This is a genomic window from Streptococcus sp. SM5 (genome assembly GCF_027497975.1).
This window is the reverse complement of sequence record NZ_JAJNSC010000002.1, coordinates 114,830-230,172: the sequence shown is the minus strand read 5'-3', so window position 1 is coordinate 230,172 and position 115,343 is coordinate 114,830. Positions and strand designations below refer to the sequence as shown.

Annotated in this window: 119 protein-coding genes and 3 pseudogenes (2 of these 122 running past the window's edge); 17 read left to right on the top strand and 105 right to left on the bottom strand. The window is 36.3% G+C overall.

Features of this window, described 5'->3' with window-relative positions:
• The 9 genes from PAN07_RS02440 to PAN07_RS02400 all read right to left on the bottom strand — a co-directional run.
• Positions 1-651, bottom strand: the 5' portion of a protein-coding gene (locus PAN07_RS02440) for a hypothetical protein (RefSeq protein ID WP_269796903.1). Its footprint begins 402 nt before the window's first position; the window shows 651 of its 1,053 coding nt (coding positions 1-651); the start codon lies at positions 649-651; its stop codon lies beyond the left edge, outside the window.
• A 157-nt stretch (positions 652-808) separates the two neighbouring features.
• A complete protein-coding gene (gene aguB / locus PAN07_RS02435) occupies positions 809-1,684 on the bottom strand; it encodes an N-carbamoylputrescine amidase (protein WP_269796902.1) in 876 nt (291 codons plus the stop codon).
• Between the two features lie 9 nt (positions 1,685-1,693).
• Positions 1,694-2,779: an agmatine deiminase gene (aguA, locus tag PAN07_RS02430; RefSeq protein WP_269796931.1), complete on the bottom strand. Its 1,086-nt coding sequence runs from the start codon at positions 2,777-2,779 to the stop codon at positions 1,694-1,696.
• Positions 2,776-3,903: a carboxynorspermidine decarboxylase gene (gene nspC / locus PAN07_RS02425; protein WP_269796901.1), complete on the bottom strand. Its 1,128-nt coding sequence runs from the start codon at positions 3,901-3,903 to the stop codon at positions 2,776-2,778. Before nspC ends, aguA begins: the two co-directional genes overlap by 4 nt.
• On the bottom strand, positions 3,903-5,162 hold the full coding sequence (locus tag PAN07_RS02420; protein ID WP_269796900.1) for a saccharopine dehydrogenase family protein: 1,260 nt from the start codon (positions 5,160-5,162) through the stop codon (positions 3,903-3,905). Before PAN07_RS02420 ends, nspC begins: the two co-directional genes overlap by 1 nt.
• Positions 5,159-6,019, bottom strand: coding sequence for a polyamine aminopropyltransferase (gene speE / locus PAN07_RS02415; protein WP_251936267.1), 861 nt, complete (start codon positions 6,017-6,019; stop codon positions 5,159-5,161). Before speE ends, PAN07_RS02420 begins: the two co-directional genes overlap by 4 nt.
• A complete protein-coding gene (locus PAN07_RS02410) occupies positions 6,020-7,474 on the bottom strand; it encodes an aminotransferase class I/II-fold pyridoxal phosphate-dependent enzyme (protein WP_269796899.1) in 1,455 nt (484 codons plus the stop codon).
• 696 nt (positions 7,475-8,170) lie between these two features.
• Positions 8,171-9,022 (bottom strand): CbrC family protein, encoded by an 852-nt coding sequence (locus tag PAN07_RS02405; protein WP_269796898.1) that lies wholly within the window; start codon positions 9,020-9,022, stop codon positions 8,171-8,173.
• 31 nt (positions 9,023-9,053) lie between these two features.
• Positions 9,054-9,509 carry a YfbM family protein gene (locus PAN07_RS02400; RefSeq protein ID WP_269796930.1) on the bottom strand — a complete coding sequence of 152 codons (456 nt, stop codon included), beginning with the start codon at positions 9,507-9,509 and terminating at the stop codon, positions 9,054-9,056.
• Positions 9,510-9,681: 172 nt separating this feature from the next.
• On the opposite strand from PAN07_RS02400, the gene PAN07_RS02395 reads away from it, so the two are divergent.
• The gene (locus tag PAN07_RS02395; protein ID WP_269796897.1) at positions 9,682-10,701 is read left to right on the top strand and encodes a hypothetical protein; all 1,020 of its coding nucleotides are present in this window, start codon (positions 9,682-9,684) and stop codon (positions 10,699-10,701) included.
• A 30-nt stretch (positions 10,702-10,731) separates the two neighbouring features.
• Here the strand turns inward: PAN07_RS02395 and PAN07_RS02390 are convergent, their stop codons facing one another.
• The 12 genes from PAN07_RS02390 to PAN07_RS02335 all read right to left on the bottom strand — a co-directional run bounded on the left by PAN07_RS02390 (position 10,732) and on the right by PAN07_RS02335 (position 18,726).
• Positions 10,732-11,538, bottom strand: a complete 807-nt coding sequence (locus tag PAN07_RS02390) for a hypothetical protein (protein ID WP_269796896.1) — start codon at positions 11,536-11,538, stop codon at positions 10,732-10,734.
• 33 nt (positions 11,539-11,571) lie between these two features.
• Positions 11,572-11,883 (bottom strand): hypothetical protein, encoded by a 312-nt coding sequence (locus PAN07_RS02385; protein ID WP_084857426.1) that lies wholly within the window; start codon positions 11,881-11,883, stop codon positions 11,572-11,574.
• 4 nt (positions 11,884-11,887) lie between these two features.
• A complete protein-coding gene (locus PAN07_RS02380; RefSeq protein WP_269796895.1) occupies positions 11,888-12,070 on the bottom strand; it encodes a hypothetical protein in 183 nt (60 codons plus the stop codon).
• A gap of 14 nt (positions 12,071-12,084) precedes the next feature.
• A complete protein-coding gene (locus PAN07_RS02375) occupies positions 12,085-12,963 on the bottom strand; it encodes a DUF4300 family protein (protein ID WP_269796894.1) in 879 nt (292 codons plus the stop codon).
• A 45-nt stretch (positions 12,964-13,008) separates the two neighbouring features.
• Positions 13,009-13,890, bottom strand: coding sequence for a diacylglycerol kinase family protein (locus PAN07_RS02370; RefSeq protein ID WP_269796893.1), 882 nt, complete (start codon positions 13,888-13,890; stop codon positions 13,009-13,011).
• A gap of 247 nt (positions 13,891-14,137) precedes the next feature.
• Positions 14,138-14,887 (bottom strand): hypothetical protein, encoded by a 750-nt coding sequence (locus PAN07_RS02365; RefSeq protein ID WP_269796892.1) that lies wholly within the window; start codon positions 14,885-14,887, stop codon positions 14,138-14,140.
• A 78-nt stretch (positions 14,888-14,965) separates the two neighbouring features.
• A complete protein-coding gene (locus tag PAN07_RS02360; RefSeq protein ID WP_269796891.1) occupies positions 14,966-15,265 on the bottom strand; it encodes a hypothetical protein in 300 nt (99 codons plus the stop codon).
• Between the two features lies 1 nt (position 15,266).
• On the bottom strand, positions 15,267-15,842 hold the full coding sequence (locus PAN07_RS02355; RefSeq protein ID WP_269796890.1) for a hypothetical protein: 576 nt from the start codon (positions 15,840-15,842) through the stop codon (positions 15,267-15,269).
• Between the two features lie 11 nt (positions 15,843-15,853).
• Complete coding sequence (locus PAN07_RS02350; RefSeq protein ID WP_269796889.1) at positions 15,854-16,639, bottom strand: hypothetical protein; 786 nt, start codon at positions 16,637-16,639, stop codon at positions 15,854-15,856.
• Positions 16,636-17,160, bottom strand: a complete 525-nt coding sequence (locus PAN07_RS02345) for an RDD family protein (RefSeq protein WP_269796888.1) — start codon at positions 17,158-17,160, stop codon at positions 16,636-16,638. Before PAN07_RS02345 ends, PAN07_RS02350 begins: the two co-directional genes overlap by 4 nt.
• A 233-nt stretch (positions 17,161-17,393) precedes the next feature.
• Positions 17,394-17,885 (bottom strand): phosphoribosylanthranilate isomerase, encoded by a 492-nt coding sequence (locus PAN07_RS02340; protein WP_269796887.1) that lies wholly within the window; start codon positions 17,883-17,885, stop codon positions 17,394-17,396.
• A gap of 97 nt (positions 17,886-17,982) precedes the next feature.
• Positions 17,983-18,726 (bottom strand): CPBP family intramembrane glutamic endopeptidase, encoded by a 744-nt coding sequence (locus PAN07_RS02335; protein ID WP_269796886.1) that lies wholly within the window; start codon positions 18,724-18,726, stop codon positions 17,983-17,985.
• Positions 18,727-19,091: 365 nt separating this feature from the next.
• Between PAN07_RS02335 and PAN07_RS02330 the strand changes: the two are divergent.
• Positions 19,092-19,386 (top strand): annotated as a pseudogene (locus tag PAN07_RS02330) (DUF5960 family protein).
• 28 nt (positions 19,387-19,414) lie between these two features.
• Here the strand turns inward: PAN07_RS02330 and PAN07_RS02325 are convergent.
• From PAN07_RS02325 to PAN07_RS02100, 46 genes and pseudogenes are all read right to left on the bottom strand, one after another.
• Positions 19,415-21,496 (bottom strand): DUF262 domain-containing protein, encoded by a 2,082-nt coding sequence (locus tag PAN07_RS02325; protein WP_269796885.1) that lies wholly within the window; start codon positions 21,494-21,496, stop codon positions 19,415-19,417.
• Positions 21,497-21,498: 2 nt separating this feature from the next.
• A complete protein-coding gene (locus tag PAN07_RS02320) occupies positions 21,499-23,019 on the bottom strand; it encodes a DUF262 domain-containing protein (protein WP_269796884.1) in 1,521 nt (506 codons plus the stop codon).
• Between the two features lie 800 nt (positions 23,020-23,819).
• Positions 23,820-23,918 (bottom strand): annotated as a pseudogene (locus tag PAN07_RS02315) (tRNA-specific adenosine deaminase); the annotation flags it as partial.
• A gap of 4 nt (positions 23,919-23,922) precedes the next feature.
• Entirely contained in the window at positions 23,923-25,218 is a 1,296-nt protein-coding gene (locus PAN07_RS02310; protein ID WP_269796883.1) for a hypothetical protein, read from the bottom strand.
• Positions 25,205-26,326 carry an AI-2E family transporter gene (locus tag PAN07_RS02305; RefSeq protein ID WP_269796882.1) on the bottom strand — a complete coding sequence of 374 codons (1,122 nt, stop codon included), beginning with the start codon at positions 26,324-26,326 and terminating at the stop codon, positions 25,205-25,207. Before PAN07_RS02305 ends, PAN07_RS02310 begins: the two co-directional genes overlap by 14 nt.
• 115 nt (positions 26,327-26,441) lie before the next feature.
• Positions 26,442-26,906: pseudogene (locus PAN07_RS02300) on the bottom strand (HAMP domain-containing sensor histidine kinase); the annotation flags it as partial.
• A 399-nt stretch (positions 26,907-27,305) separates the two neighbouring features.
• Positions 27,306-28,529: a HAMP domain-containing sensor histidine kinase gene (locus tag PAN07_RS02295; RefSeq protein WP_269796881.1), complete on the bottom strand. Its 1,224-nt coding sequence runs from the start codon at positions 28,527-28,529 to the stop codon at positions 27,306-27,308.
• A gap of 13 nt (positions 28,530-28,542) precedes the next feature.
• A complete protein-coding gene (locus PAN07_RS02290; RefSeq protein WP_255777579.1) occupies positions 28,543-29,220 on the bottom strand; it encodes a response regulator transcription factor in 678 nt (225 codons plus the stop codon).
• Between the two features lies 1 nt (position 29,221).
• A complete protein-coding gene (locus PAN07_RS02285; RefSeq protein WP_269796880.1) occupies positions 29,222-29,845 on the bottom strand; it encodes a GTP pyrophosphokinase family protein in 624 nt (207 codons plus the stop codon).
• Positions 29,846-29,890: 45 nt separating this feature from the next.
• The gene (locus PAN07_RS02280; RefSeq protein WP_269796879.1) at positions 29,891-30,271 is read right to left on the bottom strand and encodes a hypothetical protein; all 381 of its coding nucleotides are present in this window, start codon (positions 30,269-30,271) and stop codon (positions 29,891-29,893) included.
• Between the two features lie 96 nt (positions 30,272-30,367).
• Positions 30,368-31,654: a recombinase family protein gene (locus PAN07_RS02275; RefSeq protein ID WP_269796929.1), complete on the bottom strand. Its 1,287-nt coding sequence runs from the start codon at positions 31,652-31,654 to the stop codon at positions 30,368-30,370.
• Positions 31,617-32,858 carry a recombinase family protein gene (locus tag PAN07_RS02270; protein WP_269796878.1) on the bottom strand — a complete coding sequence of 414 codons (1,242 nt, stop codon included), beginning with the start codon at positions 32,856-32,858 and terminating at the stop codon, positions 31,617-31,619. Before PAN07_RS02270 ends, PAN07_RS02275 begins: the two co-directional genes overlap by 38 nt.
• Positions 32,859-33,208: 350 nt before the next feature.
• A complete protein-coding gene (locus PAN07_RS02265; RefSeq protein ID WP_080980497.1) occupies positions 33,209-33,316 on the bottom strand; it encodes a putative holin-like toxin in 108 nt (35 codons plus the stop codon).
• Between the two features lie 177 nt (positions 33,317-33,493).
• Positions 33,494-34,438 carry an N-acetylmuramoyl-L-alanine amidase family protein gene (locus PAN07_RS02260; protein WP_261232670.1) on the bottom strand — a complete coding sequence of 315 codons (945 nt, stop codon included), beginning with the start codon at positions 34,436-34,438 and terminating at the stop codon, positions 33,494-33,496.
• Positions 34,428-34,856 carry a phage holin family protein gene (locus tag PAN07_RS02255; RefSeq protein ID WP_195916272.1) on the bottom strand — a complete coding sequence of 143 codons (429 nt, stop codon included), beginning with the start codon at positions 34,854-34,856 and terminating at the stop codon, positions 34,428-34,430. The genes PAN07_RS02260 and PAN07_RS02255 overlap by 11 nt, the downstream gene beginning before the upstream one ends.
• 12 nt (positions 34,857-34,868) lie before the next feature.
• Complete coding sequence (locus PAN07_RS02250) at positions 34,869-35,120, bottom strand: hypothetical protein (RefSeq protein ID WP_001162702.1); 252 nt, start codon at positions 35,118-35,120, stop codon at positions 34,869-34,871.
• On the bottom strand, positions 35,120-35,326 hold the full coding sequence (locus PAN07_RS02245; RefSeq protein WP_001090723.1) for a hypothetical protein: 207 nt from the start codon (positions 35,324-35,326) through the stop codon (positions 35,120-35,122). The genes PAN07_RS02250 and PAN07_RS02245 overlap by 1 nt, the downstream gene beginning before the upstream one ends.
• Positions 35,280-39,626, bottom strand: coding sequence for a phage tail spike protein (locus PAN07_RS02240; RefSeq protein ID WP_269796877.1), 4,347 nt, complete (start codon positions 39,624-39,626; stop codon positions 35,280-35,282). The genes PAN07_RS02245 and PAN07_RS02240 overlap by 47 nt, the downstream gene beginning before the upstream one ends.
• Positions 39,627-40,349, bottom strand: a complete 723-nt coding sequence (locus PAN07_RS02235; RefSeq protein ID WP_269796876.1) for a phage tail protein — start codon at positions 40,347-40,349, stop codon at positions 39,627-39,629. It abuts the gene before it with no gap.
• A complete protein-coding gene (locus PAN07_RS02230; protein ID WP_269796875.1) occupies positions 40,346-43,399 on the bottom strand; it encodes a phage tail tape measure protein in 3,054 nt (1,017 codons plus the stop codon). The genes PAN07_RS02235 and PAN07_RS02230 overlap by 4 nt, the downstream gene beginning before the upstream one ends.
• Before the next feature lie 182 nt (positions 43,400-43,581).
• Positions 43,582-44,001 carry a hypothetical protein gene (locus PAN07_RS02225; RefSeq protein ID WP_006153800.1) on the bottom strand — a complete coding sequence of 140 codons (420 nt, stop codon included), beginning with the start codon at positions 43,999-44,001 and terminating at the stop codon, positions 43,582-43,584.
• Between the two features lie 11 nt (positions 44,002-44,012).
• Complete coding sequence (locus PAN07_RS02220; protein WP_045616007.1) at positions 44,013-44,582, bottom strand: major tail protein; 570 nt, start codon at positions 44,580-44,582, stop codon at positions 44,013-44,015.
• Positions 44,583-44,584: 2 nt separating this feature from the next.
• A complete protein-coding gene (locus PAN07_RS02215; RefSeq protein WP_000172711.1) occupies positions 44,585-44,911 on the bottom strand; it encodes a hypothetical protein in 327 nt (108 codons plus the stop codon).
• Positions 44,912-44,918: 7 nt separating this feature from the next.
• Complete coding sequence (locus tag PAN07_RS02210) at positions 44,919-45,287, bottom strand: HK97 gp10 family phage protein (RefSeq protein WP_004240834.1); 369 nt, start codon at positions 45,285-45,287, stop codon at positions 44,919-44,921.
• Positions 45,265-45,618 carry a head-tail adaptor protein gene (locus PAN07_RS02205; protein ID WP_269796928.1) on the bottom strand — a complete coding sequence of 118 codons (354 nt, stop codon included), beginning with the start codon at positions 45,616-45,618 and terminating at the stop codon, positions 45,265-45,267. The genes PAN07_RS02210 and PAN07_RS02205 overlap by 23 nt, the downstream gene beginning before the upstream one ends.
• The gene (locus tag PAN07_RS02200) at positions 45,618-45,875 is read right to left on the bottom strand and encodes a head-tail connector protein (protein WP_049520291.1); all 258 of its coding nucleotides are present in this window, start codon (positions 45,873-45,875) and stop codon (positions 45,618-45,620) included. The genes PAN07_RS02205 and PAN07_RS02200 overlap by 1 nt, the downstream gene beginning before the upstream one ends.
• A 2-nt stretch (positions 45,876-45,877) precedes the next feature.
• The gene (locus PAN07_RS02195; RefSeq protein ID WP_269796874.1) at positions 45,878-47,083 is read right to left on the bottom strand and encodes a phage major capsid protein; all 1,206 of its coding nucleotides are present in this window, start codon (positions 47,081-47,083) and stop codon (positions 45,878-45,880) included.
• Positions 47,084-47,101: 18 nt separating this feature from the next.
• Positions 47,102-47,800 carry a head maturation protease, ClpP-related gene (locus PAN07_RS02190; protein WP_195594102.1) on the bottom strand — a complete coding sequence of 233 codons (699 nt, stop codon included), beginning with the start codon at positions 47,798-47,800 and terminating at the stop codon, positions 47,102-47,104.
• Positions 47,793-49,079 (bottom strand): phage portal protein, encoded by a 1,287-nt coding sequence (locus PAN07_RS02185; protein ID WP_269796873.1) that lies wholly within the window; start codon positions 49,077-49,079, stop codon positions 47,793-47,795. The genes PAN07_RS02190 and PAN07_RS02185 overlap by 8 nt, the downstream gene beginning before the upstream one ends.
• Before the next feature lie 69 nt (positions 49,080-49,148).
• Positions 49,149-49,487 (bottom strand): type II toxin-antitoxin system RelE/ParE family toxin, encoded by a 339-nt coding sequence (locus PAN07_RS02180; protein ID WP_173276745.1) that lies wholly within the window; start codon positions 49,485-49,487, stop codon positions 49,149-49,151.
• Positions 49,480-49,773, bottom strand: a complete 294-nt coding sequence (locus PAN07_RS02175; RefSeq protein WP_195594097.1) for an antitoxin — start codon at positions 49,771-49,773, stop codon at positions 49,480-49,482. The genes PAN07_RS02180 and PAN07_RS02175 overlap by 8 nt, the downstream gene beginning before the upstream one ends.
• Before the next feature lie 65 nt (positions 49,774-49,838).
• Positions 49,839-51,431, bottom strand: coding sequence for a terminase TerL endonuclease subunit (locus PAN07_RS02170; protein ID WP_195594094.1), 1,593 nt, complete (start codon positions 51,429-51,431; stop codon positions 49,839-49,841).
• On the bottom strand, positions 51,428-51,901 hold the full coding sequence (locus PAN07_RS02165; protein WP_001007670.1) for a phage terminase small subunit P27 family: 474 nt from the start codon (positions 51,899-51,901) through the stop codon (positions 51,428-51,430). The genes PAN07_RS02170 and PAN07_RS02165 overlap by 4 nt, the downstream gene beginning before the upstream one ends.
• A gap of 44 nt (positions 51,902-51,945) precedes the next feature.
• A complete protein-coding gene (locus PAN07_RS02160; protein ID WP_045615996.1) occupies positions 51,946-52,176 on the bottom strand; it encodes a hypothetical protein in 231 nt (76 codons plus the stop codon).
• Positions 52,177-52,178: 2 nt separating this feature from the next.
• Positions 52,179-52,391, bottom strand: a complete 213-nt coding sequence (locus PAN07_RS02155; RefSeq protein WP_061421034.1) for a DUF4314 domain-containing protein — start codon at positions 52,389-52,391, stop codon at positions 52,179-52,181.
• Positions 52,392-52,450: 59 nt separating this feature from the next.
• Complete coding sequence (locus tag PAN07_RS02150; RefSeq protein ID WP_269796872.1) at positions 52,451-53,623, bottom strand: DNA cytosine methyltransferase; 1,173 nt, start codon at positions 53,621-53,623, stop codon at positions 52,451-52,453.
• Entirely contained in the window at positions 53,620-54,876 is a 1,257-nt protein-coding gene (locus tag PAN07_RS02145) for a site-specific DNA-methyltransferase (protein WP_139658622.1), read from the bottom strand. The genes PAN07_RS02150 and PAN07_RS02145 overlap by 4 nt, the downstream gene beginning before the upstream one ends.
• Position 54,877: 1 nt before the next feature.
• A complete protein-coding gene (locus PAN07_RS02140) occupies positions 54,878-55,309 on the bottom strand; it encodes a helix-turn-helix domain-containing protein (RefSeq protein ID WP_139658621.1) in 432 nt (143 codons plus the stop codon).
• 263 nt (positions 55,310-55,572) lie between these two features.
• Positions 55,573-55,938, bottom strand: a complete 366-nt coding sequence (locus PAN07_RS02135; RefSeq protein WP_045615988.1) for an HNH endonuclease signature motif containing protein — start codon at positions 55,936-55,938, stop codon at positions 55,573-55,575.
• 1 nt (position 55,939) lies between these two features.
• The gene (gene metK / locus PAN07_RS02130) at positions 55,940-56,977 is read right to left on the bottom strand and encodes a methionine adenosyltransferase (RefSeq protein ID WP_269796871.1); all 1,038 of its coding nucleotides are present in this window, start codon (positions 56,975-56,977) and stop codon (positions 55,940-55,942) included.
• Between the two features lie 48 nt (positions 56,978-57,025).
• Complete coding sequence (locus PAN07_RS02125; protein ID WP_049520278.1) at positions 57,026-57,220, bottom strand: hypothetical protein; 195 nt, start codon at positions 57,218-57,220, stop codon at positions 57,026-57,028.
• A gap of 55 nt (positions 57,221-57,275) precedes the next feature.
• Positions 57,276-57,503 (bottom strand): hypothetical protein, encoded by a 228-nt coding sequence (locus PAN07_RS02120; protein ID WP_269796870.1) that lies wholly within the window; start codon positions 57,501-57,503, stop codon positions 57,276-57,278.
• Positions 57,504-57,688: 185 nt separating this feature from the next.
• Positions 57,689-58,171 (bottom strand): hypothetical protein, encoded by a 483-nt coding sequence (locus tag PAN07_RS02115; RefSeq protein WP_045615983.1) that lies wholly within the window; start codon positions 58,169-58,171, stop codon positions 57,689-57,691.
• A gap of 1 nt (position 58,172) precedes the next feature.
• Positions 58,173-59,540, bottom strand: a complete 1,368-nt coding sequence (locus tag PAN07_RS02110) for a DEAD/DEAH box helicase (protein ID WP_045615981.1) — start codon at positions 59,538-59,540, stop codon at positions 58,173-58,175.
• Positions 59,521-59,802 (bottom strand): VRR-NUC domain-containing protein, encoded by a 282-nt coding sequence (locus tag PAN07_RS02105; RefSeq protein ID WP_045615979.1) that lies wholly within the window; start codon positions 59,800-59,802, stop codon positions 59,521-59,523. Before PAN07_RS02105 ends, PAN07_RS02110 begins: the two co-directional genes overlap by 20 nt.
• Before the next feature lie 279 nt (positions 59,803-60,081).
• Positions 60,082-62,367, bottom strand: a complete 2,286-nt coding sequence (locus tag PAN07_RS02100) for a phage/plasmid primase, P4 family (RefSeq protein ID WP_269796869.1) — start codon at positions 62,365-62,367, stop codon at positions 60,082-60,084.
• 304 nt (positions 62,368-62,671) lie between these two features.
• Between PAN07_RS02100 and PAN07_RS02095 the strand changes: the two genes are divergently transcribed.
• From PAN07_RS02095 to PAN07_RS02075, 5 genes are all read left to right on the top strand, one after another.
• Positions 62,672-62,806 carry a hypothetical protein gene (locus tag PAN07_RS02095; RefSeq protein WP_257994450.1) on the top strand — a complete coding sequence of 45 codons (135 nt, stop codon included), beginning with the start codon at positions 62,672-62,674 and terminating at the stop codon, positions 62,804-62,806.
• Complete coding sequence (locus PAN07_RS02090; protein WP_261182202.1) at positions 62,781-63,098, top strand: hypothetical protein; 318 nt, start codon at positions 62,781-62,783, stop codon at positions 63,096-63,098. The genes PAN07_RS02095 and PAN07_RS02090 overlap by 26 nt, the downstream gene beginning before the upstream one ends.
• The gene (locus PAN07_RS02085) at positions 63,091-64,212 is read left to right on the top strand and encodes a DUF2800 domain-containing protein (protein ID WP_269796868.1); all 1,122 of its coding nucleotides are present in this window, start codon (positions 63,091-63,093) and stop codon (positions 64,210-64,212) included. Before PAN07_RS02090 ends, PAN07_RS02085 begins: the two co-directional genes overlap by 8 nt.
• Before the next feature lie 4 nt (positions 64,213-64,216).
• Complete coding sequence (locus PAN07_RS02080) at positions 64,217-64,762, top strand: DUF2815 family protein (protein WP_000208941.1); 546 nt, start codon at positions 64,217-64,219, stop codon at positions 64,760-64,762.
• Positions 64,763-65,094: 332 nt separating this feature from the next.
• The gene (locus PAN07_RS02075; protein WP_269796867.1) at positions 65,095-67,050 is read left to right on the top strand and encodes a DNA polymerase; all 1,956 of its coding nucleotides are present in this window, start codon (positions 65,095-65,097) and stop codon (positions 67,048-67,050) included.
• Positions 67,051-67,090: 40 nt separating this feature from the next.
• On the opposite strand, the gene PAN07_RS02070 is transcribed toward PAN07_RS02075, so the two are convergent.
• Positions 67,091-67,690 carry a hypothetical protein gene (locus PAN07_RS02070; protein ID WP_269796866.1) on the bottom strand — a complete coding sequence of 200 codons (600 nt, stop codon included), beginning with the start codon at positions 67,688-67,690 and terminating at the stop codon, positions 67,091-67,093.
• 422 nt (positions 67,691-68,112) lie between these two features.
• Between PAN07_RS02070 and PAN07_RS02065 the strand changes: the two genes are divergently transcribed.
• The 4 genes from PAN07_RS02065 (at position 68,113) to PAN07_RS02050 (ending at position 72,508) form a co-directional block, all read left to right on the top strand.
• Positions 68,113-69,009: an ABC-three component system protein gene (locus tag PAN07_RS02065; RefSeq protein WP_269796865.1), complete on the top strand. Its 897-nt coding sequence runs from the start codon at positions 68,113-68,115 to the stop codon at positions 69,007-69,009.
• A complete protein-coding gene (locus tag PAN07_RS02060; protein ID WP_001059494.1) occupies positions 69,002-69,439 on the top strand; it encodes an ABC-three component system middle component 2 in 438 nt (145 codons plus the stop codon). Before PAN07_RS02065 ends, PAN07_RS02060 begins: the two co-directional genes overlap by 8 nt.
• 5 nt (positions 69,440-69,444) lie before the next feature.
• Entirely contained in the window at positions 69,445-71,247 is a 1,803-nt protein-coding gene (locus tag PAN07_RS02055; protein WP_269796864.1) for a hypothetical protein, read from the top strand.
• Between the two features lie 106 nt (positions 71,248-71,353).
• Positions 71,354-72,508: a hypothetical protein gene (locus PAN07_RS02050; protein ID WP_261182192.1), complete on the top strand. Its 1,155-nt coding sequence runs from the start codon at positions 71,354-71,356 to the stop codon at positions 72,506-72,508.
• A gap of 53 nt (positions 72,509-72,561) precedes the next feature.
• Here PAN07_RS02050 and PAN07_RS02045 read toward each other — a convergent pair whose 3' ends face one another.
• Positions 72,562-74,082 carry a DNA methyltransferase gene (locus PAN07_RS02045; protein WP_045615956.1) on the bottom strand — a complete coding sequence of 507 codons (1,521 nt, stop codon included), beginning with the start codon at positions 74,080-74,082 and terminating at the stop codon, positions 72,562-72,564.
• A 157-nt stretch (positions 74,083-74,239) separates the two neighbouring features.
• Here PAN07_RS02045 and PAN07_RS02040 point away from each other — a divergent pair, with 157 nt between their 5' ends.
• Together PAN07_RS02040 and PAN07_RS02035 are read left to right on the top strand one after the other, a co-directional pair.
• Complete coding sequence (locus PAN07_RS02040) at positions 74,240-74,929, top strand: LexA family transcriptional regulator (protein ID WP_195594068.1); 690 nt, start codon at positions 74,240-74,242, stop codon at positions 74,927-74,929.
• A gap of 122 nt (positions 74,930-75,051) precedes the next feature.
• Entirely contained in the window at positions 75,052-75,360 is a 309-nt protein-coding gene (locus PAN07_RS02035; protein WP_000080422.1) for a DUF5960 family protein, read from the top strand.
• A gap of 41 nt (positions 75,361-75,401) precedes the next feature.
• Here the strand turns inward: PAN07_RS02035 and PAN07_RS02030 are convergent, their stop codons facing one another.
• From PAN07_RS02030 to PAN07_RS01970, 13 genes are all read right to left on the bottom strand, one after another.
• Complete coding sequence (locus PAN07_RS02030) at positions 75,402-75,980, bottom strand: hypothetical protein (protein ID WP_195594065.1); 579 nt, start codon at positions 75,978-75,980, stop codon at positions 75,402-75,404.
• A 35-nt stretch (positions 75,981-76,015) separates the two neighbouring features.
• On the bottom strand, positions 76,016-77,785 hold the full coding sequence (locus tag PAN07_RS02025) for a DUF262 domain-containing protein (RefSeq protein ID WP_045615946.1): 1,770 nt from the start codon (positions 77,783-77,785) through the stop codon (positions 76,016-76,018).
• 327 nt (positions 77,786-78,112) lie between these two features.
• Entirely contained in the window at positions 78,113-79,468 is a 1,356-nt protein-coding gene (gene rlmD, locus PAN07_RS02020) for a 23S rRNA (uracil(1939)-C(5))-methyltransferase RlmD (RefSeq protein ID WP_269796863.1), read from the bottom strand.
• A 74-nt stretch (positions 79,469-79,542) separates the two neighbouring features.
• Complete coding sequence (locus PAN07_RS02015) at positions 79,543-80,517, bottom strand: DUF1002 domain-containing protein (RefSeq protein WP_269796862.1); 975 nt, start codon at positions 80,515-80,517, stop codon at positions 79,543-79,545.
• A gap of 81 nt (positions 80,518-80,598) precedes the next feature.
• Positions 80,599-81,201, bottom strand: a complete 603-nt coding sequence (locus PAN07_RS02010; protein WP_269796861.1) for a lysozyme family protein — start codon at positions 81,199-81,201, stop codon at positions 80,599-80,601.
• Positions 81,201-82,175, bottom strand: a complete 975-nt coding sequence (locus PAN07_RS02005; protein WP_269796860.1) for a nucleoid-associated protein — start codon at positions 82,173-82,175, stop codon at positions 81,201-81,203. The genes PAN07_RS02010 and PAN07_RS02005 overlap by 1 nt, the downstream gene beginning before the upstream one ends.
• 7 nt (positions 82,176-82,182) lie before the next feature.
• Positions 82,183-83,439 (bottom strand): serine hydroxymethyltransferase, encoded by a 1,257-nt coding sequence (gene glyA / locus PAN07_RS02000; RefSeq protein WP_269796859.1) that lies wholly within the window; start codon positions 83,437-83,439, stop codon positions 82,183-82,185.
• On the bottom strand, positions 83,436-83,882 hold the full coding sequence (locus PAN07_RS01995) for a GNAT family N-acetyltransferase (RefSeq protein ID WP_269796858.1): 447 nt from the start codon (positions 83,880-83,882) through the stop codon (positions 83,436-83,438). Before PAN07_RS01995 ends, glyA begins: the two co-directional genes overlap by 4 nt.
• Position 83,883: 1 nt before the next feature.
• Positions 83,884-84,486: an L-threonylcarbamoyladenylate synthase gene (locus PAN07_RS01990; protein WP_269796857.1), complete on the bottom strand. Its 603-nt coding sequence runs from the start codon at positions 84,484-84,486 to the stop codon at positions 83,884-83,886.
• Positions 84,476-85,306 (bottom strand): peptide chain release factor N(5)-glutamine methyltransferase, encoded by an 831-nt coding sequence (gene prmC / locus PAN07_RS01985; protein ID WP_269796856.1) that lies wholly within the window; start codon positions 85,304-85,306, stop codon positions 84,476-84,478. The genes PAN07_RS01990 and prmC overlap by 11 nt, the downstream gene beginning before the upstream one ends.
• Positions 85,306-86,385 (bottom strand): peptide chain release factor 1, encoded by a 1,080-nt coding sequence (gene prfA, locus PAN07_RS01980; protein ID WP_269796855.1) that lies wholly within the window; start codon positions 86,383-86,385, stop codon positions 85,306-85,308. The genes prmC and prfA overlap by 1 nt, the downstream gene beginning before the upstream one ends.
• Positions 86,386-86,394: 9 nt before the next feature.
• On the bottom strand, positions 86,395-86,874 hold the full coding sequence (locus PAN07_RS01975; protein WP_269796854.1) for a GNAT family N-acetyltransferase: 480 nt from the start codon (positions 86,872-86,874) through the stop codon (positions 86,395-86,397).
• On the bottom strand, positions 86,864-87,463 hold the full coding sequence (locus tag PAN07_RS01970; protein ID WP_269796853.1) for a thymidine kinase: 600 nt from the start codon (positions 87,461-87,463) through the stop codon (positions 86,864-86,866). The genes PAN07_RS01975 and PAN07_RS01970 overlap by 11 nt, the downstream gene beginning before the upstream one ends.
• 122 nt (positions 87,464-87,585) lie before the next feature.
• Between PAN07_RS01970 and PAN07_RS01965 the strand changes: the two genes are divergently transcribed.
• From PAN07_RS01965 to pepT, 3 genes are all read left to right on the top strand, one after another.
• On the top strand, positions 87,586-87,768 hold the full coding sequence (locus PAN07_RS01965; protein ID WP_001117401.1) for a 4-oxalocrotonate tautomerase: 183 nt from the start codon (positions 87,586-87,588) through the stop codon (positions 87,766-87,768).
• Positions 87,769-87,895: 127 nt separating this feature from the next.
• Positions 87,896-89,269, top strand: coding sequence for a tRNA uridine-5-carboxymethylaminomethyl(34) synthesis GTPase MnmE (gene mnmE, locus PAN07_RS01960; protein ID WP_269796852.1), 1,374 nt, complete (start codon positions 87,896-87,898; stop codon positions 89,267-89,269).
• A 22-nt stretch (positions 89,270-89,291) separates the two neighbouring features.
• Positions 89,292-90,521, top strand: a complete 1,230-nt coding sequence (gene pepT / locus PAN07_RS01955) for a peptidase T (RefSeq protein ID WP_269796851.1) — start codon at positions 89,292-89,294, stop codon at positions 90,519-90,521.
• A 35-nt stretch (positions 90,522-90,556) separates the two neighbouring features.
• Here the strand turns inward: pepT and PAN07_RS01950 are convergent, their stop codons facing one another.
• The 16 genes from PAN07_RS01950 to efeO all read right to left on the bottom strand — a co-directional run bounded on the left by PAN07_RS01950 (position 90,557) and on the right by efeO (position 108,456).
• Positions 90,557-94,129 carry a pneumococcal-type histidine triad protein gene (locus tag PAN07_RS01950; RefSeq protein WP_269796850.1) on the bottom strand — a complete coding sequence of 1,191 codons (3,573 nt, stop codon included), beginning with the start codon at positions 94,127-94,129 and terminating at the stop codon, positions 90,557-90,559.
• A gap of 7 nt (positions 94,130-94,136) precedes the next feature.
• Positions 94,137-95,063 (bottom strand): zinc ABC transporter substrate-binding protein, encoded by a 927-nt coding sequence (locus tag PAN07_RS01945; RefSeq protein ID WP_269796849.1) that lies wholly within the window; start codon positions 95,061-95,063, stop codon positions 94,137-94,139.
• 138 nt (positions 95,064-95,201) lie between these two features.
• Positions 95,202-96,167, bottom strand: a complete 966-nt coding sequence (locus PAN07_RS01940; protein WP_269796848.1) for a hypothetical protein — start codon at positions 96,165-96,167, stop codon at positions 95,202-95,204.
• A gap of 157 nt (positions 96,168-96,324) precedes the next feature.
• Positions 96,325-97,236, bottom strand: a complete 912-nt coding sequence (locus PAN07_RS01935) for a bifunctional riboflavin kinase/FAD synthetase (RefSeq protein ID WP_269796847.1) — start codon at positions 97,234-97,236, stop codon at positions 96,325-96,327.
• Positions 97,237-97,304: 68 nt separating this feature from the next.
• Positions 97,305-98,288 carry a dihydroorotate dehydrogenase gene (locus PAN07_RS01930; protein ID WP_269796846.1) on the bottom strand — a complete coding sequence of 328 codons (984 nt, stop codon included), beginning with the start codon at positions 98,286-98,288 and terminating at the stop codon, positions 97,305-97,307.
• Positions 98,251-99,051: a dihydroorotate dehydrogenase electron transfer subunit gene (locus PAN07_RS01925; protein ID WP_269796845.1), complete on the bottom strand. Its 801-nt coding sequence runs from the start codon at positions 99,049-99,051 to the stop codon at positions 98,251-98,253. Before PAN07_RS01925 ends, PAN07_RS01930 begins: the two co-directional genes overlap by 38 nt.
• Before the next feature lie 249 nt (positions 99,052-99,300).
• Positions 99,301-99,990, bottom strand: coding sequence for a sugar phosphate nucleotidyltransferase (locus PAN07_RS01920; protein WP_269796844.1), 690 nt, complete (start codon positions 99,988-99,990; stop codon positions 99,301-99,303).
• Between the two features lie 12 nt (positions 99,991-100,002).
• On the bottom strand, positions 100,003-100,881 hold the full coding sequence (locus PAN07_RS01915; RefSeq protein WP_269796843.1) for a DMT family transporter: 879 nt from the start codon (positions 100,879-100,881) through the stop codon (positions 100,003-100,005).
• Positions 100,871-101,740, bottom strand: a complete 870-nt coding sequence (locus PAN07_RS01910) for a phosphotransferase family protein (RefSeq protein WP_269796842.1) — start codon at positions 101,738-101,740, stop codon at positions 100,871-100,873. Before PAN07_RS01910 ends, PAN07_RS01915 begins: the two co-directional genes overlap by 11 nt.
• Before the next feature lie 12 nt (positions 101,741-101,752).
• Complete coding sequence (locus PAN07_RS01905; protein ID WP_269796841.1) at positions 101,753-102,775, bottom strand: ribitol-5-phosphate dehydrogenase; 1,023 nt, start codon at positions 102,773-102,775, stop codon at positions 101,753-101,755.
• A gap of 4 nt (positions 102,776-102,779) precedes the next feature.
• A complete protein-coding gene (locus PAN07_RS01900) occupies positions 102,780-103,487 on the bottom strand; it encodes a 2-C-methyl-D-erythritol 4-phosphate cytidylyltransferase (protein WP_036752755.1) in 708 nt (235 codons plus the stop codon).
• A gap of 338 nt (positions 103,488-103,825) precedes the next feature.
• Positions 103,826-103,993 carry a twin-arginine translocase TatA/TatE family subunit gene (locus PAN07_RS01895; protein WP_269796840.1) on the bottom strand — a complete coding sequence of 56 codons (168 nt, stop codon included), beginning with the start codon at positions 103,991-103,993 and terminating at the stop codon, positions 103,826-103,828.
• A complete protein-coding gene (gene tatC / locus PAN07_RS01890; protein WP_269796839.1) occupies positions 103,977-104,702 on the bottom strand; it encodes a twin-arginine translocase subunit TatC in 726 nt (241 codons plus the stop codon). Before tatC ends, PAN07_RS01895 begins: the two co-directional genes overlap by 17 nt.
• On the bottom strand, positions 104,695-106,389 hold the full coding sequence (locus PAN07_RS01885; protein WP_269796838.1) for an FTR1 family protein: 1,695 nt from the start codon (positions 106,387-106,389) through the stop codon (positions 104,695-104,697). Before PAN07_RS01885 ends, tatC begins: the two co-directional genes overlap by 8 nt.
• A complete protein-coding gene (gene efeB, locus PAN07_RS01880) occupies positions 106,364-107,578 on the bottom strand; it encodes an iron uptake transporter deferrochelatase/peroxidase subunit (RefSeq protein ID WP_269796837.1) in 1,215 nt (404 codons plus the stop codon). Before efeB ends, PAN07_RS01885 begins: the two co-directional genes overlap by 26 nt.
• 5 nt (positions 107,579-107,583) lie before the next feature.
• Positions 107,584-108,456 carry an iron uptake system protein EfeO gene (gene efeO, locus PAN07_RS01875; RefSeq protein ID WP_269796836.1) on the bottom strand — a complete coding sequence of 291 codons (873 nt, stop codon included), beginning with the start codon at positions 108,454-108,456 and terminating at the stop codon, positions 107,584-107,586.
• Between the two features lie 186 nt (positions 108,457-108,642).
• Between efeO and PAN07_RS01870 the strand changes: the two genes are divergently transcribed.
• Positions 108,643-108,942, top strand: coding sequence for a YbaB/EbfC family nucleoid-associated protein (locus tag PAN07_RS01870; RefSeq protein ID WP_269796835.1), 300 nt, complete (start codon positions 108,643-108,645; stop codon positions 108,940-108,942).
• A 37-nt stretch (positions 108,943-108,979) separates the two neighbouring features.
• Here the strand turns inward: PAN07_RS01870 and PAN07_RS01865 are convergent, their stop codons facing one another.
• From PAN07_RS01865 to PAN07_RS01835, 7 genes are all read right to left on the bottom strand, one after another.
• On the bottom strand, positions 108,980-110,743 hold the full coding sequence (locus PAN07_RS01865) for a glycerophosphodiester phosphodiesterase (RefSeq protein ID WP_269796834.1): 1,764 nt from the start codon (positions 110,741-110,743) through the stop codon (positions 108,980-108,982).
• Positions 110,744-110,751: 8 nt separating this feature from the next.
• Complete coding sequence (locus tag PAN07_RS01860) at positions 110,752-111,342, bottom strand: 3'-5' exonuclease (RefSeq protein ID WP_269796833.1); 591 nt, start codon at positions 111,340-111,342, stop codon at positions 110,752-110,754.
• A 74-nt stretch (positions 111,343-111,416) separates the two neighbouring features.
• A complete protein-coding gene (locus tag PAN07_RS01855) occupies positions 111,417-111,908 on the bottom strand; it encodes a helix-turn-helix domain-containing protein (RefSeq protein WP_075568071.1) in 492 nt (163 codons plus the stop codon).
• Positions 111,909-112,105: 197 nt separating this feature from the next.
• Positions 112,106-112,984 carry a tRNA pseudouridine(55) synthase TruB gene (truB, locus tag PAN07_RS01850; RefSeq protein WP_269796832.1) on the bottom strand — a complete coding sequence of 293 codons (879 nt, stop codon included), beginning with the start codon at positions 112,982-112,984 and terminating at the stop codon, positions 112,106-112,108.
• Positions 112,985-113,003: 19 nt separating this feature from the next.
• Positions 113,004-114,089 (bottom strand): AAA family ATPase, encoded by a 1,086-nt coding sequence (locus PAN07_RS01845; protein ID WP_269796831.1) that lies wholly within the window; start codon positions 114,087-114,089, stop codon positions 113,004-113,006.
• Entirely contained in the window at positions 114,090-114,890 is an 801-nt protein-coding gene (locus PAN07_RS01840; protein WP_269796830.1) for a hypothetical protein, read from the bottom strand. It lies immediately after the preceding gene.
• A 9-nt stretch (positions 114,891-114,899) separates the two neighbouring features.
• Positions 114,900-115,343, bottom strand: partial view of a hypothetical protein gene (locus tag PAN07_RS01835; RefSeq protein WP_269796829.1) — the 3' portion only. It continues 1,227 nt past the right edge of the window; 444 of the gene's 1,671 nt are visible here — the last part of the coding sequence; the start codon falls outside the window, past its right edge; the stop codon is at positions 114,900-114,902.

Below are 115,343 nucleotides of genomic sequence, written 5' to 3'. Positions count from 1 at the left end.
CTCTAACCAAAAGTGTCCCAAGGGAGTTTTGATTCCATTGTAGATTTGTTTAGAATCTACTTTTACTTTTTTCAAGCAAGCATCTAAAATCCTTCCATGTTTAACTAGATTTGCACAAACTATTGTAGAAGTCAGTGGATCAAAATCTGTATACCTATGAATGACACGTTTTAACTTTTCGACTGGAAAAGTGATATCCTTTGATAGGGCATGATACTTCTGGACAACTAAAGCAGTTTTTTCAGTATTTTCCTTCCCGGTTGGAACAATCACAGCATGCCCGACATGAATAGTTGGGTCGTCACAGATATAAGTATAACCATTTCCACCTTCTTGAAACTCAACAACTACAATATTTAACTCCTGATCAGGATCGAAAAGTGGTTCAACTTTTGCACTGAACTGGCGCTCATAAAAAGTGAAACAACCTGGATTATCCTCTTCGTCAATGACCATAAAACTACCGCAATTTGGGCACTTCCACATATAAAAAGAAGCCTCTGAAATGTCTTCGTAGGTAATTCTATCATGTTCGTCAGTATTTTTAAAAATATCCTCAAGCAACTCATCCGAGTATACAGAATAAGCATTTGGATCAGGCGCTTGATGGTCGTTCATTGCTTGGCCGCATCTACATGTCCATTTTCCCATATCTAACCTCAGTCACGACTTAATTCTTCAAGGAAAAATTGATTAAGAGCTCCCCAATCTCTTATCCTTCTTACACTATGTTCATTTTATCAGATTTCTAATACTTTATCAAAAATTAATATAGTATATAAAGAAAAAGCCTCCAAGAGGCCTTTTGTCATTTCACAATATCTTTATACATGGCTGGTCTTCTATCTCTAAAGAGACCCCAGTTAAGACGTTCATTTGCTCCCTTGTCAAGGTCATAAGTGGTTAAGAGGATTGCTTCAGCTTGTCTATCTGCTTGAGTCAAGATAGCTCCTGTTTCATCGGTCATAAAGGATGAACCGTAGAAATTCAGACTTGAACTTTGTCCTCCATTTTCCTCGCAAGGAGTGACTTCTTCCAAACCATAACGATTAGCAGCAATAACTGGCACAATATTTGCTGCTGCGTGCCCTTGCATGGTACGTTGCCAATGCCCACAACTATCTGTATCCAAAATAGGCTCTGAACCGATGGCAGTTGGATAAAAGAGCAATTCTGCACCATTTAAAGCAAGGCAACGGGCTGTTTCAGGGAACCACTGATCCCAGCAGATCCCAATACCGATCTTGGCGTAGCGAGTATCCCAAACTTTAAAACCAGTATTTCCAGGAGTAAAGAAGAATTTTTCTTGATAATAATGGTCATCTGGTATATGCGTCTTGCGGTAAACTCCTAGTACTTCTCCATCAGCATCAATGACAGCTATCGAATTATATAAGACATTACCATCTTTTTCATAGAAACTGATTGGTAAAACGACCTTTAGTTCCTTGGCAATCTCTTTAAAATACTGAATGGCCGTATTCTCTGTCACCGACTGGGCATACTGGTAGAAGTCATATTGACGTTCCTGACAGAAATAGGGACGTTCAAATAATTCAGGCAAAAGAATGATCTGGGCTCCTTGCTCAGCAGCTTGACGGACTAAACCTTCAGCTGTTTGGATATTCGTTTCCACTTCCTTAGCGCATTGCATCTGAATAGCTGCAACCGTTACATTTCTCATCTTTTTCTCCTATTCTGGAATTTGTTGGGTAATACAGTGGATATTTCCACCACCTAAAAGAATATCTCTTGCAGGGATTCCTACGACTTCACGGTCTGGGAAACACTGGCTGAGTATATCCAAGGCAACTTGGTCGTTAACATCTTGAAATTGTGGCACCAAGACAGACTTATTGGCGATATAGAAGTTCACATAGGATGCTGCTAAACGCTCACCAGCATAGCGCTCCTCTTCACCTTCTTCATATGAATAGCCCGGCAAATCTTCTTCTGTCACTACTTGATGAAGAGCCGGAATTGGAAGTTTATGAATGGTAAAGGAACGCCCCTTTGCATCTGTTTCCGTCTCTAAAAGAGCTAGATCAGCTGCAGACATGGCATACTGGGGATCGTCTTGGTCGTCCGTCCAAGCTAAAACAATCTCCGCTGGACCAACAAAGGCTGCCACATTGTCAACGTGTTCGTTGGTTTCATCCTGATAAATACCATAAGGAAGCCAGATGACTTTTTCAGCACCAAGACTCTCTAGTAAGTTCTTTTCAATCTCCTCTTTAGTCAGGTGAGGATTACGACCAGGACTGAGCAAGCAGCTTTCTGTGACAAGTATGGTTCCTTGACCGTCACTGTGTATAGCTCCACCTTCTAGTACAAAAGGTTTGGCATCGTAAACAGGTATCTCTAAAACTTCTGCAAAGCGACTGGCCACTTGGTCATCTGCTTCATAGTCTTGATAAAGACCATCATATGAGCCACCCCAGGCATTGAAAGACCAGTCTACCGCCAACTTTTCCATTTTATCATTAAGGAGAATAGTTGGACCAGTATCACGAGCCCAGGCATCATTTGTTGGGATATCTAGATAAACGACCTGGTCTCCAAGATAGGATTGCGCTTCAGATAGATAGTCCTCCTCCACCAAAAGATAGACTGTTTCCTCTTGAGCAATGGTTTTGATAATCTGGCTAAATGCTTTTTTAGCTGCCTTACCTTGAAATGGCCAAGACCCTGGTCGAGTAGGCCATATCATGAGAGTTCCATGATGGGGTTCATACTCTGCTGGCATACGATATCCTAATTTCTTTGGACTGTGCATTATGATAATCTCTCCTTAAAGTCTTTGTAACCAAATGCCTTGACTAAACTGCATTCACCCTCTTTATCCATCACATACAAACTTGGAAGTCCAATCCCGTTAAAGGTATTATTTTTGACAAAGGAGTAGATTGCCATGTCCTCAAAGTAAAGTCGATCCCCAATTTCAACTGGATTTTCAAAACTATAGTCACCAATGATATCTCCTGTTAGACAGGTATTGGAAGAAAGTCTATAAGTATAGGCTTTTTCTTTCGCTTCAAAACCGTCTCTCAATGGTGGGCGATAAGGCATTTCAAGGACATCAGGCATATGGCAGCTTGCTGAAGCGTCTAGCACTAAGGTCTCAATCCCATTTTCAACGATGTCTAAGACTTCAGTAGCTAAATAACCAGCATTAAGAGCAATCGCTTCTCCTGGTTCAATATAGACGTCAAGATTATAGGTTTCTCGAATTCGCTTAATCTCAGAAATCAGCAAGTCTACATCATAGTCGGCTCGGGTAATGTGATGTCCACCACCCATATTAAGCCATTTAACGTGATGCAAATACTGTCCAAACTGCTCTTCCACTGCTTTTAAAGTTGTCGCTAAATCATCTGCCCCTTGCTCACAAAGAGTGTGGAAATGAAGTCCGTCCACCAAGTCCAGCAAATCACTCGGTATCTTATCTAGAGTAACTCCAAAACGGGATCCAGGAGCACAAGGGTCATAGAGCGCGTGATCTCCCTGAGTAGAACACTGAGGATTGAGGCGTAGACCTACACTGATACCAGCCTCACGACAAATTTGACCGTATTTTCGTAGTTGTCTCTCCGAATTAAAAACAATGTGATCAGATATTTGAAGCAACTCTTCCATATCTGCTTCTTTAAAAGCAGGCGCGAAAACATGGACTTCCCCTGGGAACTCTTCTCTAGCTAACCTAGCTTCATAGAGACCACTAGCCGTTGTACCAGAAAGATACTGGCTAATCAAAGGATAGGTTTTATAGAGGGAATAAGCCTTTTGAGCTAGCAAAACCTTACAACCTGCCTTTTCCTGAACCTTTTGCAGAATGCGGCAATTCTCTTCTAATTTTCCTAAGTCAATGATATAAGAAGGTGTTGGTACTTGTTCTAACTTCATTAGTCCACCATTTGTGGATTTTCAACCACAACCCATGGCAAACCGTATTTATTTAAAGCTTCCATGAATGGGTCTGGATCCAACTCTTCAAGATTATACACTCCAGGTTGTCTCCAAGTGCCATCCATCACTAATTTTGTCCCAATCATAGCAGGAACACCTGTTGTGTATGAGATAGCCTGTGAACCAACTTCTGCGTAGCATTCCTGATGGTCACAAACATTGTAGATGTAAATGGTCTTTTCAACACCATCTTTGACACCTGTAAAGATACATCCGATATTGGTTTTACCAACTGTGCGTGGACCAAGGCTTGCAGGATCTGGAAGCAAAGCTTTCAAGAATTGGATAGGCACGATTTCTTGGCCGTTAAAGTTAATAGCATCAGTACGAAGGAGCCCAACGTTTTCCAAGCATTTCATGTGCGTTAGATAAGATTGGCCAAAAGTCATGAAGAAACGAATACGTTTAACTCCTGGGATGTTTTTAGCCAGCGATTCAATTTCTTCATGGTGGAGGAGATACATGTCTTTTTGACCAACTTGAGGGAAATCATACTCACGTTTGATAGACATAGCTTCGACTTCTACCCATTTCCCATCTTCCCAGTAAGAACCTGGCGCAGAAACCTCTCGGAGATTGATTTCTGGGTTAAAGTTTGTCGCAAATGGATAACCATGGTCACCACCATTACAGTCTAAAATGTCGATATAGTGGATTTCATCAAAATAGTGTTTGAGGGCGTATGCTGAAAAGACGCTGGTTACACCTGGGTCAAAACCAGAACCAAGAAGAGCTGTCAAGCCTGCTTCCTTAAATTTTTCTTGATAAGCCCATTGCCATGAGTAGTCAAAGTAGGCTGTAAAACCAAGTTCCTTGCAACGTTTCTCATAGATGGCACGCCATTCAGGGTCTTCTGTGTCCTCAGCCTCATAGTTGGCAGTATCGATATAGTGAACGCCCGTTGCCAAACAAGCGTCCATAATAGTCAAATCTTGGTACGGTAGAGCCACGTTCAAAACAGCTTCTGGTTTGTAGCTTTCAATCAAGGCAATCACTTCTTCTACCTTGTCAGCATCAAGAGCAGCTGTTTCAATTTTAGTGCTTGTTTTTCTCTCTAATTTAGCTTTCAAGTCATCACATTTTGACTTGGTACGGCTGGCAATCATAATTTCTTTAAAAGTATCGCTATCTTGGCAAATCTTTGAAATAGCAACTTGGGCAACTCCCCCACATCCAATAACTAATAAACGACTCATTTTTTTCCTTCCTCTTCTTCTAAAATGTCCTCAACGTATTTTGGCAACATAAAGGCACCAATGTGTAAGTTTGCAGTATAGTATTCTGTGAATAGCTGGCGTTTTTTCCAGCCTTCCTTATCAAAATCTTTGACAGGGTGGTATTTTTTTGACGCAAATCCAAATAACCAATAGCCAGCAGGACTGGTTGGGATGTGAGCCTGATAAACTCGGCTGATTGGAAAGGCTTGATTGACCTTGCGGTGCATGCTCCGGCAAGCAGACTCATCTTCGTCAAAGAAAGGACTACCATGCTGGTAAATCATAATACCATCTTCTTTCAAAGCACGGTAACTATTACCGTAAAATTCCTTTGTAAAAAGACCTTCTGTATGTCCAAATGGATCTGTCGCATCATTGATGATAATGTCGTAGTCATCTTCACAGTTTCTCAAAAAACGCAGACCATTTTGATAATAAATGGTAACACGAGGGTCATCAAGTCCTGCAGCAAAATCTGGGAAGTATTCTCTACAAACCTCTACCAACATTTCATCAGGTTCCACAATATCGATTTGCTCCAGTTCAGGATAGAGTGTTAATACTTGGGCAACACCACCGTCACCACCCCCAATAACCAAGACTTTCTTTGGATTTGGATGGACAGCCATAGGAACGTGAACTGTCATTTCGTTGTAGACGAAATCATCCGCATCTGAGAACAAGACATGCCCATTTAAAATTAACACTTTCCCAAAAGCTGGTGTATCTAATACTTCAATATCCTGCCATTCACTTTGACCAGAATACAGTTGCTTTGCTGTTCTCATCGTTAACTTCACATCTGGAGTATGAACTTCAGAAAACCATAAATCCATCTAGTTCTCCTTTCTTTCAATGACGTTGATGTGATTGACCTCTGGATCTTCCGTTCCTTGGAGGGAACAACCACGTTCTTTGGCAAATTGAATATAATCGACAATTTCTCGTGTAATGCGTTCACCAGGCGCTAGGATTGGAATTCCTGGAGGATAGCACATGACAAATTCCCCACAGACTTGGCCAACAGACTCGTCTAATGTTAAGCTTCTTCTCTCTGCATAGAAGGCCTCCTGAGGAGATAGGACCAACTCAGGCTGGATATATTCGCCAGCAATCAAGTCTTTTCCATCTCTAGAATAAAGTCTCTTGATATCAGCTAGAGCACCGACCAAGCGTTCAATGTCTTGGATACGGTCACCAATCGAAATGTAGGCCAAGATATTCCCAATATCGCCAAACTCAATCTGAATGTCATATTCATCCCGTAAGAGATCATAAACTTCAATACCTGTTAGACCAATCCCCTGAGTGTAGACTGACAGCTTGGTTACATCAAAATCACAGACTGACACACCGTCTACTAGCTCTTTTGAGTAGGCATAGTAGCCACCGATGGCATTGATTTCACGACGAGCGTACTCAGATAGCTCAATGACCTTCTCAAAGGACTCTTTTCCACGAAGGGCTAAGTTTCTACGGGAAACATCCAAACTAGCCATTAACAGGTAAGATGCTGATGTTGACTGTGTCAGGTTAATGATTTGACGTACATACTCAGGATTCATCTGATCACCAACTAAAAGAAGCGAACTTTGAGTCAAGCTGCCCCCAGACTTATGCATAGATACAGCTGACATATCTGCTCCTGCGTCCATAGCAGATAGGGGAAGTTTATCTGTAAAATGTAGATGGGCCCCGTGCGCTTCATCTACTAAGACTTTCATTCCTGCAGCGTGAGCCATCTCTGTTAGTCCCTTAAGGTCTGAACAAATTCCATAGTAGGTTGGATTGTTTATCAGGATAGCCTTAGCCTCTGGATGGTCCTTTATAGCTTGTGCTACACGCTCATTTTCAAGTCCCAGTGCAATACCGATTTTTGGATCCACACTCATCTCGATATAGATGGGAATAGCACCACATAAAACTAGAGCGTTGATGGCTGATTTATGGACATTTCGAGGGAGGATGATCTTATCTCCCGCTTTACAGGTGGAAAGAATCATAGTTTGTACTGATGATGTTGTTCCACCGATCATTAAAAAGGCATGAGCTGCACCAAAAGCTTCTGCTGCCAACTCCTCTGCTTCTCGGATAATTGAAATGGGATGCCCTAGATTATCCAAAGGCTTCATCGAATTAACATCTATACCAACACATTTTTCCCCTAAAAGTTCGACTAATTCTGGGTTACCGCGTCCCCGCTTGTGACCTGGTACATCGAATGGTACAATTCTTTTCTTTCGTAACTTGACCAACCCCTCATAGATGGGAGCTTGGTTTTGATTTAACATTATAAAGACATACTCCTTTATCATATTTTTTACACCTTGACATGCAAGGTTCTAAAGGATACTTATGAAAAAAGAGCAGGTTGGCACCTGCTCTACAATCTACTGACGTGTTTATGTTTGTTTCTTTTGAGTATGTCTGTTCCTGATGTTTCCTAACTCTCTAGTAGCAAATATTACGTACTTTATTGATCGTTTCACAAGATGACGTGTGCTTTCACCACACTAACAAATCTATACGAATTAGGACAAATGTCCTAACATCAACTTATAAAAGTAGGCTTTTAACCCTATCAATAATGTGGCTTTTCAACCACGCTTCGGCATTCAACCCTGCCTGTCCGTAGGCATTTTTTACTCGGGTTTATATTTACTAGAAAACATCTTCTCATTTTCTAAGCTTTATAACTATATCATGTTTACACATATTTGTAAAGTATTTTGGGGAAACTTTATAAATTATTTACATTTTTGTTCGTATTTTTACTATACCTAAAAATTGAAAACTATTTCAAATTTGCCTTTAAATAATAAAATAGGAACTAAGTTTAGTAGCTCCTATTTTTCATATGATAATTTAATAGATGATAAAAGTATACTAAGATAAAATGTTCCGATTTTCATACTCTTAAATTAAATTAATGATTAGTCGTTAAAATTCCAAAGAAATTTATGTTAATTTGCTTGTATCGTTAAAAATTAATCCGCATCAACCCAAATCTGGTATTTTTGACAGTGGAGGCATCTGAAAAGATAGCCGCAAAGAGATCCATCCTTAACCAAGTATTTTTCAATATCTTGATATTCTTCACGCGCTTCATAGTCTGCCAAGACTTGCTCAGCGATTCCCATGTCCTTCAATTCTCGAGTTCCAACTGTACCCAAGTAAGCACAATAATCTTGGCAACAAGAAAGCCAATATTCTCCTTGCCAACTAGAGTAACCTGGGGTCTGACAAAAAAGTAGATGATTCTTTTCTGGATCCAATTCACCCTGCCACTCGGCATCTTGGATAAATTCCGCATCAAATTTTTTGGCCGCTTGACCGTTTGCGATACAAAATGGGCAAAGGTATTCTATATCCTCGATACTATAAGGTATAAGTGCATAATAAACATTGCTTTCTTTCCCACAAGATGGACAAACCTTAGCTTCTCCTTCAACAAATGAACCTGTAGCTAAGGGATCTGGATGATAGAAAAAATGGGGTAAGTCTTTTAACAAGTCCTGTCTTTGCTTCTTCTCTTCTTTTGTTAGGGGACGATGAAGGGCAAAACGATCGCCATGACTCTGACTCATTTCTTGTAAACAGCTCAGTTTCTTTATCTGTTTTCGATCAGGTTTGTCTAAAATTTCGGTAAATAAGCTATAGGCACTAGTGTAGAGACCCAATTGTTCATAGAGGTCAACTAAGACTTTCTTCTCTTCTAAATCATCTGACTCAGCTAATTCATCAGCAAAATCATAAAGAGCTGCAACACTTGAAGGATGCCCATCTTGGTCTAAGTATTGTTTTTTTAATGTAATGTATTTTTCTAAAAATGGATTCATAGGATTACCTTTCTAATGGAATATAAAAACCTTAACAAATAGTCACTAAGACATTCCCGTTTAGCTTTAAGATTTCCTTGTAAAAGTCTTTCATTTTGACAAAGCAGGTCAAAATATCATCCTTGATTTCTTCCTCTTCCTCAAGATAATCCCAAATATCAGGATACAAATCCGCTTTCTTACAGGCTTCCATACTAAAGTCAGGCATAGCCCTGTCCATGTCAAAACTTTCTAGATCTTCTACGATCTCGGCTATCTTGTTTTTTTCAGTATAGGCTATGTACACAGATACTTCTTCTAAAGGAGTCATTCCTAAAACCGCTTCTCTCAAGGGATTTTCATCAAAAAATTCTGAACTACTAAATCCTGTCAAGAAAAAGACCAAGGCATCCCACATTTTGTCGATATCTAGAAAAATTTCATATTCCTCTGTATAATCCTCCGCCGAGTCCAGCAAGTCTTCTTCGACGTTCGAAAAACCTTTTATTTGTTCTAATTCATTGTCGGGTAAATATTGATAATTGGCATCATTCCCATGGTTTTACTCCTTTGAATCAGTTAGTATCATACGGATATTTCTAGCTCTATTTCCCAAGAAAGTGCTATAATGGAGCTAATAAATAGTTCTGTATTCATTGGTGAAAAAAGGGGAAGTAGTCATGTTCACTACTATTGTTTTAGGTTTTTATGCTCTTTTCTTTCTATCCTTATCCTTTACTATCTATCTCTATATCAGACTCATAGTTGCGGTTAAAAAAGGCAAAGACATTCCCAAATGGATTTATAAACTTGGCCATGCTGTTCAAGGAAGGATTCACGTTGACTATGAAGAAATCACTGATGCTAATGCCCTTAAAGAGATTCATTGGTTCTTGCTAATCTATCTAATCGTAAATCTACTGGTATTGGCTGGCTTCTACTATCATGGCAATAGATTTCCTCAAGCCATTTATGAATGTTTGAAAAAACAATTTTTTATCGTACTTGTTAGTATGGTTTTAAAAAGTACTGGTAAATTTGTTGTACTGGCTATAAGCAAAAACTTTCATAACAGTCATGTCTATGCATCAACCAACGCTTTTGTCGGGACAGCTTTTTTAACGAGTTATGTTTTTATGTTTTGCATGATGATGAGTGGCCTTCCGGCTCAACCTGTTCCAGTAACCATTCAAGATACTACTGTCATTGTCGGAGAGACTAAGGCTTCCGAGCTTTTAGACCAAGGCTTTACCTTTGGAGATAAAGGCGCAGAGAGCTTGATAACCAATCCCAAAAACGACCACTTCTACTATGGTCAACTTCTCGAAGTCAAGCGGGATAATCAGTCCTTTGGCTTTATGAGCCTCACTCCCACAGGTAAAGATACTGATCAGCTCAAAAATTGTGTCATCACCTATTACAGGACACCTAAGGATAAGAATCAACTAGAAGAAATTTCCATCAATCATGTCAAGCTAGCAAATCTCAAGCTCCAGGATTTTCAAACACGAAAATTAATCGATATCTTTGAAGTCAATCCTGCCGATTATAATGTCTCTGATACCGATGCCAACTTTATCCTAACCATCCAAACAGCAGATTACGACCTCTGGAAAAGATACCGGATTGAAGCTAAGTTTAATAAAGATGGCTCCCTAGATAGCTATGGTGTCAGAGCCCAACACAGTATGTGGGAATGATTGACCATTTCCCCCTTTATCACATAAGTATTAAACTGGAAAAATATCATCGACAAGTTTATAGCTTTCGATGAATCTAAGGCCAGAGGAACCTTTATCTCTAGTGATTTCTTCATAAATATCTTCTAAATTATGGGCAGGTGCCAGCATCCAAAGACTAAAAGGTCTGAGTTTCACCTGTCCAATTTTTTCAATATTTTCTAATAATTGCCCTAAATCTTTGTGATTGAACCAGCAATCTGTATCCAGAGCAAATTTCGTATTGTCCATCTTACAGGAGATTTGACTGGTCAAAAAATCATCGATGGTGGGCTTTTTTGTTTGTAAGAGGCGAGTGCAAGCTAGATGGTACTCAAGCTTTCTAGGACTCTGCTCAACCATAGATACAAAGACAAGACCATACTCATCTTCGAACTTAACAGCAAGGATATCTCCTTCTTCAAAATAAGGTTTGCGTTTAGTTTTGGCTTTAGTGACCTTTAGAGGTCTAGGATTTTCAGTTTGCAACTGAACTGCAAGTTTTTCCAAGACCTTTTGCCTTTGCTTCAAAGCCTTTGAGTCTATTTCCGACCAAAATGGATCTGGACCTTTTTGGATAAAGTCCAAGGTTTTATCTCTGATATCATCTGTCAGGTGATCAATCTTCCACAGTGAGTAGGCAAGAGCTGTCCAATAAATTTCTGTAAAAAAGTCTGTTTGGCAGTAATCTTTCTCCTCATCGAGGATATCCTTTATAATGTTCGTCACCTGTTCACCGTCTCTATAGCGACTGACTACTTCATTGTAAATGTCATAACCTTGATCACTGTCAATGATTTTAACGCCATCAATAGCCATACTCAACTCCTATATCTTATTAAATCTCAAAGCTTATTTAATCTTATGCTTATTCATTTTTTCTTTGAAAATATCTGTAAGAATTTGTCGTAAGTCTTGAGCTTCCTTTTCAGGAAGTTGGCCTTCTTGTTCAGCAACGGCGTATAATTCTGGATACTCAAGTGTAATTCTCTTGACAGTACGTGTAATAGCATGTCTTCTAACAAAAAACGGGATACGCTTAATCATCTCTTGAGGAATTAGAGCGATTATCTTATCGGCTGTTTCCTTATCGCTAAGTTTAGAAAAAGTTAATCCCTTTTTAATCATTTCTTGTTCTTTTTCTGTAAAATCTTGTAATTCCATATGTCTACTTCTCATCTTCTGTCACTTCCCAAACTTCAGCTTGGTAAGGTTCTCCATCTTCATCGTATCGATTGATATAACCAATAAACCTCTCATTTTTTCTTGGTCTCTGCTGGTTTCCTTTGATAACCCAAACAGCCCATACTCCGATTAAAACAATTATTATGAATGCTAGTACTACTTCCATTTCAATGCCATCCTTTAAAATTGAACCCACTTATCATTATCCATAATAAATGGCTTAGCTAGACCTTCACCTGTATAGTTTTCGTATTTTGTATCTAGATATTTGTAACAATCTTCCTTGGTCGCAAATTTGATGGCTTGATAAGGCTCCTCAAAGGTTAACTTTTCGACAAAGAGATAGCCGTCCTCACTTGGCACAAGTATCCCGACATGGCCAATAAATAGGGTTTGACCATCCAAGTCATCATGAACGACTACGGAAAGCATTCTTGCATTTTCGTTAAACTTGAATTGAGAAAGGAATTGTTCCATCTTTGCTGCATGAACCTTAACATCTGTCGTCGCTTCAGTCTTAACTCTTGAGAATAAAATATCAAAAGCATCCTTGTCTTCTGCAGCAAAGACCTTTCCTTTATCAATAGCATCATTATCGACAAACAATAGGGAATCATCTTTCTCTAACTTAGGAATTTCGATGGAATTTTTTAATAAACAATAGCTGTTGATACGACAGTTAGTGCCGACGAAATCACCTTTTTTAGGTGTCCAAAGACTGCTTATCTTTTCTACGTCATATTCAGTCTTTGTAAATGCAGAAAAATCTCCAGCTAATCCAACTGAACCGACAGTATTGTTGTAATCATTAACAAGGTTAAAAAATGCATCCACACTTTCTTTATTCAAATGCGCAGCCAAGGCTTTTCTGACTTCTTCTTCACTGGGCTTACTGTTCATATTGCTATAAGTAGCTTTCCAGGAAACCTGTTTTGATTGTGATTGACTGACTGAGTTTTCCGTAGTAGCTTCGCTTTTCTTTTGTGCTTGACTACAAGCCACTAAGGTAAAAATAAGCGTTGAGCAAAGACCAATAGTCGCTAATCTTTTATATTTCATAGGCGTTCCTTTCTTAAATAAAATTGTTGTTAAGAGTGAAAATCATTATTCTTTCGGTTGAGAATAGACCTCGATATGCTGCCCTAATACCTTGATTTCTACTGGTAAGTTATCGGATTTGTCACCATCAACATCCGTTTCCAATTCACTATCTGAAGAAATTTTGATGTGACGAGCTTTCATATACTCGATATTCTCATTTACGACAACATCCCCTTTTAATAAATCAGGGATAACTGATAATTTGGTAAGAATAGATGCATCTTTTAAAATCAAAATATTAGCATAACCATCCTTGTCTTCATCAAAGATCTTTTTGTCAGCGAAAAAATTGGTGAGGAGAACTAAAACATGACTGGCTGGTCCAATGTAATTTCCATTTTCAGTCTCAACTGTAATGTTAAATGCTTGATCTGTAACCACAGACTTCATAGTATTAATCGCATAGGCTAGCATACCAAACTTTGTTTTATCTTCTATACCAACATTATGAATGGCTTCTGGTAATGAACCAATACTAAAGATATAACCAAAATAGTTTCCATTTGATTTTCCGATATCAATCTTGTTGGTAGAACTAAAATCAAGCTCGTCGATCGCACCGTCAATATCTTGATTGATTTCTAATAGTTTCGTAATGAGATTTCCAGTTCCTCCTGGGATAATTCCTAGTTTAGGAGTATATTCTTTTTCCGCGATACCAGATATTACTTCATTAACAGTACCATCCCCACCAAAAACAAGGACTGCATCATACCGCTCTCGAGCAGCTTCTTCTGCAAAGTTTGTTGCATCTTGTGCTTTTTCTGTAATTTTAGTTTCCACATGTTCGAAGTGGTCTCTAGCTTTATTTTCTAGCTTCACCTTATAATCCAGGGCTTTTTCACCACCAGAAGTTGGATTAATGATTACCATAATTTTATTCATCTATCGTTCTCCTTAAACATTTTAAAAACAATGCAAAGCAAGTAAGAAACTTTTTTATTTTTCATTCACTTTTTTGATGCTGTATTAGACTGATAGATTTATATTGAGTAAAAACTATACATATAGAACTATCTAAATTCATTTTACTTGATTCAAGTTTATTTAGCAAGTTTACAAGATGTAGCATTAAAAAACCAACTGACATTTCTGTTCAATTGGTTTATATCTTTATGAAAAGTCTATAATCTTAACTATGTAAAAACTCTTTAGCCTTTTTAACAATATACAACTCTTGATTCTCTTGAACTAGCTTCCTAAATAATTCATGAGATCTATTTACATGTCCTTTTATTTTAGCATTTAAAGCCTGATAGTAACTAATTTCAAGTTTTTGATACTTAAACTCATTCTCCAAGTCTTCAAAATAATCATTACTTTTATGAGCAATCGTTAAATCGTGAAGAGCATAACACGTAATTTTAGTCTTGTCAGCCAGCATAGGGTCAGTGATGTTCAGATTGTTTAGCATATCATCAAGCTCTTCTCTATTCAAATCAGGTCGAGCAAGAATCGTAGATCTAATGAGGTAGCTTACTAAGAAATCTCTATATTTTGGTTTCAGATTCATAATAGCCAATGCTTCCGTCGCTTCTTTAATTGCAGCATCAAAATCCCCAGTCATGTATGAGTATGATACAGACGTTAAGGAAGCATCCATCTGCATGATTGGTCTATTAGATTTTTTATGATGTTCAATATACTGTCTCCAAGATGGTAAATCCAGGTCCGTATGTAAAAGTTTAGTTCCAGCTCCTATATACCTTTTTTTAATAAATAGCATAATAAGAAACAGGAGAACGTTCACAAATAAAATAAGCAATATTTGAAAAGTGGTATCTCTCACCATCCAAGCTACAAAGAGAATACAAATAATAGCCAAAACAATGGCAACATATCTATAAAGGACATATTTTTTTCGTAATGCTTTATAATCCATTTTGCTTTATCCTGTTTTTTCTTCACGTAATTAAAATTATGTTTCAACCTATAACATTTATAGTTAAAGAGCTATTTGTTAGAATTTTGATGGTATCTTTTTTCTTACAAGAAATCTACTCTTTCCATCTTCTGTTTCAAAGCCGTGTGGCACTGACGTATCAATTTCAACGATGATTCCTAAATCACGGACTACTCCAAAAGCAATAACTTTTTCAACAGGAAGACTCCTAACTTCCACTTCTTCAAATCCAAACACTGGAAGCTTGTCAACGAAAGCATGCTCCACTCCGTTCGCATCTGTCAGAATCGCCTTGCACCAATCTGGGAACTGATTAAGGTCGAATGCTTCTACGATAGTTACTTTACATTCAACCATCTCATTCTCCTTGCAAGGACTCTTCAAGCGCTTCTTTCGCATATCCCTCTACATCTTCAATCTCTATAAACGATGGATCTAGGTGACATAAGAAATGCCAATCTTCAGCGCCTTTTTCTCTGTAGAGAATCGCTTCGCCGTCTTCACTTCCGAAAAAGCTTCTATCGACTTCATACCCTTTGCTTTCTAAGAATTCTTTTGTCTTGCAGAAATTTGCTTCTCTGGCTTCGACATAGGCTTTCACTTCATCGTTGTTAACGACATACGCGTCGATTTTTGAATAACCTTCGATTACTTTATCATTTTTAACAGATAGATTCGAAATCTCTTTCCAAATAATGTCCACATTTTCCTCAGAATTAAACGAAAACATAGATAAAGGGACAATATTTCCATTGAATACAATTTCCATATAATCCGGCAAGTGTTTTGGGTTCACAAACTCCACTTCAAACCCATCTTCGTTTTCTAAAGTATACCCTGGGATTTGAGCTACAAAGGCTCTTCCCTCTTTTAAAGAATCAAACGCGACTAAATCTTTAGAATAATCATTTTGATACATTTCCAATATAACCATCGAGAACCCTCCTAGCTTGTTTTTTTAATTATGCTCTCCAAATCACACTTTTCTACACTCACGTATTCGACTTCTTTTGTTCCTTCATTGTAATGATAGCATCTAAAAATCAATTGATTACCTGTATGAAACAGCGTGTCTATCCCAGAGTAGTCTCCTTGGCATATATCTAGTACCATTTCATCAACAAGCTCTAATGTCTTTAAACGAAACACAAACCATCTTTCTTCTGTTGTAGAGAATACACCATAAGAATTGTTTATCTTCCATACGTTTGATAACCCGTCATTTTCAAAAACAGGAAATTGTTGGCTAGACTTTATTTGAAAACCATGATTCGATATTTTATAAAATTCAGTTGTGTAAAAATTTACCAACAACGAACTATCATCGTCAATCGTAAAAACATACGCTAAATTTCGTGGAAATTTATGTCTCATACTTAGCTCATGATTAGAAAATTCAAGGCAAAAGTCCTGCGATCCATTCTGGCCCGCTGTCAATGAAACGATGATTATATTATCAGAAAAGTTGTTAAAAGTTACCTCAGAATCAAGAAAATTATCTTCAAAATCTAAATAGGAACTTTGAAGATTCTTTTCGTCTCTCACTTCAATCCGAATTTCATGTCTACTTTTTCGATAAGCAAACCAAGTTAAGTTATTGGTCTGAGATTGATGGCTGCCGATTAAAGTGCCTTTTTTGGTTTCTATATTTTCAAAACTCTTATAGGATTGGTTATGATTGTCAATTAAACAATTTTCATTCACTTTTTTAAAACGGCTAAGTTTAATCACTTGTTATCACCCTCTAACTGAACCTGTGTATGAGCTAGTAAATCTCCTAGATGCCTTTTATCTTTTCTAAAAAATGCCATTGCCAGTAACAAAAGTGCAAGTAGGGTTGCTAAAGACGAAAGAATAATGGATATTAAATCAAAATCGCTATAGACTCCATGAATAGTTCCCATATGCCCTAATTGCCAAGGTAAAAATTTGATGAGATTTCTAATAAAGCTAGCCTGAATTGTTTTTTTCTGATAGACCAAACGAAGCCCTGCTTTTGATTTCCCAAAACTTCCATTTTTTGCATAATCCGAAAATGTGAAATAAAGCATGATTGGTAGGATACTGATAAAAAATGTAAGAGTCTGCGCCTGAAATTCTGTTTGCATTGGCACACCATTAAAAACAAAGTAGTAATAAGTTATAGAGCAAATAAACAGAATACCCAAGTAAGTTATGATTAAAAGATAATCAAATAGTAGTTCAGTCATTCTTTTTTTAACCGAAATAGGATTAATTTCCAAAATCTCCATTATTTTATCCTCCTGTCTAAGCTCGTAAAAGCAGTGATGCCTCATCAAATAGAAAACTCTCTATCAAATCCTCTAAATAGCCAATCATTACTTTCAAAAATATATGTCCAGTACTAAAATTTAAAATCCTTTTACTTACTAATTCTATTACTTGCTAATATTGTATAGATTAAATAAGCAATAAAAATAACATAGCAGCCAGTCTTACAACTTACTACTTTTCATATGATAATTTACAAATGTCTTTCCAACCACTCGATCTTTTTAAAATCCTTATTGTTATTTTGTTCATTTCGATAGGAGTCTTGAGAAGAAGCTTTGTAAATACTTAGATACTGCTCCAGACTTGGAAGACGAAAAGTGATGCCTTCAATGTGAATAAGCTCTATATCCGATTCCGAAACTCCTGCAAAATCAAGTAAGGAATCGATACTTCCAAATTCAACACTCTCTCTATCCTTTTGGAATTCATGCTCATGAATATCTATTAAGACGTAGCCTAAGTCTTTCATCACTTTCATTATCTTGTCCCAGTCATAAATTCTGAGATGGTCAGGTGCTTCCCAACCTCTAGGGTCACCAGGTACATGAATGTCAATGTCAGACGGCACCCAATTTTCTTTCGTTCTAAACTCCAATCCCAAAGAACCCATCAGTGTCGGTGTAATTCCGACTCGATTTAAATGGAAACAAATGGTTTTAAATTCTTCAAATAAGAGACTCATGTTTACTCTATACCTTTCATCTAAATGTTCGTTATTTCTACTTTATTCCCTTGAACAAAATCATCTTCAATTTCTAGAGTATATCCAGGGATTTGAGTTACAAATTCTTTTCCTTACTAATTCTATTACTGACCAATATCGTATAAATTAAATAACCAATAAAAATGATAATAAAAATAACATTAATTTTTAACACAAAATAGAGATTTAACAAATTTGCGAACGCATGAAAGAATATACAGTAACCCACTGATTGGGTTTGACGGTAAAGAAGCCCTATAACAAAACTTAAAAATAATGTATATATAAAAAATAAAATGAAAGGAAATCCTTGATGACTTTCTCCAACTATAAACCATAAAGGCAGATGCCATATTCCCCAAATTGATCCTACAATCAAATTAGATTGCCAATAAGTATATTTTTTATCAAGTAATGGTTGTAATATTCCTCTCCATCCTAATTCTTCATGTCCACCACCAAAAAAAATTAGTTGTATAAAGAATAATGGCATCAGATAAATTGATACTCTATTTAATTCAAAGGAAGATATAGAAAATAGTATCAAAATAGCTAACAAATGAATAATGAAATAAATACTACTATTTTCTTTCTTACTAAATAGAAAATGTTGAAATTTTATATTATTCCTTTTCAAATAAAAGCCACTTGCAATAGCTGGACCAAGTGCACCTACTATATGTAACATTCTCCCTATAAGTGTTTCTAATCCCAAAATATGAGATTGAGTAAAGATGGCAAGAATCCCCCAAGCTATATAAGTAATTCCAAATGTAAAATAAAGATAATTTTTTAAATTCTTTTTGTCAATTTCTGTCATTTTATCTTCCTTATTTTGATTATTTTATATGTAATATTTGTTACTGCTTCTTAGTTGCTCTCGATTATAACTACATATATTCTATCACAAAAACACAAAAAAAGCCTTACAATCAAGGCTTTCAGAACGTAGTCAAACCCTACCAGCAATAGAAAAATTGCCATATTGTAGGTTGGATACTATATTGTAAAAACTCTTAGGAATGTTGGTATAGCGCTATTCTTAACAGTTTTTTAGTTTCTCTAATTAAAGAAAAAGACTGAAGAAAATTGTCCAAAATGAACTTTTTTCTTCAGTCTGAGGTTACATTGATGTGCCCTTTTCAAGGATATTCACAATATTGAATTGATTGAGAAAGTGCAAAAATGAATCTGCTTGAGTTCCATAGGAACCAACTACAAATGGATTACTTCAGTGATAGCTATCGTCAGTTTGAGTTAGACTTCTATCGCTTTTCAGCACTTGATATACCATTGACATTTTTGACAGATGATATCTTGTTAACTATGGCTAAATCCCCAAAAAAACCATTTTAAGCTTAACAAAGATAATTCCAAAGATTATCGAGATCATTATTTTCTATTCAATGTTGAAACTGTCGAAAAAAATAATCTCACTAGGAAATATATTTACTTAAAGACTGTTCATGCTATAGATTAAAAAGAAGACCCTTCTTCTTTTTAATCTATTATTTTTTTGAATTAAAATCTGATAAATATTTAGCTACAGACTTATAATCAGATGGAGTTCTTTCACTTGGATCAATAAGTTTATGCTGGGTATGATCCTCATTCTCAATAAGGAAAAAATTATCTTTAAAATAGATTTGAGTCTCCAAAGAATGGATATATATATAACGATAGGGAGTCCACAATCCAAGCTCACTCTCATAGGTAGAATATATTCCATACTTTTTTAATTCCTCCATTAAAGCCAATAAATGAATATCCGTATTTTTAGCTCTGGAGTTCTTATTAGTTATCATAATCATATCGTTAGCGGAAAATGCACTTTTAAGCCTGTAATGGTTAGCTGCCATCTTATTAAACATTAATTCGTAGTTTTCTATAAAGGCATATCGCCAATCATGACTATCAATTTTCCCTGAATTTTCAAAAACAATTCGTATATACTCATTCTTCAAGCCTTTATCCAGATTAATTTCATCAAGAATTCTTTTAACAAATATATTCCGTGATGAAAATAATTTTTTCAGACTCGGTGTGCTAGAACTCTCGTTTGGATCATCTTGGCAAAGTGTCTTATAACTATCAACATTAAGTGTGTAATCTCCAAGGGATAATAAAGCAACTCTCAGTAAGCGTCCTTCAATAGCTTTATTGTTATCAAACATATTTGATATCTTATTCCAATAATGTGATATCGTTTCACGTTTATATATTAAAGAGTCGTCAGATTCGAAGAAGAAACAGCTTCGTATTTGACCGCTAAAATAAGGATGCTCTTCAGCTCGAAAAATAAGAGCCTTCAAAGATTTATCAGTAATAATTAGTTTAGCTTTTTCTATCTCTTCAGAAACTTGTTCATAATTAAAACCTGAAATTCTATTACCTTCAGATAAATGACCTAAAAGATCTGACATATAAGGGATTTGCTCGTTTATCCCATTAATAGCCCTTTCATATGGAGCTTGATAATCAATATCAGAATTATCTATTAGGTTCCTGAAGATACGGTACCATTTTTCAAAGCTATTATCTAAATGTAATCCATTATGAAGTATAAACTTTGAAATAACATGGAAATAAACTCTAGATTTCAGACTTTTATTCTCAATTGCCTTAACTAAAGTACTAGAGACATCTGGATACTTATTTTCAGATAGAAATTCAAGCACACCCACTATTAAATCTACATGTTCTAAATTTATAGATTCAAAATTAACTTTAGAAGTCCAATTTTCACGCTCAGAATAATCTAACGAATCTAAATTATTGATAAGCGCGATTTCAAATAAATTTAAAAAATTTATATCAAATTTATCCTTATCGATTTTCCATACAGTATCCGTCCACTTAGTATCCAAATTTTTAGTAAAACTACTAGCTAATTCTCCGTTAATTATATGTAATCTAGAAATGAATCTTGCTTTGAAGTTTTCAAAATCTGTCAGAGGCCTTCCTCTGGAATTTAATTTGATATAAAGTTCATCTTCAGAGCCAAGTTCATCAATATCTAAGAAATTGAATACAACTTTATGTCCATCAATTTTACTTAAAATTTCCTCATAATCAAAATCATCATGAAATTGTTCAGTTATCTCATCTAATGTAACAAGTGCTCCTTGAACAGTAGGGTCTAACAGCCAAGAGTCTGCAAACCATGATGCATCTTTAATAAATTCAGATGGAAGTACAGTAGTTTCGAAAATATCTTTTCTGAATTCAAACAAACTAGTGAAAAACTGTTTGGAAGAATCTCTTGTTTCGTAGGAAAAATTACGTAGAAAATCGCAGCTCTCACTATTTCTAAATGCGTACAAGTAAACTAAAAACAAAGTTGTCAATCTTTGCTGACCATCTAGCGGAATAAATTGACCGTTTGATGACTTTCCATAGATAAAATTTAAGTCTAAAGGCAGATTATCCTCACTTGTTAAGGCTGTATTTATGTCTTGTAGTAGCTTCTTCCTAACATCAGTAGTTCTAACGTCTAGTCTACCTTGGGCGTAATCTCTCTGAATTAAAGGAATAACAACATTATAGCTTTCCAAAAGTGTTTTCAAGTTGAACTTAGTTTGCTCACTCATACCTACTCCTCTTCCAAATTAAAAAACTTAGCTAATTCTTTCTTCATAGAACTAATATAATCAGATTTGTCATCCTCAGTCCAAGAGTTAAAGTTTTCAGGATTACAACTATATACCTTCAAAAAAACATTCCGAGTACAAACAGGTACAAATTTACCTTCAGCATCAACTTCGATAATAGTTTTCCTTTTTTCATAAAAGGGGGCAGCCTGATAACTTCTATTGGTATTCTGATCCAATAATGTCAAATTTCCAATACTGTCATCAGGCTCCGCACTTTCATCGGCAGTTGCATGAATATGCTCAATATCCCATTTTTCTTTTTTATATAAATCAAATGGAAAACGGTACTGTTTTTCTCCTTTATTAATCAACGTCACTAAGTTAAAAAGCAACAATAGACTCCGTACAGATTTGCTTCCATATGAAAGATTCTCAATATCTTCAATCTCAGGGATTGTTTCAAAGGCAAGCTCTTTTAACTTAGTAAAAGCCTCCGACTTTTTATTTTCTCTCGTAGCAGCAAACACTTTATTAATATTCAAGCTATTTAAAGAAAGTAAATAGCCGATAAGGTGATATCTATCTGGATCCATATACCAATTGTTCAATTCCTCAAATAACAATTGGATAGAATTCCAGAACTGATTTATAAACTCTACTTTATTTTTCGCAATCTTATAATCCTCATAAATAGTGTAAAAAGTGCTATATTTATCTATACTACTATTGACTGGGTCATTGTTAGCTTGTAGGTTAAATAAAAAATCAATCCTAGTATCGTATATTGCATTATTAGTTAAAAAGTTCCAAAATGTATCTTGCTGGAGTCGGTGTTCAATCCGATTCCAGGCTATCGAACGATGTATTCTTTCACTCTCATATCCATCCACATAATTATTTTTATCTAATATAAGAGCTTTAATAAGTTCTGCATTTGTCAATGGAATTTTTCCCAAGTTTACTTTCGTAAAAATATTAATTGGATCCTCAGTTTCATCAATTTCGTACCAAATGAAGAATACCGATTCTATCAGTACCTTGTATATATCATGTAAAGCATTATCCGAATTAATATCATCTTTATCAAGCCAATCATCAATTGCAGAAAAAGCATTGCTAATATGACTAGCATCAATATCGTATTCTGCAATAAGTTTGTATGTATCAAAACTTAATTCTTTTAAATAACTGCTACTTTTTTCTCTCGTTTCGTATGCTAATTCAAAAAACTCATATTGATTACTTCTTCTACGGCTACCCCCAAATTCTGCGGACATAAATTTCAGGAAAATAAAAATAGTTGTCAACCTCTGTTGTCCATCAACAACATCATAGGTGTTTTCAGAAACTTTTTTTACAATTAAAGGTTGCAGACAATACTTTAATTTAGAATCATGATTGTACAAGTCCTCTAATAGAGTGGTCACCTCGTGCTTAGTCCAACGATATCCTCTTTGATACGATGGAACATTAAATTTCATACCTTTCAACTCTTCAATTCGTTTCTCAGCAATTCCCATATATAGTACTCAACTTTCTTATGTTAAAAAACCAAACACTCTCAGCGCGAATGGTATTATTAATAGCAACAATTATTAATAGCAACAATTATTATACCACAAATGCTCTTACACTCCTATTTGATTACAGTATAAATTAGCGGCATCAATCTTAAAAATATAACTTCACGCATTTAACCAATTAAAAAAGGTATACATTTATTACTATAAAGCCATGCCCATTGGAAATAAATATATACCCTAAATGTTAATGGAAATAAAAAACCAACTACTCCACCTATCAAACCAAGACACTCAACTGCTGGTCTCAGTTTGATACTTCACCATACATCACAAAAAGCATTGATTCAAAGAATTTTTCTATTCGATTTATCAAAAGGTTCTAAGCTTTCACAAGCAGAGAAACACACTCGACGTGTGGTGCTAGCAAACTTCTATATTATAGAATGAAAGTGAGTGAGTCGTTGTTTAAAATTAAACTTTAGAATGAAACTATTTAAAAAAAGTAGATCACTTTTAGAAGTGTCCTACTTGTATTATTTTCATTTAAAAAGGTATAAATTCTCAACAAAAGGGGGTTACTCTCGCACCTGCGAGAAGAACAGAAAAGAAATGGCGCCAAATCAAGGTTTTATTTTTGAAATTTACCAGAAAATACCCACTCTTTTTTTACTTACAATTATTTTAATAAAAAAAGAACTTGCCTGTCAAACAAAACGTTAATTTATATCATCTTTGTCTATCTTAGTTATAATGTTTATCAAATCTGATTTGAGCATTTCTTTTTCTTATCTTATCAAGACCACGATAGCCCCGATTGGCACTTCTGCTTGGTCATAGGCTTTCTGGGCTTCCTTCAGTGCTTCTCGGATAAAGAATTCTTTTTCCTGAAGTTCCATGTTCTTACTTATAGACGCGCTTCGTCACGACTAGACTATGCGGTCTCTCAAACTCCTTATCTAAGTAATCTTGGTACGTCCCTGGGGAAATAAACCCTCGGGCGCTTAAAATATCGGTTCCTGCTGTTCCGACAATTGTGTCTGCTAGCAATACGCAGTTGGTACTCATGACAAAATACGTTTTGAATTTTGAAGAGACGAACTTGTACAATTTTGCGTCCGCTTCTTGTTTGAGCTTATAGGCATACATCGGTTCTTCTTTGTCGATTCCAGGGCGCTTCGGTTTCACCATTTGCGGTGGATCCCACGGTACTGTCAACGACATCAATTTGGCGATTTCCTTATCGATGGCCGCGAGTTGTTCTGGAGATAACGCTAGGCCATAGCCAAGTAAGGTCTTATGGTTTTCGCGTTTACAAAATTCAATGTATTTTTCACGGTCGGCACTGAAAAGTACCCCGTCCCCCATCGTTCCAAACAGGCGCTCCGAATTCGTATCGTAGTTCCCGAATGAAATAATGCGTCCCTTATAACATAGGTCGACATGCCCGATTGCCCCAAATCCGTCTTTTGTGACGTGAATAAACATTTCTAAGTTTGGTTCTGCATTTTCTTTGGCACGGTCGTAAATTTCAGAAGCGGTTTCGCCTTCTCCAAGTTCCAACGCATCATTGATTTTTTGCAAAGTCACACGAGGAATAATCGCAGCCAGTACCAACGGCATCCCTCGACGCAAGCGTCTACGAAGGACTTTCTTTCCAACTTCGGCCTCGAAGAACCAACCGTCACGAATGTTACTAGTCCCAAGCCCTATGAAATAAAGCGCAAGGAAGAACATTTGTAAGTTGCCGTCGCCCCCAAGAGCCAGTAAAGTCGCTACCCCGACAACTGAGAGCCAAATGGTATCAATGAGCAAGCGCAGTCGCGGACGGATACCGTCTTTGACATAAATATAGTACGTTACGCCACTAGTGGCCGCTTTCATCACTTCGTTAAGCCCCATCAAGATACTGACAATCGCAATCGGAAGCGAGATAAAAAATTGATTTCCTGCTAAAAATCCGTAAAGGAAAAATTTAGCAACATTCAGCCATAATGGATCTTTTGCCGCCGCCTTACTAAACCAACGGAACAAGAAATTCCATAGTTCACGAGCCCATAAGAATGTTAAAAACAGACGTAACATCAATTCTGGGAAGCTTGGTCCGTAGATTAGGAGCAACACCCCAGCAATAAGGAATGCAATCCCTTCAATTAGGAGCTTTTCCCCTGTAATCCCTAGTTCACTAATTTTCTTCATCAATTATACCTCCTACAGCTACCACTGAAGCAGCTTGTTCATGTTTCTCCACCCATTCTTTCACGAAACGGTAAATCACGGCAAAAATTGGTATGAAGAAAATCATTCCTACTAAACCAAAGAGATTTCCACCGATTAACGCAGCAGCAAGGGTTAGAATCGTTGGCAAACCAACGGAACTGCCGACAACCTTCGGATAGACGACATTTCCTTCCACTATTTGAACGATCATAAAGACGACAAGTGAAATGAGTGCTTGGATTGGGCTTTCTGTAAAGGTGAAAAGCATTCCAATTCCGCACGCCATAAACGGCCCGATATACGGAATGAATGAGAGTACTCCGGACAGCACCCCAACAAGTCCTGCATATGGCAACCCTACAAGAGAGTATCCAGCAAAAATCATAACCCCAAGAATTCCCGCCTCGATGATTTGACTCATCAAGAAACGGTCATACGTATCCACGATGACTTCCCCAACATAAGTAATGTGCTCGATTTTATCTTTTGGCAAGACCACATTAAGAATGCGAAGCGTTAAACGTGCGAGCATTTCCTTACTTGCGAGAATATTAATCATGAAGAAAATCCCCATAATTTCAGAGAACACATTTGAGAAGAGCCCTGAAATATTCGTTGTAAATCCGCCAAGGAATGTAATGACAGACGATACGATATTGCTTTGACTTAGTGAGTCGGTAATCTGACTCACTTCACTGGATTGCATTAATTTTGAATGTTGTACAAAATCCGCAACCACGAATAGTAAGTGATTTACACTATCGCCCAGTTGTGACACGGTTTTAGCAATCATCGGCGCAATAATCCAAATCAACAGCGAAATAATCAGAAGCAGAATCACAATAATGCTCAGGATTGCGACACTTCTACGCAGCTTTTGCGGGAAGTTTATCTTCTCCAACACTTGTTCAATTCGCTTCATTGGCACGTTTAAAATAAATGCCAAAATCATCCCTAAAATAAGCGGGAACATCATCCCAATAAATTCGGAAATCCATGTGAGGATGGCGCTAAAATTCAAGACGACAAGTAACGAAACAGCCGCCAGAGCAATCATCACTGCCCAATCTTTTCTAATCTTATCCATACTATAACTCCTTTTTTAATTGTTCTAAGAGCGCATTGCATCCCAATGTCACATCGCGGTACGTCGCATCAAAGTCTCCTGTATACCACGGATCGGCAATATCGCGTGCAACTCCTGCCACTTCTAATAAGCGAGCCCGTTTACGTGTTCTTCCGACTTGACGAAGCCTTACCGTAACCGTTCCTTCAGAGTCACAATACTTGTTAGCATTATCCACAAGGAGAGTTACAAGTTCAAAGAGAGACTTTTCCTCGGCTTTCACATGGATATCTGGGGTAATATCCATAACGAAGGATTTGCCATCTCGGACGACAGGTCCCTTAAAGTCCTCGGCTGCATCCTCTGTAATATAGGAAAAATCCACATCTTGAAGAACAATGTCCGGCTGCTCCTCCAGACGAGATAAAGCCACAAGAGAATTAATTAGATTGGTCAAACGTGTCACCTGGTCGTTAGTAGACTTGGTCCATTCGTTTTCTCCAGTCATGAGTTCCTGTAGCTCCGTATTAGCAGAAATAATAGCTAACGGGGTTTTCAATTCATGACCGGCATTGGTGATAAAACGCCGTTGCTTTTCATATTCTCTTCTAGCAGTGTTTGGCAATAAGGTCACGGACTTTATGCATTGCTTTTCCTGGCTAAGTATGCGATTATCTCACTATTAATAGCAGCAACATGATTTCTGATGAAATTACTATCATCACTATATCCAGGATGCCCATTAAGCGAATAGAAAACAATAAGCATCAGAAAAGGTAGGGAAATTAAAAAAATAATCAGCTTATTGGATTTTAACACGGGGCTCCTCGTTACTTTTTTACATGTTTACAACTCCTCAATTTTAATTAAGGATAAAATCTTGTAGTACTCTGGAATTTGTGACATTCTCATAAACACAAAACCAAACCAGGATATAAGGCCATTCACAATCAATAATGCCCCCTTCGGTACCATTACTAGTTCCAATTTTAAAATATCCTTACAAAATGACTGTAAAAGTGATGGTGTCATCTTTGTAGGAGGCAAAGAGACGCCCTTTAAATAATTTGACCATGCTTTGAGCCATGGATAGGCCTATGCCAAAACCTTTAATTTCCTTGTTATTATGAGATTCTTCGATACGATAAAAGCGCTCAAAAAACTTACTATAATCGACTGTCTTACCATCTTTATAGGTATTTGACACTTCTAAGCGAGCCCGTTTACGTGTTCTTCCGACTTGACGGAGCCTTACCGTAACCGTTCCTTCAGAGTCACAATACTTGTTAGCATTATCCACAAGGAGAGTTACAAGTTCAAAGAGAGACTTTTCCTCGGCTTTCACATGGATATCTGGGGTAATATCCATAACGAAGGATTTGCCATCTCGGACGACAGGTCCCTTAAAGTCCTCGGCTGCATCCTCTGTAATATAGGAAAAATCCACATCTTGAAGAACAATGTCCGGCTGCTCCTCAAGCCGAGATAAAGCCACAAGCGAATTGATTAGAGTGGTCAATCGTGCCACCTGGTCGTTAGTAGACTTGGTCCATTCGTTTTCTCCAGTCATGAGTTCCTGTAGCTCCGTATTAGCAGAAATAATGGCTAAAGGTGTTTTCAATTCATGACCAGCATTAGTGATAAAACGCCGTTGCTGTTCATAATTTCGAATGAAGGGGCGAATGACAATTCCTGATAAGGCACTGACAATGATGACAAAAAAGATAAAGGCAAACAGTGATAAAAGAATAGAAAGATTGAACAAGGATTGGGAAGAATTATAATAATAGGTCGTGTCCAGAAAGACTACCAAAATCTTATCTTTACTGACCTTGCTAACTTGATAGCTAAGATTGATATTTTTTTCTCTAATCGTTCCAAGATTATTGGTCAAGCGACTAACTTTCAGGGCATATCTAGCCGCTTCCTCGTCGTTTATTAGAGACGTATGACTGGTATCCTGGCTAACAACCTTATCACCCGACAAGGTCACGCTGAAAAATTGAAAACTGTCCGAAGGAATCTCAAGTCCTTGATTGGTCTCAATTTCTGTGGTTTTTCCAAAGATTCCATTATTTTCCGTGAGTGTGTTGAGGACCTTGCTAATTTCCTGCTCCGTCTGAAAGGAACTCACAGCATTGATGATTCCTACCGTAAAGATCAAGATAAAGAGGATAGACAAAGAAGCAATTGTTATAAACTGAAGTCGTAAACGTCTAAACATGGACTACTCCTTTCTAAATTTGCAGAAGGCAGAAGTCACCACCCTTTTCACCAAGAATACTGATATCAGCTTGAATAGCTTGCAATTTCTGGCGCAGATAGGAAATATAAACCCAGACAATTGACTCGTCCACATCTTCCTCATCATCCCAGATAGTTTTAAAAAGGTGATCAGTGGTTAATTGCTTAGCAGGGTTGAGCATGAAGTGGGCCATTAACTTGGTCTCTCTACTTGAAAGTCTTATGGCGTTGCCAGCTACCAACTCCTGCTCCTCTTGGTCCAAGCGAACAGAACCAAGGGTCAAAATTTTGGCAGTAAAGGTTTCACTAACACGACGCTCTAGCGACCGCAGACGAGCCAAAAGTTCCTTTAGGGAAATCGGCTTGGTCAGGTAATCATCTGCCCCAGCATCAAGTCCTGTCACACGATCATCAACTTCAGCCATGGCCGTCAACATAATGACATGAGTAGTATTCCCAGAGGAGCGAATCTCTTTCAGGGCCTCAATACCTGTTTTGATAGGCATCATAATATCCATAATGATTACTTGATAGGCATTCTGTGCAGCTAGGTCGACTGCCTTTTGACCATTAAAAGCCTGATCAACTTCAAAACCTTGATGCTCAAGTGCCGCCTTGTAAACTCGAGATAAGGCTTCCTCGTCCTCAGCCAATAAAATTTTCAGAGCCATTCTAGTCACTTCCTTCTTGAATTAAGTTACGGATGGTCTGCATGGTCAGGTCACATGAAGCTAATTCATCTGCACAGCGCTTAAGCTCACGGGTAATCATTTCTGAATTCTTGATGTCATGTTTATACTTCATCTGATGCTCCAAACTGGCCCACGAGTCCTGAGCGATGGTCCGAAGCTGAACCTCAACAAAATAGGTCCCTTTATCATTGCCTAGGACATCTGGAAAATTTGTCTCCATTTGCAAAATGAGGTGATAAGAGCGATAGCCGTTAGGCTTGGCAGTTGAAATATAATCCTTCTCATTGTAGACCATGACACCAGGAATAGCCTTGATTACTTCGATGATCTTGTAAATATCATTGACAAAACCACAAATAATACGGATTCCAATGCTGTCACGAATTTCCCTAAGGGCAGACTGGCTCGTCTCAGGCAAATTCTTTCTACGACACTTTACACGCATGGAGTCGCTTTCCTTAATCCGTGAAATGAAATGTTCATAGAGTTTAAAACCTGTTTCTTTTTTGCTAGCAATATTAGCCGCAATAATGGGGTCTGTTATTTCTTGTAAAATTTTGGGGAGATATTGAGCATACTCCCCATAAATACTTTGAGTTGACATATAAACCTCCTCTAATAGCTTCACTTCATTATAACATAGATGGTCTTAAAAATAAGGAATGAGATTGTGACTATAACTTTTATGCCCACCAAATCCAAACTTACTTAGTCCATCATTAACAAGCAAATCACCGTATCTAATCAACAGTGCTATGCATTCCTCTCTTGAACAACCATCAATATAATAAACATCCTTATGGGATTCCTTGATAATATTCTTTGCTATCACTTTTTCTCTATCAATACTGACAGGTAATTCTAAAATAAAAAACAATGGCTCATCATGAATCGCAATAAAGTGTTGAAAAACCTCTAATATTTTTTCTGCGTGTACATTCGCCGTCAAATGATGTTCAGGTAACTTTGTAAATGATTCAAACAGGTTCTCTACCAAGCTAACTTGGTGACCTTTTACTAAATTCAACATTATGAGTCCTCCAGAGAATTTAAACAATATCCACATTTATAATCTCATTATACCATTAAACCCCTAAAAAGACTGTAACTTCCCAGTAACAGTCTCTTATAAATCTACCTCAGTTCCTTCAAGGAAAGTTACTACAATTTGTCCAGCTTCTGAAATACTGATGTGGTCGAGAACTTGATTCATGATAACTCCATCAAATTTATCTAAATCTAGTATCTGATACATCTGCTTTGCATAGTGCTTATGGAGAAGATTTGCTCCTTGTTCTAGCTTTTGCCACTTATCTACCACATCAGATCTATGCTCTTGAAACAGTCCTACTGCTTTCATAAAGGCTTTCTCAAGCATTTCTTCATCGATATGATTGTTTAAACATCCAATCTGACCTTTAATCCTATATCGATTATTACACTGCCATACCTTACGTTTACCTCGACTTGTCGTCCAATTTTTTCTACCAAATGCTGAACCACACTCTGCGCAAAATACTTTTGTTGTAAAAGGATTGTTTTCTTTCTGCATGATATAAAATTGGAGCTTATGTTGTTCTCTAAATCTCTTTCTTCTTGCTATTTCTAACTGAACAATCTCCCACTTCTCTTTATCTAAAATTGGTTCATGATTGTTTTCAATATAATATTGATTAACTTGTCCATCATTATCTATTCGTTTCTTCGTCAGGAAATCAACGGTATAGGTTTTCTGAAGCAGGGCATCACCCTTGTATTTTTCATTTTGAAGCATTTTCCATATAGCACTTGGACACCATTTTGCTTTACCTGTGCAACCTGGTATTTCCTGTTCTCTTAACTCTTTGGAAATAAATTCTGGACTGTATCCTTCTAGAAATCTATCAAATATATACCTCACGACCTTTGCTTGTTCAGAGTTTATAATTAGATTTCCTTTTTCATCTTTGTCATATCCCATAAAGTTTGTAGTATTTACCTGAACTACACCACGCTCAAACTTCTTACGAATTCCCCAAGTTGAGTTTTCTGAAATAGATCTTGATTCATCCTGTGCGAGTGATGATAGAATGGTAAGTAGTACTTCTCCTTTTGAATCTAGGCTATCAATATTCTCTTTTTCAAACGTTACTCCAATACCTAGTTCTTTCAGTTCCCTTACATATTTGATACAGTCCAATGTATTTCTGGCAAATCTACTGATAGATTTAACTAAAATTCTATCCACCTTGCCATCTCTACAATCTTGTATTAGTCGGTTAAAAGCATCACGTTTTTTTGTATTAGTTGCAGAGATTCCTTCATCTGCATAGATGTCTACCAACTCATAATCTTCATGTTTTAAAATATATTCACGGTAATAATTGACCTGATTCTCATAACTTGATAGCTGTTCGTCTTGGTCTGTAGACACTCGACAATAAGCGGCTACCTTGACCTTTTTCTGAGTTTGAGATTTGACTGTTTGCTGTAGCTTTCTGGCCGGTATAACTGTAATGTTTTTCTCCATCTTCAATCCTTTCTAACACAGTTACTGGTGAACTTAGTTTCCAATCTTCAATATCCCTTTCAGGGACTCTCATACCTTTACATGAATTTTTTCCTTCTTTGATATATTTGGAACAACACCAAATAATCTTTTTCTTATAAGATACCTGTCTTTTTAATGTTGAACCACAATACTGGCATTTTAACATTCTGGAAAATTTATAGCTTTTATTTGTACCTTGGATCCGAGAACAGCTTTTCATTTTTACCTGAACCTTTTCCCATATTTCCTTAGATATAATTCCTTCATGATTATCTTCGATATAGTATTGTTCCAACTGTCCCTGATTTAATTTCTTTGGACCGTTTACACCATCATGAAAGTATTTTTGAAGCAGTAAAGAGCCTTTGTATTTTTCGTTTTTTAAGATATTACGAATTGTGCTATCATACCATTTCTTTCCTGTTACGGTTGGAACCCTGTCCTCATTAAGTTTTTTAGCAATCCTATGTGTACCCATTCCTTCTAAATAACTATAAAAGATGGTTCTCACTATTTGCGCTTCTTCTTGGTTTATAACAAGTTCTCCTTTTTCGTTTAAATCATACCCTAAAAACCGTTTAGCATTAATGAGTAATTCTCCCTTCTGGAACTTTCTACGAAAACTCCACCGTTGGTTTCCGCTCATGCTGTGTAACTCTTCCTCAGCTAAACTTGCTAACACAGTCAAGACAACTTCACCTTCATTGGATAAGGTGTGGATATTCTGCTCTTCAAAAAAGATATCAATACCTAGAGTTTTTAACTCTCGACTGATTTCAAGAACATTGATAAGATTTCTTGCAAACCTAGATATTGACTTAGTATGGATAACGTCAATTTGTCCTTTTCTACAAGCATCTAGCATAGTTTGAAAATCAGGTCTTTCATACTTTGATCCTGAAATCCCTTTATCAGAAAAAACACCCAAAAACTCAACATCTTCACGTTCAGCATACAACTTTTCAAAATAGACTTTTTGATTCTCTAGCGAATCAAGTTGACTTCCGTTGGTTGTAGAAACTCGAACATATGCACAAATTCTCTTTTTTCTATTGTTATTCTTTGCTTCAATTTTTCTTATATTCATTTTTCCTCCTACAAGAAGTTTTTACACACTATATATCCCTCTAAACGCAATATTAGTCAAGTAATCAGCAACCCTGTACTTTAACAAAATGTCTTTATTGTCCTCTTACCTAAATAGGTACTTTCAAGATAGATTTTTCCGGTTTTAAGAAAAAATCAAAAAGAAAAAGCCTGATGTACTTCACCAGGCTTAGATTTTTTATTTGAAATTTAATCGCAATATGTTATAATAAACATAGAAAAAGGAGCTGAGCTACCAACTCAACTCCAACGTAGAACCGTTAAAAAGACGGTGACTCTCTATTATCAGACTATAACTCGTCCAACAACTCGGTCAAAAGTGGGGACGGGTTATTTCTTTTTGTCATCGTCCTTGAAGATTTTATAGCACAAACCAATCAAAGCAATGGTAAAAGTACCAAAACCAAAGATGGTCTGAACGACTTCAAATGAGCTCAAACACGCTCCTCCTTTCCGTCAGATTTTGATGATTTACCCATAGGCATCACCTCTCTTTCGGTATCAGGAGCCACCGTCTTCACTTTTCTACAATAAATATTATACCACATGAGCTACCAACTTCGGTGGTTTATTTTGCTTAAAGATTTATTTTAAGAGTAGTAACTATAGACTCTTTTAGTTAGTAGTAATCAAACCATCTGGTTCAATCGTAAATTCTGGTTTTACTGATAGAGAACCATCAGACTTGAGATAGTACCATCCGTTTCCTGATTTGATAAATTGCTTAGATTTCATGTCCCCATCTTTTTCATCTAAGTAATACCAAGTTTCACGATATTTTACCCAACCTTTAGCCATTCGACCATCCGACTTAAAATAGTACCAACGATGATTGATATGCATCCAACCAATAACCATGGCACCACGCTTATCTAAATAAAACCAATCCTTGCCATCATTGAACCATTTATTGATGAAACAGTAGCCTCTAATATCAAAGTAGAACCATTCTCCTTTGATATTTTTCCATTGAGATTTTGGATAAGTGCCATCTGCTTCTTCCCACCACCAACCAACTTCGTTTCGTTTCCAGTTTCCTTCAGTTAGACCAGATTCAATATCTTTCTTAAACTGTTCTCTACTAATGCCCCATTTTGCAAGGTATGGGTAGGGATCTACATGATCACTCCCATTATTTGGTTGGTTGTAAGTACAAAATTGATGAGTTTTAATCCCAGCAAGACTACTAGAATCTAGAGTTTTAGGGATTCCAGCCTCGTCAGCTAACTCACGTAATAGCTTGACATAAAGTCGATAATCTCTCATGAATTCTTCTTTAGATTCATGACTTTCTATTAGTTCAACTTGAGCATATCCTTCTACGTTCCATCCTCCACCAACATCATAAGCACCCCTGTCAACTAACCAAGTCTGCATAATACGTCCATTCCCAACCACATGGGAGAAAAATCCTGATTCAACTGGTCTGCGCATATGATAATCTGCTTCGTTTTGTACTGTTGAGTTAGGGTTACCTGTTGAGTGAGCATGAACCTGTCGATAGGGTTGTTCACCGATTTGAGGAAGATTTGTTCGTAATCTACTTTTATCAACTTCCATGGTTATCCTCCTTATCATCGTTAGACTTTTCTTCAGTTAAATGTTCAAAAGCTTTTAAAATTGGTTTAAAAAGCAGAATATTCCCTTTTACTTTTTGATAGTTCTCAATTAACGATTGGAAAGTAAAAACTAGGTATCCAATATAAATCGAATACAGAAACATAAATCCAGTTTTTTCAGGTAACAAAACAGACATCGGAATCAATAACAGTAACATAAAAATCCCTAATACTTTTCGAATTAAGCCATTGATTCCAATTCTACTCTTATACTCAACATCAGGATTTACAATTGCAGCAAATGTGCCTGATGCAAAGTCTACAATTTCCATGATGACAATTAACGCTAACGCATACAAAATAAGCCCATCTTCTGTTTCGATGAGCTTTCTTAAAAAATTAAACAATTCAATATCCATTTTTAATACTCCCTATTGTTCTTTTTTATTTGACTCAATTTCAGCTAAAACAGCATCTTCTAATTCATATCGTTTATCTCGGAACAATTTTTCTTGGTTTCTCATTTCGAGACGATGCTCCGCATAGAGCTCTGAATGATAGAGAAACTCAGATACTGTAGAAACACCATGTTCATCAACATCAACAGTATACTGCTTAACTACTTCATCGCCAATCTTCAAATTTCCAACCAAACGTGTTGTTTTAGTAATTTCTAATGCCATTAACTTTCTCCTTTCTCTCTTTTAGTTTTTACTTCCTCAAATAAGTCTTTTAGGTCTGAGTCGTATTCTAATACATCTTTCATTAACTGCAATTCGCTTGCAACAACCAAATAAAGAGCCTCATTTTGTGCTGCTTGACCTTCGGTTTGTGCTAGTTTCTTAGTCAACGACTCCATTGCTAATTGATGGATTAAATCTGTGTTCATTTTCTAATATCTCCAATCGTTTATTTAATTTTCGAATATCAAGTATTAACTCTTGAATCCCTTTTAAAGCGATATTTGTTAATCTTGTATTATCGAGGTTCAGCAAACCACCATTTTCATACACTAGTGATGAGTCAATTTGTTGAACATCTTGAGCAATGAGTCCAATTTTGGTATGAGCCTTTTGAATACGATTCCCTATTTTCTTCCAGTCAAATTCTTTAAATTGAAATCTTTTGATAAAATCGAGTGCTTTATAGTTAGATAAGCCTATATTCTCTTTTAAGTTTTTATCAGAAAAATGTTGGTTAACAATTTGCCATAAGCTATAAGCATTTCCGTTATATGAGTAGTAAATATCATTTCCTGATCCACCAAAGTCTAGAGATACATTATTAGAATTCCAATAACTAATAGTTCCTGTAGTTGAGCCATTAATGCTGCTTTTGCCGTACTTCAACCAGCCAATTCCTTTTGCCTTAATGTATCCTTCGACCGTCAATAGAAAATCATCACTATCACTTGCAGTGTTTCCAGTAGTAAAATCTGAATCTTTGTAAATAAATAAGCCGTAAGGAACATTGTCCCCTCGGCCATAAGAACCTATAAATTGTACACCTAAACCATCTTTAGAATTAAACTGACGAGGAACATTAATCTGTAACCCACCGTTGATAGCGTCAAATGAACCATAAGCACCTAACTTAATTCTTGTTTCTCCAGTTAATAATCCACCAGAAATTGTGGTTCCGGTTATTGTCCCACCTTGGATTCTATCACCACTTAGTAAGCCTGACTTTATTTGACTAGCATCGATTCTAACACTTTGTACACTATTGATAAAAGCATTCTTTGCAAACAGCTGTCGTAAATAAGCTTCATTTGCAACAAGTTTATTGAAGAAGGCTTGATCCACGACCATCTTATCTGCAGTTACTGAATTAGATGCTAATACCATAGTAGTTACAGAACCAGATTCAAAGTTTGATGTCTTTAATTTATCAATCATTCCTGATTTAATGACTGCTCTATCAATCAAAGTATCCCCAGTGATATGCGTTGCTTTGCCAATGATTCTATTGATTCCATTTGCGCCTAGATTAATACCTGAAATTAAAGAGCCAGCATTAGTTAAATTTTGAATCGAATAGGAACCTTGATGTTGTTGAACGAGACTTTCTGTTGCAATTTGTTGAAAAGATGTACTATCTACAAAGTTTTTAGGTGGTTGACTACCTCGAACAATTGAAATTTGTCCAACTGCCACAGTGCCGTTCTTTTCTAGCCAAACATGAAGACCAAAATCATCTGTTTTTGTCACGGTTTTACTTATCGTAAAAGTTCCTGTAAAAATTTGAGCTGCCCCTGTTCTAGTAGGGGTGATGGTGAAACTTCCTATTGAGTTACCTGATTTGATTTCAAAGCCAACCTTTCCATCTGGTAGTACATCTACCCATAAATTGACCCTATAAGAAAGTTTCTCACCAGCGACAAATTTTTGACTATGAAGAGGCATTTGAAAACCACGCCAACCATTTGTTGTCCTACCACTTTGAGCAATTCTTAGTAGCTTATATTCATTAGTTCCAGTCATAACTAAATTCGAATTCGGTTCACGTTCTCTATATTTACTAAAATTTGTTGGATCGTATACTAAGTTTTGGGTATCAATTAAATCACTGACTCTTGTAATCAGTCCTTCGGATGTTTGTACAACCTGACTAATTGTTTTGCCTTGTTCACTAATAGTTCTTGTATGACTAGTTAGAGTATCTTTTACTTCGTTATAGGCCGTTACAGTTGTTAAATCTTCGATAGGCTTTGTCCAATAATTTGGAAAAATATCTCCAGTAGTAATCATTAATGCTCTCCAATGAAACTTACCTGAACTTGCTCCATCAATACGAAATTGTAATTCAAAGTTTTTAAAATTATTGAACATCTCTTCTGTTACGATCCGAGAAATTTTAATAAGATGGTAGTTTGTACCAGTTTTTAAAACGCTAGACCAAGAGGTATGAAAGGGATTGGAATGAACACTCCATACAGCGCTATTATCTGATTTTTTATAGCCTGGACCTTGTAAAATAATTCTAGGAGTAACAGTTGAATCTAAAACAACATTATCGACAGAAATATAAACAAATAGATTGATTTTTGTCCCTGCATAAATGCCAGTCGAATCACCATAAGGAACTTTACCTATTGTTTGAATCCAATTGAGTTTCGAGTTTATTTCTTTGTATGAAGTCCAACTATCACTCGAACCAGATGCTAAGTTTCGATGAGAAACACTAGTTGGTATTAATGATTTAGTTTCACTAATAGTCCGACTAAAACTATTGGATGTTTCTCTAACTAAATTTTGCACGCTAGAGTTCGTCACATAACCTCTATCTAAAATATTTTTATCAACATCCGATTTAGTTTGAAATCCTTTTAAATTGATAATGGATTCTACCTGACTACTGGTCAATCGTTTGGCTATTTCACCTGCTTGGATTTTAATTGTTGTTTCAGTAGTAGCAAGTCGATTTGTCGTTTGATTAAAATCTGTTTGTGATACTTTAGTCTTTATAGCATCGGCAGCAACTTGTAAATCAGCTTTAGTTTTAGATATTGCTAATGCGTTCTCTGATATTCTTTGGAGTGCTTCGTTAGCTGTTTGTTTAATATTTTCTACATAGGTCTTTTCAGCTTTTAGATTTATTTTATCCTTGGCTTGTGATATTTCCGTTCGTTGTTGCTCTACGGTATTTTTGATAGCATCAAAGTCTGTCTTTGAAACCTTGTTAGTAATAACACCCGTAAGCTTATCAATTGAAGATTCTACCGTTGTAATTTGATTCAATAAGCTATTCTTGCTGAGTTCAACTAAACGATTTGCTTCTGCAATAGCTTCTTTTTTATAATTTAAGGTATCTGTTAACACTGTATTAGTAGTCTCTTTAACTTCTCTACTAACATCTAAGGCATGATTTGCTAAATCTCTACTACTATTTGCTTTAGCCAACACATCGTTGTATCTATTTTCATTAAGTGATTCATTAGATAGAACTTTAGAATCAACATCAGCAATCTTTCCTTCAATCTCTTGACGAATACCATCTGCGTAGACTTCTGCACTAGCTTTGACTTTTTCAATATCATCAAGGATTGATTCTTTTTGTTTAGTGAACTCGGTATCAAAAGCTGCGTTCGCATTTTTCAAAGCTTTTTCAATTGCGACTTCTTGTAATGTGAAACCAGAGTCTAAAATTGCATTTGCGACAGTTGAAATTCCACTATTTGAAGTTGATCCACCTACCATTGGTTTATCATCAAAAGTAATCGAGATATATTTTTGTGTCAGTGCGTCAAATTCATAAGCGACTGCCTTTTTTGGAATATCAATTCCATGTTTCAAACTCTTGATATTTACAGTATCCCCTAAATGTACAACCTGTCCATCAAGTTCATAGGCTTCAATCGTAATAGCATCCGATAACTTATCAATTCCTTCATTCTTAAACTTAGCCTCAGCCCACTTTCTTAACTCCTCAATGCTTTTAAGAGTATTATTTTCGTACTCCTTTTCATTGATATATGGATAGAAAGTGATTAGAGGGCTATCGACAGTAATTTTAATTGTCTGGTCTTTATCTTTACCATCTGGTTTAAATGTTGATTTTGCATGAATACGAGTAATGATTGATTGAGTTGATTTGATTCTCTTGTAAGACTTTAGATTCTTATGTGTTGTTATGACAACACCCCTATTTTCACCTCTATTCTTCTTGATTGTCAGAGCCAAATTGTCACGAATCAAGTCCCCTTCCCAAGTTCCTATAATAGAATGGGCACCATCCATTAAGACGGAATAGAGTGTTTTTACCTCATCTGTATTGAAAGTACGGCGATCTGTAATATCACTCATGAATGAAAAATCACCAAGATTAGTCTTAGTATTTTGTACCATTTGAGATAAGGCCATACCACAAGTGAGATTAACAACACTCATTGGTTCAATAGACCGCTGCATAATATCATCTGAAATGTGGTAGGCGGTTATATCCAAACTATCATCATTTTCAATTGGCTTTTTGATACGAAATAACTGGAATCCTAAGACAGGTACTGGAGCCTTGATAAGCATATCCTCTTTGATTTGTTTATAGATACCAGAATCGGTAATTGGATAGCGAATAGATAAAGTAAAATCACCGTTCAGGGTTTCTTTTACAATAGCAGAGCTAGTTTCATGAAGAGGTAATCCATTCCACTTTGCAGTTCTAATATCTTTGTTCAACAGAAATAACATTTAAGCCCACCCCCAATTTGTTTCAAAGCTTAAAGAAGTAATACCTCTACCAAGAACAACACCGACTTCTTTTTTAGCACTCGGATCAATAGTGATAAAATCACCAGACCATTTGATGTTCTTTTTGCTAACCGTTAGAAAACTTGGACTATTTGGTTCGTTTACCATCACAAGAGGTTCTGTAAGTTTTTCAATTTTAATAACCTGATCACCAATCGTAAACTGAGTCTCAGTTGCCGAATTCCCCATTATCGTTATTTTGGGGAACGCTAGAGACGTACCTTGAACTCTTAGCACTCCGTTTGATGTCAAAGTTTGTCTATCTATTGATTTAAAAAACTTTGTAGGATGACAAATAAAGGTAGCTTTCGTCGCATACACACCATCTCTCTCTTGTTTTACCTCAGTACATTTTACTCGGTAACACCAAAGACGTGTGGTTTTCATCCGTTCACTCTCAAACCAAAACTGCTCCTTGATAAATAGACCCATAAATTGATGGAGTTGTTCTTCTGAGGGCTTAACAATGTAAATCGTATATGATTTTTCAATTAAATCACGGTGCCGATTTGTTTGCGAAAGAGCGCCACTCATTCCTTTATGTTCTAATAAACTCGTCTTACTCTCCGCTAGAATAACAGAAGGCGATTCGTGGACAATCACCTTAAAAGGAAAACTAGAAGTTCCAATTCCATCTATGACTAACTCGTTTCTTTTAATCATATAGTGGCTCCTCTCAATTGTTTTTGACGTTCTAATTCTTCTGCGATTCGACTTGCTACTTCATTTGCTATTTTTTCAATATCTGCCTGTTCTCGGATAATATTTCCAGTAATCGAAATGTTGATGTCTGGCATTCTTAAATCCATCGTTCTTGCAATACCTCTTCCGATTGCCCCAAGAGTAGATTCATTTAAAGGGAGTACCGCTTCGTTTCCTGCTTCTCCTCCTACCATTAGGGAATTTCCTATTGTTCCGAAGGCAGTTGGTTTTGTTAAAATTCCCCCTTTTGCATACCACTCAATTCCGATTCTAGGAATTTGTCCCTTTAACCAATCCAGAGGGTTTGCAGATCCTGACACACTAAAATGAGGTAAAGGAATGTGTGGCCACTGAAACCTGAAATTAAAGAGATTTTTGATAGCAGTTATAGCAGTTGAAACTGCATTTTTGGCAGTGTTGATTGCATTTGAAATCGTATTTTTTACTCCATTCCAAACATTGGACACTGTACTTGAGATTCCATTTAGAATACCTGAAATAGTTGAACTGATACTATTCCAAATTGTACTGACAACGTTACTAATTGCTGATAAGAGATTACTAATTGTGTTCTTAATCCCATTCCAGGTGTTTGATATAAGTTGACTAATAGTATTTAGAACTAAGCTTACAATTGACTTGATGGATTCCCATACTGTTAAAATAACTGCCTTTATTGTTTCCCATGCACCAGACCAATCTCCTGTTATAACCTGCATGATTGCTTTAATAATGCCTAAGACAAGATTGATTGCCGTTTCAACTACTTGTTTGATGATTTCCCAAGCTGTGCTGATGATTAGTTTTATGTTTTCCCATGCTGCCTGAATATAGGGTTCTAGAATTGACATAACGGTAGTTATGACTGTTGAGATTGCATTCCAAACTGTGGTTGCAGCTGCAAGAATTAAATCTTGATTCTCAGTCCACCATGAAGTTAGAGTCCCCCAAATGCTTAAAATAAAGTCTGATATTTCTTGAATGATAGTAGATATAAAAGAATATATAGCATTCCAAATATCCATTACTGCTGTTCTAAATCCCTCGTTATGTTCCCAAAGTTCTTTTATTCCAACAATTAACAAGGCAAGAACAGCTATAATTCCTAAGACTATAGCTATAATAGGCGCTACACTTGCTATTAAGCCACCAATTGTGACACCCATTGCTAAGGCAGCTGCCTGAAGTGCTAAAAATATAGGGAGTAATAAGCCTAACCCAGCAATGAGGCTACCTACAATAATGATAAATTGTTTTACTGGCGTTGATAAACTAGAGAACCACTCTGCAACTGAACGTAACAAATCAGCTAAAATCTCTAGTATCGGTGCAAAAGTGACAGCAATAGCATCTCCAACTTCAGCAAATGCTAACTTAGCTTCATTTTGAGCAGTTGTAAATTTATCAATTGGATCTAGTGTCGCTTCATAAGTTGAGCCGACTGTTCCTGATGCTTTCTTTGCTGTTTCAGCCAAGTCATCAAAAGATAATGCTCCACGATTAATAGCATCAACCATTCGTGGAGCACCCTTAGTTCCAAATATATCTGAAGCGAGAGTTAACTTTTCAGTTTCGCTAGTTGAATTTTTAATTTTTTCGATGGTTTCAGATAAACCTTGCTGCAAAGTCTTTCCTGATGCTGCATACTTCACAGATGCTTTTGATAAGGATGATAAAGAGGCTGATGAATCTACACCAGCCTTTTCAAATTTCCCCATTAAAGCAACGCCCTCATCAAATGAAAGTCCTAATGCCTTAATTTGTGGTGCTCCAGAAACAACCTTATCCATCAAATCTTGAACTCCCACTCCAGTAGCTTGACTTGTAAAGGTGACAGTATCAAGAACACTAGACAAATCCGTTGCCTGTAAGCCGTATGCTTCAATAGCTTTCTTAGCTGAAATAGCCGATGAAGTAACATCACTCCCATTTATAGATGCAAATTGGATGAGATAACTTGAAGCTGATTTTAAACTATCACCGGTTAAACCAAATTGTGTGTTCAACTCACCAACTGCACTTCCAGCAGTATTAAAGTCTGTAGGAATTTCTGTAGCAAGGTTCTTTGCGATAGTTGTCATCTCTTCTAAAGCTTGGCCAGAAGCACCAGTTTTGGTGACAATGATATCCATCCCTTCATCAACTTCGTTAAAAGCTTCAAGCGACTGTTTCCCAAAATCAATCAATTTTTGTGATAATTCTGCTAAACGATCACTGAATTCCATTAGGATATCTGCCTTTAAGAGATGATTGATTTCTGATAGATTATCCTTCGCACTTGTTGAACTAGTGCCCATCTCTTCCATCTCATTTTGAAGATGATTATAGGCCGTTTTGGTATCATTTAGAGTCTGTTCCAGTTTATTGGCTTCAATCGAGTTTTCGCCATACTGAGATTTTGTTAGTTCTAGCTGTTTCTCTAAATTCTGAATCTGTTTTTCTAGTAAAGAGGAACTTTCATTTACTTTTCTTTGAGCTAAAGCTAGCTTTTCAGATTCACTAGCACTTGAAGAAAGTTCACTTTCTTGTAATTTAAATTGACTCGTTAATTTTTCACTCTCAGAAGCTAGACGAGCTTGTTCTTGTTTCAAGCTATCCCATTGACTTTTAGTAGTACCTATTCGATTTCCATTTTCCGATAAGGCTTGATTGACACCCTCTAGTTTGCTTTCATAACTTTTCAGTACTGTCTGAGTAGTTTCTACTTCCCTTTGAAAGGCTCGATATTGTTCCGCCCCGATATTACCTGACTTAAATTGAGCTTCAACTTGGGCTTGTGCCTGCCTTAAGGTAGTTAATTTTTCTTTAGTGGTTTCAACTTGTTTAGCAAGCACTTCTTGTTTTTGAGTAAGGAGTGTGACATTTCCTGTATCAAACTTAAGAGCCTTATCAATTTGTTTCAATTCTTTTGTTGATTCAGCTGCTTGTTTATTTACCCCTTTTAAGGCATTTTGCAAGGGTTGGGTGTCACCACCAATTTCTATTGTGATACCTTTTATATTTCCAGCCATGTTCACATCTCCTTTCTATTAAAAATTATCAAAATCACTTTGATTTGCTTTTCTTGTGTTGCTTGTTTCATTTGTCCGCAAGTTTACATAATCAGTTTGATAATCAAGAGCCATCCCAATTGAAATATGTTTTAAGTCGTCTATGGATAAGCCAGTTTCCTTACAACAAAATAAATAGCTTTCTACCGTAAAGATTTCTTCACTTGCTGTTTCTGTTTGATCTGCTTTTTTCTTGTATTCATCCCTTGGTTAAGCATGTTCATTAAGATAGTTGCTACTTCTTGAACTGGAAACTCCTCCATCTCCATAAAGAATTCTTTGAATGGTTTAATTCTTGGATTAGCCGATTTAGCAAACACCCAAAAAATTCTGTGAAAAAAAGTCATATCAAAATTGGTCAGGATGGATAGATCAATGTCACCAGTTTCGAGTTTTTCTTCCTCATTTAGGTGCTCAATCTTATCAAGAATTGACTGCGTACTCACCATTGAAAACAAGTCTTGAAAATAATCTTTACCAAACTGTTCTTTATAGGCAATCGGTGTATATGCATTAGTAGCCAATTCATAGGTCTTTCCTGAAATTGTAATACTATCTCTCATCTGTAACTCCTTTATTCACGAGGTTCAAAGACTTCCTTGAACCAATTCTGACGAATCTCATCACTTGTTTCTTCTGTCGTTTTGCGACGAACCACCTTATCAAGTGGACGGGGACTTGCAGTAAAGTTTAACTCAACCTCATTAATATCTGAACCAGATTTTGTTTTTGATCCCATTGACGGACGTGATGCGTAACAGTAATACAAAACATGAAGTGTTTCTTTCTTATCTCCTTCAAAACGAAACATCAGAGCGAAATTCTTCTTTTCAGCATTTGCGATTTCAGAAATCGTTTTAGTTGTTGGATCTAATTTTTCTCCTAAGACACGAGTTAAAAATTCTTGAGTTAATAAGGCGAGCTTCAATGTTCCCTCATAACCATCATTTGATTCTGAAGTATAAAAGTTGATATTATCTGCCTTGTAAGAACCTTTGTCACCAGTCGGTTCCAAGGTTAGTTCTGCTGCACCTCGTAATCGTTCAACCGTCCCATAAGTCAATGCGCCATTTGAAGCTTCAGTTGTAACTTCTGCCCAATGAACATCTTGTAATCCAAAGGTAACTTTATTTTTTTCAGTCATAACTATCCTCCGTTTAATGAAATGTAATATGTAATTTGATAGAGTTTTTCAGTTGAGATATAAGTCTCTACTTTGTCAAAAAAAATTGAATGACTATCGAATAAGTCATCCATCTTAGTTTCGATTTCTAAGTCCTTCTTTAAGGTATAGAGTTCCACTTGAAGATTAAGAGTCTTATGATAGCTCCAATTATCAGCTCCAGCATTTTCAGAGTCCTTAACAAGATATACAATAAATGGTGGAGCTGGACTTCTTCCTTCTTCAAAATGATGATAAGCTACTGGCAACTTTGATTTTATTAAAATGTTATAGAAATCTTTTAATGTCATGAAATCCTCACAATCTTTGTCTCAGCCTATCTTCAAGTGACTTAACGGCACTTTTTTCAACGATTTCAATATGTTTTTGCCCTTCTACTCGACCACCATTTTGTTTAGCGTGACCATTTTCTAGGAGATGAGTTAAGCCTGGTGTTCGGTTATGAATGGTTTTTGTTAAGCCTGTAGGACTGTCACTTGTTGACTTGCTTTTCCAACCTCGTGCATACTTACCAGTTTTTCGTGGAGAAGAGATCTTTAAAGTATCTACAGCACTGTCTGTTACTTCTTCTACTACCTCTCGCATTGCAGATGTCGTCTCTTTAATGTAATCACTCAACTCTTGATCAATTACTTTTTCCAACTCATCCATTCCTATCCTGTTCATAGTCATTCTCCTTAGTTGCTACAATATAAATCAATTGCCTAGGAACGCTATCACCATCAATTGAATCTACCGTAAAGTAGGCGTCTCTGTACTTTATCCTAGTTTTTAATGAACTTAGATTTAGTAACGCTTTGTCGTACCTTAGTGTAAATTGAATTTTGTTATAAAGGAGTTTAGACACGCTCCCCTTATTTTCTGTTAAAGTCAATGGCCGACTAGAACACCATCTTTGGAAAACTGTGTTCCAAACTGAAGATTCATTTCCAATTTCATCAACCACAATTTTACGCACTTCAAATATAAGGCGGTCACGTAACGGAGCAATTTTCATCAAAAGATATCCTTCCTATCAGCTAATAGTAGGTGATATAACATTTGTTTTAACTCTTTATAATTAGCTGTTTCACGGTGTTCATAAAGATAGGCAACCCCATACAGGATTGCCATTCTTAGAACCTCACTGTAAGTATTCTGCCTTAATGTTTCTTCACAGAGTTTTTTACTCGTATCAATCAATTGCCTAATCAAGTCATCTTCATCTGTGTTTTCTACCTTAAGGTAAAGTTTTGCTTCTTCTAGACTTATCATGATTATTTTGCTTTCACAGTTAAAATTTTCACTGCTTCTGGTAATACTAATTTCCCATCAACACGTTGAGATGCAAGAAAACCAATTTGACCATTATTAGCATAAAGTTCATTGAGACGTTTAAAAGTACGTCCTTGGCGATCTGCAATCCAGTAAAAAGAGAAATCACCAAATGCAATGGCTTTATTCCCCTGTTCAGGTAGGGGTGCAAAGGTAGATGTATAGTATGGACGGTTAAGAATTAAATCTGGTTGTCCAGCTTGTGTAGACGGTTGCCAAATATAATTTCCGTTATTGTCTTTCAGTTTACGGATTGCTTTAACAGTTGTATCATGAAGAATCCATACTGCATTTTTACGATACGGAGCAGGAAGAGTATGATACAATTCAATCATGTCATCAAACGTAATGTCTTTAGTCGTCGTTGTAGGACCTGTAACATTTGCTTGCGTAAAGATTCCTGTTGGTTTCTTTGAGCCATCTCCAATAAGGAATGATTTCTCTTCTTCTGTACCAATACGTCGTGCAAACTCACTAGTCATATAGGATTCTAAATCAAATACTGAGTCATTTAACAATTCTTCTGAGATTCGAATAGCTGTCCCAATCTTATGCGAATCGAGTGTTACTTGACCAAATGTCTCATCAGTTTCAGGATAAAGTCCATTTTCATCCATCCACGACGCAGTTCCGTGCCCTGTAACAACTGGAATCTTCCGCTCTCCACTTGATGTTTTAATGACAGTTGCTAGACTTCGGAAGAAATTCTCTTCTTGAAGACCTTGAACTAGTTTTTTCTCATACTCATCAGGTACTAAATGGCCACCCTCTGTATCTTCTCCAACACGAAGAACATCCTTAACATCAAAGAAGTTACGCTTACGGACATTCGTCCAAAAGGTTTTGGAGTAGACATCAGACTTAGTTCCCTTCTTCTCATCTTCTACCTCACTATCTTTTAAGACAGTGGTAGGCTGTCTTGTCAAAGCCTGAGAAGTTGGTTGAGCAAGTTCTAAATCAATCTTTTCTTGTCGTTCTAAGCGAGCAATTTCTTGATTATAGCGATTGATTTTACTTTCCATTTCATCATAGCGTTGAGAATCTTCTTCTGAGACTAAACCATCTTCAGTTCGCACTGAGTCTAGGAAAGTTTTTGCTTGTTCCCAAGCTTGATTTCGTTTTTCTTTTAATTCAAGTAATTTAGACATAGGTTAGTTTTCCTTTCATTATTTCAATAAATCTAATCGTTTTCTTAACTGATTGAGAGGAGTCGTTGATAAAGGTTTGTAGCTATCTATTTTGGCTTGAAGTTTAACAACAAGGTTATGATCCGCAGTGGCTCTACTAAATGAATAACTGCTTAGTTCTAGTTCTTCTTTAGGTTCATCTTTACTGAATAAAATCTTGTCCGCAAAGCCAAGTTCAACTGCTTTTCTCGCATTAAACCATGATTCAGAATCCATTAAATGTGAGATTTTTGTCCTAGATAATCCTGTTCTTAACTCATAGGCATTCATAATAGACTCTTTGATTTCCCCCAGCATTTCAATGACCTTTTCCATATCCTTTGCTTCACCTTGTGCAATTGTCCATGGATTGTGAATCATCATCATTGCAACAGGACTCATGGATACTGTTGTTCCAGCCATGGCAATGACACTGGCAGCACTAGCGGCAAGACCATCAATTATGACATGCACATTTCCCTTGTAATCCATCAGCATGTTATAGATTTGTGCTGCAGCAAAAACATCACCCCCTGGACTATTAATCCAGAGGGTGATATCACCTTTTCCTGCATTTAAATCATTTTTAAAGAGTTGTGGAGTAACTTCATCTCCAAACCATGTTTCATCAGCAATCTGTCCTTCAATACGAAGAGTGCGAATATTCCCTTCGTCTGAAAAACTCCAAAATTTACGCATCTTCTTCCTCCTTTGGTTTTTCTTGAGGTTGTTCAATTGCCTGTTTTGTCATAAAACCACCAGCATCTTTTAATTTAGTCATATTTCCGTTAATCAAATAAAGGTTTCCTCCTTCTTCATCTGTTAAAAGATTTAAATCTTCAAGTTCTCGAATATCATTTGTAGATAGCCAGCCATTCTGTCTTGCAATAGCATACCCACTCATACGACTTTGATAATCTCCACGTAATAAACCATCTACATTGAACTTAACAAAGTACTTCTTCTTTTCTTCAGGCAAAAAAAGAGACCTCTTGAAGGCCTGTTCTAAACGAACTACCCAAGGGTCTAATGTGTATTTAACAAACTCTAGTGATTGTTGCTCGATATTTGAAAATGAAGATTTTTCTAAATCACCAATCATATGTGGTGGTATCCTATACAAACGTGCAATCTCATTGATTTGAAACTTCCGAGTCTGTAAGAATTGCGCTTCTTCTGGAGGAATGCCTATTTGAGTGTACTTCATCCCTTCTTCTAGTACTGCAACTTTATGTGCATTTGTGACACCGTTATAAACCGCATTCCAAGAATCACGTACTCTTTTTGGATCCTTCAAAATCCCTGGATGTTCCAATACACCACCAGGATTTGCACCATTTTTAAAGAATGATGCTCCGTAATTCTCTGTAGCAAGGGTCATTCCAATTGCGTTCTTTGCTAATGCGATGGGAGAATAGCCAATCAATCCATCAAAACCAAGTCCTGGAATGTGAAGGACATCTTCTTGTTTTAAAATAACACTTCCTTTATCCTTGAAATTTGGATTTTCTTCGGTCTGACGTTGATATTTGTAGTAAAGTTTCCCATTTTCATCACGGTGTACTGACATTTTATCTGGTAATAAGGGATACAAACTGATAACCTGACCACTCTTATCCCTTATGATTTGAATATATGCATTTCCCCATATCAAAAGATGAGTCATCAAAGTTTCACGAAAGACAAAAGAAGACATTTCTGGATTTGGTTCATCATGAAGTAAAAAATATAGAGGGTGTTCAAATTTTTTCTCTCTTCCATTAGGTGTTCTTTCGTAAATATGAATGGGTAGAGAGGCGACAGCCTCAGCTAATATTCGCACACAAGCATAAACAGCTGTAGTCTGCATGGCCTTAAACTCATCCACATTCTCCCCGCTGCTAGTTCGTCCAAAGAGATAGGAAAAATCCTGACCTTCATAACTATTATGCGGTTTATCTCGTGATCTTTTTCTTCCAAAGAAATCTAAGAATCCCATCTAATCCTCCATTTTTGAGTACAATAAAAGCACCTCATTTATGAGATGCTCTATGAATTATAATTGAATTTATTTATTGAATAACTTAGCCCAATTCTGCTTGGAATTTAAAATTCTGGAGACATAAACCTCATATTTGTCGATATAATAAAAAGCTAAGTAATTTTCAATTGGCATATATCGGTAACGTTTACCGTCATCTGTTAATTCACCGTAACCTCGACTCGACACCAAAGGGCATGCTTCTGGAAAGGTTTCTAAAGTTTCTAGTGCCGTTAAAATAAGGTCTAGTTTACCATCGGCAGATTGTTGGCTGTAAAAATTCAGTACAATATAATCATGTATTTCCCTCAAGTCTTTCTTGGCTTGATCCGTAAGAGAAACATGGTAACGTTTATGATTACTCAAGTCCAAATTCCTTTCTTACATCTGCCAAAGACGTTAGTTTACCTTGCTCAATTTCTTGATGTCCCATCAAGATTTCCTTTTTCAAGTCCTCAAAAGCAACCTGATATTGAGTCTCTTGTGAATCACTAAATACGAATTCTTTAGGATCAACTGCACCTGTCGCAATTTTACGAAGTGCAGCATTAAAAATATCTGACAGGGTTAACTTTTCATCAGCTAAGATTTCTTTCGTTTGTTGGTAAAAAGTCGAATCTGCTCTAAAATTAACAGGTTGAGTACTTGCCATGATTAATACCTCTTTGTAAAGATGATTTGTAAATACATTGTATCATCTTTATATTTAAAATTCAACTAAAAGCTCAATATCCCTCGCTCATCATAAATACTACTTTCATTATTTTGGTGTCGAATACATCTATCAATCCCCATTATAAGAGCAACAATTCCATCAATTTTTTCAATTGATTTCTCTTTATCTGGTTTGATATTGCCTGCAGGGTCTTGGCGCATAACTACGTTTTGCGACATCCATTTTAAAACAGGTTGTCCTCCGTGTTGTATACGACCTTCCATCATAAGTTTGAATAATTCCTTTGACGGTGGACTCATATCCTTGTACCCCTGACCAAAAGGAATCATCGTCAGTCCCATATCTTCTAGATTCTGCACCATTTGCGTTGCATTCCATCTATCATAGGCGATTTCTTTTATATTGTATAGCTTTGATAATTCCTCAATGAACTTCTCTATAAAGCCATAATGAACAACATTACCCTCTGTCGTCTTTAAATAACCTTGCCGTTCCCATACATCATACAAAACATGATCCCTACGACAACGAAGTTCAAGAGTATCTTTTGGCAACCAGAAATAGGGTAGAATGATGTAATTTTCTAGTTCATTCCTAGGTGGAAAAACTAAAACAAAGGCTGTGATATCGGATGTACTTGACAAGTCTAGTCCAGCATAACACTCACGACCTTTCAAACTTTCAAAATTGATTGGTGCATCCCCTTTGTTGTATACATGTTCTGGAATCCAAGCAACTGTAGAATTTGTCCACATATTTAGCCGTAGTTGCTTGAATACATTTTCTTCAGCAGGATTATCGAGTGCTTGTTTATAGGCTTCTCTGACGCGGTCTAAACCAATGGTATGACCTAATGACGGATTTGCTTTTAACCAATTACTTTCGTCATTCCAGTCCTCTTCATCAGATAAACCATAAACGACAGGATAAAAAGATGTATCATTCTTTCTGCCCTTTAAAATATCAAGTGCTTTTGTGTGTAACTCGTAACAAATTGAATTCTTATCTGTTCCTGCAGTAGTAATGATGAAAAATAAGGGTTGTTCTCGTGCATCTCCTGAACCTTTAGTTAAGACATCATAAAGGTGGCGATTGGGTTGCGCATGTATTTCGTCAAACACGAGTCCTGAAACGTTGAGACCATGTTTTGTACCAGTTTCAGCGGACAAAACTTGATAGAAACCTGCATTAGAGTAGTTAACAATTCGTTTCGTAGCACCCATTATTTTTGAACGTTTCTCTAAAGGTCGACTCATTAGTACCATTTGTTTTGCTACATCAAATACAATAGAGGCTTGATTTCGGTCACATGCAGCACCATAAACTTCTGCACTAGCTTCATTATCTGCATAAAGGAGATAAAGAGCGATTGCTGCTGCTAGTTCACTCTTCCCATTCTTTTTTGGAATTTCAATATAAGCAGTTAGAAATTGTCTATTCCCATCTTCTTTAACAATCCCAAATATATCTCGTACTATCTGTTCCTGCCAAGGTAATAGTATAAACTTCTGACCTGCCCATTTTCCTTTAGTATGACAAAGGTTTTGAATAAAAGTCACTGCTCTATCAGCCTTACTTTTATCATAATGTGATGAAGCTAGCATAAAAGGAGTTGGTTCATAATGAAAAGTCATAGTAAACCTCCCAACAAATCTTCCATTTCGTCACCGTTACCAACCTCTGAATCCATAGTAGCTAAACGATTCCTAGCGGATGGGGTTAGACCAAATTGTTCACAAAACTTCAGCATGATTTTTAAATTAGTTTGACTAATTGAAACTTGTGGAACTTGCTGTAAATAACCATTTGGTGTCTTTAAGATAGAACCATGTTTTGATAAAAATTCCTCTGCTTCTTTCCATCGTGCGTAAGCTTGACAATAACCTGCAAATGCAGTCATATCCATTTCCGTCAGTAATCCCATTTGTTCCAATATTTTTCCCATCCGTTTCCATTCCCTCTTAGCATCTTCTTCAAGCCACTGGGGGCAACGTGGAGCCTTCTTTTGAGGTTTTACTTCATTCGTTGGGAGAGGCCGTTTACCAGGATTACCTTCTAGAACTTTTAAATTTGTAGGTTTCGGTTTACGTCCTCTAATTGCCACTAATTCACCTCCTAAAATAAAAAGAACTCACATCGAGTTCCAAATTATAATTTATTGTATGTATCCACTATTTCTTGATAGATAATTTTATCAAAATCATCCATTCGGTCAGTGATTTTACCATATTCATAATGAAAAACTATTTCTTTATTTCGTTTAATTTTTAGGATTGCTATCCAAGCGCCATCAATATGTCGGTCATAGGTACTATATTCCCTAAGAAACTCAATATGATAGTGCCGACCATTGAATTCTCTAGTTATCATTTCCCACATAACTATTCCAATTTCATTATTTTATCAATTCCGTAAAGTACATTTAAACTTTGTCCATTATCCCAACTTACTAAAATTGAACCAATATCATCAACACCAATTACCGTACCGAGAGTACCTATAGGTGGTGCAAATGGATCCTCCATTTCGAGTAATTTGACTCGAGTCCCATTTGGATACAATGATTTCAAAGTCTTGACTTTTAAGCCATCCATAATACAACCTCTTCTCTTTTGTTTAGTACATATTAACTCTAAAGTTCATCTTTATCCAGTTATTTTTGATGATATTTTGAAGATAATATAGCACAACCAATAGCATAAACAACTGGTACTGTGACTCCGTTTCCTGCTTGTTTATAAAGTTGTGCATCAGAATTTACAGCTTTTGCCTTTTCAAATAAGTCATCACTGAAACCTTGAAGTCTAAAACACTCTTTTGGAGTAAGTCTTCTAATTTTGACAACACGACCCTTCCAAACTACTGCGCCCATCTGGCAGCTACATGAAAGGTTGTGAGCTATTCCTCTCCCTACTCTTGCCCTTCTCGTTAATGAACTTGGATAAGAAAGATCAACCGAGTCACCAACCTCCGCCAATTGGTAACCTTGCTTTGTTCCGTTCCTAACCTTGATACCTTGTGTCAAAATTGGTTGGACCTCAAGCACTCCAGAGTTCATTGCTGTTCGCTTTGTCGCACCAGCAGTATAACGAGCAGTTATACATCTTGCTTCTTCAGTTAACTTTGGTTCAGTTAGTGATTGGTCAATCAGATAAAGACCTGTCTTAGCTCCTAGTCCCCCACCCTCTCCAACAAGTGTTGTTGCAATACCACTAGGGTCGTAGACACGGTAGCTTTGCATACCGCCTACAAGTTGCTTAAGATGGCTACTGCTTTCTCTGCTGATAGGTAGTACTTGTCGTCGACCTTTTCTTCTAAGATGTCCGATAGTATAGATGCGTTCTCTATTTTGTGGTACTCCGTAATCTTTTGAGTTAAACACTTGCCACTCAAGGTCATACCCTGATTCATCCAAGATAGAGAGATAGTCGAGATAATCTCGTCCCCCACCACTTGATAAAAGTCCTTTAACATTTTCAAGGAGAACCCATTCGGGTTTATCTTCTTCTTTTTGGCTTTTGATGAGTTCAACAAATGTAAAAAAGAGTCCACTTCGCTCACCGTATAGGCCGGCTCGTTTCCCTGCGATAGACACATTTTGACAAGGGCTTCCCGCACACCAGAGATCTGCTTTGGGTAATCGTGTTGAATCGATTGTTGTGATATCGTCATGAAACCATTCTCCTTTCGTATCATACATTGCTTCATAAGATTTGCGTGCAAACTTATCTTTTTCGCAAAATCCTATACACTTCATTCCTGCTAATTCTAGCCCATGTCGAAAGCCACCAACTCCGGAAAAGAAATCTAGAAATGTTAGTGTCATACTTGTTCCTCCAACTCCTTTAACACTTGGTTATAAGTTAAAACCTCATGATTACGTTGTACGGTTACTTCAGTATCTCCTGTAACTTCTATATAGCGTTTAACAATGACATCCACAAACTTTTCATCCAGTTCGATTCCATAACAAACACGTCCAGTCTGATCTGCAGCTATTAAAGTAGAACCAGAACCTAAAAATGGATCTAAAACTATTGTTCCACGCATAGAAGAGTTTTGAATAGGGTAAGCCATAAGTTGAATTGGTTTCATGGTTGGGTGGTCTTTACTAGACTTAGGACGGTCATATTCCCAAATGGTAGTTTGCTTCCGATCACTAAACCATTGATGCTTTCCTTTTTTCTTCCACCCATATAAACAAGGTTCATGTTGCCATTGATATGGGCTACGACCTAATACAAGTGAGTTCTTTTTCCAGATGCAACACCCACTCAAATAGAAACCAGCATCTTTAAAAGCTTTACGGAAGTTGAGTCCTTCCGTATCTGCATGAAAAACATAGATAGACGCATCATCTTCCATGTGATTTTCTACTTGAGTAAACATAGAAAGGAGAAATTGATAGAAGTCTCCGTCAGACATATTATCATTTAGGATTTTCCCAGCCGTCTCTTCAACGTCCACATTATAAGGTGGGTCCGTTACTACTAAATTAGCTTTCCTATCATCTAGCAACTGCTTATAGGTTTCAGCTTTTGTAGAATCACCACAAATGACTCTATGTTTTCCCAATTGCCAAATGTCCCCATGTCTTGATAACGTTGGTTTCTTCAATTCTTCTTCCACATCAAACTCATCTTCATACAACTCCTTGTCATGGACATTGGAGAGGATGTCATCAATCTCTGGTGGCTCAAAACCAGTAAGGTCTAGATTGAAATCAGACTCCTGTAAATCTAAAAGTAAGTCAGCTAAGAGAGCTTCATCCCATTGACCTGTAATCTTATTGAGTGCAATGTTCAATGCTTTCTCATCTTCTTTGGGTAAATCAACGATGACGCACTTAGCAGTTTCATAGTCTAAGTCTTTAAGAACTGTCAAGCGTTGATGACCACCAATTACAGTTAAATCTTCATTGACAATAATAGGGTCAACATATCCAAACTTAAGAAGCGACTGTTTAATTTTTTCATATTCCTTATCCCCTTTTTTCAGTTTCTTTCGAGGATTATAAGCTGCAGGCTTTAATTCTTTCAGAGGAAGTTCTTTTATTTCCATTGTTGGTTGGTTCGTCATTTTAGACTCCTTTGTAAAATCTTATCTGTATGTAGCAGGCATGGCTACAATACTTTCTATTGGGATTGGCATAAGATAAAAATGACCTACCACAACACTGGCAAGTCATTTCTTCATATGCAGTTTGTTCCTTATCATGCTCCTCTTGATGATTTTTCCACCAATTTATTCTGCACCTATCTGAGCAAAATTTCTTCGGTCGTCCGGTTTTATTAGGAACCATAGGTTGAAAACATTGAGGACAGTTTGTACCATTTTCAACTCGTTTCTCAACCATCAAATACGGTAATGTTCCTTGTCCCTTTAACTCAGGATGTCTTTTACAATACTTCTTAACAGAGTCTTTAGATAAACCAATTACTTTAGCAACTTCACCGTATCCTAAACCATTTTTTCTGAGCAACCAAATTTGTTCTCGTTGAAAGTTATTCATACCTGTTCCTCACTTTTATACTAAAAAAATAAGGTTATTTTCGTACCTAAATTTAAACGAATTTACGAAAATAACACTCACTTAATTCTATATTCTTACTGGATTCTTTACTATTTTGAATTGATTTTTATATCCCACCCTACCAATTTTGCGAAATTTTACGTTTGAGGGGGCGTCGGTCTTTTACAGACAAGGGGTTAGAGATTTTATCCCCCCTACCCCAGAGAGAAAAAAATAAATACTTTTAGTACGAATCTACAATATTAAAACCGATAGGTATATTCCACATATCTATCAGTCGTCTTGGTCTTTCTATCATGACAAGATTTACAAAGGGCTTGCCAGTTAGATTGATTCCAAAAAAGTTCTTGGTCACCTCGGTGGGGAGTGATATGGTCAACCACTGTTGCCTTGGCCAGTCGTCCCTCTCTTTGACAGTAAACACAGAGAGGATTGAGCTTTAAGTAACGAATCCGTGCCTTATTCCACCGTGCATTGTAACCTTTAGCTTTAGTTGTCTTGGCGTCAAGTGCGTGGTTAGTCTTGTGGTCATAGCAGTACTTGTTTCCATAGGTCACAAGGTTTGGACAACCATTCTGCTTGCAGGGTGTTCTTGGTCTACGTGGCATCTTACTGCTCCCAAGGAAGAGTTGATTTCGTAAAATGTCCAAAACATGTAGATTGAGTGTAGTCTACGTTTAGAAGATCCAACTCCTTGATAATCCCTTTCGGTGTTAAATCGTACCGTTCTCTAATCATTCCTACCAATTGTTTGCTCGTATACTTACTTGTCCCAAATGTTTCTACATGAATAGAAACCGGTTCTGCGACCCCTATAGCGTATGCTAATTGAACTTCGCATCGTTTAGCATATCCTTCACGAACGATGTCTTTTGCAATCTTACGTGCCATATAAGCTCCTGAGCGATCCACTTTACTTGGATCCTTTCCTGAAAATGCACCACCACCATGATGGGCAAATCCACCATAAGTATCAGCGATAATTTTTCTTCCAGTAACTCCAGCATCTGCATAAGAACCACCAAGAACGAAACGACCAGTAGGATTCACTAAAACATTAAAATCAAGGTTTTGTTTATACTGTTTTGCAACTTTTATCATAGATTCTTTAACAATTACTCTTAGATTCTCAATTGTCATTTCATCGCTATGCTGAATTGATACTAAGAATGTTGTAATTCTTTTATTGTCATAATCATAAGAAACCTGTGCCTTAGCATCTTTCCCTAAGAGCGGATGCTGAAGTTCCATAAGTTTCTCAAGAACACGAGTTGCTAAAACGTATGGAAGTGGTAAGCATTCGTCAGTTTCGTCAGTTGCATAGCCATACATCATCCCTTGGTCTCCAGCACCGCCGGTATCAACACCTTGAGAAATATCATCACTTTGTAATCCGATAAGATTCCTCACAATGATATTATCCATTCCTAGTGGTTTAACGACATTTCGAACAACTGTTTTTAAATCAAACAAGGCTGTTGTTTTCATTTCACCAGCAACCACTATATGATTATCTTTGATAAGAGTTTCTACTGCAACCCTGCTATTCTTATCTTGTTCTAAACATACTGTTAGAACTGCATCTGAAATCTGGTCACAAATTTTATCTGGATGGCCATTGGATACTTGTTCACTCGTAATAATCATTATTTCCTCCACGCAAAAAGCCTCCCCATTTGGGTAAGGCTCTGTTTTTTATTTTGCTTTTCTACCTGCTTCATAGGCTTGTTCAAGCATTTCTTTCAATGCCCAAACGCTGATGTCATAAAAGTCAAGGCTGTCGCTATTTCTCGTTTCTAGCGTTTCAGCGCCAATTCTATTTTTTGCGATTTTTGTTAAAATATCCTCTTTCTTCATGGTTTTATCCTCTTTCTTTTTTGTTGTAACCATATTACCTCTAAGAGCGGGATATATCCAGTCATTTGTGCATTATTTTAAAGATATTTTAAACTTTTAAAGTTTTCAAAATCACTTCAATAATAGCTTCTTGTTCATCAGATTCTGGGTAGATATCCCATCCTCTGTCATAAGAAATGATAGTATTTTCAGCAACCTCAACCTCTAATTTGAATACACATCCTAAATCAATACCTACATCTGATGGTTGGTCACTGACTTTTGCTATGTAATCAACTATTTGTTCGTGATAATGAATCTGACCTCTAGTCCACATGGTTCTTCTCCTCTTGTTTTTCTAGGTGTATATTACCGTAGAACCATAATTTTATCCAGTGAAATTAGCAGATTTTTTATCTTTTTTGACATCTTAAGTATATCACAGTCATTTTTAAAAAGCAGTACCATCTTAGTAACAACTTAGTAACAGGGTAGTACCACCTTAGTAACACCCTAGTATCATTATCCATTTATACTCAAGGTTTTTCCTGCGAAACGGTAATATTCTTTTACTTGTTTTAAGGCTTTTTGTCTATATCGACTAACTGTCATTCTAGAAACATTATGCTTAGGTAGTAACTCATCCCATGTCAATCCAGCTAAGACTAAATCAACTACTACATCTCTCATAATTTCATCAACAGAAGAAACAGCAAGTTCAAAGAAATCGAGATCGGTTTTTAAATGACAGTACTTTTCAAACAATGACTCCTGATATTCTCTTTCCTCTGCTAAGAACTTATCATGAAAAGATAGAGCCATATTTTCTGTCCTAACATTAGTTTTACTCGTCTTAACACGTTCTTCATTTGTCTGTCTAGTAGCAAGAGAATAGAGAAAAGCATCTTCTGAAATGGGTTTATAGTTTTCAATCAAGTTCTTTGCAATTGTTAAATCTCTTTTTGCATCTTGATAGTGTTGAAAATAGTAGTCTACTTTATCCATATCATCCTCCTACTTGTGCTTTTACTGCTTCAATCAAACGTGATTGTTGTGCGTCCTTGGCAGTTAAAGCTTTTAGAATATCATCATCAATTGTACCTTCCGTTACAATATGTTGGATAATGACTGTGTTTGATTGTTGCCCTTGACGCCAAAGTCTAGCATTTGTTTGTTGGTAAAGTTCAAGAGACCAAGTTAACCCAAACCACACTAAGTGATGACCTCCCTTTTGTAAATTTAGACCATGTCCTGCACTAGCTGGGTGTAGCAAACCAACAGTGATGTTCCCTTTATTCCATTCATGAATATCAGTTTCACTTTTAAGAACTGTACTTTTAACCCTAAGCTTGTTCAATCGTTCTTGAATACGAAGTAAATCATGCTTGAACCAATAAGCAACCAACACAGGTTCTCCATTTGCTGCTTCGATAATATCTTCAAGTGCATCTAGTTTTTGATCATGTAACTTGATAATTCTATGATCATCAGAATAAACTGCACCATTTGCCATTTGAACCAGTTTATTGGATAAACTAGCAGCATTTGCTGCCGTTACTTCAATTTCGTTAGAATCAGAAATAACAGATTCCTTTTTAAACTCTTTATATTTTTTTGCTTCTGCATTTGTTAGATGGACTGATTTTTTCGTTGAGATTAATGTTGGCATTTGTAGATAATCCATCGCTCTCATAGAAATTGTGATGTCATCAATCTTGTCAAAGATTTGACACTCTGCATAGTCCATTGGAATATATTCATAAACGACATTTCCATTTCTACGTCCCTCTCTAAAATAACGACTTCGATATTCTCCAATAAAACGTCCCAAACGGACACCACCATCTATGACTTTGAACTCCGCAAACAAATCCATCAATCCGTTGGAACTCGGTGTGCCTGTTAAACCTACCACTCGTTTCATGTAGGGGCGCATAGCCATAAAAGCTTTAAAACGTTTTGATTGCCATGATTTGAATGAACTTAATTCATCAATGACAATCATATCCCACTTGAAATGAGGATGACACTGTTCAACTAACCAAGGGATGTTTTCACGATTTACGATGTAGATATCCGCATCTTTTTGTAGTGCTTCTTGTCGTTGTTTGGGACTGCCTATAATTTTTGAATATCTCAAATGAGACAGTCCTTGCCACTGCTCTATTTCGTCACTCCATACTGTATTTGCGACTCTAAGCGGAGCAATCACCAGTACTTTATGAATTTCATAGCGATCAAACATCAGTTCATTAATAGCTGATAAGGTTGTAGCTGTTTTTCCCATCCCCATGTCTAAAATGACTGCTGCATAAGGAGTTTTTATGATGAAGTCTTTGGTGACTTCTTGATAGTCATGCAGTTTCAATTTCATCCAATATCCCCTCAATATCTTTCTTATTATCTAAAACATAGACTCGAAATCCTAAACGTTCAAATAGCTTATGCCGTGACACCTGCAAAGCTCTAGGATGTTGATTAGGTGCTTTTACTTCCACCAAACCAAACTTGCCATTGGGTAAGAATACCAGTCGGTCAGGTACTCCTGAAAAGGAAGGTGATACCCACTTTGGACAGATACCACCACGCTTTAAAACCTCGCTTGCTAACTTTTGTTCAATCACTTTTTCTCTCATTCTTGTCCTCTCATCAGATTTAAATGGTGGAGGTCTAATGAGGTCATTTCCTAAACTTTCCTTATATACTTTTTCTTAGTTAAATTTCCTATAGAGATAGTTTTAGAAAAGACCATCATTGACTTACACTAAACAAAGAAATGGAAGTCGTGGAACTTAATCCATAAACTTTTTGACCATACTTCATAAATTATTTTTCACTGAATACTTCAACGACTTACACTCCAAAAACACTTGATTTAAAATCTAGTGGAGATATACCCTCACTTGTGTAAGTCATTAGTTTAGAAAATCATCGTCATCAGCTTTTAATGTTAACCCCATAATAAAATTCCCTTTATTAGTTCGCTTTCGTTCATAACCGGCTTGATTAAGTGCAGCATAGAAATCAGTTGTACTTCGTGTGTATTCTAAATTTTGAAGGCAATATGCACGATACTTACTGTACAGTTCTCCTGATTTTTCGCTTAACTTTTCTCCCACTTCACAACTTTCAGTGATGAAATGCCCCAACCAGTCATTAGCTTCACGGTAGGATTTGACAGAATTTGTGACTGCTTTTGGAACTGATGTTTTAAAATTTGCTTTGATGGCTTTTTCCGCTCCTTCAATAATCCACGATAAAATTGCTGGCCCAGCATTATCGTACAGATAATCCGCAAAATTCTTAATATCTGAACGACCAGTAATTCTTGCATTAAATGGTATAACAACCAAACGTCGCCAAGTTCCATCATCGTTTGCTCCAACTTTTGGTAAATGATTTGTATAAAGTACCAGCGTATGAGATGGAACAAAATGGAATGGATCCTTATACTTCTTTTCTGCTTGAATTTCGTCAGTTGAGGTAATTTGCTTTACAACAGCAGTATTCAATCTCATTCCTTCTGCCATTTCAGAAGCAATTACAAGTCGTTTTCCTTTTAACTCAGCCAGTTCTGGACTCACATTTCGTTTATTATTCATGGTTAAAGCATCTGCAGATAATTTGCCAGAATAGCTTCCAAGTACTCTAGCGATTGTATTCCAAAAGGTTGATTTCCCATTTGCTCCTCCGCCATAAGCGATAATCATATGTTCTTGATAGACTTTTCCGATTGCTGTCATACCGATGATTTCCTGTACATAATCAATCAACTCCTGGTCATTACAGAAAAAAGTAGCTAAAGTTTCCTTCCATAATCCCAAGCCTTCATCACCTGGAGAAATAGTGGTTATCTTAGTGATGTAGTCTTTTGGGTCATGTTCATGGTAATCCCTAAGTCCATTTCTTAAGTTGTAGGTAGCGTTGGGAGTATTGAGCAACATATCGTCCTTATCAAGTTCTGATAAATCAATGGCTAGCATTGGTTTTGCAGTATTATGAGTCGCAGTAATATAGCGATAATCTCTTCTCTTCATAACAAACTGATAATAAGATTTTGAGGAAAGATAAATAGAATGAAGTTTTTGTTGAATCCGTGTTTCAATCACTTTAGTAAGAGCTTTACCACCTTCACGAACTACTGATTCATCAATTCCGGAGTTGACTAACTCTATAACGGACTTTTCGTATTGTTCAAGAGCATCTGCTAGTTGAAAGTCCATAAACTCAAGAACCTTTCCTATGGCCAATTGTTTATCTTCTTTCCAATACTGACCATTAAAAGTTAAATAGTCTGTCGCATTTGTATAAGCTAACACATCACCATACTCTCTAGCTAATACTCCAGCTTCTCCGATATCAGAAAAATCATCCGGTTTTAAAGAAGGCCTATTGAAACTATCTGGTGAAATATAATCATCTGAAGCTTTAATAGTCTTATTGTAAAATCGAACTGCACTTCCCCAGATTATATCTAGTTCAGATTTTTCTAATGGTGGTTCACATCTGGATGCCTGCTCATCAAAACCACTTCTTGCTTCTTGTGTAACTCCTAATCTTTTAAGAATTTTAGCCGCAAGAACTGACATGGTTGAATTTCGACTTCCCTCAGCGATAGGTCCTTTAGGTGGTCTATAAAAGTCAGCATCAAAATCTTCTTCTACTTCTATAGAATTAAGTTGAAGTAAATCTTCATCGATAGTCATCCAGGAATCATTCCATATGACTTTTGCATTCGGATTGCCAAAGAAAAACCTTGCTGCATCTTTTGCATTATCATCAAAAAATTGATACCTATTCGTGAGCTCTTCTTTCATAGCTACATAAGCTTCCCTATCGTTTGTTTCTTTAATTGGGAAATAAATATGAAACTTTGGACGTGCTATCATTGCACCCTTAGACAACATATGGTTTCGGCTAGTAACCAAAGCAAAGTTATAATCAATAAAGATTTCTTTAATGTTCTCTTCTGTAACCCACTCGTTAGGGTTGTCTGTCTTGTCATTATCAATATCCATGACAATAACATTTGATTTTATAAAATTTGAGTTTGAGCGAGTGTGATTGGTAAACTCTGCACCTACATGATCGTATTGAACTGCATTCAATAATGATTTGTCATCTGTTATTCTGACTTTATTGGGATATACAGTACTTGTTTGGATACCTGTCTTTCCAGAATGACATAACGAAAATTGCATCCGCAACTCCTCCTTAATCTGCTAATAAATTGAGAGTCTTTTTCTCTATCTATCTTTATAGGTAAAATTTGCCTGCTATTTTCCGGTTCAGTAGAAATTTATTTCAAAAAAAATTACTCTTCCTTTATATGTCAAAGGGAGAGTTTTCTTTCTTTTAAATTTTTTATTAATTTTTGAAAAAACCGGAATTCAATCATCTCTTTTTACCTATACAGGTGTAAGAATTAGAAATCGAATAGAAAAATATTTTTGAAATCCGGAAATTCTAAAGTGATTCTTACCTATAAAGATAGGAGGATGTGAAATGACAAAAGAACAATTGATTGAACACGATGAACAATTAGTAGATACACTAACTGCCATCAGTGTTATCTCAAAACAACTAGCTAAAAAAATCAAGGAGGACGAACAATATGAGCAAAATGAAACAACTGAATGACTTATTAAATGAAATGAAAGAATCAGCAAAGTGCCAGTTAAGAATTATAGAAGAGTTTCAAGAACTACTATCTGAGGAAAACACTTCTTTAAATCACGAAAAAGTTATGGAAGAACCAAGACATGTTACTCTTGAAGAACTTCGTGGTGTGCTTGCTACAAAAGCTAGTGAAGGATTTAAAGATGAGATTCGAGCTTTGTTAAAAGCTTATGGTGCTGATTCACTTTCAAAATTAGATCCTAAAAACTACTCAGCTTTAATGGAAGAGGCTGGAGGTATTGGTATTGACTAATCATGCTGTATTATCCGCTTCTGCTTCTCATCGATGGCTAAATTGTCCACCATCAGTAAGATTAACCGAAAAACTAGAAGATAAGGTATCAACGTATGCTTTGGAAGGAACAGATGCCCATGAGTTGTGTGCCTATTTAGTTGAAACTGCACTTGGACGTAAGGCGCGTGATCCTACCGAAAACTTAACTTTCTATAACGAGGAAATGCAACATTGCGCAGAAGAATATCGGAACTATGTAGTTGAACAGATAGAAATTGCAAAAACATATTCTAGAGATCCAACCGTTCTTGTTGAACAGCGACTAGATTTCTCAAAATGGGTTCCAGAAGGTTTTGGTACAGGAGACTGTATTATTGTAGCTGATGGTTTACTCCAAATCATCGATTATAAACACGGTCTCGGTGTGCTGGTTGATGCTGACCATAACCCCCAAATGATGTGCTATGCTTTAGGTGCTTTAGAAATGTTTGAAGACTTATACAGTTTTGATAAAGTGATAATGACTATTTTCCAACCACGAAAGAATAATGTCTCAACATTTGAAATGGACAAAGAAAAACTACTACACTGGGCTGAAACTGAACTAGCTCCTAAAGCTGAACTAGCTTTCAGAGGTGAAGGAGAAATGAAATCAGGAAAACACTGCCAGTTCTGCAAAATAAAAAGCATCTGCCGCAAACGTGCAGAAGATAATCTAGAACTTGCCAAGATGGAATTTGCTGATCCTGCTACTCTCAGTAATAAAGATATATCGGAGATTTTACCAAAAATTGAACTATTGATAACATGGGCTAACGATGTTAGAAATCATGCTTTAAATCTAGCTACAAATGGCCATACAATCCCAGGTTACAAGCTAATTGAAGGACGTTCTATTCGAAAATTCTCAGATGAAAATAAAGTAATTCAAACAGTAACTGCTGCAGGATTTGACCCCTATGAAAAGAAATTACTGAACATTACTGGGATGACTAAATTGCTTGGAAAGCAAGCCTTTAATGAGCTTCTTGGTAATCTAATTATTAAACCAAATGGAAAACCTACACTCGTTCCAATTGATGATAATCGTCAAGAAATGAACCTAGCAAAAACAGATTTTATAGAGGACTAAACTTATGACAACAAAAGTAATTACAGGAAAAGATACACGTTTTAGTTATTTAAACGCTAATGAACCAAAAGCTATTAATGGTGGTAAACCAAAGTATAGCGTGTCACTCATCATTTCAAAAGATGATGTTCAAACTATTGATAAAATTAAAGCAGCAATTGAGCAAGCCTATAAAGAAGGTGAATCTAAACTAAAAGGGAACGGAAAATCTGTTCCATCCCTAGAAGTTTTGAAAACTCCACTTCGTGATGGCGACTTGGAACGTCCTGATGATGAAGCTTATCGCAATGCTTACTTCGTAAATGCGAACTCTCCACATAAACCTGGTATTGTTGATGCTAACCGTCAAGAAATCATTGATACTTCAGAGTTATACTCCGGTATCTATGGACGTGCCAGCATCTCCTTCTACGCTTTCAATTCAAACGGAAATAAGGGAATTGCTTGCGGTCTTAATAACCTGCAAAAATTGCGAGATGGTGAGCCTCTGGGAGGTCGTACAAGTGCTGAAGATGACTTCGCTACAGACGATGATGATTTCTTAAACTAAGAAAGGAGATATGAAAGATGATTTTTTCAATTTTTATGACTATCTTAATATCAGTTTGGCTATTCACTGGACTATATGCTGCATTTATGACAATTCGAGATGATATCCGATCAGAAAAAGAGAGAAAACAAAAAATGGTGAATACAAATGACAATAATTGAATTTCTATGGACTGTTGCATCTTGTCTCACAATCGCTTTACTCAGCCATCTTTTATATGTTAGTATTCGCAATGACATCAGATATGAGAGAGAACGATTCTTTAGTCGCAGAAATAAACACTAAAACATGGTGGCAGTTCTTCCTGCCACCTTTTTATGAAAGGATGAATTATGCAAATTAAAGAACTATCAGTAGACATAGAAACTTATTGTGATGTAGACCTACGGAAAACTGGAGTTTATCGCTATGCGGAAGATGAATCTTTTGAAATCCTTCTACTAGCAGTATCTATCAATAATGCTCCTGTAATTGTTTATGACCTAACTAAGGATGAACTTCCAAATCTCATCCTACAAGCCTTGCTTGATGATACAGTCATTAAATGGGCTTTTAACGCAACATTTGAGCGCATTTGCCTATCTAATTGGATTAAGAAACATTACCCTACCTTACTTAACGAGAACTTTTTATCTCCAAACTCTTGGCGATGTAGCATGATTTGGTCTGCTTATTTGGGATTGCCCTTGTCACTTGAAGGTGTAGGTACGATTCTTAAACTTAGTGAACAAAAACTAAAAGTTGGGAGTGAATTAATTCGCTACTTCTGCCTTCCTTGTAAACCCACAAAAATAAATGGTGGTCGAACACGTAATTATGAAAATCACGCGCCAGAGAAATGGAAAAATTTCATCGAGTATAATAAACGAGATGTAGAAGTTGAACTAGCAATCAAAAAGAGGTTGCAAAACTTCCCAGTTCCTGACTTTGTATGGGATGAATACCACCTTGATCAGAATATCAATGACTGCGGTATTGGAGTTGATGTTGACTTTGTCCAGTCAGCTATCAAAATTGATTCAGAGAGTAAAGCAAAAATCCAAGAAGAATTAAAAGCTTTAACAGGTCTTGAAAATCCCAACTCCGTTCTACAGATGATTGGTTGGTTACGTGAGCACAATATAGAAACAGATTCACTAGATAAAAAGACTGTAAATAACCTTTTACATAAAGTTGATGAAAAAACTGCAAGGGTTCTAAAATTACGTCAGCAAGCAGCGAAGTCAAGTGTATCCAAATATCAGGCAATGATGAATTGTGTTTGTAAAGATGGACGTGTAAGAGGAATGTTCCAATTTTATGGAGCAAACCGAACTGGGCGATGGGCTGGACGACTGGTACAACTTCAAAACCTACCACAAAACCACTTAAAAGATTTAAATGAAGCGAGAATACTCTTTCAGTCTGGAGATAGTGATGCTGCTGAACTTCTCTACGATGTTCAGGACACACTGTCACAGCTTATTCGAACATCTTTTATTCCTAGTAAAGATAAGAAATTTATCGTTTGTGACTTTTCAGCTATTGAAGCTCGCGTTCTATCCCATCTAGCAGGTGAGACGTGGAGAACTAAGGTTTTTAATAAAGGGGAGGACATTTACTGCGCCAGTGCCAGTAAAATGTTCCATGTCCCAGTAGAAAAACATGGAGTTAATGCACACTTACGTCAAAAGGGAAAAATTGCAGAGCTGGCTCTAGGATACGGTGGTGCTGTGGGCGCTCTTAAAGCAATGGGAGCTATTGAGATGGGATTAACTGAAAAAGAACTACAACCTCTTGTTGATTCTTGGCGATCAGCCAATCCTAACATCGTTCTGCTGTGGTGGGATATCGATAAGGCTGTCAAGACTGCTATCAAGAAACAAACCGAAACGCAAAGTCATGGAATTCGATTCAGTGTTGAAAAAGGAATGTTATTTATTACTCTTCCCTCTGGGCGAAGATTAGCTTATGTCAAGCCAAGAATTGGAGAGAATCAATTCGGAGCGGAATCTGTAACTTATGAAGGGACCGGTTCTGCAAAACGATGGGAAAGATTGGAAAGTTATGGTCCAAAGTTTGTAGAAAACATCGTTCAAGGAATTAGTCGAGATATCTTAGCTTATTCAATGGAACAACTAAAAGACAAGAAAATTGTTGGGCATATTCATGATGAGGTTATCATCGAGTGCTTACCAATGCAAAAACTGGATGAAATATCTAATCAAATGTCCATTTCTCCAAACTGGATGCGAGATATCAATCTACAAACTGAAGGGTATGAATGTTACTTCTATCAAAAAGACTAAAGAAAATCCGCATCCTTGATAGGATAGCGGACTTCTTTTATTATTGATTTAATTCTCTATAGACTTCTTTGGCCATTGCTTGAGCTTTCTTAATAGCTTCATAACCTTGAGTCTTTTTCATTCCAAGTGTAGAAATAATATCTTGTTTTGCGATATCCATATTCTCATAAATAAGTCTTAGAATTTGGCCATATTTCTTATTTCGACATTCTACTTCTTCAATCAGTTCACGAATTGTTTCTAACATCATAATAATCTCTTCGTGAGAGTCTACACCAGTTGGATCGAAACCGACTTCTTCGCTATTAGACATTTTATCCAACATCTCATCTAAAGATAAGTCACTAACTTTCGTATAACGATTAAGATACTCGTTAACATCCATATTGAAGATTTTAATGACATTGTCAAAATCCTCAATAAAGACTGGTACAAAACCTACAAGTACAGCTTTCCCATAAAACTTAAATGTTTTTAAGTTTTTAGGGTTAATATCTTTGCTCTGTCTCATTTCCTTATCTCTAATTACAAAAGGAGCAAGAACTTGATTAAGTGCACAAGGTACATCGTTATATGCCTTTTCACTTTTATAGCGATCTGGAGTGTATTTTGAATTGCGTTGTTGTTCATTAATTGGCATGTCTTGTCACCTATTCCTTCGTTCACAAAGGAATAACTCATGCCAAAAAAACTATTAAATTTTATTTCTGACCACATCAGCATTTCCTTTGCTAAATCATGGTCAGTCGACTTCACAGACTGAACTGCTATTCACAACTTCCACCTTTGAAGTCAGAGGCCGTGATCAAGGGCAAGGTTTCGGTTGGATAGTAACTTTGTAAACGCACTCATTATAAAATTACAAAACCTTATTTTTCTGATATAATTATTAGTAAATAAATCTATATCTAGGGAGAGGTTTACATTACAAAGTATACTTTATTTGTAAGTTTAACCTCGTATGGTTTCGGAGGCTTTCGGATACTATCGGAAAAAAGGAGGTGATAATGAGTGCAATTTGCAGAATTCCTTAATTTGCTATACGTCAACATAGGGGGAGAGATGTCGAAAAGTGAATTTCTCAATACACTAATTGAAAATTCAATCGAGAATCCTGATGATAATCCCCTCTCCAATTTGGCGCCCGATACAATTAATAGGTATTTCTCGCCATCCGGCAATACAATATCTAAGAATAAAGCTAACAAGCTTATCAAAATTATTCAGCTCTCTGCTCTTACAACTCATATAGAAAATCAATTAACAGTCGACACCATTGATAGACTAGCTGATACCTTACATCAATATGGGCTCTATACAGATGATTCTGAACTGGAAATTTCTGAAATTTGTGCTCAACTTTTTCTTAATTTTTTGCAAGGAAAAGTAGGTATCCAAACTTTTAAAAAAGAACTGCCATCTGTTGGTGAAATTGAAATTACAAAAGTCCGTTATGAAAATGGAAAAATAGTTATTGGCTCACAGTATCTTCAGTTACCAGAAAAAGGACCTATTCCTGATTCTCTAGTTGAATTTGAAGATGTTTACAGTAAGCAACTTTTAATTGCATACTCTGAAAATGATGGTAATCCAAAAACAGATTATTACAATGTCCAAAATCTCCCCCAAAAGTACAGAAATCACTTACATGATCAAAGAGTGAATTTCTTCAACGCTGATTATGTATTACGGGCTATTAGAGACGGCTTTAAAGATAGTGAACAACAAATTGCACTACTAAAGCAAGAAACCTATGATTCAATTAGTGATATTCTGTTTGAAGATTACAAAACTTCATTCAAAAAAGTTACTGAAACACTCAAACATATCACAACGGTTTCATTTTCAAAACCTAAGATAACACAAATCCAGAACTTCATTGGTAACTCTGAAAAGAAAGGTCTTTGTCATTCACTAGTAAACGATGGCAAATTTAACTGGGTAGATGATAATGAATAATATATTTGATACTACTTCAGAAGTAGCTATGCAATGTTTAATCACAATTAATTGCCTAAATAAAAAAAGCCTATCACTCGATAGACTTTGGTTAATTAATTTTTTAAGCTTATATGCTAAGGATTTCAAATTTAGTGAAATCAACCTGTATGGAGATAGCATTTATTCTTCAGTACAATTGACTGTCAGGCATGAAAAAGTAAAAAAAGCGATTCTACTATTGGCATCAAAACATCTTATAAGATTAGATGAAGGGAAAATAGGTAAAATTTCTATAACTCAAAAAGGTCAAGATTTAGTCGACAAACTGAATTCTGATTTTGCTAGTTCCTATAAGGTAGTTACCAATAGCATCTACAATACTTTAAAAAATATGAGTGATTTAGAATTGCTCGCATTTACTCATGAACATATTCTAAATAAGGAATGATTATTATGGAAGCATCTTACTTGAAAAAGTTAACTGTAACTGGAATACATAAAAAATCTGAAATAAATTTTAATAAAGGACTTAACATTATCACAGGACCTTCCAATGTCGGGAAAACCTGCATTGTTAAGTGCATCGACTATCTTACTGGTAGCTCTTCTCTCCCTTTTTCTCCTTCAACACACTACAATACCATTACTTTAGAAATTTCAGTTGACGATAGTCTAGTTATTTTAAGTCGAAACCTCGAAGAAGATACCATTATTGTTGAATCTACACTTCCAAGTATTCTTTCAGGGGAATACTACTCAAAAAACAAGAGTAAAAACAAAGAGCCAATAAGTAATGTCTGGCTTCAAGTTTTTGGAATTACTCCTCCAGTTACAGTGGTTAAAAATAAAAACTTTAAGACACAAAAACTTGGGGTTAGAACCTTTATAAATTCTTGGATAATTCATGAAAATGATATGAATCGTCCTACATCAATTTTACTACCTCAGATGCCAAACCAACGAACAGCTTACCTATCAGCACTTCTTTACTTGCTTTATGGAAAAGATTTTTCTGAAATCAAGAAACAAGAATCAGCCGAAGAAAGAAAAATACGACATGACTCTATAAAAAACTATATTAGCTCAAAGATAGTCCAGTTTAATGAGCATCACAATCGACTAGCAAAAGAATTAGACCAAAAATCAGTCATAGATATTGAAACTGAAATTGATCAACTATCAGAAAAGTTACATAACTTGCGAAATACTCTCACTAGTACAAATTCAAAACATGAAAATCTACTGCAGCAAATTGCAAAAATTGATTCTGAACTATCTGAGAAATCCGTATTACTCAATCGTTTCAATGAACTTTCAAGTCAATATCAATCTGACTTCAATAGATTATCGTTTATTGTAGAGTCACACAATGAATTAGCAAATGTAGCAGACTCAGCTTTATGTCCCGTCTGTAATAATCACATCAATCAAGATTCATTGGAACATCATCTTGACTCTTTCAGTGAGGAATTGACCACTTTAATTAGTAAAATTGAAACTCTAAACAAAACGAATACTGATTTACAACAAAATATTTCAGTACTATTAGAGTCAAAAACTAATCTTGAACAGCAAAAGAAAATGATTTCAGCTGAAATTGATAATATCTTGCTACCTGATGAGAAAAAACTTTCCTATAGAATTCAGCAGTATAAATCATACATCAAAACAAAAAGTGATATTGAAACTATAAATAAATTGGTAGAAAATTGGTCTCAAGATATTGATGATTTAGAAAATGAGAAGAATGAAAAAGTCGAGTATCTTCCCAAAGACGAATACCCAGCTCAGTTTTGGCAGTATATGACTAAAAATATACAATCAATCCTAGCTGAGTGTGCTTTTGACAAAGCCAGCTTTAGTCGTTTTGATAGGAAAGAATTTGATATTATGCTAATGAATGAGAAGAAGATTGCCCGATATGGTAAAGGTTTTATTGCATATTTAAATACTGTTGTAGTTTTAGCTTTAAGAAAAATATTCTCTCAACAGGCTCAATATAAACCATTCTTCTACATTTTTGATACTCCTCTACTAGGCTTAGATGAAGGGGAAAAAAATGATACTCCAGAAAGTATGCAAATTGCCTTATTTGAATACTTTAAGTCTTCAGCTTACGAAGGACAACTAATCGTCATTGAAAACTCTAGAAATCTACCAAAGCTTAATTATAATGACATTAATTATATTGAATTTACAAAAAATCATAGGTATGGGCGCTATGGTTTCCTGAATGGGGTTGATGATGAACAATGATTTGAATAAACAAGTACCAATTCTATAAAAAAGCAACCATTAAGCTAGTTATAACTAAAATATATTAATCATTTTTGAGGAACTTACCATGAACCTATACACCACAATGCATAAAGAATTTGAATCAAACAAAGACTTAATAGAATTTTCTAGAAAATATGAAAGAAGTATAGATCGTTTTTTAATGATTCGAAGTATGAATAAAAAATACATCCTAGATTTTTATAAGGAAAATAAAAAAGAAGTGGAATATTCTAAAGAATTTGATTTAATGAATGCACTGTTTAATTCTGATTTTGAAACCTCTATTATTGAAAAATTCATTTTAGAACAGCGAAATAAATTAGTTCTTGAGCGTGAAAAAGAGGCTGAAGGACTTAACGAGCTATTATCTCAAATCCCTATTCATAGTGCAGGAATCAGAGATGACAAGGTCGATTCTCTGCTAAAATCATTCGTTAGAAATAAAAATATAAAAGAGTTTCAGATTCTAGAAAATGAACTTGACAATAATCTATTAACAAAGGTACGAAACTACGCTCTTTGGTCTTTTTATAATCAAACCGCAAATGACTTGATTGAACTAACATTAGTAAAACATCCCAATGTCATACCTACGCTTAGAAAAATTCACGATATTGACTTTTTTGTAAAGATTGAAGATAAATTAATTCCTTTCGACCTTAAAATAACACATATCTCTGATGACTATTTTAACCTATTCTCAAAAGGGGTACATGAAAATACAGATGGATTTGATGACTTTATCCCAATAGAATCCGATGAAAAAAGCGAAAGCGAAAAGATTAAAAATATCTATAAGGCGAATAAAAAGAGACTATCTCTTCCTAAAATGGGAGGGTTGAAAACAAACCAATTAATACAAGAGCTGAAAGAAAAAGACAGTGATCCAGTGATATCCAAATTTTTATCTGAAATTACAGAAGCTAGAAAACAAATCGTTATTTCTACCATTGAAAATACAAAAATATTGGAATGGTGGAACTATAAATACCAAGGTGAACGATTGTTTTGTAATAATAACCGTTTCTTCATATTTCTTACCTATCTGGACAAATTTCAAGATGCTAGAAAATTGAAAGGGCATATCAGTCAAATCTCTGATAAAATTAATGAGCTCTTAAATAATATTACTTTAAATAAAGTTAATACTATCCAATATCATTATGAGAAGGAAAAAAGTTACGAAAAGGATTACACTGTCCAAGCTATGTCGATAGTTTATGTTAACGAAAATTAGTCACTAAATTTCAAAAGTGGTCTGACTAACTTTTAGCCGGACCACTTTTGAATTTACGTATTTTTGATTGACCACACTTCATCAAAATATGCTACTTCAGATAAATGAGAAAAGATATTTGAATCTGTTACTGTTATACCTAAATTTAAAAATTCTTTTAAGAATTCAACAATTATAGAATTAGTATCTTTATGTCCTAATTCTATAACTCTAATAAATAAATCTTTTATTAACTGATTTTGTTCCTCTAATGTTAACTCAGATCTCCTATTTAATCCCTCCCTTTTTCTACAAACAATTAAAACATCACCTTTTATTGTATTCTTTCTATTTAATTGTCTTGGCGGGAATGTTTTTTGAGTTAATAATTTACAATCTTCTACTTCAAATCCATGTTTAAATAACGAATTTGTTATTGAAGACCATTCAAATCCAGATAATGAATGATAGGTGAAAATAAAATATTTATCTTTCTTTAAAACCCTATATATTTCAGAAATTGCTTGATCGATATCAATTTGAAATTGTTCCTTACTTTTTTTACGAAGTTTACTATCAGATATCACTATCTCATTTTCATAATCAACATTAAAGTTTAACCATAAATTCCACAAAGCACTTTGTTCAAAATAAGGAACGGCATCTCCATAAGGAAAATCTGTAAAAACTAAATCTATAGAATTTGAATTTATTAACAAGTCTTTAGCATCAAAACTCTCTATCTTTATCTTTCCTTTTGGAAATAAAGTAGAATACTCTTCCATAAATTCTTTTTTGCCATTTACTACTTTCCTAACTCTATTAAAAAAATAATGAAAAACATTGTTTTCCAAATAAGTTGGTCCAATATAAAAGCCTGTCATCCATGCGCCTTGTGACATATCTCCCCTACTTTTAATCGGAGGAACTAATTTAGAACAATTTGCTAGATTAGATGTAAAGGCAAGTAATAAAGCATCCTTCTCTTGAGAATCCTCAAAATTATTAATTATTGAAAGAAGACGCGCATGACATGATAAACTTCGTACATCAAATAAGTCTGATACCTTCATATCTACTTTTGCAGATATTCTAGAATTAGGAATTAAGGTATTGTTTGGGAACCAATCTCCTATATCATAATTTTCTTCCTTAACTTTCAAATTCTCGATATAAAGTTCTGATGGTACGACTTCAATAAGTTTATTATCATCATTTTTTATCTTTATTTTCTTTACTCTACCATTATTATCCCTTAATGTCGTTATTACCTCTTTTCCTTCATAGTAAAACCACTCTTCTCTTAACAAAATTGTTTTATCATAAATTTCTTCAATCATTTTGTCTAATTTCGAAAAATCAATACTTGTTGATGTTAATACTTTTGTTATAAAATTTGAAATTGGATTTAAATCATTAGAAATCGCATTGCGACCATTCAAAATAGCTTCACTAGCAAAACTACCGTAACCAGCAAATGGATCTAATAAAATATCACCCTCACTACTATATTTTAAAATTAAATCTTTCAGTTCACCAGCTGGTTTTTTCCCCCAGTATTTATGCATCATGTATTTCTTATTTCTCTTATCCATTATAGCCTCCCTATCTTTTTGTTTAATACATTAGTCATAAAAAAATTGTCAAATTAAATTATATCACAAAAAAGTCATTAGCTAAATCTTGTAAATCTTTCAAAAATTTGATAAAATTTTGTTGTTCTATTAAACAACTTACAAGGAGTAGTATACCATGTTTTCAGAAATAAGTCTAAAGAAAAGAAGACTTGAGAAAGATTTATCGCAGGTAGAAATTGCAGAAATGCTCAGCATAAATAAATCTTCCTACAGTAGTTGGGAATCTGGACGTGCCAAGCCCAATCAAAAAAATCTAGCAGCACTTGCTAAAATCTTAGATGTTGATGTAACCTACTTCGAGTCTGAGTACAATATTGTCAATAACTATCTTCAGTTGTCTCCTGATAATCAAGCAAAAGCTGAGGAATATGTTGAGGAATTACTACTTTCACAACAATCCTCAAAAGTCACTCCACTCTTCTCAGTGCAGGTACTATCAGATATCCAACTTTCTGCCGGTCTTGGAGAATTTTTATTTGATGAATATGAAACTGAAACCGTCTTCTCAGATGAAGAACAGCTTGGATATGATATCGCTACTTGGATTAGTGGTAAGTCTATGGAACCAATCTATCAAGATGGTGAAGTAGCTCTTATTCGTTCCAGTGGATTCGACTATGATGGTGCAGTATATGCTCTATCGTGGAATGATTCAGTCTTTATCAAGAAACTTTATCGTGAAAAAGAGGGTTTTAGAATGGTATCCTTAAATGATAAGTATCCAGATAAGTTTATTCCTTATGAAGATGAACCACGCATTGTTGGCAAAGTCGTAGGTCACTTTATGCCTGTAATTGGAAGTTAAAACATATACAGGCATTATAGCAAATATTTCAAATAAGCAAGTACTGCTTAAAACACCAAGTAATTACGGGAACATTCCAATTTCAGACATCACCAATATCCAGTTAAAATCGGAGGGAAATCATGAGTCAGCTTGAATTTCATAAAAATGAATTGCAAATGGATTATTTCAGCAATAGCTATCGTAAGTTTGAGACAGACTTCTATAAATATTCTGCGTTAGACACACCTTTAACTTTCTTAACAGATGACATCATGCTTACCATGGCTAAATCTATGAAGAACTACTTCAAATTAAATAAAGAAAATGCCAAAGATAATCGTGATCACTACTTCATTTTTAATATTGAAACTGTGAAAGAAAGTAAGTTGACTAGGAAGTACTCCTATCAGAAAACTGTTACAAATATAAATCAAGGAGCAAAAAACTGATTTGCTCCTTTTTTATATCCAGAAATTTAATTCTCGCCTTCTTAAACAGCATCAGAACGATATATTGTTTTTTGAAGATTTAGATAATCCATCAAGTTAATAACTTTATTATTTTCTGCCACTTCTGAAATAGTATCAGTCTCAAATCCATTTGCTTGAGCAAATAGAATTGTATAATCATATACAAGATCAAACAACTCATCTATTTCAGAGTTTAGTTTCAAAGAAAGTAGTTCTTTTTGATTATCCTGTAAAAATTTTAAGAAATTATCAACCTCTTCTTCACTTACTTCTCCTTTTTGTGCTAATTGAATGAAATGAACTAGCTTTTCTATAAGTTTCTTTACAATCTTCTTATATCTATTTGAAATAAATGCATAATAACCAACACCACCAACAGCTAGAACAGTTGCACCAATAGCTGTTACTAGCACATATTTATTTTTTGCAAGGCCTTTAACGACCTGTTGAGCTGGTTCTCCTGCCTTTACCTCTTTTAGATGCTTTACTATATGGCCGGATGAATTTCTGATTATTGAACCATAACGTTTATAAATTCCAGAGTCTAATCCTTTCTGAATATTTAATGGAATTTCTATAGTAACTTGATTTAATGACATAATTATAACTTACCTCTTAATTCTATCGTTCTAGTTTATTCAAAAATAAAATCAGCAATTCGTTTAGCAGCTTTTTCTGTTGCCACTTCAATGTCAGTTTTAGTCCAAGTGTCATTTACATAATTAACAAGAGATTTAGCTATTGGGAACTTACTACCTATATATCCATGACCACTTGTGATTGTATTCTCTCTTTTTGTTCTAAACCAAGCATCTCCAATTCCACGATTTATTTCGGATTCAAGGAGAATTTTATTACCAAGTTTCTCAGCATAATCTCTAAATTCTTCCTGGCTTTCTAGTCCAGCATCTGACATAATATTTTCTCTATTCAAACCACTTTGCGGCATAATGTGTTCAACATCAATATTTCCATCTAAATTAAAGTCCATACCTTTTTCCAATGAAAATAGGAATTCATTTACATAAAGAATAGAATTTGAAACACCACTTTCAGTCAAAGTTTGTTTAACATCTTCATAAACAAAATTAGTATGAATATGGTTCTTTATTTTTGAAATAAGTTCGTCGATTGAAATTGAATCGACTTGACTGTACATCAGATTAATTTCTTCTAGGAAGCCTTTAAAAAGTTTATGGCTATATGAGAGTTCAGATAATTCAATCAAAACTCCAAGTCTTAGTAAGTATTCCAGATATGTGTTGTCTTGTCTGAAAAATAAATAACTACTAACAAAAGGTCGTAAATTACCGTTTAATTTGTTTATCAATTGACCATTGATAGTATCAGATACTCGTTCAAAATTGTTTATTATTGTATTTAGTTCAGAAGTAAACAGAATATCTTCATTTAATAGATGCTTATTTTTTGAGAAAAAGGCTCTTATACCAGGATTTCTTCGATCAGCACCGTTTTGTTCTGAAAGTTTTACGAAAATATAGTGAGTAATTAACGCATTTAAGTCTAATCTAGATGAATCTGTACGTTGTACAATCTCTTGCCAATTTTTTTCGAAATTTTTCCTATCTGATGCGTTTGCGGTGGTCTTAGATACGATTACTTCAATTGGGGTCAATGGAACACCAGTACCATTTAAAGAATTGAAAATATTTATAGCCTGATCAGTATTATAACTTGTAATAGTAATCACTTGGCAATTATCAATAAAGTGGTTAGCAAAATTGATAAGAGTAAAAACATTCAATTCGTTACACATATTGTAAAAATATCTAAAGTTTTTATAGAAGTTAGTATATCGGTTGTCTTTCTGGCGACGATAGATTTGGTGAACTCTATCTTTAATAGATACAAAATCTTTACCTAGCAAGATAGTAGTCATCTCACTAGCATATTTTTCTGAAATCGAATGATTTAGATACTTTATTCTATCATCGCTAGGATAATACAGTCCATCAACGAAATCATCTTTTTCGTCATCTGAAACATTGAAAAGCATTGTGACAATCTGCTCTTTAAGACCATTAAGACGTTTCACTAATCTGCGTGCATCAGTATCTAGAGTTGGTTGAAGTTCAACCTCCTTATCAATCTTCAATAAGATTGCCTTAAGAAGTAACATAAATGTCGTTGTTCTTTGCTGGCCATCAATCAAGGTTACTTCATGCTCTTCTCCAGATTCTTGAGCAATGAGAACAGCTCCAAAGAAATAATTGTCTTGGGAACTATCATCGAAATTTTCCATATGAAGATTAATATCTTCAATGAGTTGTTCACATTGTGGTACTTGCCAAGCATAGGGTCTCTGATAGGTTGGAATATAAAATTCTGATTTTCCAAAATAAGATTTTATTGTTTGTAAAGCCGGTTGAATATCGTTTCTCATTCAGATTCTCCAATAATTTTTCTTATGATATTATATCACGAAAACGCTACATTTAAACTCTAAGTATATCCGAACCATCTAACTTCTACTTATCTCCCTGGATCAAACCTTGTTTGAGTTTCATTAATAGGGGATACGTTTATTCCCGTTAACGCCTAGTCTATGGTAACAACTCCGTACCCCCTAGGGTTTATGGAAATAGATTGACAGCCTATCAGGCTATCACATCAAGATACTCAACTTGTATTCTCACTCTGATACTTCCCCCGCACATAAGAAAAAGCCTTACCTACAAGGCTTTTCTTAACCCCTTTCGTTACAAGGTTTCTAGGCTTTTACCAGCAAAGCTACACACTCCACGTGGTGCGTTTGCGGGAAAAGGTCCACCGGCTGGACTCTCTTCAATTCATAGCCCAACTCTTGATAGAGTTTGATATCACGCGCCATGGTGGCTACATTACAGGAGATATAAGCGATGCGGTTTGCTCCTGTTTGGGCGCTTGCTTTAATGAAGCTTTCGGTTAATCCCTTGCGTGGTGGATCGACTAGGATAGCGGTTGGTTGAACGCCATCCTTGAGCCAATTTTTCATAGCATTTTCTGCTGTATCACAGACATAGTGGGCATTGGTGATACCGTTTAGACTAGCATTTATTTGACTATTTTTCACTGCTTCAGGAATAACCTCTACTCCATAGACTTCCTTGACATGTTTAGCGACTGATAAGCCAATAGTTCCGATTCCTGAATAGGCATCGATCACCACATCCTCTGCTCTTAACTCCGCAAAGTCAATAGCTGTCTGATAGAGTTTCTCTGCCATTTCAGTATTGACCTGGTAAAAGGCTGGGCCTGAGATTTGGAAATCATTGCCCAACATTTGATCGGTAATGTAATCTTGACCATAAAGTGTACGCCATTCTTTCCCGAAAATCGCATTGGTGTTTTGGTCATTGATGTTCTGCATGACAGACACAATTTCTGGAAATTGCTTGACCAGTTGTTCAATCAATTGTTCAACCCGGAAAATTTTAGGACGAGTTGTCACCAAAACAACCATGATTTGACCTGAATGATGTCCGCGACGTACAACAAGGTTACGAATCAAGCCTGACTGTTCTTTCTCATTAAATGGCTTCAAGTCATATCTACGGAGTATATCACGTAGGGCTAGAATAACCTGGTCAATGACTGGATCCTGAATGTAAAAATCTTCCAACGGCATAAGGTCGTGGGAATTCTTACGGAAGAAACCAGTTTCCAGAACACCGTTAACCCGACGAACAGGTACTTGAGCCTTGTTGCGATACTTGATAGGATTTTCCATACCAAGTGTATCAGCAACCTCTACATCCGTGATTCCTGCAATCTTATATAGACTATCTTTTACTTGTTTGGTTTTAAACTTAAGCTGTTCTGGATAAGCAAGATGCCCCAAGTCAGCGATACCCGAACGCAAATAAGCCAAATCTAAATCTTGGTTACGTTGAGGTGATTGAACGAGATACTCCTCAACCTTACCAAATCCAATCTTTTTATTAACTTTAAGGACACGCATGAGAATTTTCTCAGTCGGAAGAGCATTCTCTACAAAAAAGACCAAGCCATCTACCTTAGCAACACCTGCTCCTTCATGGGTTAAATCGACAATCTCAACTTCTACAATATCATTTTTCTTTAACATAATTTTCACTTTCTATGAGCCGACAAAAAAAGACGGCAACAATCCTGTTACCATCTATTATACCATGAATTGACCTAAGCACCAAAACTCTTGAAGAAATCAAGGATGGCTTGCCAAATAGAGCTAAGAATGTTCCCACCGTCTTGAATAGCTTTATTGGCGTCAAAGTTAAGGTCGATATTGCTGAAACTGTCACCAGCTTGCGCAACGATACTTTGTTTCAAATCTTTTAGAGTCTTTGTAAAGTCTTCGTTATTAAGAATATCGCTCTTTGAAAGATTGAAAGCAAAGTTGATGATGACATTGACCTGATTGCCTGTAACGACTTGATCCAGTTTGTAGTTCTTCAAAGTATCTTCGACAATCTTACGAACATCATCCTCTGTAAGTTCACCCTTAGACTCTTTAGCCTTAGCAATAGCAGCCTTGATATCAGCAAGGGCTACGTTAAGTTTATTGGCATCATAGCCAGATTTGTCCTTGTTTTCATTATTGATGTCCGATAAGGCTTTTAACTCTTCCTGAGCCAAGTTTTTATTTTCTTGAGGTAATTGAACACCATTAGATTCAAGGGAATAGTAAATACCTGCTAAGGCACTTTCACCAGTAACTGGAATTGGTGCTGCAACGGTGATACGCGCGTGCTCCACACCCAAGGTAACAGCCGCATTACGGTACATATCTTGTGTTACTTTAGTGATATTTTCAGGTGTCTCAATCTTGACCTCAAGTGGTGATTTTTCACCTAATTTTTGAATTTTTGCTGATGAATAAAGTTGAAGACTTGAATCATTTGCTACATTCATAATCTTTGAGTAGACATCCGGTGTCATAGTTTTCAACTGTTTTGTATCTTTAGAGGCATCGTAGCCAAGTTTTTTTAGTGTTTGATTCTTTTGATCTTCCGTTAATGAAGAACCCAAGACATACTCAGGTTGAACATAGGTTTCATCAATTACTTTTTGAACATCAGTTGCTGCATAAACGTTTTGCAATGTTGCAACCGCCAAAAGAACTGCAGCACTCGTCAGAAAGAATTTCTTTCGCATGAGACGTTCCTCCTTTTCCTCTCTAGCATATTAAAGTATTCTTAAAGAAAACTTATAAAAGCACCTAGAAATTCTAGGTGCTTAAAATAAACTAAAAAATTTAATGATATAGAGATTGAGTCTTACCTGTCTAGAATAATAATAGTTTCCGCCATTCACATAGAGTTCTGTCCCTTGAAACAGCGAAATAGGGTTAATGTAGGTATAGGTTTTTCCTGTTGTATTACCTAATGTCGGCGCAACTGTATCTCTAGAATATTGTTTAGCTAGAGCAATCGTATTCTTTTTCCCATTTTGGGCGATAAAATCAATATAAGCAGGTCCAAAGTTATAAGCCTGTATAGCTGTCCAGACATCTACTCCTTTTTCTTGAGCAAGATTGAGATTTTCTGTTAATGTTTGAACACCCTGACGAATACTACTCTTGTCATCAGATATTGTATCAGTCGAACCACTTTTGGACTCACTGGACTGCATCACATCATTTTCTTTACCCTTAGTTTCTGTATAGATCATGGCCAAGACTAGTTCTTCATTTGCTGGCGTATCCTGCTCACTTAAGACCTCCCGTACCAAGGATTGATAAGTCATGACTTGTTTGACATCTTGATACATATGGAAAAGTTTATAACCAGTAAATATGAGAAGAACCAATACTAAGACCCTTCTTAAAATTTTAAACATTATTTACTTTGTATATCCTCGATATTTTTGATTAAGATAGAGTATGTTCCATTGTCGTTTTGAATAAATTCAACCGACTCAGCATCTTGGTAAATACTATTTGGCACAATTAATTCAATCCCGTTTGATAGAGAAAGTTTTTGGTTTTCAAAGCGTTTCAGTTGACGACTAACATCTATTTCATCAAATTGCACAGTTTCTGGTACTGCTTCTTTCACTTGATCAACAAAGCTTAAACGAGCCGTCAGATTGTTATCAAATAGGTCATTAGCTAATTTTTCAGGAGAAAGTTCATTATTTTCTTCTAGATGATTGAAAATTGCTGACTTGACCTTAGATTGAAATTGGAAATCATCTGAGTTAAAAGTTTCGGCAATCTTTTGAGCTGTTTTTTCTAGTTCCTTGATAGATTTCTTTGGAGAAATTTTAGGATTTACAGCCAAGAGATTTTCTGAAAAATAATTGAGAAAAGTCCCGTTGTACTTAATACGCTTTTCAATGAGATGATACTTGCGTGTTTTTAGATTTACGACTAAAGCTTCATCTGCACCTGTTCCAAATCCAGGTAAGTTATTTTGAGTTAGTTTGATTGGATTGTCTACTTCACCACCTAGGTGAGTCAAAGTTTCCCGTAAGGCAATCCGTAAAAAAGCAAAGTGCTCTACTCCTTCTTTAGAAAACTGCACAAAAATCAAGTCATTGGTCTTGAGATTTTCAGAAATACTGAACTCTTCTTTCCAGAGATTTGCTAGCGTCACCGATGTCTCCAGTAAATCGTCTGTAATGTGATTGAAGAAGGGATTTTCTTCTTCGAAAATCCCTGTCTTAGCTTCATCAGAATATACACGCTCAACTTTTTTACGTAAGTATTCCTCGATTTTTGGAGTGATATTGAGAAACTTATCCGCTAGAAACAACTCCGTGTCATCAGGGCTGAATTGATGGATAATAGCTTTCTTAATATAAATGTCCATAAAAGTATTAGTCCTCGTATAATGGGAATGCGTCTGTCAATGCTTTGACTTCGCTTCTGACTTCTTCTAAGGCAGCTTCATTTTCTGCATTCTTAAGGGTTTTGATAATGAGTTTAGCCACTTTACGGCTTTCTTCTTCACCAAAACCACGTGCAGTTATTGCGGCTGCTCCGATACGAATTCCACTTGTCTTAAATGGTGACAGTGTTTCGTAAGGGATTGAGTTTTTATTTAGGGTAATATTAACTTCGTCCAACAAGTTTTGAGCTACTTTTCCGTTCTCTACTACCTTAGTCACATCAACAAGGAAGAGGTGATTTTCAGTACCACCAGAGATAATGCGGAAATCAGGATCTTGCAAGAATACCTCCGCCATGGCTTTGCTGTTCTTGATAACATTGGCAGCATATTCTTTGAAGGCTGGATCCAATACTTCTTTGAATGAAACAGCCTTAGCTGCAATAACATGCTCTAATGGTCCACCTTGAATACCAGGGAAAATAGCAGAATTGATTTTTTTAGCAAGATCTTCGTCATTAGTTAAAATCAAACCACCACGTGGGCCACGAAGTGTTTTGTGGGTCGTTGTCGTTGTGATATGTGCGTATGGTACTGGACTTGGATGAAGACCAGCTGCAACCAAACCAGCAATATGAGCCATATCTACCATAAGTTTTGCACCTACAGCATCAGCGATTTCGCGGAATTTTGAGAAATCAATGATTTGAGAGTAGGCTGAAGCACCAGCTACAATTAGTTTTGGTTTTACTTCTTGGGCTTGTTTCAGGATAGCATCGAAGTCCAAGAGTTCTGTTTCAGGATCAACGCTATATGAAACGAAGTTGTAGGTTTGACCTGAGAAGCTGACAGGAGCTCCGTGGGTCAAGTGACCACCTGCCGCCAAATCCATTCCCATTACAGTGTCACCAGGCTCAATCAAAGCCATATAGGCTGCACAGTTAGCTTGACTTCCTGAGTGGGGTTGTACATTGGCAAACTTAGCACCAAAAATTTCTTTTGCACGTTCAATAGCTAGAGTTTCGATAACATCTACTATATCAGTCCCACCGTAATAACGACGTCCTGGATAACCTTCGGCGTATTTATTAGTCAAGATAGACCCTTGAGCAGCCATAACAGCTTTAGAAACTACGTTCTCTGAAGCAATTAATTCAATATTATTTTGTTGGCGTTCCTCTTCTTTGGCAATGGCATTCCAAAGATCCGCGTCATAGGCTTTAAAATCATCTTTGTCAAAAATCATAGGTCTTCTCCTTTTATTAATTTAATGAATCGTTTCTGCACTTTATCACAAGTATAACCTACTCTTTCATAAAATGCATGAGCACCAAGACGATGGTCTGCAGAGTTTAATCGAATAAACTCATAACCCCGTCTTTTTGTTTCTTTCTCCAACCCTTCAAGTAAATCTCTACCAAAACCTCTACCCTGGCTTTGCGGTAACACTGCCAAGGCTAAGATATTGAATCCTGCTTTAGAATAGAGAGACTCATAAACCTCAGCGTGAATATAACCAACCAATTCATGACTAGTATCATCCTCATAACCAAGTAGGAAGTGATGGGAGTCCTGAGACAGTTTGGCTAGTTGACTAGCTGTTTCCTCTGGACTAAAAGTATAACCTAAAGCTTCTTTGTTAATGACACAAATCGCTTCAACATCTACTGCTTTTAAATCACGTAGCATCTTATACCTCCTTAAAAGAGATTTCGGGAATCTTGGCAAGAATGTCTTCTTGAGTGATGGAACCTTGCCGTAAAATTTTTACCTTCTTACCAGTTAAATCTAGAATAGTAGAATCTTGACCTGTTAAAAAACCATCATCTTTTAGTCCCAAGACCTCTCGGTCAAAGTCTTCTATAATTTTCTTAAAGTTCACTCCGCTCTTACATCCTGAGATATTTGCAGATGGGCCGATTAGGGGACCAAACTCACGAATCAAATCCAGAGTTACAGGATGGCTTGGCATTCGGAATCCAACTGTGGGTAAACCTGAGTTAACCCAGTAGGGTACTTTGTCATTAGCTTCTAAGATAATGGTCAGAGGCCCTGGTAAAAATGTTGCTACAAGTTTCTTTAGATAAGATGGTCGGTGTTTAGAAAAGTACAAGATATCTTCTAGAGAGGCAACATTTAGATTGAGTGCCTTATCTCTAGGACGACATTTGAGCTGATAGACATGATCAACAGCCTTCTCATCTAATGCTTTCGCAAAAAGACCATAAACTGTCTCTGTCGGTAAGACAACTGCACCACCATTTTTCAACTCATGCTTTATTCTATCTATCATCAATGACAACCATCCTATCTTGGCCAAATTGGTCTTTCAGAGTTCGAACTCTTTTCTCAGGAAGATTTTCCTTAAAAAGAGCTGGAACACTCTGACCTTGTTTGTAGCCAATTTCAAGATAAATCTTACCACCATCAGTTAAATAGTCTTTAGCTCCCTCCGCAATTTTGCGGTAGATTGCAAGACCGTCCTCGTCAGCAAAGAGTGCTAGATGCGGTTCAGAATGTAATACATTTAAACCAACCTCTGACTCATCTCTACGAGAAATATAGGGTGGATTGGATACAATTATATCATATTTTGAAGAGATTTCGGAGAAACAATCAGATTTTATAAAAATTAAATCTCCAGAATTCTCTTTAGCATTTTCCTCTGCTATATCTAAGGCATCTTGTGAAATATCAGCAGCTGTAATTGTCCAATCAGGTCTACTTTTAGCTAGAGCAAGGGCTATAGCTCCGCTTCCTGTCCCAATATCCAATACCTTGAGATTTTTCTTTGGGTTCTCAGCTAGGATAAGCTCCACCAACTCTTCAGTCTCTGGACGGGGGACTAATACCCGTTCATCCACCTTTAACTCCATCCCAAAGAATTCAGCATGACCGATAATGTATTGGGCAGGTATATGGCTAGCTAGCTTGATGAAAATGTTCTCTACAAATTTGTAATCTTCATCAGTGACCTCTTGCTGAAGGGTAAAGATGAAGTCTGTAAAAGATAGATTTTTTAGGCTACGATAGACAAAGGAGAGGCTTTCTGCTTCCTCTCCTTGTACTATCAACTTTTCCTCAAAATCTTTAAAAATTTGAGCTAATTTCATTATTTGTTTAATTCTTCCAATTTTTGTGTTTGGTCATAAAGAACCAAGGCATCTACAACTTCATCCAATTTACCAGCTAGAATTGTATCAAGTTTTTGTAGAGTCAAGCCGATACGATGGTCTGTTACACGGTTTTGTGGGAAGTTATAAGTACGGATACGCTCTGAACGATCACCAGTACCGATTGTAGACTTACGCTCAGCATCTTGTTCATCTTGGGCAATCTGAGCAAAGTGGTCTGCCACACGCGCACGAATGATCTTCATGGCCTTCTCACGGTTTTTCTGCTGGGTACGTTCTTCCTGCATCTCCACCTTGATATTGGTTGGCAAGTGAACGATACGAACGGCAGTCGCAACCTTGTTGACGTTCTGTCCACCAGCACCAGATGCGTGGTAAATATCAACACGAAGATCTTTTGGATCAATATCGTACTCTACCTCTTCTACCTCAGGCATGACAAGGACAGTTGCTGTCGAGGTATGAACACGACCTTGGCTTTCTGTCACAGGGACACGTTGCACACGGTGGGCACCTGATTCATACTTGAGTTTAGAGTAGACTGACTGACCTGAAACCATGGCAACCACTTCCTTGAAACCACCGACACCGTTCATAGAAGCCTCCATGACTTCAAAGCGCCAGCCTTGGGCTTCAGCGTACTTTTGGTACATAGTTAGCAAATCACCAGCGAAAAGTGCTGCTTCGTCTCCACCAGCTGCTCCTCGGATTTCAAGGATGATGTTCTTGTCATCGTTTGGATCTTTTGGAAGGAGCAAGATTTTTAGTTTTTCTTCGTACTCTTCTTTTTCTGCTTTAGCATCCTTGAGTTCTTGCTTGGCCATTTCTTCCAAGTCAGCATCTCCGCCAGACTCTTTAATCATTTCTTCAGCATCAACGATGTTTTGGAGGACTTGTTTGTATTCACGGTAGGCTGTTACGGTGTCACGAGTTGAAGCTTCTTCTTTTGAAAGCTCCATGAAACGCTTGGTCTCAGAGACCACATCAGGGTCGCTCAGCAATTCTCCCAACTCTTCATAACGGTCTTCTACAGCTTGTAGTTGATCATAGATGTTCATTCTTTCTCCTTATTTCTCAATTGTTAAATCGTATATGGCTACTACTTCGTTCTCAAATATTTCCCCAGTTTCTTTAAATCCATAACTGAGGTAACAAGATCTTGCATGTTCATTTTCTGATTCATAAGACAACCAAAGTTTATTGGATAAACCTGCTGGCGCTGTCCGAACATAGTCTAGCACCTTATCCATAATTGGTTTAAAATATCCTTGATCTTGAAAATGCTTATCAATCATGAAACGAAATAGTAAATAATTCCCATTACTAATTCCGATTTTTTTATCATAAGCTAACATAACAAAACCTATGATTGCATCATTATCGTAAACTGCCAATGGAGCTACAAAATCTCCATTTTTAGTGTAGACATATGCTTCAGCTAAACTAATTGCGTTGGTAGCAATAAATTGTTTTTGATATTCCTTAACATCCAAATGCAGAACATCAAAATAATTTTTCATTGTAACATCTCTTAGTTCAATTGTCATAGTCTTGTTCCTTTTTAGATGTTATCGGTGGCGCAAAATAATGTTTACGACATACCGAGATATAGGTTTCATTACCGCCTATTTGGATTTGTTCACCTTCATAAGTGGGTTTCCCATCTAACGTTCGTAGTACCATAGTCGCCTTTTTCTTACAATACTGACAGATGGTTTTAATCTCATCAATTTTATCTGCTAATAACAATAGATGTTTAGATCCTTCGAACAATTCATTGCGAAAGTCATTTTTCAAACCAAAAGCCATGACAGGTATGTCTAACTCATCGACGACACGCGCTAGGTCGTATACATGGTGACGCTTTAAAAATTGGGCTTCATCGACAAGAACACAGTAGGGCTTTTCAGGTAAATCTCGAATAAATCCAAAAATATCCGTAGTATCATCGATAGCAACTGCTGGTCTTTTCATCCCAATCCGACTTGAAACATAGCCAACACCATCTCTCGTATCAAGAGCTGAAGTCATGATGACAACACTTTTGCCTTGCTCCTCATAGTTATAGGCTACTTTAAGAATCTCAATGGTCTTTCCTGAATTCATAGTCCCATAACGATAATACAACTGTGCCATGCTTCTATTTCACGTCCATTTCTAATTTTTTGCTACATTCTAGTATATCATATTTTCCAAAAGCTTTAAACGGCAAAATGTGGTAAAATAGAAGAAATCAAAAACTAGTGGAGGAAGCTATTATGCCATTTGTACGCATCGATTTATTTGAAGGTCGCACGCTCGAGCAAAAGAAAGCCCTAGCCAAGGAAGTTACGGAAGCTGTTGTTCGTAACACTGGTGCACCACAATCTGCTGTTCATGTCATCATCAATGATATGCCTGAAGGAACTTACTTCCCGCAAGGGGAAATGCGCACTAAGTAAGAGAGCTTAAGCAATACGCTTAGGCTTTTCTTTATAAGTGGCATTCGTTGAATAAAAAACTTTATTTTGTTACAATTTTAAGAGATATTAGTAAATAAAAGGCTTCAATTTTTAAAAAGGAATTAACATGATTACACGTGAATTTGATACCATTGCAGCAATCTCGACACCTCTCGGAGAAGGAGCCATTGGTATTGTCCGCTTGAGTGGAACAGACAGTTTTGCCATTGCGCAAAAGATTTTTAAAGGCAAAGACTTGAGTCAGGTTGCTAGCCACACACTTAACTACGGCCATATTATTGACCCTTTGACTGGTAAGGTTATGGACGAGGTTATGGTAGGAGCTATGAAGTCTCCAAAGACCTTCACTCGCGAGGATATTATCGAGATTAACACCCACGGTGGGATTGCCGTAACCAATGAAATTCTGCAATTAGCTATCCGTGAAGGTGCTCGTATGGCAGAACCTGGAGAATTTACCAAGCGTGCCTTCCTCAATGGCCGTGTAGACTTGACCCAAGCTGAAGCTGTCATGGATATCATCCGTGCTAAGACTGACAAGGCTATGAATATAGCAGTCAAACAACTTGATGGATCCCTGTCTTACCTCATTAACAATACTCGTCAGGAAATTCTCAATACCTTGGCTCAGGTTGAGGTTAATATCGATTACCCTGAGTATGACGATGTGGAAGAAGCCACTACTGCTGTTGTCCGCGAAAAAACTATGGAGTTCGAACAACTCCTGACCAATCTTCTAAAGACAGCACGCCGAGGTAAGATCCTCCGTGAGGGAATTTCCACGGCTATCATCGGGCGTCCAAATGTTGGTAAATCGAGTCTCCTCAACAACCTCCTGCGTGAAGATAAGGCCATTGTAACAGATATTGCAGGGACTACTCGTGACGTCATCGAGGAATACGTTAATATTAACGGTGTTCCACTGAAGTTGATTGATACTGCAGGTATTCGTGAAACAGATGATGTCGTGGAACAGATCGGGGTTGAACGCTCCAAAAAAGCCCTCAATGAAGCTGACTTAGTTCTACTAGTCCTAAACGCTAGCGAACCACTAACTATTCAAGACCGACAACTTCTTGAAATTAGTCAAGATACTAATCGAATCATTCTTCTCAACAAAACTGACCTGCCAGAAGCTATTGAAACAGAGGAACTTCCAGAAGATATCATCCGCATTTCAGTCCTTAAAAATCAAAACATCGATAAGATTGAAGAGCGCATCAATAACCTCTTCTTTGAAAATGCTGGCTTGGTCGAACAAGATGCTACCTACCTATCCAATGCCCGTCATATTTCATTAATTGAAAAGGCAGTTGAAAGTCTGCAAGCAGTTAACGAAGGTCTTGAACTGGGCATGCCAGTCGATCTACTTCAGGTTGATTTGACCCGCACTTGGGAAATTCTTGGGGAAATCACCGGTGATGCAGCTCCAGATGAACTCATTACGCAGTTATTTAGCCAATTCTGTTTAGGTAAATAAAAAATTATAAAAAGGAGTTATGATGAAATATCCAACATTACTAGAACGCTTCTTGACCTATGTCAAAGTCAATACACGTTCTGACGAACACTCAACGACAACACCTAGTACTCAAAGTCAAGTAGACTTTGCGACCAATGTTCTAATCCCAGAGATGAAGCGTGTCGGTTTGCAAAATGTCTACTATCTACCAAACGGTTTTGCTATCGGTACTCTACCAGCTAACGACCCTAGTTTGACTCGTAAGATTGGCTTTATCTCCCACATGGATACGGCTGATTTTAATGCTGAAGGCGTTAATCCGCAAATTATTGAAAACTATGACGGCGGTCTTATCAATCTAGGTAATTCTGGTTTCAAATTAGATCCTGCTGATTTTAAGAGTTTAGAGAAATATTCTGGCCAAACTTTAATTACTACAGATGGAAATACCCTTCTCGGTGCTGATGACAAATCTGGTATCGCCGAAATCATGACCGCTATCGAATACTTGAACGCTCATCCTGAAATTAAACACTGTGAAATTCGTGTCGGCTTTGGTCCTGATGAAGAAATCGGCGTTGGTGCCAACAAATTTGATGCAGAGGACTTCAATGTTGACTTTGCTTATACAGTTGACGGTGGACCTCTTGGAGAATTGCAATATGAAACCTTCTCTGCTGCCGGTGCTGAACTTCACTTCCAAGGTCGTAATGTACACCCAGGTACTGCTAAAGGACAAATGGTTAACGCTCTTCAATTGGCAATTGACTTCCACAACCAACTTCCTGCAACCGACCGTCCTGAGTTGACTGAGGGTTACCAAGGTTTCTACCATCTCATGGATGTCACTGGAACTGTTGAGGAAGCGCGTGCAAGCTATATCATTCGTGACTTTGAAAAAGAAAACTTTGAAGCTCGTAAACACGCTATGCAAGCAATTACTGATAAAATGAACCAAGAACTTGGTAGCAATCGCAATCGTGTTACTTTAACATTGACAGACCAGTACTACAACATGAAAGAAGTCATTGAAAAGGATATGACACCAGTAACCATTGCCAAAGCGGTTATGGAAAGTCTTGATATTACACCAATTATCGAGCCTATTCGTGGTGGAACTGACGGATCAAAGATTTCCTTTATGGGAATTCCTACGCCAAATATCTTTGCTGGTGGTGAAAACATGCATGGACGTTTTGAATATGTTAGTCTTCAAACTATGGAACGTGCAGTTGATACTATTATTGGAATTGTATCATATAAAGACTAAAAAAGACGAGGTAGCCTTGCTACTTCGTCTTTTTCTTATTCTGCTACTTTATCTGTTGATTCAAGATTTTGTTCGGTAGTCGTTTCCGTATTTGTTTCACTGCTTGTCGGCTCTGAGCTTGCCTCAACATGTTCTTCAGAGTTTTCTTGACTTGATGCTACGTGACTTGTACTTGCTTGATTTGTTTCAGCTGGGGCTGTTTTTGATTTAAGCTCCTGATTTAAAAGGAGAATTTCTTGAGCAACTGCCAGAAGAGCCTGCTTATCCTTACTTGCTGCTGCTAGTTTATCAAACAGAGCATCTACTTTTTCAAAGTCAGCATCTGAACCATTAATCATCTCCAAATAGCTATGGAGGGCAATGACACCGTTATAAAGCTGTTGATACAAAGCCAAAAGTTGTGGATCTTGTTCTTCTTCCTGACTTTCTTTCTGAATAGTTAGTGAAATACGTTTTAGAAGATCTTGAACTTGCGTGTTTAATTCATCAAGGTCAGTATTATCTTTATCACTAGCAACCTTAAGATTCTTAAGTTCATCAGCAAGAGAAATTTTTACACCGTCTTCCTTAACTTTACTAATCAATTCTTCAGCTTTGGTTAGTAACTCTTCTACCTGCCCTTTTAAGACATGATTAGTTTTTTCTTCAGGTTTAATATCATCAAACAAACCTCTCAAGAACTCATAAACTGCAGTTTTTGCACTCTGACCGTCAACTTTTTCGGTATCTAGGATAGTTTCTGAAGACTTGCTTACAGCGGGCTCATTTTTAAGAGCTTCTTCTACTTCAAACTTTGTTTGATAGATTTCTGGGAAGAGTTTATTTAAATCTGTTGCCTTTAGGAATGATTGTGACTGATAAAGAGTCCACGTTAAGTTAGCTACTTTATTACGAAGCTTATCGTTTAATCTACCATCAGATAGATGTTGATAGAAATATTTAATGTACTCGACTGTTGTGACACCTGTACGATCATTAAAGTCTTGTAAAGCTTGTAATTTAGCATCTATAGCATCTAATCCTGCTTCATCTTGAGCTAGTTTGCTTTCCTGTAATTGTACCAAGAGATCCTTCTTAGGAAGTCCATAAGCATCCGTATTTAAGGTATTAATCTTATCCACCAGAGCTTGGTATTTTTTATCTAATGGACTAGCTTCAGTAGGCTTCACAGTTGAATCAATATGAATATACTGTTTGTCAAATTGATCAAGAGCTGCCAAATAACCTGCAGTAGAGTTGGTTGATAGCTTCTTCATATTCTCAGAAAATTGCCCCAAAGCAAGTTCAATCTGTCTCTGTACGCTTGGCTTGTCTTTATAGAGTTCTCGACTCTCTGCCAAAAGCTGTTCAACCTTATGCTCTACAGTATTTTCATCAAATGTGCCTGGTTGATAAGACGATTGTAGCGCTGGAATCTTATTCTTAAGAGCGACCTCGTAACCTTTTGTTTGAACTTTAATATAATGGTTATGATCTCCGTGAGGAATGACGAAACTTCCATTTTCAACTTGCAAACTATATGGTGAAACACCATCACGTATAGCAGTTGTATAAAGCTCGTTTAGGAAATCAAGTTCAGGGTCCCCGGTAACTAAAGGAATACGGACGTGCTCCTTACGGATTGCATAAGGATGAATGTGTGTTGGATCATAATCTTGATCAGGGTTTCCAAATACAAAGAATCCATTTGAGATACGAATGGCTTCTAGCGGTACACCATAGGTCTTAGAAATATATTCCATTTTTTCTTTGTCACTGGCCTCTCTAGAAAATGCTTCTACATCTTTTGCAAGAGGTTTAACAGACTCAGTTTTATAACTGTTTAAATGTTCTTGAGCAGCTTTAATCTGATCTTTTGTTAAATCTTTTTTAAAGAAATAGTGGTTGTGATCTCCATGAGAAACGACAAATCCTTTATCATCTTCACTTATCACTCGATCTGCTGCAAAGCCATGATCGTGCTCTTCATCATGATGGTTTCCATGGTTATCATGATTGTGTTCTTCTGGTTTTTGACTACTATGGTTATCTGGGCTAGTTTCTGAATGTTTATTTCCGTACAAGTGATCTTGTGCTGCCTTGATTTGCTCAGATGTCAAATCTTTCTTAAAGAAGTAATGATTGTGATCACCATGAGAAACGACAAATCCTTTTTCATCTTCACTTATCACTCGATCTGCTGCAAATCCATGATCGTGCTCTTCATCATGATGGTTTCCATGGTTATCATGATGGTGTTCTTCTGGTTTACTACTGTGGTTATCTGGGCTAGTTTCTGAATGTTTATTTCCGTACAAGTGATCTTGTGCTGCCTTGATTTGCTCAGGTGTCAAATCTTTCTTAAAGAAGTAATGATTGTGATTACCATGACTCATGATAAAGCCAGCTGCATCTTCGCTGATGACTCTATCCGCTTCAAAGCCGTGATCATGGTCTTCACCATGATGGTGGTCATGCTCATCTTCATCATGGTCCTCATGACTTGGACTTGGTGTCACTGGTGACTTAGCTTTCAAATGATCTTGTGCTGCCTTGATTTGCTCAGGAGTCAAATCTTTCTTAAAGAAGTAATGATTGTGATCACCATGACTCATGACAAAACCTTCTGAATCTTCACTTATAATTCTATTTGCATCAAAACCATGATCGTGTTCCTCTTCTTCATGGTGAACATGTGGTAACGGATTATTTGGTGTAGAATTAGAAGGACTTTCTAAGCTTGGAGTGTTAGATTGTGCTTGATGATTGTTAAGAGATGATTTAGGGATATAGTGATAGTGGTCCCCATGTCGTACGATATAAGCATCGCCAGTATCTCTGACAATATCATTAGGGTTAAAGACATAACCATCATCTGCTGCAGAAACACCATTATTCGGTGTCAGTGACAAGGGTTGACTGAGAGCTGAACTATTGCCAGATAAATAAGCCTTTGCGGCAGCTAATTCACCCGCTGACAGATCACTCTTAGGAATATAATGGAAGTGTCCTCCGTGGGGAACGATATAAGCATCTCCTGTATCTTCAATGATATCAGAAGCGTTAAAAACATAACCGTCATCAGTTGTATAACGTCCTTGAGTTCTAGCTGCCACAACTTCCTTAGAATCATTTTTTTGGTCAGATGTATGCCCTTGTTTTTGTTTTTCAATTTGTTCTTTGGTACGAATATTTTCAGCTTGACTAGCATTTTTTAGGTAGACATAATATTTTCCATCAACTTTGATGATGTAACCACCTTTAATTTCGTTAACGATGTGTTCATCACGCAATTGATAACTTGGATCTTTCATGACTAGTTCTTCACTAAAAATCGCATCGAAAGGAACTTTACCATTATAGTAATGGAAATGGTCTCCGTGAGAAGTCACATATCCCTGATCAGTAATTTTCACAACAATTTGTTCGGCCTCAATGCCTTCCTTTTTGCTAACTTGATCAGGAGTCAAATTTTCGTTCTTTTTAGACTCATTGTTTTTCCCATCAACATAAGATACACGATTATCTTCCTTCTTCTCTGCTTCTTGGTGCTGATTTAAAACATAAGCACAAACACTAAGCGCAATAACTACTGCTAATCCAGCTAAATATTTCTTTGTTTTATTCATAATTTCCTCATTTCAATTCTTCTGCTAGTATTGCAATATCCTCTTCTAAATTATCTAAATAAGACTTATCATTTTGTGGGTCTGCCTCTAAAGGATTGAGAGTTTTAAGATTCACACCTGTTGACTTGATAAGCGTTTCAGCTACTTTAGAAGAAGCATTGCTCTCTGTAAAAATAGTTTTAACTTTATAGGTCTTAACAAATTCTTGAATTTCAGCCAGTTGTCTTGGGCTTGGTTCTTGATCAGGAGAAATACCAGCAATACCAAGTTGATTCAAGTCAAATCTCTTTGCTAAATAAGAAAAAGCAGTGTGTTGTGTCACAAACGTTCTTTGCTCCACTTTATCGAAGATAGGTTTATATTTATTTGTTAACTCATGAGCTTGATCAATAAACTTCTTCGCATTCGACTGATATATTTCTTTATTCTCACTATCTAATTCTGATAATTTATCAGCAATAATTTGTGCTTCCTCAGCTACCTTTTCAGGGTCTAACCAAGTATGGGGATCATAAAGACTTTTCTCATCCACACCTTTTCCTACTTCTATATCTTCTAAGCCAGATACTCTATCCAAGGTCATACCCTCAGATGCTTCTAGGACCTTAACCTTGGACTTTTGTAGACTTGGGTCTAGACTACCCGCCCAAGACTCTAAGGTATGAGAATGATAAACAAATACATCCGCATCGTAGATAGCTGCAATATCATTTGCTGACGGTTCATAAGAATGAATGCCTGAACTAGACTGAATCATTCTTACATCATTAAGATCACCAGAAACTGCTTTTACCATAGAATATACAGGATAAAAACTGGTAACTATTTTCATTCCATGTGATTCTTTGACATCATTTTGCTTATCTTGACTACAAGCTCCTAAAAATAAGGCAAGTACCGAAGATAGCATACATATTAGTATTTTCTTTTTCACTACAACTCCTTAACTAGTATTTAACCATTTAATTAACTAGTAAACATTCTACTCCTAAAAATTTAGGATGTCAAGTGATAGACTCGATTTTATAAGATTTTTTATAAATAAAAAAGCACCGATTTCGGTGCTTTAATACTAAACTCCTAGATGAATATCTGGGAATTTTTCCATGAGTAACTCCCAAAATTCTTCCAATTGTTCTTGAACTGTTCTAGTAGTCCGAATAGTCATGTTATGCTTCTTAGGACTGTCCTTACGAATGTAGCACAGTTGATAGACTTTATTTGTAAAACCATAGCGATGGTAACTATTCTCAATAAGGTAAATCTGATCAACTTCTCTTAAGTCAACAGTTTGAGTCCCTTTAAAGTAAGTAATTAAGTGGTTTTTATATAGGATTACTTTCAGATCTTGGTCATAATAGTCAGCTTGGTCGGCAATGCCCTCCAGATTACCCTGAAGCTCTGGATAAGTTTGATATAGTTCATTATAAGATGCAATTGATTTTTTACGAAGAATAAAGGCTGTAATAGCTGTAAATACTCCCATGCCACCGAAAATTGCAGCTCCAATGACATAATACCAACCGTCACGAGAATGCTCAGTCAAGCTGAGGTAAACATTCGTATTCATGTTTTGATAAACCGTAGAAGAAGGCTCTAAAACTGATTTTAAGAATCCTGATAAGTCTACAATTCTGTTATTACGTGAGGTATTTACATTTGTATTAAGTGGTTGTAACTGGGTTCCCAACAAAGTACCTGGATTATCAGCTAACGTTTCGGCTGTAGCCTGTTCGATTAGTTTTTTAATTTGAGCATCACTTTCTTTTGCTTCAATAACAGCATATTTTCCGTCTCCGTCTTGACTATATTGGACAAGATAAATAACACTTCCACCATCTACCTCTCCAATGATTTCTGGATAAATGTCATAAACAGTCATCTTAACCTGTTTACCAGAATCACTGTTACTTGCAAAAGCAGTTGTTGGATTTTGGTGTAAATTCCATAAGAATCCCATCAGACCTCCGACTGCAAGAAGAATGAATGAAAGGACAAGTCCAGAAACAAAGCCTTTATTTCGTTTTTCTTTGAACATAATTCTCTCCTTTACTTTGATAGTTAAATTATATCAAATAAAAAGTATTTTTTCAACCTGTACCTTAAAATCATTGTAGCTAAAGCACTTTCTCTATTTTTTAAATCTAAATTTGTAATAAAAAAAGTTTGAGATAAATCCCAAACTTCTAAAATCTTTATTTTCTAGCTATTTTTTCATCACTTTCAAGTTGATCAACTAGTTGGTCGACACTGTCAAATTTCACCATATCTCGGATACGATCAAGCCAATAAACAGTAACTCTTTCGCCATAAATATCTTCATCAAAATCAAAGATATTCACTTCAAAACGCTCTTCCTCTCCATCAAAAGTAACGTTCTTCCCGACACTGGCCATTCCTCGATAGAGTTTTCTTTGAATTTCGATATCAACGGTATAGACACCATCTGCCGGCATATATGTTCGATCTAAAAGCACTAAATTAGCTGTAGGATAGCCAATAGTTCGACCACGCGCATTCCCATGAACTACAACTCCTTTAGAGGGCAATGGAGCTCCAAGAAGCTGAGCAGCTTCCTTCACATTCCCATCAACAATACATTGGCGAACTCGTGTAGAACTGATTTTCCCTTTTTCATCTTCTACTGGTGGAACTATAACTACTTCCCCATCGAAAATTTCTTTAAGATCTTCAGCTGATTTGCGATCAGATCCCAAACTATAGTCAAATCCAACTACTATCGTATCTGCTTTCACTTCTTTCACAAAAGTATTGACAAACTCTTGAGCAGTCATATTTGCTACCCGACTTGTAAAATCCATTAAATACAAAGCTTCAACACCTGAACGTTTTAATTTACGTTCACGTTCTTCAGCATTAAGGATATGCAATAATTGTTCTGGATTATATTGGTGTAATGTTAGTTTAGGTGACTCATTAAAGGTGATTACGGCAACACTCAAATGCTTTCTTGAGGCTATCTCACCCGCAATATCAAAGAGCTTTTGGTGACCCACGTGAACACCATCAAAGTATCCTAATACTAGGACTGTTGGGCCTGGTGTTGCAATATCTTTTTCTGTTTTAATCGGTATTGTTACAATCATAGTCATATTATACCAAAAAGACACACGCTTTCAAAATAATAAGGATGTAAAACTTCATTTAGAAAAAACTAAAATTGGCTTTTAACCTCACTTCTTAATTGCTCTAGATTTAGAATACCATATTTATCCATGACTCTAGGAAGATTGTCAATGATGTCAGGGCAGGCATATGGATTGGTAAAGTTTGCTGTACCGACTCCAATTGCTGACGCACCAGCCAGATACATTTCTATAGCTGCTTCTGCTGAGTCAACCCCCCCCATACCGATAATTGGAAGCTTAGTTGTTTGAGCTACTTGACGAATCAATTTAAGAGCTACCGGAAATACTGCAGGCCCAGACATGCCTCCTGTTCCGTTTGCAATGATTGGTTTTCTAGTTTTGAGGTCAAAACGCATACCAACAAGGGTATTAATCATGGTGAGACCACTAGCTCCAGCATCTTCAACTGCTTTTGCAATAGTAACAATATCAGTTACACTTGGCGTTAGTTTAACGTAAACAGGAACTGAGGAAGCCTCTACAGCTGCTTTAACCACATCATAAGCCAAGTCAGGGTCTTGGCCAATTAATAGTCCATGATTGCCATGATCAACGTTTGGGCAGGAAATATTGAGTTCTATTGCCTTTACATTGCTCGCTTTAGAAATACCATGAGAAACTGTTGCATACTCATATTTGGAAAATCCAGCAACATTGGCAATGATTGGAAGATTCGGATATTCCCTTTGAAGCCAAGGTAACTTTTCAGAGAGAACGGCATCTAGTCCTGGATTTTGTAGACCAATGGCATTCAGCATACCAGCAGGTGTTTCTGCTACTCGTGGAGTAGGATTACCAAAACGTGGTTCAAGGGTTGTAGCTTTAATCATGATAGATCCTAAAAGGTCCAAATCATAGTATTTGGCATACTCTTGACCGAAACCAAAACAGCCTGAAGCAGGAATGATAGGATTCTTTAGTTCTAAGCCTGGTAGAGAGACTTGTAATCGATTTGTAGTCATGATACTCTCCTTATAAAACAACAGTTCCTGTTTTAAATACAGGTCCATCTTCGCAGACGCGTTGACTAACAGTTTCACTATTTGGCACTTTCAGGACACAAGCGTAGCAAGCTCCCATGCCACAGGCCATACGAGATTCTAGAGATAGATAAGCTCTTGGATGGTCATGGAAGGTTTGATTGATATATTTCATCATACCAGGTGCACCGCAAGAGTAGATGGCATCAAATTTAGTGTCAAATTCGTTAATCACTACAGAAACATTTCCTTTAATACCATAGGAGCCATCATCTGTTGTCACATATACTTGACCATATTTGGCTAATTCATCATCTAAAATGACAGCATTTTTAGTAGAAAATCCTAGAACAGTCGTAATTTCTACACCTCTCTCATGTAGTTGTTTAGCTACTTCAAGTAATGGAGGAACTCCTATTCCACCACCAACTAGAAGAACCTTGCAATAGTCGTCTAGCTCAGATAAATCGAAACCATTTCCTTGAGGGCCCATGACATCTAAAAAATCGTCAGCTTTTAATCTTGAAAAGATTGCTGTACCAGAACCCTCAACTCGATAAATGAGATGGCATTGATTATTAGCCTTATCTATAGATGAGATTGAAATCGGACGACGCAAGAGATGAGAATCATCAGGTACACGCAAATGAAGAAATTGACCCGCTTTCATAGCTTCGACCATTTCTCCTTCAAGTACGAGTTCAAAGATTGCTGGCGCGATTTCTTCCTGAGATATTACTCTCATAACTTCCAAGCGAATTGCACCCATTCGTTTTTTACAATTTGGATTCATAACTTTTCCTCCTTAAATTTTAAGGGGATCAGATAAAGAAAAACCTTGCAATTGCAAGGTTTCAGTTAAGATATTTACACAAAAGTAGCAAATAAGCACTTGCTTTACTTGCTTCAATCGTAGTTTCTTTTCTCTGACACCTTGTGAGTCTCTCTGGACTTCCCTTAAAGGTTAAATTTTCACTAGTATACTGCATCAATCCTTAAAAGTCAAGTAAAAATAGGTAAGGTATCAGTTCATAAAAGTTGCTTATTTTTGTGATGAGAGAATCTTCTCCAGTTTTTGATAATCTTTGACACTATCGATTTCATAGATAGAGTTATCTTCCAACTCTTCTACATATACATCTAGTTCTTTGATGTTATCTTTGACCATGTTATCCCAATAGAGGTCAACAAATTCGCCACTTGCATAAGCCTGGTCAATAAATTCTACAATCTTCTCAGCTGTCGGAGCGTCCCAGAATGACACTCCGCTCAAGATGCGTCCGTTTTTGCTATCGACAATAATATCTTGAACCTTGAAGTCATCCCCATAAACTAGGAACCATTCATTGTCACAATCTTCACGGTAAACACTAAAGTATGTTGAGCGTTCGATATCATTACGGAACATGTTTTTGAAAAGATAGTTGTCCGCATCAATAACGTAGCTGTTAGCCAACTCTTCTTTTACTAAGTAAAGTGAATAGAAGTTATTGTAATCAGCAAACTTATCATTAAAGACTAAACGCACACCGTACTTTTCTTTAAGATAGTCGAATTGTTCTTTTAAATAACCTACAACGATGATAATGTCATCAATTCCACGTTCTTTCAAAAATTCAATTTGATATTCAACCAAAGGTTTTTGATTGACTTGTACCAAGGCTTTGGGAGTATTTTCTGTCATGGGTCTCAAACGAGTTCCCAATCCCGCTGCTAGAATAATCGCTTTCACGCGTTTTCTCCTTTATTCTTTAATAATAATATAAACACCAGCCATTACAATAAGTGAAGTAATGATGGTCAGTAAATTAAGGGGCGAACCCAAGAAAATTGCTGCAAATAAAACAGTCCATACTACATAACTCACATTTAATCCAGTAGCTTTTGCTGGCTGCAATCGATTGATAGCAATGTAGTAGGCAAGGTAAGAAATCATATTACATGCTGCAAAGATAATCAAAAGTCCCAATAATTGTCCATTTGCCACTTCTGCAAACGAATGATGCGAGAAGAGAACAATGACAAGGTAGGACAAGAAAGATGTGACTTGTCGTATCAAGAGTGCTTCGAGTTCACTGAGTTCACTTTCCATAGCAAATGAGCTGAGAACACTTTCACTTCCCCAAGCAAAAGCACAAATCAAAGCACATAGAATACCTATGTAGAAAGAATTAACCTGCTCTGCTTTATAGGTCTGAGCAATAATCCCAGCAATGATTAGAAAGATACCAAAAATCGTATTTTTGGAAATCTTGTGCTTCAAAAAGAAGAAGGCAAGCAAGACTGAGACTGCCGGATAAATAGCTGAGACTGACGAAGCTAATGAACTTCCAATATACTTAACCGCATAGAGATTGGCCTGCATACCAATCGGACCGGCTAGTAAAGCTCCGATGATAACACTGACATTTCGAATGTTCAAGAAGATTGAAAAACGAACTCTGCCTTCCTTAACTAGAAGATATCCTAGCAAGATAAAAATACTTAGGAAATCGTGTGCTGCTGCTACTACAAAGGGCGATAAATCCGTGAATATTGAAAAGATATAAGCACTAATAGTTAATCCTAATCCCCAGAACACACCTGATAGTAGCCCAAAAGAAACTCCATTTTTAGTTTTCATTTAAATCTCCTTCAGACTCTAATTCTTTTACTGCTCTATTGTAACGAGAGATTCCATAATCTCCAAAATCTGAACCATTTTCTTCTTTGTAAATAGTCCAAAGACTCCAAATGATATCTTGTAAGATTTTGTAAATACGAATTTTCTCCCTTGAAACTGGAGTCTTGTCACTCTCGTAATGACTTAAAAAGTCTTCTTCTTCTGCACTTGTAAATTCAGATTCTAGGAAGAGGGCTGCCAAATCCCACATTGGATCATTCATGGAAGAGTATTCCCAGTCAATCAAATACAAACGACCTTGAGGTGACTCGATAAAGTTTTCTGGAACCAAATCGATATGACAAGACTTTCTGTCAACACCCAAATCAGCCAATCTTTTCTCTAGCAAGAATACTTCTTTTCTCACAGCTTCATAATTGGCGTATGGGATATTTCCATCAATCAAGGACTCGTATTTTTTGATTTCTTTAAAAGGTGCAAATTCCCCTCTTAGTTCTTTACCTGATGCATGAATGGTCTGTAGAATTGGCGCAATCTTTTCAAATTTGGTCTTAATCGAAGTGGAATCAAGCGTTGTGGCAGAATCAATGTACTCATTTACCTTGATTCCTGACTCAATATCAAAAAGATAATTCTTAACATCGAGATTCAAATCTTTCAACAATTCAAGATTGTATTTTTCATCTTGACGATTGATGAGCTTTTCGGTCCCTTTTCCGAAAAATTTAACGATATACTGCTTATTAGTTGTTTTGACCAAATAGTTTTGGTTGGTCATGCCTCCCAGTTGTTCAACACTGAGGACTTCCTCTTCTTCAGATAGTAAAGAAGAAATTTTTTCTTTGATGATTTTCTCCACGATTAGCCTCCATTAGACTTCCCACTTAAACACTGTTTTGAAAGCAGTATTTAGGTCTGTAGCAAAAACACGATGAATATCCTTAATCTCTCTTACTGGTTCTTCTAGATAGATGATATTTTTCAGACGATTTGCAAATTTTTTAACTTCCATCATCTGTATTGCATTTTCAAAATCAACTCGCCCAGAACGAGAAGAGCCAACTAGTAATAAACCTTTTTCCAATGAGTCCCGAGTGTTGATATTAACCTTATACTCACTAACACCCATCATCAAAATGGTACCTTGTGGTTTAATGTAGCGAATCAAGTCATTAATAGCAGGTCCACATCCATCACCACCACAGCATTCGAAACCATGGTCAAAACTAAGATCCTCTGGAATGCTATCGGTAATGTAGAGCTCTTTTGCAAATGAGAATAATTCTAATTTCTCCCAGTGACGTCCTATAACAATAATCTCAGCTTCAGGCAAAGTGTAGTTGATAATATTGGCCATGACAAAAGCTAAACTTCCATCACCAATGACAGCGATGCGTTGACGTCTGCTGTGGGATACCGTCATGAAACGATTCATAGCGTGCATCCCCACACTGACAAACTCAGTAATAGCTGCAACTGTGTCTTCAATCTCGTCGTAGGAAACTACACGGTCTTTAGGCAGAGAAACAAATTCTCGCATGAATCCATCATAGCCACTTGATAGGAAATACGTTCCAGTCATGTAGTTTTCGTAGAATTCCTCATCACTTTGCATAGGTGGTTGATTTGGAATCATGACAACCTTCTGACCAACTTTATAGGTCCCTGTTGGGTCAGAAATGACTGTACCACAAGACTCATGAATCATAGCCATTGGTAGTTTTTTCGCTAAAATTTTGGGATCACGTTTACCTTGGTAGTAACGTTGATCCGCGTGACAAACCGCCATGTAATTTGGTCGGATGAGGATATGATTCTCTTGATCAATTTCTTCTTCCTGATATTTAATATTAATAAACTTTGGTTTTGTCAGTTGATAAATTTGATTAATCATGTCTCTAGTCTTTCTCAATCATGCTTTTAGCAATCTTCAAGTCTGTAACTGTTGTAATTTTAAGGTTTGAGTATTCACCTTTAGCTAAGGCTACGTCTTTACCCTTGATGACAAAGATTTTACATGCATCTGTTAAAATTTCTTTTTCTTCTGCTGATAAAGAACCATACAAGTCAATAAAGTCTTTACAACGGAAGGTTTGTGGAGTTTGTCCTTGGTATAGATGAGCACGATTTGGAATATCTGTAATGAACTGACCATTTGTACTTTCAACGATAGTATCCACTGCTTCAACCACAGTATCAACCGCATCATGTTTTTGAGCAAGAGCGATATTGTCTTGAATCATGCGAAGTGTGATAAAGGGACGAACCGAATCATGCGTCACTACGATATCATCTTCTGTTAGTGGACGGTAAGCATCAATAGCTTCAATAATCTTTTCAATACTAGAATTACGATCCGCCCCACCTTTTGTGATGATGATACGGTCCTTATGAAGTGGTAGGAATTTTTCAACTAGATCTTCTGCGTGTGTTACCCAGTCTCCGTGAACTCCAACAACAATTTTTTCAATACTTGGTTCTAGGACAAATTTTTCAATTGTATGGATTAGAATTGGGCGGTCTCCCAACTCAAGAAATTGTTTAGGTAAATTACTGATACCCATGCGCGTGCCGGTTCCACCTGCTAAAATTCCAGCGTAGATCATATTTTTTCTCCTTTAGTTTTTGTAAAAACTCATTCTTTACTATTATATCATAATCTTGAAATAAATAGCGAACAAACAAAGCTATAACAAATTTGTATTCAAATAATAATCTGAACTTTTAGGATTAATCATCTATTTAAAATAAACAATTATCCAAGAAAACCTTTCTCTATTTATGAAACTGAAGATATTTGTTCGGATAATATAGAGTTCTTCAGAATAATATACAAAGCTTAAAGAAAACTTAAAGACGTATTTACCGAAAGTAAAAAGTGAAGAGAACACATCGGACATCAGTCCAAATGAAATTTCTCTACACTTTCTTTATAGATTATACCTTATTTATCTTCTTCGTCGCTAATACCTTTGATAGCTTTTTTAAATTCTGATAGCATTTTACCTACCGCTTCACCTAATTCAGGCAAGCGTTTTGGCCCTAAAATCAAAAGCGCTCCGAGGATGATTATAATTAATCCTGGTGCCCCAATATCACGTAAGATTCCCATTTTTTTCTCCCTTTCTTTTTATAATCCATTTACTAATTACAATACTGACCTCATACAAAAGAATTAAAGGAACAGTCATTGCTAAATCACTAATAAAATCAGCCGGCGTCAATATTACCGCTAATACCAACAAGATGAAATAAGCATACCGCCTATACAAAACAAGTAGATCTGGACCAATTAAACCTATTGAGGTTAAAAAGGCGATGATAACAGGTAATTCAAAAATCAATGCCAATGGCAGGGTTGTTTGAAATACAAAATCTAAATAGTTTTGCGCAGTTAACTGAGTTTCAAATAAATTTTCACCCAATCCTAGTAAGACCTGTAGCAAGGATGGTGTTACAAAGTAAAAACCAAAAGCCAATCCTAAAACAAAACAAATAAAGGTCGCGGGGATATAAACAAAAATGGCTCCTGCTTCTTCAGTTTTAAGAGCAGGTCTTACAAAGCACCATACTTGATAAACAGTGTAGGGTAAGGTAAGACTAAAAGCCATTAAACTGGCTAAACGCAGATAAATCCAAAGAATATCATTTGGTCCAAGCACGATTAATTTTTGACTAAAACCTTGAGTTACATACTGATAGACCTGATCAGCAAACAACAGCGATAAGCAAAAGACCAAAGAAAAGCAAATGACGACTGCTAACAATCTCTTTCTAAATTCTACCAAATGCTCAATAATTGTCAATTCCTTATTATCCATTATTTTCACCTTGCTTCAATGTAACGCCTACAATAACCAGTAAAAATATCACTTGAGCACCTAGCACTTCCCAGCTTGGATAGAAACCTACCAAATCAATCGTAGGCAGTGAAGTTAAAGGGTGATTAGGAGCCATATTTGTCAACTGTAGGGCATGAATGCTGACGCCCAACATCTTGAAGGCCAAGGCATAAATCATCCAAGTTAAGACAAAGAAAACTTTATGAGGAAGGAAAAACTGACTCATCTTAATCATAGCAAAAGCTATCAAAATTAGCACTATGAATGCAAGAGAAATACCTAAAACAAAGTCAAAACTAGTAATTCTTGGCAAAATTCCCACATAAAAGAGAATGGTTTCAGCCCCTTCACGAAATACCGCTAGAAAGCTAAGAGCAAACATAGAGATAAAGGAGCCTGTCTTTGTCACCATTTGCATTTGTGAATCCATAAAGTTATTCCATTTTTTCACAGAAGATTTACCATGTAGCCAAATCCCTATAAGGATCATCATTGCAACCGCGAAAATACCTACTGCCCCTTCGATAATTTCTCGATTGGTTCCTGAGGCGACGACTGGGAAAACTTGTTGCAAAATAATAGCTATAATGATACTTGTAACAATACCTGCCAAAGCTCCACTGTATACCCATTTAAGTCCTTTTCGTAACTTAGATGCTTTCAAGGTTGTAATGAGAGCCATCACTATCAAAAGTGCTTCGACCCCTTCTCTAAGCAATATAAGCATAGCATCAAATGCGGTATAAGAAGCACTCGTGTCAATTTGAGATAATTCAGAAATCATACTAGAAAGTTTTTCCTGATAGGTCTTTTCATGTCCCTTCACCATAATCACTGGACTTTCACTCTCAACTTTTGAATAAAGCGAAGGATTAGTCGTGCTTACAGTACCTTCAATGGTTGGCCAAATAGTAATAAACTCCTTCATGGTTGCAGCTGCTTCACTATCTTGACCAGCTTGAAATTGGGTCAAAGCCTTCTTTAAAAGATCTATCCCATCCTTCAGCGTCAGATTTGTTAAAGTAGTTTCAACATCTTTTCCATCTACGAAATTTGAAATAGCTGTTTTCAAATCATCAAACGATGATTGAATACTATCATAGTTTGTTGGTTCTGTTTCGATACTACTACGTAAAAAAGAAATAGCTGTTTCAACTTTTCCATAATGGGCAGTACTATGGTCACGAACAACAGATTCATTAATGGTCCAAGTTGAGTTCATTTTTTTATAAGCTTCTCTAATTGATTCCAAATTTTGAGAAGCAATTGCCTGTTCCAAATCGTCAAAACGAGGCTCTAATCGACTTACAAGTTTTGACTTTTCTGCATCTAGGTTAACTGGATTTTGCTCTTTCTCAAATAGCAAAAGAGCTGAAGAAATCTGGGTCAACTGTTCTTCTGTTATTTGACCTGATAGAACTAGTTTCTCTTTGACTTGTTGTCCCGCTTCAGAATTAGCATTGTCAATCTTATCGAATTCATTGGAAATTTCAGAAACCAGCTTTCGAGCCTCATCTTGCTTACCTTCTTTAACAGCCTTTGTTGCATCAGTGATTTTTACAAAATAGGGACTTAAATTTTCTTTAGCACCGACAGGTATAACTAGAAGTGAAAAAAAAGCTAGGAAAAGAATGATATATTTAAGATTCAAATAATTTCTGCCCAATGTAACCTCCCTTCTCAACCCCACCAAAGCAAGCAAAGAGGCCACTACCAATATGGGTCACATACTCATTCATTTTGTCCATAGCACCAAGATTCGTTTGAACTTTAACAAAACTATCTGGATCCTTTTGGAAAGAGATAAAGAGCAATCCTGTATCGAACTGGCCAGTTTTTTCATCAATTCCATCAGAATATGAATAAGATCGACGTAAAAGAGGTTTATTGACTTCTTTAGCTAAACGAACGTGAGAATCATCAGGAAGAAGACTTAAATCAACTTCATCAAATTCATGTTTCTTACCAAATGGAGCTCCACTTTCTTTGTAACGACCAAAGGTATTTTCTTGTTCTTCCAGATTGGTTCGATCCCAAGTATCTAGAAACATTTGGATTCTTCGAACTGCCATGTAGGAACCATCTTCCATCCAATCCTTGCTATCAGACCAAACAACACTGTCAAATTCTTTTTCAGTAGTGACATTTGCTGTTCCATCTTTGAAACCAAAAAGATTTCGAGGTGTTTCCATTCGATTACCAATGGCAGCAAAACCAGATTGACTCCAACGAAGAGTAACAGCATTTCTGCCCTTACGAATAAGGTTACGAATAGCATGGAAAGCAACCTGTTCATCGTCTGCACAAGCCTGGATTACAATATCTCCACCAGTATACTTTTCTCGTAACTGCTCTTTTGGGAAGGGAGGCATATCTCTGAAAAGTTTGGGACGTTTATCCTCTAATTTCATCTTTTCCAAGAAACTAGTTGAGACACCAAAAGTAAGAGTTAAACGATGCGGATTTAACCCAACAGTTTCTCCAGTATCGCTCGGTGGTAAAAGAGTGTTGCCACCGTCTTTTTTAACTAAATCACCATCTACAAGTTTGGCACTATAATCTGTCCAATCTTTAAATAGCTGAATAATTTTCTCTTTGTCATTTGTATGCAAATCCAAAACAACAAAATAGATGTTTTTCTGCATGGCAGTTGTGATACCTGCCTGATGTTTGCCATAAAAGGCTATTTTTTCGTCACCGTACGAGATTTTTTCTTGACCATCTAACTTAGGTGCGAAAAAAGCAGAAGCACCAGAGATCCCTAGTGCTAGACCAGCTCCTCCGATACCTGCTTTTTTTAAGAATTCTCGACGGTCCATTTTTTTGTCAAAAAACTTTTCGTCTTTATTTGTCATCCTACTTATTCTCCACCAAGAAATTTACCCATTTGTGACAAAGGTTCTCCAAGTTTAGTTACTGCCTCAGATAATTCTTTAGTGTCTTCTTTTGTTAAATCTGTATAGAGTTTATAATGCTCTTTATCAGTCATGTGTTTATCTAACAAACTATTAACAGATTTAAAATCTTCCTCTAACTCTTTAACCAGAGCTGCATCAGATTTTTCAAGCAAAGGTTTAAAGAGTTGGAAAATCTTCTCAGCCCCTTCGATATTAGCACGGAAATCGTATAAGTCCGTGTGAGAATAGATTTCCTCTTCACCAGTAATCTTGCTTGTTGCCACCTCATTTAGAAGGTCAACAGCACCTGTCAACATGATTTTGTAATCTACTTCTACAGTAGCAATCTTAGCCTTTAATTCCTTAATATCATTTACTAATTGGTCGCCATATACTTCAGTACCTTTAGTTGTATTTTCTTCCCAAAGAATACGTTCGATACGGTGGAAACCAGACCAACCTTCTTCTGTCTTATTTTCATCTAAATAGTCAGCTAAGCGAAAGTCAATCTTAACATCAGACTCACCAAAGCTTTCTGCAATTGGTTCTGAGCGCTCATAAGACATACGAATTAAAGGATATGCTTTTTTAGCTTCTTCAAGCTTACCATCTTTTAAGAGTTGAACAAAACCTTCTGTATCTGTCAATAACTTATCTATCTGGCCTTCCACAAATACTTTATAATCACTTGTTGCCTTGTCCAATAATTTTTGCTTATCATCTGTTAATTTAGCAACTGTAGTTGATTCATTTGTATTAGAAGATTGTTCAAAACGAACTGCACAAGCAGACAATAATAAAACTGATGACAAAAGTACAAAACCAAGTTTTTTCATTAGATGCTCCTATTAAATCATGGGAAACCCATTTTATTTTCGTTTCATTATAACATCCTTTTTCTCATTTTTCAATATAATTGTCAGAAAATTTAATGTTTGAACAGATAGACTATTATTAGACTTTTAAAACTAAAATTGATAAAATAAGATAGAAATAATATAAAAAAGGAAATTTAAAACATTATGATGAATATGCAAAACATGATGCGTCAAGCTCAAAAACTACAAAAACAAATGGAGCAAAGTCAGGCTGAACTTGCTGCAACAGAATTTGTTGGGACTTCTGCTCAAAACTTGGTAACTGCTACTTTAACTGGAGATAAGAAAGTTGTAAAAATAGACTTTGATCCGGCTGTAGTTGATCCAGAAGACATCGAAACTCTATCAGATATGACTGTGCAAGCACTCAATGCTGCTATTGAGCAAATCGATGAAACCACTAAGCAAAAACTTGGGGCTTTTGCAGGAAAACTACCTTTTTAACATAAAAAGAGGCTAAATTTAGCCTCTTTTTTTATTTTTAAAAAGTAAAGAATTCCAGAGCTTTCTTAAGAAGTAAATCCGTGTATTCAGGATCTTCTTTTGCAGTTTCCAGTTCTTCTTGTATCATTTCTAAATCATCCGTAATCATACCATCTACTCCTAAGTGGAGGGATTTATTAAAAGCTTCAGAACTATTAACTGTCCATACATAAAGCTTCTGATCTGTATTCCATAGTTTAGTAACAAAATACTCATCCAACGTAGAATACTCCATGGTATAACCTGTAGCTGTTGTCCTTGGGAATACTGAATTATAAGGCATGATAAAGTAAACTGGAATTTCTTTATCGTATTGTCTAACCTTCTCCACAACATGATAATCAAGCGATTGCATCTGATGTCCGTACACCTTAATCTTAGCACCATACTTTTCAAGGAAATGGTCCATCATTTCCGCACTATCTTTTTTACTTGTTTTGATTTCAATGAGTAGTTTTTGGTTTAACTCATTAGCACGATTTAGATACTCATCAAAACTTGCAATCTTAGCTTGAAATCCATGCTCTGATATTTGAATTTTAGTTAATTCATCCAAAGTCAAGTCTTGTGGTGTCGTATTTAGTCCAGCAAGATTTCTTAAGCTAGCATCATGCATCATAACAAACTGACCATCTTTCGTTTCCTGAACATCCATTTCAACAAGATCCGGTTTCAGTTGAGCAGTTTGTTCCAAAGATTCTACGGTATTTTGTACCCCGTTTTCATTTGAAACTCCTCGATGGGAAATAACTTTTGGAGGGTGAGCGACTGGTGCTTCAAGATAATTATAACCTTCTATAGCAAAAATGATCGCAGCACATATCATCACTCCCCACCTCATGATGTGGTCTTTCTCTCGCCTTGGAATCATATCAAGCTCTTCACCTGTTAAGAAAGATATAAACTTAATTAAGAAATAAGTTAATGCCATATAGTGGGCATTTTTAATTAAAACAAAATTGAAAATAGCCAGAACCAGTGACTCCCTTTGAGTAAGATTATCCACAAGATACTGAGCAAAAAGCAAGGGAATCAATGTTAGATAAAAGAAAAGATTCATTTTCAGAAGAATAATAAATAAATGCCATGCATAAAAACGAAAATGATTTCTTGTTTTATCCAAACTATATTTTACTGCTTCTTTAACAGTAAATTTGTCATAGAATACCTTTGGTAGAGCAAACATCAATCTTACTGAAATATAAAAGAAAATGATTGATAACAATAAAATGATAATCCATAAGAGTAAATACTCTTCTTCCATGTAATTCTGAACAAATTCTGGGATCACAATCTTGTTTAGATAATATATTCTAAAAATTTTCCTAATAAAAGGGAAAAGCATAGCAACGTAAAAAAAGATAAATATAGCTTTCGAAACAGTCAAATGCTTCATGAAATTATAGCTTTCTCGAAAAACCTTACGAGTATATTCAATTAGAGTACGTTTTTCATGATAAAGTAGATGGCGCGCCCCAATAAATAGGAGACAGAGTTGAAAATATGCAACCAGGAAATTAAGGACGATTAATAGTAAGAATCCCAGGCTGACTAGTGGGGAATGCAAGATAATCTCTAATATATTGTTGTAGGAGATAAACAAATACCCTGTCTGGCTGAGTAAAAGTCCTGCCAATAAAGAATTGAGCGGTAACCACAGATACTCAACTATCATAAATATTAAAAAGAATAGAAAGAGGATTTTATCAAGATTAAGGTAAACCCTCTTAAAACCAAGTTTTTTAGGTTTTTCAGGTTCCATAAGCCCTCCTATTTTAGAAACTGTGATAAGTCTAAACCACTAAAAGGGTTAGAGTTTAAACTACTCTGTCCTTCTAACAAAAGTTTGCTTTCATCAAACTCAAGAAAAGATTCGTATACTCTTGCAGTCATTCTAGCATCTTCTAAACTATTGTGCGATTGACCACTATAACCTAAAAATTTAGCTACAGTTTGTAACTTTAGATTTGAGATACCATGTAGGTCTGTACTTCGACGTTCAAATGCTTCGTTATAGACATCAACCATGTATTGACTTGTGTAATCAAAACCATGTTCTTTCAAAATTGGTAGGTCACTCTTTGCGGCATTGTAACCAATAATTGGAAAATCCCCGATAAAAGTCTGAAAATCTTCAAGGACTTGTTCAACAATTGGTGCATCCTTTAGTGTTTGAGCTGTAATACCAGTCAATCCATTAATAAAGCTTTTTAAAGGAGCCTCGGTGTAAACATATGAATCAAATGCAGTGATTTCCTCACCATCTTTGAAATGTGCCGCCGAGACCTGTATCAGATGTGTAACCCCTTCATGCTGATTAAACTCTAAATCAAAGGAGATATACTCTCGTAATTTTTCCATACATCATATTCCTACTCTATGCTAGTAAAAGAAAAGAAACTACCTGGTTTTTCTATAAACCAAGCAGTTTTATCTTATTTTCCAAATAAGCGAGCAAAGAAGCCTTTCTTCGTTGCTTGAACTTCTTGCTTAGCTTGCTCTAATTCTAACTGAAGATTTTCCTGATCTTTCATAGCTTGAAGTGTTAGCTGTTGTTGTTGATCCAATTGCTTATCTTTCTCGGCAATTTGACGATCTTTCACTCGTATCTGCTCATCTTTTTCAGACAGTTGCTTATCTTTAGCTTTTAACTGCTCATACAAACGAATAATCTCAGAATTTTTCTCATCAACCAGGATTTCCATCAACTCTCTTTGTTTGACTTCATCACTAACCGGCTCATCTTCAAATATCGTTTTTTTGTAGATTTCTTCAAGCTTAATCAAGCCACTGCGAGTAACAACAGTAACTCCCTTGTCATTTTTTGTTGTGTCTTCTTCTGGTAATTCCTTGACACGATTATTGATTGCTTGGCGAGATAAACCCAAGACCTCAGCAATCTCACTAACAGTCATCTCAATACTCATAATATCCTCTGATTTTTCTAGCATTTCTTTAAATTAAATATTATCATAAGCGAGGAAAACTGTCAAATATCACCATGTTTTCAAGCTTTTTTCACATTCGTATAATATAGTTAGTATCAAACAATCATAGTTTTAGATCAAAAAAAAGATGAGATAGACTCATCTTATCCTTAGATCGAATCACATATCAATAAATATTAAGAGAAAACCTTCCTTGGCTTGTACAGATTGTCCCTTTTTTCTAGAATGGCTAGTAGCCGTTCTCCTTTAAAGGCTGCCAACTCCTTCTCAGTTTGCTCTAACTCAATAAAGCGGCCAAAACGGACTTCATCTGCCTGCTCCGGAGTAAGATAAACCTTAACTAAATCCCCTGTCCCAATCTCGAGTGGATGGAGAAAGTCCAGTTGTCCAGCCTCTACTTTTTCTGCAATTTCTTCCAAGGTCAAGGAATCTTCTAGCCGTAAGCCTGCAGCACTTGTCCGTGTCAAATGTGACATATGAGCCGCATAACCAAGTTTTTCTCCCAAGTCAACCGATAAGGTACGGATATAGGTTCCCTTGCTACATTTTACTCGGAATGTAAAACGTGCAAGTTTATCCTCATAAGTAATCGGGCTCGTTCTTTCGAACCTATAAATCGTAACCTGACGCTCTGGACGCTCGACTTCCTGGCCAGCACGCGCATACTCATAGAGCTTGCGACCATTGACCTTGACTGCTGAGTACATAGGCGGTACCTGAGTAATAGGCCCAGTCAAACTAGCAATGGCTTCATCAACAAGTTTTTCATCCAATGGGGTTAAAATTGGTGTTTCAGAAACTATTTCTCCACTAGCATCCTCGGTCGTTGTAGAATATCCCAGAGTGATTTCCCCCTCGTAGACCTTACCCTCATCCTGCATGAACTCTACCATGCGAGTCGCCTTCCCTACAGCAATGGGTAAAACGCCAACCACATCCGGATCCAAGGTCCCACCGTGACCGATCTTCTTAGTGCCTAAAATCTTACGTAGCTTAAAAACCGCATCATGCGAGGTCATCCCTGCTTCTTTTTTTAAGTTGATAATACCGTTCATGTCTTGCTTTCTATTTTATTTAAAATATGTCCTCTTCAAGAATTGTTAAATAATTCTCTTTTGTAACCAAAGAAAGTTTACTTAAACGTTTTGCTTGATTCATAACTATTTTATCAAATACATTTCTTACAAATCGACCATTCGCATTCTTATTTTCGGAAATATCACTTTGTTTTTCAAGAAATGTTTTTAACTTATCTGCAGCCGATTCTTCTAAAATATAGTCTTCGTTCTTACAGTATGATAGAAAAATCTCGAACATTTGATTTACTGAATAATCTTCAAAATTAATAAAGTAATTAAAACGTGATTTTAAACCAGGATTAGATTCAAAAAATTTCTTGATTAGGTCATCATATCCTGCTACAATTACAACTAAATCATCACGATAGTCTTCCAAAGCTTTTGTAAGTTCTGTTAAACACTCTCTACCATAACTATCACTTTTTTCATTTTCTGTGATACTGTATGCTTCATCAATGAATAAAACGCCCCCCTTAGCTTTTTGGATCAGTCTTTTAACTTTTAAAGCAGTTTGCCCTTGATATTCTGCTATTAAGTCAGTTCTAGTTGCTTCAATAAAATGACCTTTGCTTAGTATTCCTAGAGAACGATACATATTACCAACAATTCTAGCAACTGTTGTTTTACCTGTACCCGGATTCCCTAGGAAAGCCATATGCATCGTTCTATTAGTTTTTTTTAACCCAATCTTTTCTCGGTTTTTCTGAACTTTGTTAAAGATTACTAGGTCTTCTATTTCTTTCTTTACATTTTCTAATCCTATCAGGGAGTTTAATTCATCAGACAGCTCATCAAATGATTTGGTATTGATTTCTTTTAAAATAGCGTACTCACTATCTATTAATCTAGAACCAAGATATTTATACAGTAACTCTAAAACCGTTGACTGTCTTTCTTTAATTTTATGAAATTTATCATTATTTGACAAATTTCCTAAACTCTTTATAAATTCTAATTCTGAATGCTTTTTATTATCAACAATTTCTTGAATAACAGTCTCAAATTCATAAGATTTATTTGTTAAGTCATCAAGCTTTTTCACTTCTGATTTTAACAATTTTAAATAAGTTTCACTAATCATCTACATTCCTTTAAATAACAGAAATACTACTATTAGAGCGAATAAGATTCCTAAGGCATAGAATCCTTTTCTAAGGAAACTAATCTCTTTTTGTTTTTCCTCTAGTTCAGTTTGAAATTTCTCGACTATTAAAGTAAGATTTTTACTTTCGTCTATTAATCGAACATCCATCTTATCTACGTCGTTTTTCAGTTCATTTTGTGTTTCTATAACCTGTAAATGCAAATCGTTAAAACTATTTTCTATTTTCACTAATGTTTTTAGATTCGCTTTTAAAGTATCAATTTCAATTTGAATTTCACTTTGCTTCTCTTCAAGTTGTTCTAATTCTTCTAGCTTTTTATGATGTTTCTTCAATATATCAATTAAATCTTTATTCTGTTTAAAAACGTCATCTAATAGCTTTTTATTACCAGTTTGATATTCTTCTATCTCGTGCAATCCCTGCATAGCCTTATCATTCGCCTCTTTGGCTGCAATCAAAGACTTTGAAATACTTTGAATATACTCATCATCCAATATTTGGAAAGTTTCATAAATGGTATTAAATTCCTGAATAATCTTTTTAATATGCTTGTTTTGTTCAATCATTCTATTTTGAACAGCATCGGTGAGAGCATTTAAATCCTTACCTTTAACATCATATTCCATACCAATAAATCCTAGCATAGGATCGTCTTGTGGGACAGTCGGTAAATCTGATTGTTCTGGAATTTCTTCACTAAAAGCTTTCAACGCTTCTTTTTTCTCATTAAATCTTTCAGACTTTGCTATAACCTGAATCTCTAATTCTTCTGACATAACATTCTCCTATAATAAATCGTTTAATGCACTTTGCATTTCTTCAAGTTCACTTTGCTTTTCATCAAAGTATATTTCGTTAGCTAATAATCGCTGTTTGAAATCAATCTTTGAATTAGAAAACTCCTCTTGAACATTACCAAGAAGTTCTCTTAGTTTTTGATGATTCTTAGCCATCCTACTGAAGATATCATTTCTCTTAACAGCAACATTCTGCTCAGCAACAAAAATTTGAACATCCTGAATTCTTAGCAATTCGTTCTTCTTATTGGCTTGCTGCTTTTTGTTTTCTTCTTGTAGCTTCCTTGAAATAAAGCCATCAAGTCTATTAATAATTACAGCACCTAAAATACCTGCCAATAAACTCGCTAAAAACATTCCCAAGATATTTGCTATGGTCCCTAAAAATTTAATCTCAAATCCCATTCCTGGTAGTGGTAATAAATACTTTTC

What these genes read in the sequence shown, in the direction of transcription:
- PAN07_RS02050 (WP_261182192.1), top strand. Translation starts at nt 71,354, where the DNA reads ATGCATAAAGAATTTGAATCAAACAAAGACTTAATAGAATTTTCTAGA.
- PAN07_RS02135 (WP_045615988.1), bottom strand. Translation starts at nt 55,938, where the DNA reads ATGCCACGTAGACCAAGAACACCCTGCAAGCAGAATGGTTGTCCAAAC.
- PAN07_RS02250 (WP_001162702.1), bottom strand. Translation starts at nt 35,120, where the DNA reads ATGGCATTAGAAATTACTAAAACAACACGTTTGGTTGGAAATTTGAAG.
- PAN07_RS02030 (WP_195594065.1), bottom strand. Translation starts at nt 75,980, where the DNA reads ATGTCATTAAATCAAGTTACTATAGAAATTCCATTAAATATTCAGAAA.
- PAN07_RS01855 (WP_075568071.1), bottom strand. Translation starts at nt 111,908, where the DNA reads ATGAGTATTGAGATGACTGTTAGTGAGATTGCTGAGGTCTTGGGTTTA.
- PAN07_RS02005 (WP_269796860.1), bottom strand. Translation starts at nt 82,175, where the DNA reads ATGGACATTTATATTAAGAAAGCTATTATCCATCAATTCAGCCCTGAT.
- rlmD (WP_269796863.1), bottom strand. Translation starts at nt 79,468, where the DNA reads ATGTTAAAGAAAAATGATATTGTAGAAGTTGAGATTGTCGATTTAACC.
- PAN07_RS02140 (WP_139658621.1), bottom strand. Translation starts at nt 55,309, where the DNA reads ATGAATAACTTTCAACGAGAACAAATTTGGTTGCTCAGAAAAAATGGT.
- mnmE (WP_269796852.1), top strand. Translation starts at nt 87,896, where the DNA reads ATGATTACACGTGAATTTGATACCATTGCAGCAATCTCGACACCTCTC.
- PAN07_RS02285 (WP_269796880.1), bottom strand. Translation starts at nt 29,845, where the DNA reads ATGTCAACTCAAAGTATTTATGGGGAGTATGCTCAATATCTCCCCAAA.
- PAN07_RS02235 (WP_269796876.1), bottom strand. Translation starts at nt 40,349, where the DNA reads ATGATTAAAAGAAACGAGTTAGTCATAGATGGAATTGGAACTTCTAGT.
- PAN07_RS02225 (WP_006153800.1), bottom strand. Translation starts at nt 44,001, where the DNA reads ATGAGAGATAGTATTACAATTTCAGGAAAGACCTATGAATTGGCTACT.
- PAN07_RS02145 (WP_139658622.1), bottom strand. Translation starts at nt 54,876, where the DNA reads ATGACGAACCAACCAACAATGGAAATAAAAGAACTTCCTCTGAAAGAA.
- PAN07_RS02255 (WP_195916272.1), bottom strand. Translation starts at nt 34,856, where the DNA reads ATGGATATTGAATTGTTTAATTTTTTAAGAAAGCTCATCGAAACAGAA.
- PAN07_RS02305 (WP_269796882.1), bottom strand. Translation starts at nt 26,326, where the DNA reads ATGGATAAGATTAGAAAAGATTGGGCAGTGATGATTGCTCTGGCGGCT.
- PAN07_RS02120 (WP_269796870.1), bottom strand. Translation starts at nt 57,503, where the DNA reads ATGTGGACTAGAGGTCAGATTCATTATCACGAACAAATAGTTGATTAC.
- PAN07_RS02175 (WP_195594097.1), bottom strand. Translation starts at nt 49,773, where the DNA reads ATGGCAAGTACTCAACCTGTTAATTTTAGAGCAGATTCGACTTTTTAC.
- PAN07_RS02025 (WP_045615946.1), bottom strand. Translation starts at nt 77,785, where the DNA reads ATGAGAAACGATATTCAACCGGCTTTACAAACAATAAAATCTTATTTT.
- PAN07_RS02420 (WP_269796900.1), bottom strand. Translation starts at nt 5,162, where the DNA reads ATGAGTCGTTTATTAGTTATTGGATGTGGGGGAGTTGCCCAAGTTGCT.
- PAN07_RS02100 (WP_269796869.1), bottom strand. Translation starts at nt 62,367, where the DNA reads ATGCAATTTTCGTTATGTCATTCTGGAAAGACAGGTATCCAAACAAGT.
- PAN07_RS02220 (WP_045616007.1), bottom strand. Translation starts at nt 44,582, where the DNA reads ATGACTGAAAAAAATAAAGTTACCTTTGGATTACAAGATGTTCATTGG.
- PAN07_RS02320 (WP_269796884.1), bottom strand. Translation starts at nt 23,019, where the DNA reads ATGGGAATTGCTGAGAAACGAATTGAAGAGTTGAAAGGTATGAAATTT.
- PAN07_RS02035 (WP_000080422.1), top strand. Translation starts at nt 75,052, where the DNA reads ATGAGTCAGCTTGAATTTCATAAAAATGAATTGCAAATGGATTATTTC.
- PAN07_RS02335 (WP_269796886.1), bottom strand. Translation starts at nt 18,726, where the DNA reads ATGACAGAAATTGACAAAAAGAATTTAAAAAATTATCTTTATTTTACA.
- PAN07_RS01935 (WP_269796847.1), bottom strand. Translation starts at nt 97,236, where the DNA reads ATGATTGTAACAATACCGATTAAAACAGAAAAAGATATTGCAACACCA.
- PAN07_RS02095 (WP_257994450.1), top strand. Translation starts at nt 62,672, where the DNA reads ATGACAAAAGAACAATTGATTGAACACGATGAACAATTAGTAGATACA.
- PAN07_RS02125 (WP_049520278.1), bottom strand. Translation starts at nt 57,220, where the DNA reads ATGGTTACAACAAAAAAGAAAGAGGATAAAACCATGAAGAAAGAGGAT.
- PAN07_RS01845 (WP_269796831.1), bottom strand. Translation starts at nt 114,089, where the DNA reads ATGATTAGTGAAACTTATTTAAAATTGTTAAAATCAGAAGTGAAAAAG.
- PAN07_RS01940 (WP_269796848.1), bottom strand. Translation starts at nt 96,167, where the DNA reads ATGTTCAAAGAAAAACGAAATAAAGGCTTTGTTTCTGGACTTGTCCTT.
- PAN07_RS02090 (WP_261182202.1), top strand. Translation starts at nt 62,781, where the DNA reads ATGAGCAAAATGAAACAACTGAATGACTTATTAAATGAAATGAAAGAA.
- metK (WP_269796871.1), bottom strand. Translation starts at nt 56,977, where the DNA reads ATGATTATTACGAGTGAACAAGTATCCAATGGCCATCCAGATAAAATT.
- efeB (WP_269796837.1), bottom strand. Translation starts at nt 107,578, where the DNA reads ATGACAAATAAAGACGAAAAGTTTTTTGACAAAAAAATGGACCGTCGA.
- PAN07_RS01870 (WP_269796835.1), top strand. Translation starts at nt 108,643, where the DNA reads ATGATGAATATGCAAAACATGATGCGTCAAGCTCAAAAACTACAAAAA.
- PAN07_RS01970 (WP_269796853.1), bottom strand. Translation starts at nt 87,463, where the DNA reads ATGGCACAGTTGTATTATCGTTATGGGACTATGAATTCAGGAAAGACC.
- PAN07_RS01895 (WP_269796840.1), bottom strand. Translation starts at nt 103,993, where the DNA reads ATGGGAATCTTACGTGATATTGGGGCACCAGGATTAATTATAATCATC.
- PAN07_RS01975 (WP_269796854.1), bottom strand. Translation starts at nt 86,874, where the DNA reads ATGACAATTGAACTAAGAGATGTTACAATGAAAAATTATTTTGATGTT.
- PAN07_RS02055 (WP_269796864.1), top strand. Translation starts at nt 69,445, where the DNA reads ATGGAAGCATCTTACTTGAAAAAGTTAACTGTAACTGGAATACATAAA.
- PAN07_RS02380 (WP_269796895.1), bottom strand. Translation starts at nt 12,070, where the DNA reads ATGGAAGTAGTACTAGCATTCATAATAATTGTTTTAATCGGAGTATGG.
- PAN07_RS02080 (WP_000208941.1), top strand. Translation starts at nt 64,217, where the DNA reads ATGACAACAAAAGTAATTACAGGAAAAGATACACGTTTTAGTTATTTA.
- speE (WP_251936267.1), bottom strand. Translation starts at nt 6,019, where the DNA reads ATGGATTTATGGTTTTCTGAAGTTCATACTCCAGATGTGAAGTTAACG.
- PAN07_RS01995 (WP_269796858.1), bottom strand. Translation starts at nt 83,882, where the DNA reads ATGCTACGTGATTTAAAAGCAGTAGATGTTGAAGCGATTTGTGTCATT.
- PAN07_RS01950 (WP_269796850.1), bottom strand. Translation starts at nt 94,129, where the DNA reads ATGAATAAAACAAAGAAATATTTAGCTGGATTAGCAGTAGTTATTGCG.
- PAN07_RS02260 (WP_261232670.1), bottom strand. Translation starts at nt 34,438, where the DNA reads ATGGAAGTTGATAAAAGTAGATTACGAACAAATCTTCCTCAAATCGGT.
- PAN07_RS02345 (WP_269796888.1), bottom strand. Translation starts at nt 17,160, where the DNA reads ATGGAGATTTTGGAAATTAATCCTATTTCGGTTAAAAAAAGAATGACT.
- PAN07_RS01965 (WP_001117401.1), top strand. Translation starts at nt 87,586, where the DNA reads ATGCCATTTGTACGCATCGATTTATTTGAAGGTCGCACGCTCGAGCAA.
- PAN07_RS02230 (WP_269796875.1), bottom strand. Translation starts at nt 43,399, where the DNA reads ATGGCTGGAAATATAAAAGGTATCACAATAGAAATTGGTGGTGACACC.
- tatC (WP_269796839.1), bottom strand. Translation starts at nt 104,702, where the DNA reads ATGGATAATAAGGAATTGACAATTATTGAGCATTTGGTAGAATTTAGA.
- PAN07_RS02405 (WP_269796898.1), bottom strand. Translation starts at nt 9,022, where the DNA reads ATGAATCCATTTTTAGAAAAATACATTACATTAAAAAAACAATACTTA.
- PAN07_RS02365 (WP_269796892.1), bottom strand. Translation starts at nt 14,887, where the DNA reads ATGGATTATAAAGCATTACGAAAAAAATATGTCCTTTATAGATATGTT.
- PAN07_RS01860 (WP_269796833.1), bottom strand. Translation starts at nt 111,342, where the DNA reads ATGGAAAAATTACGAGAGTATATCTCCTTTGATTTAGAGTTTAATCAG.
- PAN07_RS01925 (WP_269796845.1), bottom strand. Translation starts at nt 99,051, where the DNA reads ATGAATCCAAATTGTAAAAAACGAATGGGTGCAATTCGCTTGGAAGTT.
- PAN07_RS02015 (WP_269796862.1), bottom strand. Translation starts at nt 80,517, where the DNA reads ATGCGAAAGAAATTCTTTCTGACGAGTGCTGCAGTTCTTTTGGCGGTT.
- PAN07_RS01905 (WP_269796841.1), bottom strand. Translation starts at nt 102,775, where the DNA reads ATGATTAATCAAATTTATCAACTGACAAAACCAAAGTTTATTAATATT.
- PAN07_RS02170 (WP_195594094.1), bottom strand. Translation starts at nt 51,431, where the DNA reads ATGACTTTTCATTATGAACCAACTCCTTTTATGCTAGCTTCATCACAT.
- PAN07_RS01865 (WP_269796834.1), bottom strand. Translation starts at nt 110,743, where the DNA reads ATGGAACCTGAAAAACCTAAAAAACTTGGTTTTAAGAGGGTTTACCTT.
- PAN07_RS02060 (WP_001059494.1), top strand. Translation starts at nt 69,002, where the DNA reads ATGAATAATATATTTGATACTACTTCAGAAGTAGCTATGCAATGTTTA.
- PAN07_RS02215 (WP_000172711.1), bottom strand. Translation starts at nt 44,911, where the DNA reads ATGACATTAAAAGATTTCTATAACATTTTAATAAAATCAAAGTTGCCA.
- PAN07_RS02310 (WP_269796883.1), bottom strand. Translation starts at nt 25,218, where the DNA reads ATGAAGAAAATTAGTGAACTAGGGATTACAGGGGAAAAGCTCCTAATT.
- PAN07_RS02270 (WP_269796878.1), bottom strand. Translation starts at nt 32,858, where the DNA reads ATGAATATAAGAAAAATTGAAGCAAAGAATAACAATAGAAAAAAGAGA.
- PAN07_RS02340 (WP_269796887.1), bottom strand. Translation starts at nt 17,885, where the DNA reads ATGAGTCTCTTATTTGAAGAATTTAAAACCATTTGTTTCCATTTAAAT.
- truB (WP_269796832.1), bottom strand. Translation starts at nt 112,984, where the DNA reads ATGAACGGTATTATCAACTTAAAAAAAGAAGCAGGGATGACCTCGCAT.
- PAN07_RS01930 (WP_269796846.1), bottom strand. Translation starts at nt 98,288, where the DNA reads ATGGACCTGTATTTAAAACAGGAACTGTTGTTTTATAAGGAGAGTATC.
- PAN07_RS02280 (WP_269796879.1), bottom strand. Translation starts at nt 30,271, where the DNA reads ATGTTGAATTTAGTAAAAGGTCACCAAGTTAGCTTGGTAGAGAACCTG.
- aguB (WP_269796902.1), bottom strand. Translation starts at nt 1,684, where the DNA reads ATGAGAAATGTAACGGTTGCAGCTATTCAGATGCAATGCGCTAAGGAA.
- PAN07_RS01915 (WP_269796843.1), bottom strand. Translation starts at nt 100,881, where the DNA reads ATGAAAACTAAAAATGGAGTTTCTTTTGGGCTACTATCAGGTGTGTTC.
- PAN07_RS02295 (WP_269796881.1), bottom strand. Translation starts at nt 28,529, where the DNA reads ATGTTTAGACGTTTACGACTTCAGTTTATAACAATTGCTTCTTTGTCT.
- PAN07_RS02240 (WP_269796877.1), bottom strand. Translation starts at nt 39,626, where the DNA reads ATGTTATTTCTGTTGAACAAAGATATTAGAACTGCAAAGTGGAATGGA.
- PAN07_RS02110 (WP_045615981.1), bottom strand. Translation starts at nt 59,540, where the DNA reads ATGAAATTGAAACTGCATGACTATCAAGAAGTCACCAAAGACTTCATC.
- PAN07_RS02065 (WP_269796865.1), top strand. Translation starts at nt 68,113, where the DNA reads ATGTCGAAAAGTGAATTTCTCAATACACTAATTGAAAATTCAATCGAG.
- PAN07_RS01990 (WP_269796857.1), bottom strand. Translation starts at nt 84,486, where the DNA reads ATGATAGATAGAATAAAGCATGAGTTGAAAAATGGTGGTGCAGTTGTC.
- PAN07_RS02245 (WP_001090723.1), bottom strand. Translation starts at nt 35,326, where the DNA reads ATGAACACAGATTTAATCCATCAATTAGCAATGGAGTCGTTGACTAAG.
- PAN07_RS02375 (WP_269796894.1), bottom strand. Translation starts at nt 12,963, where the DNA reads ATGAAATATAAAAGATTAGCGACTATTGGTCTTTGCTCAACGCTTATT.
- PAN07_RS02325 (WP_269796885.1), bottom strand. Translation starts at nt 21,496, where the DNA reads ATGAGTGAGCAAACTAAGTTCAACTTGAAAACACTTTTGGAAAGCTAT.
- nspC (WP_269796901.1), bottom strand. Translation starts at nt 3,903, where the DNA reads ATGAAGTTAGAACAAGTACCAACACCTTCTTATATCATTGACTTAGGA.
- PAN07_RS02045 (WP_045615956.1), bottom strand. Translation starts at nt 74,082, where the DNA reads ATGGATAAGAGAAATAAGAAATACATGATGCATAAATACTGGGGGAAA.
- PAN07_RS02155 (WP_061421034.1), bottom strand. Translation starts at nt 52,391, where the DNA reads ATGGATGGCTTAAAAGTCAAGACTTTGAAATCATTGTATCCAAATGGG.
- prfA (WP_269796855.1), bottom strand. Translation starts at nt 86,385, where the DNA reads ATGAACATCTATGATCAACTACAAGCTGTAGAAGACCGTTATGAAGAG.
- PAN07_RS02395 (WP_269796897.1), top strand. Translation starts at nt 9,682, where the DNA reads ATGTTCACTACTATTGTTTTAGGTTTTTATGCTCTTTTCTTTCTATCC.
- pepT (WP_269796851.1), top strand. Translation starts at nt 89,292, where the DNA reads ATGAAATATCCAACATTACTAGAACGCTTCTTGACCTATGTCAAAGTC.
- PAN07_RS02185 (WP_269796873.1), bottom strand. Translation starts at nt 49,079, where the DNA reads ATGGGATTCTTAGATTTCTTTGGAAGAAAAAGATCACGAGATAAACCG.
- efeO (WP_269796836.1), bottom strand. Translation starts at nt 108,456, where the DNA reads ATGAAAAAACTTGGTTTTGTACTTTTGTCATCAGTTTTATTATTGTCT.
- prmC (WP_269796856.1), bottom strand. Translation starts at nt 85,306, where the DNA reads ATGAAATTAGCTCAAATTTTTAAAGATTTTGAGGAAAAGTTGATAGTA.
- PAN07_RS02360 (WP_269796891.1), bottom strand. Translation starts at nt 15,265, where the DNA reads ATGGTTGAATGTAAAGTAACTATCGTAGAAGCATTCGACCTTAATCAG.
- PAN07_RS02210 (WP_004240834.1), bottom strand. Translation starts at nt 45,287, where the DNA reads ATGAACAGGATAGGAATGGATGAGTTGGAAAAAGTAATTGATCAAGAG.
- PAN07_RS02105 (WP_045615979.1), bottom strand. Translation starts at nt 59,802, where the DNA reads ATGAGAGAAAAAGTGATTGAACAAAAGTTAGCAAGCGAGGTTTTAAAG.
- PAN07_RS02070 (WP_269796866.1), bottom strand. Translation starts at nt 67,690, where the DNA reads ATGCCAATTAATGAACAACAACGCAATTCAAAATACACTCCAGATCGC.
- PAN07_RS02390 (WP_269796896.1), bottom strand. Translation starts at nt 11,538, where the DNA reads ATGGCTATTGATGGCGTTAAAATCATTGACAGTGATCAAGGTTATGAC.
- PAN07_RS02160 (WP_045615996.1), bottom strand. Translation starts at nt 52,176, where the DNA reads ATGTGGGAAATGATAACTAGAGAATTCAATGGTCGGCACTATCATATT.
- glyA (WP_269796859.1), bottom strand. Translation starts at nt 83,439, where the DNA reads ATGATTTTTGACAAAGATGATTTTAAAGCCTATGACGCGGATCTTTGG.
- PAN07_RS02010 (WP_269796861.1), bottom strand. Translation starts at nt 81,201, where the DNA reads ATGTTTAAAATTTTAAGAAGGGTCTTAGTATTGGTTCTTCTCATATTT.
- PAN07_RS02410 (WP_269796899.1), bottom strand. Translation starts at nt 7,474, where the DNA reads ATGTTAAATCAAAACCAAGCTCCCATCTATGAGGGGTTGGTCAAGTTA.
- PAN07_RS02195 (WP_269796874.1), bottom strand. Translation starts at nt 47,083, where the DNA reads ATGTCTAAATTACTTGAATTAAAAGAAAAACGAAATCAAGCTTGGGAA.
- PAN07_RS02190 (WP_195594102.1), bottom strand. Translation starts at nt 47,800, where the DNA reads ATGCGTAAATTTTGGAGTTTTTCAGACGAAGGGAATATTCGCACTCTT.
- PAN07_RS02150 (WP_269796872.1), bottom strand. Translation starts at nt 53,623, where the DNA reads ATGACACTAACATTTCTAGATTTCTTTTCCGGAGTTGGTGGCTTTCGA.
- PAN07_RS01900 (WP_036752755.1), bottom strand. Translation starts at nt 103,487, where the DNA reads ATGATCTACGCTGGAATTTTAGCAGGTGGAACCGGCACGCGCATGGGT.
- PAN07_RS02115 (WP_045615983.1), bottom strand. Translation starts at nt 58,171, where the DNA reads ATGGATAAAGTAGACTACTATTTTCAACACTATCAAGATGCAAAAAGA.
- PAN07_RS02355 (WP_269796890.1), bottom strand. Translation starts at nt 15,842, where the DNA reads ATGGTTATATTGGAAATGTATCAAAATGATTATTCTAAAGATTTAGTC.
- PAN07_RS01840 (WP_269796830.1), bottom strand. Translation starts at nt 114,890, where the DNA reads ATGTCAGAAGAATTAGAGATTCAGGTTATAGCAAAGTCTGAAAGATTT.
- PAN07_RS02040 (WP_195594068.1), top strand. Translation starts at nt 74,240, where the DNA reads ATGTTTTCAGAAATAAGTCTAAAGAAAAGAAGACTTGAGAAAGATTTA.
- PAN07_RS02385 (WP_084857426.1), bottom strand. Translation starts at nt 11,883, where the DNA reads ATGGAATTACAAGATTTTACAGAAAAAGAACAAGAAATGATTAAAAAG.
- PAN07_RS02200 (WP_049520291.1), bottom strand. Translation starts at nt 45,875, where the DNA reads ATGATAAGTCTAGAAGAAGCAAAACTTTACCTTAAGGTAGAAAACACA.
- PAN07_RS02290 (WP_255777579.1), bottom strand. Translation starts at nt 29,220, where the DNA reads ATGGCTCTGAAAATTTTATTGGCTGAGGACGAGGAAGCCTTATCTCGA.
- PAN07_RS02075 (WP_269796867.1), top strand. Translation starts at nt 65,095, where the DNA reads ATGCAAATTAAAGAACTATCAGTAGACATAGAAACTTATTGTGATGTA.
- PAN07_RS02205 (WP_269796928.1), bottom strand. Translation starts at nt 45,618, where the DNA reads ATGAAAATTGCTCCGTTACGTGACCGCCTTATATTTGAAGTGCGTAAA.
- PAN07_RS02370 (WP_269796893.1), bottom strand. Translation starts at nt 13,890, where the DNA reads ATGAATAAAATTATGGTAATCATTAATCCAACTTCTGGTGGTGAAAAA.